Annotated in this window: 108 protein-coding genes, 1 other RNA gene and 1 riboswitch (1 of these 110 only partly in view); of the genes, 50 read left to right on the forward strand and 59 right to left on the reverse strand. The window is 61.8% G+C overall.

Annotated features, from left to right (window positions below; all coding sequences use genetic code 11):
* Nucleotides 1–256, reverse strand: partial view of a class I SAM-dependent methyltransferase gene (locus tag ACOQOT_RS11535; protein WP_420559413.1) — the 5' end (the start) only. Its footprint begins 476 nt before the window's first position; 256 of the gene's 732 nt are visible here — the first part of the coding sequence; the start codon lies at nucleotides 254–256; its stop codon lies beyond the left edge, outside the window.
* A gap of 106 nt (nucleotides 257–362) precedes the next feature.
* Nucleotides 363–1502, reverse strand: a complete 1140-nt coding sequence (mnmA, locus tag ACOQOT_RS11540; RefSeq protein WP_420561941.1) for a tRNA 2-thiouridine(34) synthase MnmA — start codon at nucleotides 1500–1502, stop codon at nucleotides 363–365.
* Nucleotides 1503–1938: 436 nt separating this feature from the next.
* Here mnmA and ACOQOT_RS11545 point away from each other — a divergent pair, with 436 nt between their 5' ends.
* From ACOQOT_RS11545 to ACOQOT_RS11605, 13 genes are all read left to right on the forward strand, one after another.
* Entirely contained in the window at nucleotides 1939–3528 is a 1590-nt protein-coding gene (locus tag ACOQOT_RS11545; RefSeq protein ID WP_420559414.1) for a flagellar hook-length control protein FliK, read from the forward strand.
* 14 nt (nucleotides 3529–3542) lie between these two features.
* Entirely contained in the window at nucleotides 3543–4250 is a 708-nt protein-coding gene (locus tag ACOQOT_RS11550; RefSeq protein WP_420559415.1) for a flagellar hook assembly protein FlgD, read from the forward strand.
* A gap of 141 nt (nucleotides 4251–4391) precedes the next feature.
* Nucleotides 4392–4667, forward strand: a complete 276-nt coding sequence (locus tag ACOQOT_RS11555; protein WP_045449099.1) for a DUF1153 domain-containing protein — start codon at nucleotides 4392–4394, stop codon at nucleotides 4665–4667.
* A 384-nt stretch (nucleotides 4668–5051) separates the two neighbouring features.
* Nucleotides 5052–6746, forward strand: a complete 1695-nt coding sequence (gene fliF, locus ACOQOT_RS11560; protein WP_420559416.1) for a flagellar basal-body MS-ring/collar protein FliF — start codon at nucleotides 5052–5054, stop codon at nucleotides 6744–6746.
* Nucleotides 6747–6760: 14 nt separating this feature from the next.
* Nucleotides 6761–7804, forward strand: a complete 1044-nt coding sequence (gene fliG, locus ACOQOT_RS11565) for a flagellar motor switch protein FliG (RefSeq protein ID WP_420559417.1) — start codon at nucleotides 6761–6763, stop codon at nucleotides 7802–7804.
* 11 nt (nucleotides 7805–7815) lie between these two features.
* Nucleotides 7816–8514 carry a hypothetical protein gene (locus tag ACOQOT_RS11570; RefSeq protein ID WP_420559418.1) on the forward strand — a complete coding sequence of 233 codons (699 nt, stop codon included), beginning with the start codon at nucleotides 7816–7818 and terminating at the stop codon, nucleotides 8512–8514.
* Nucleotides 8507–8866, forward strand: coding sequence for a flagellar motor switch protein FliN (gene fliN, locus ACOQOT_RS11575; protein ID WP_420559419.1), 360 nt, complete (start codon nucleotides 8507–8509; stop codon nucleotides 8864–8866). Before ACOQOT_RS11570 ends, fliN begins: the two co-directional genes overlap by 8 nt.
* Nucleotides 8863–9654 (forward strand): motility protein A, encoded by a 792-nt coding sequence (locus ACOQOT_RS11580; RefSeq protein ID WP_420559420.1) that lies wholly within the window; start codon nucleotides 8863–8865, stop codon nucleotides 9652–9654. The genes fliN and ACOQOT_RS11580 overlap by 4 nt, the downstream gene beginning before the upstream one ends.
* Before the next feature lie 18 nt (nucleotides 9655–9672).
* A complete protein-coding gene (locus ACOQOT_RS11585; RefSeq protein ID WP_420559421.1) occupies nucleotides 9673–11031 on the forward strand; it encodes a sigma-54-dependent transcriptional regulator in 1359 nt (452 codons plus the stop codon).
* A gap of 40 nt (nucleotides 11032–11071) precedes the next feature.
* Nucleotides 11072–13183, forward strand: coding sequence for a flagellar biosynthesis protein FlhA (gene flhA, locus ACOQOT_RS11590; protein ID WP_420559422.1), 2112 nt, complete (start codon nucleotides 11072–11074; stop codon nucleotides 13181–13183).
* Between the two features lie 105 nt (nucleotides 13184–13288).
* A complete protein-coding gene (locus ACOQOT_RS11595) occupies nucleotides 13289–14362 on the forward strand; it encodes a hypothetical protein (protein ID WP_420559423.1) in 1074 nt (357 codons plus the stop codon).
* A 28-nt stretch (nucleotides 14363–14390) separates the two neighbouring features.
* The gene (locus tag ACOQOT_RS11600) at nucleotides 14391–15218 is read left to right on the forward strand and encodes a MinD/ParA family protein (protein WP_420559424.1); all 828 of its coding nucleotides are present in this window, start codon (nucleotides 14391–14393) and stop codon (nucleotides 15216–15218) included.
* Between the two features lie 119 nt (nucleotides 15219–15337).
* Nucleotides 15338–15661 (forward strand): hypothetical protein, encoded by a 324-nt coding sequence (locus ACOQOT_RS11605; RefSeq protein ID WP_420559425.1) that lies wholly within the window; start codon nucleotides 15338–15340, stop codon nucleotides 15659–15661.
* Nucleotides 15662–15741: 80 nt separating this feature from the next.
* Here ACOQOT_RS11605 and ACOQOT_RS11610 read toward each other — a convergent pair whose 3' ends face one another.
* The 3 genes from ACOQOT_RS11610 to fliI form a co-directional block, all read right to left on the reverse strand.
* The gene (locus ACOQOT_RS11610; protein ID WP_420559426.1) at nucleotides 15742–16227 is read right to left on the reverse strand and encodes a YajQ family cyclic di-GMP-binding protein; all 486 of its coding nucleotides are present in this window, start codon (nucleotides 16225–16227) and stop codon (nucleotides 15742–15744) included.
* Nucleotides 16228–16324: 97 nt separating this feature from the next.
* Nucleotides 16325–16744, reverse strand: a complete 420-nt coding sequence (locus ACOQOT_RS11615; protein WP_420559427.1) for a flagellar FliJ family protein — start codon at nucleotides 16742–16744, stop codon at nucleotides 16325–16327.
* On the reverse strand, nucleotides 16744–18090 hold the full coding sequence (gene fliI, locus ACOQOT_RS11620; protein ID WP_420559428.1) for a flagellar protein export ATPase FliI: 1347 nt from the start codon (nucleotides 18088–18090) through the stop codon (nucleotides 16744–16746). Before fliI ends, ACOQOT_RS11615 begins: the two co-directional genes overlap by 1 nt.
* A gap of 278 nt (nucleotides 18091–18368) precedes the next feature.
* Here fliI and ctrA point away from each other — a divergent pair, with 278 nt between their 5' ends.
* Entirely contained in the window at nucleotides 18369–19076 is a 708-nt protein-coding gene (gene ctrA / locus ACOQOT_RS11625; protein ID WP_420559429.1) for a response regulator transcription factor CtrA, read from the forward strand.
* A 179-nt stretch (nucleotides 19077–19255) separates the two neighbouring features.
* On the opposite strand, the gene ACOQOT_RS11630 is transcribed toward ctrA, so the two are convergent.
* The 6 genes from ACOQOT_RS11630 to chpT form a co-directional block, all read right to left on the reverse strand.
* Nucleotides 19256–20101, reverse strand: coding sequence for a CheR family methyltransferase (locus tag ACOQOT_RS11630; RefSeq protein WP_420559430.1), 846 nt, complete (start codon nucleotides 20099–20101; stop codon nucleotides 19256–19258).
* Entirely contained in the window at nucleotides 20098–21195 is a 1098-nt protein-coding gene (locus tag ACOQOT_RS11635; protein ID WP_420559431.1) for a protein-glutamate methylesterase/protein-glutamine glutaminase, read from the reverse strand. The genes ACOQOT_RS11630 and ACOQOT_RS11635 overlap by 4 nt, the downstream gene beginning before the upstream one ends.
* Nucleotides 21196–21249: 54 nt before the next feature.
* Nucleotides 21250–21615, reverse strand: coding sequence for a response regulator (locus ACOQOT_RS11640; protein WP_420559432.1), 366 nt, complete (start codon nucleotides 21613–21615; stop codon nucleotides 21250–21252).
* Nucleotides 21616–21642: 27 nt separating this feature from the next.
* Complete coding sequence (locus ACOQOT_RS11645; RefSeq protein WP_420559433.1) at nucleotides 21643–22158, reverse strand: chemotaxis protein CheW; 516 nt, start codon at nucleotides 22156–22158, stop codon at nucleotides 21643–21645.
* Complete coding sequence (locus ACOQOT_RS11650) at nucleotides 22155–24881, reverse strand: chemotaxis protein CheW (protein ID WP_420559434.1); 2727 nt, start codon at nucleotides 24879–24881, stop codon at nucleotides 22155–22157. The genes ACOQOT_RS11645 and ACOQOT_RS11650 overlap by 4 nt, the downstream gene beginning before the upstream one ends.
* A 253-nt stretch (nucleotides 24882–25134) precedes the next feature.
* Nucleotides 25135–25788, reverse strand: coding sequence for a histidine phosphotransferase ChpT (gene chpT, locus ACOQOT_RS11655; protein WP_420559435.1), 654 nt, complete (start codon nucleotides 25786–25788; stop codon nucleotides 25135–25137).
* 190 nt (nucleotides 25789–25978) lie between these two features.
* On the opposite strand from chpT, the gene cysQ reads away from it, so the two are divergent.
* Nucleotides 25979–26791 carry a 3'(2'),5'-bisphosphate nucleotidase CysQ gene (gene cysQ, locus ACOQOT_RS11660; protein WP_420559436.1) on the forward strand — a complete coding sequence of 271 codons (813 nt, stop codon included), beginning with the start codon at nucleotides 25979–25981 and terminating at the stop codon, nucleotides 26789–26791.
* A 3-nt stretch (nucleotides 26792–26794) separates the two neighbouring features.
* Here the strand turns inward: cysQ and ACOQOT_RS11665 are convergent, their stop codons facing one another.
* From ACOQOT_RS11665 to ACOQOT_RS11680, 4 genes are all read right to left on the reverse strand, one after another.
* Nucleotides 26795–27553: a cyclic nucleotide-binding domain-containing protein gene (locus ACOQOT_RS11665; RefSeq protein ID WP_420559437.1), complete on the reverse strand. Its 759-nt coding sequence runs from the start codon at nucleotides 27551–27553 to the stop codon at nucleotides 26795–26797.
* Nucleotides 27554–28134: 581 nt separating this feature from the next.
* Nucleotides 28135–28548, reverse strand: coding sequence for a YdbL family protein (locus ACOQOT_RS11670; protein WP_420559438.1), 414 nt, complete (start codon nucleotides 28546–28548; stop codon nucleotides 28135–28137).
* The gene (locus ACOQOT_RS11675) at nucleotides 28548–28757 is read right to left on the reverse strand and encodes a YnbE family lipoprotein (protein ID WP_420559439.1); all 210 of its coding nucleotides are present in this window, start codon (nucleotides 28755–28757) and stop codon (nucleotides 28548–28550) included. Before ACOQOT_RS11675 ends, ACOQOT_RS11670 begins: the two co-directional genes overlap by 1 nt.
* A complete protein-coding gene (locus ACOQOT_RS11680; protein ID WP_420559440.1) occupies nucleotides 28754–30838 on the reverse strand; it encodes an intermembrane phospholipid transport protein YdbH family protein in 2085 nt (694 codons plus the stop codon). Before ACOQOT_RS11680 ends, ACOQOT_RS11675 begins: the two co-directional genes overlap by 4 nt.
* Before the next feature lie 302 nt (nucleotides 30839–31140).
* On the opposite strand from ACOQOT_RS11680, the gene ACOQOT_RS11685 reads away from it, so the two are divergent.
* The 6 genes from ACOQOT_RS11685 (at nucleotide 31141) to ccoP (ending at nucleotide 36537) form a co-directional block, all read left to right on the forward strand.
* Nucleotides 31141–31761 (forward strand): DUF1134 domain-containing protein, encoded by a 621-nt coding sequence (locus ACOQOT_RS11685; RefSeq protein ID WP_121880030.1) that lies wholly within the window; start codon nucleotides 31141–31143, stop codon nucleotides 31759–31761.
* Between the two features lie 35 nt (nucleotides 31762–31796).
* Nucleotides 31797–32711: a hypothetical protein gene (locus ACOQOT_RS11690; RefSeq protein WP_420559441.1), complete on the forward strand. Its 915-nt coding sequence runs from the start codon at nucleotides 31797–31799 to the stop codon at nucleotides 32709–32711.
* Nucleotides 32712–33048: 337 nt separating this feature from the next.
* Nucleotides 33049–34731: a cytochrome-c oxidase, cbb3-type subunit I gene (gene ccoN, locus ACOQOT_RS11695; RefSeq protein ID WP_121880034.1), complete on the forward strand. Its 1683-nt coding sequence runs from the start codon at nucleotides 33049–33051 to the stop codon at nucleotides 34729–34731.
* 13 nt (nucleotides 34732–34744) lie between these two features.
* Nucleotides 34745–35479 (forward strand): cytochrome-c oxidase, cbb3-type subunit II, encoded by a 735-nt coding sequence (gene ccoO, locus ACOQOT_RS11700; protein WP_420559442.1) that lies wholly within the window; start codon nucleotides 34745–34747, stop codon nucleotides 35477–35479.
* A 9-nt stretch (nucleotides 35480–35488) separates the two neighbouring features.
* Nucleotides 35489–35659, forward strand: coding sequence for a cbb3-type cytochrome c oxidase subunit 3 (locus tag ACOQOT_RS11705; RefSeq protein WP_420559443.1), 171 nt, complete (start codon nucleotides 35489–35491; stop codon nucleotides 35657–35659).
* Complete coding sequence (gene ccoP / locus ACOQOT_RS11710) at nucleotides 35656–36537, forward strand: cytochrome-c oxidase, cbb3-type subunit III (protein WP_420559444.1); 882 nt, start codon at nucleotides 35656–35658, stop codon at nucleotides 36535–36537. The genes ACOQOT_RS11705 and ccoP overlap by 4 nt, the downstream gene beginning before the upstream one ends.
* Here ccoP and ACOQOT_RS11715 read toward each other — a convergent pair.
* On the reverse strand, nucleotides 36531–36710 hold the full coding sequence (locus ACOQOT_RS11715) for a hypothetical protein (protein ID WP_420559445.1): 180 nt from the start codon (nucleotides 36708–36710) through the stop codon (nucleotides 36531–36533). The two genes, ccoP and ACOQOT_RS11715, sit on opposite strands and share 7 nt — an antisense overlap.
* A gap of 21 nt (nucleotides 36711–36731) precedes the next feature.
* Between ACOQOT_RS11715 and ccoG the strand changes: the two genes are divergently transcribed.
* The 4 genes from ccoG to ccoS are packed head-to-tail and all read left to right on the forward strand — an operon-like array spanning nucleotide 36732 to nucleotide 41207.
* Nucleotides 36732–38270 (forward strand): cytochrome c oxidase accessory protein CcoG, encoded by a 1539-nt coding sequence (gene ccoG / locus ACOQOT_RS11720; protein ID WP_420559446.1) that lies wholly within the window; start codon nucleotides 36732–36734, stop codon nucleotides 38268–38270.
* Complete coding sequence (locus ACOQOT_RS11725) at nucleotides 38267–38827, forward strand: FixH family protein (RefSeq protein WP_420559447.1); 561 nt, start codon at nucleotides 38267–38269, stop codon at nucleotides 38825–38827. The genes ccoG and ACOQOT_RS11725 overlap by 4 nt, the downstream gene beginning before the upstream one ends.
* 4 nt (nucleotides 38828–38831) lie before the next feature.
* A complete protein-coding gene (locus ACOQOT_RS11730) occupies nucleotides 38832–41030 on the forward strand; it encodes a heavy metal translocating P-type ATPase (RefSeq protein ID WP_420559448.1) in 2199 nt (732 codons plus the stop codon).
* A 3-nt stretch (nucleotides 41031–41033) separates the two neighbouring features.
* Nucleotides 41034–41207 carry a cbb3-type cytochrome oxidase assembly protein CcoS gene (gene ccoS, locus ACOQOT_RS11735; RefSeq protein WP_420559449.1) on the forward strand — a complete coding sequence of 58 codons (174 nt, stop codon included), beginning with the start codon at nucleotides 41034–41036 and terminating at the stop codon, nucleotides 41205–41207.
* A gap of 8 nt (nucleotides 41208–41215) precedes the next feature.
* Here ccoS and ACOQOT_RS11740 read toward each other — a convergent pair whose 3' ends face one another.
* Nucleotides 41216–41944, reverse strand: a complete 729-nt coding sequence (locus ACOQOT_RS11740; protein ID WP_420559450.1) for a DUF2189 domain-containing protein — start codon at nucleotides 41942–41944, stop codon at nucleotides 41216–41218.
* A gap of 616 nt (nucleotides 41945–42560) precedes the next feature.
* A complete protein-coding gene (locus ACOQOT_RS11745; protein ID WP_420559451.1) occupies nucleotides 42561–43016 on the reverse strand; it encodes a hypothetical protein in 456 nt (151 codons plus the stop codon).
* On the opposite strand from ACOQOT_RS11745, the gene ACOQOT_RS11750 reads away from it, so the two are divergent.
* The 5 genes from ACOQOT_RS11750 (at nucleotide 43015) to ACOQOT_RS11770 (ending at nucleotide 47987) form a co-directional block, all read left to right on the forward strand.
* Nucleotides 43015–44088, forward strand: a complete 1074-nt coding sequence (locus ACOQOT_RS11750) for an RluA family pseudouridine synthase (RefSeq protein ID WP_420559452.1) — start codon at nucleotides 43015–43017, stop codon at nucleotides 44086–44088. The genes ACOQOT_RS11745 and ACOQOT_RS11750 overlap by 2 nt on opposite strands.
* 166 nt (nucleotides 44089–44254) lie before the next feature.
* Complete coding sequence (gene rpoH / locus ACOQOT_RS11755; RefSeq protein WP_420559453.1) at nucleotides 44255–45163, forward strand: RNA polymerase sigma factor RpoH; 909 nt, start codon at nucleotides 44255–44257, stop codon at nucleotides 45161–45163.
* A gap of 172 nt (nucleotides 45164–45335) precedes the next feature.
* Nucleotides 45336–46460 carry a bifunctional transcriptional activator/DNA repair enzyme AdaA gene (locus ACOQOT_RS11760; protein ID WP_420559454.1) on the forward strand — a complete coding sequence of 375 codons (1125 nt, stop codon included), beginning with the start codon at nucleotides 45336–45338 and terminating at the stop codon, nucleotides 46458–46460.
* Between the two features lie 91 nt (nucleotides 46461–46551).
* The gene (locus tag ACOQOT_RS11765) at nucleotides 46552–47706 is read left to right on the forward strand and encodes an AI-2E family transporter (RefSeq protein WP_420559455.1); all 1155 of its coding nucleotides are present in this window, start codon (nucleotides 46552–46554) and stop codon (nucleotides 47704–47706) included.
* Nucleotides 47707–47777: 71 nt separating this feature from the next.
* Nucleotides 47778–47987, forward strand: coding sequence for a dodecin (locus tag ACOQOT_RS11770; RefSeq protein WP_420559456.1), 210 nt, complete (start codon nucleotides 47778–47780; stop codon nucleotides 47985–47987).
* 67 nt (nucleotides 47988–48054) lie between these two features.
* Here ACOQOT_RS11770 and msrA read toward each other — a convergent pair whose 3' ends face one another.
* The 6 genes from msrA to ACOQOT_RS11800 form a co-directional block, all read right to left on the reverse strand.
* Nucleotides 48055–48708 carry a peptide-methionine (S)-S-oxide reductase MsrA gene (gene msrA / locus ACOQOT_RS11775; protein WP_420559457.1) on the reverse strand — a complete coding sequence of 218 codons (654 nt, stop codon included), beginning with the start codon at nucleotides 48706–48708 and terminating at the stop codon, nucleotides 48055–48057.
* A 100-nt stretch (nucleotides 48709–48808) separates the two neighbouring features.
* Nucleotides 48809–49492: a TetR/AcrR family transcriptional regulator gene (locus tag ACOQOT_RS11780; protein WP_420559458.1), complete on the reverse strand. Its 684-nt coding sequence runs from the start codon at nucleotides 49490–49492 to the stop codon at nucleotides 48809–48811.
* A 240-nt stretch (nucleotides 49493–49732) separates the two neighbouring features.
* Nucleotides 49733–51577 carry a phosphomethylpyrimidine synthase ThiC gene (gene thiC / locus ACOQOT_RS11785; RefSeq protein ID WP_420559459.1) on the reverse strand — a complete coding sequence of 615 codons (1845 nt, stop codon included), beginning with the start codon at nucleotides 51575–51577 and terminating at the stop codon, nucleotides 49733–49735.
* Nucleotides 51578–51639: 62 nt separating this feature from the next.
* A riboswitch (TPP riboswitch) is annotated at nucleotides 51640–51757 on the reverse strand.
* 73 nt (nucleotides 51758–51830) lie between these two features.
* A complete protein-coding gene (locus tag ACOQOT_RS11790) occupies nucleotides 51831–52289 on the reverse strand; it encodes a hypothetical protein (RefSeq protein ID WP_420559460.1) in 459 nt (152 codons plus the stop codon).
* Nucleotides 52290–52434: 145 nt separating this feature from the next.
* The gene (locus ACOQOT_RS11795) at nucleotides 52435–52908 is read right to left on the reverse strand and encodes a hypothetical protein (RefSeq protein WP_420559461.1); all 474 of its coding nucleotides are present in this window, start codon (nucleotides 52906–52908) and stop codon (nucleotides 52435–52437) included.
* A gap of 193 nt (nucleotides 52909–53101) precedes the next feature.
* On the reverse strand, nucleotides 53102–54394 hold the full coding sequence (locus tag ACOQOT_RS11800) for an adenylosuccinate synthase (RefSeq protein ID WP_420559462.1): 1293 nt from the start codon (nucleotides 54392–54394) through the stop codon (nucleotides 53102–53104).
* 240 nt (nucleotides 54395–54634) lie between these two features.
* Between ACOQOT_RS11800 and ACOQOT_RS11805 the strand changes: the two genes are divergently transcribed.
* Nucleotides 54635–55585, forward strand: a complete 951-nt coding sequence (locus tag ACOQOT_RS11805; protein ID WP_420559463.1) for a pentapeptide repeat-containing protein — start codon at nucleotides 54635–54637, stop codon at nucleotides 55583–55585.
* 55 nt (nucleotides 55586–55640) lie between these two features.
* On the opposite strand, the gene serA is transcribed toward ACOQOT_RS11805, so the two are convergent.
* Entirely contained in the window at nucleotides 55641–57221 is a 1581-nt protein-coding gene (serA, locus tag ACOQOT_RS11810) for a phosphoglycerate dehydrogenase (RefSeq protein WP_420559464.1), read from the reverse strand.
* A 101-nt stretch (nucleotides 57222–57322) separates the two neighbouring features.
* Nucleotides 57323–58492 (reverse strand): phosphoserine transaminase, encoded by a 1170-nt coding sequence (locus ACOQOT_RS11815; RefSeq protein WP_420559465.1) that lies wholly within the window; start codon nucleotides 58490–58492, stop codon nucleotides 57323–57325.
* 180 nt (nucleotides 58493–58672) lie between these two features.
* Here ACOQOT_RS11815 and ACOQOT_RS11820 point away from each other — a divergent pair, with 180 nt between their 5' ends.
* Complete coding sequence (locus tag ACOQOT_RS11820; RefSeq protein ID WP_420559466.1) at nucleotides 58673–59830, forward strand: aminotransferase class V-fold PLP-dependent enzyme; 1158 nt, start codon at nucleotides 58673–58675, stop codon at nucleotides 59828–59830.
* Between the two features lie 3 nt (nucleotides 59831–59833).
* Here the strand turns inward: ACOQOT_RS11820 and ACOQOT_RS11825 are convergent, their stop codons facing one another.
* Nucleotides 59834–60445, reverse strand: a complete 612-nt coding sequence (locus ACOQOT_RS11825; protein ID WP_420559467.1) for a LysE family translocator — start codon at nucleotides 60443–60445, stop codon at nucleotides 59834–59836.
* 68 nt (nucleotides 60446–60513) lie between these two features.
* The gene (locus ACOQOT_RS11830; RefSeq protein WP_420559468.1) at nucleotides 60514–61335 is read right to left on the reverse strand and encodes a PhzF family phenazine biosynthesis protein; all 822 of its coding nucleotides are present in this window, start codon (nucleotides 61333–61335) and stop codon (nucleotides 60514–60516) included.
* Nucleotides 61336–61416: 81 nt separating this feature from the next.
* Here ACOQOT_RS11830 and ACOQOT_RS11835 point away from each other — a divergent pair, with 81 nt between their 5' ends.
* Nucleotides 61417–62865, forward strand: coding sequence for a PLP-dependent aminotransferase family protein (locus ACOQOT_RS11835; protein WP_420559469.1), 1449 nt, complete (start codon nucleotides 61417–61419; stop codon nucleotides 62863–62865).
* Between the two features lie 8 nt (nucleotides 62866–62873).
* Here ACOQOT_RS11835 and thiD read toward each other — a convergent pair whose 3' ends face one another.
* The 23 genes from thiD to ACOQOT_RS11950 form a co-directional block, all read right to left on the reverse strand.
* Nucleotides 62874–63686, reverse strand: coding sequence for a bifunctional hydroxymethylpyrimidine kinase/phosphomethylpyrimidine kinase (gene thiD / locus ACOQOT_RS11840; RefSeq protein ID WP_420559470.1), 813 nt, complete (start codon nucleotides 63684–63686; stop codon nucleotides 62874–62876).
* Between the two features lie 219 nt (nucleotides 63687–63905).
* A complete protein-coding gene (glmM, locus tag ACOQOT_RS11845) occupies nucleotides 63906–65255 on the reverse strand; it encodes a phosphoglucosamine mutase (protein WP_420559471.1) in 1350 nt (449 codons plus the stop codon).
* Between the two features lie 118 nt (nucleotides 65256–65373).
* Nucleotides 65374–66216, reverse strand: coding sequence for a dihydropteroate synthase (gene folP, locus ACOQOT_RS11850; RefSeq protein WP_420559472.1), 843 nt, complete (start codon nucleotides 66214–66216; stop codon nucleotides 65374–65376).
* A 281-nt stretch (nucleotides 66217–66497) separates the two neighbouring features.
* The gene (ftsH, locus tag ACOQOT_RS11855) at nucleotides 66498–68411 is read right to left on the reverse strand and encodes an ATP-dependent zinc metalloprotease FtsH (protein WP_420559473.1); all 1914 of its coding nucleotides are present in this window, start codon (nucleotides 68409–68411) and stop codon (nucleotides 66498–66500) included.
* A 213-nt stretch (nucleotides 68412–68624) separates the two neighbouring features.
* Nucleotides 68625–69956: a tRNA lysidine(34) synthetase TilS gene (gene tilS, locus ACOQOT_RS11860; RefSeq protein ID WP_420559474.1), complete on the reverse strand. Its 1332-nt coding sequence runs from the start codon at nucleotides 69954–69956 to the stop codon at nucleotides 68625–68627.
* Between the two features lie 19 nt (nucleotides 69957–69975).
* Nucleotides 69976–71022 (reverse strand): tol-pal system protein YbgF, encoded by a 1047-nt coding sequence (gene ybgF, locus ACOQOT_RS11865; RefSeq protein WP_420559475.1) that lies wholly within the window; start codon nucleotides 71020–71022, stop codon nucleotides 69976–69978.
* 226 nt (nucleotides 71023–71248) lie between these two features.
* Nucleotides 71249–71770: a peptidoglycan-associated lipoprotein Pal gene (gene pal / locus ACOQOT_RS11870; RefSeq protein ID WP_420559476.1), complete on the reverse strand. Its 522-nt coding sequence runs from the start codon at nucleotides 71768–71770 to the stop codon at nucleotides 71249–71251.
* Between the two features lie 262 nt (nucleotides 71771–72032).
* Entirely contained in the window at nucleotides 72033–73469 is a 1437-nt protein-coding gene (tolB, locus tag ACOQOT_RS11875) for a Tol-Pal system beta propeller repeat protein TolB (protein ID WP_420559477.1), read from the reverse strand.
* Between the two features lie 27 nt (nucleotides 73470–73496).
* Nucleotides 73497–74381: a hypothetical protein gene (locus tag ACOQOT_RS11880; RefSeq protein ID WP_420559478.1), complete on the reverse strand. Its 885-nt coding sequence runs from the start codon at nucleotides 74379–74381 to the stop codon at nucleotides 73497–73499.
* A gap of 1 nt (nucleotide 74382) precedes the next feature.
* Complete coding sequence (gene tolR, locus ACOQOT_RS11885) at nucleotides 74383–74844, reverse strand: protein TolR (protein ID WP_045449288.1); 462 nt, start codon at nucleotides 74842–74844, stop codon at nucleotides 74383–74385.
* A 2-nt stretch (nucleotides 74845–74846) separates the two neighbouring features.
* A complete protein-coding gene (gene tolQ / locus ACOQOT_RS11890) occupies nucleotides 74847–75569 on the reverse strand; it encodes a protein TolQ (protein ID WP_420559479.1) in 723 nt (240 codons plus the stop codon).
* A gap of 310 nt (nucleotides 75570–75879) precedes the next feature.
* Complete coding sequence (locus ACOQOT_RS11895) at nucleotides 75880–77250, reverse strand: glutamine synthetase family protein (RefSeq protein WP_420559480.1); 1371 nt, start codon at nucleotides 77248–77250, stop codon at nucleotides 75880–75882.
* The gene (locus ACOQOT_RS11900; RefSeq protein ID WP_420559481.1) at nucleotides 77247–78599 is read right to left on the reverse strand and encodes an aspartate aminotransferase family protein; all 1353 of its coding nucleotides are present in this window, start codon (nucleotides 78597–78599) and stop codon (nucleotides 77247–77249) included. Before ACOQOT_RS11900 ends, ACOQOT_RS11895 begins: the two co-directional genes overlap by 4 nt.
* 75 nt (nucleotides 78600–78674) lie before the next feature.
* Nucleotides 78675–79130, reverse strand: a complete 456-nt coding sequence (ybgC, locus tag ACOQOT_RS11905) for a tol-pal system-associated acyl-CoA thioesterase (RefSeq protein WP_420559482.1) — start codon at nucleotides 79128–79130, stop codon at nucleotides 78675–78677.
* On the reverse strand, nucleotides 79127–80170 hold the full coding sequence (ruvB, locus tag ACOQOT_RS11910; protein ID WP_420559483.1) for a Holliday junction branch migration DNA helicase RuvB: 1044 nt from the start codon (nucleotides 80168–80170) through the stop codon (nucleotides 79127–79129). The genes ybgC and ruvB overlap by 4 nt, the downstream gene beginning before the upstream one ends.
* Nucleotides 80167–80775, reverse strand: coding sequence for a Holliday junction branch migration protein RuvA (ruvA, locus tag ACOQOT_RS11915; RefSeq protein WP_420559484.1), 609 nt, complete (start codon nucleotides 80773–80775; stop codon nucleotides 80167–80169). The genes ruvB and ruvA overlap by 4 nt, the downstream gene beginning before the upstream one ends.
* Nucleotides 80772–81311, reverse strand: coding sequence for a crossover junction endodeoxyribonuclease RuvC (ruvC, locus tag ACOQOT_RS11920; RefSeq protein ID WP_420559485.1), 540 nt, complete (start codon nucleotides 81309–81311; stop codon nucleotides 80772–80774). Before ruvC ends, ruvA begins: the two co-directional genes overlap by 4 nt.
* A gap of 147 nt (nucleotides 81312–81458) precedes the next feature.
* Nucleotides 81459–82205: a YebC/PmpR family DNA-binding transcriptional regulator gene (locus ACOQOT_RS11925; protein WP_420559486.1), complete on the reverse strand. Its 747-nt coding sequence runs from the start codon at nucleotides 82203–82205 to the stop codon at nucleotides 81459–81461.
* 453 nt (nucleotides 82206–82658) lie between these two features.
* Nucleotides 82659–83468, reverse strand: a complete 810-nt coding sequence (locus tag ACOQOT_RS11930) for a TIGR00282 family metallophosphoesterase (protein WP_420559487.1) — start codon at nucleotides 83466–83468, stop codon at nucleotides 82659–82661.
* 29 nt (nucleotides 83469–83497) lie between these two features.
* On the reverse strand, nucleotides 83498–84073 hold the full coding sequence (locus ACOQOT_RS11935) for a 5-formyltetrahydrofolate cyclo-ligase (protein ID WP_420559488.1): 576 nt from the start codon (nucleotides 84071–84073) through the stop codon (nucleotides 83498–83500).
* Nucleotides 84074–84205: 132 nt separating this feature from the next.
* Nucleotides 84206–84362, reverse strand: a non-coding RNA gene (gene ssrS, locus ACOQOT_RS11940) — 6S RNA.
* 78 nt (nucleotides 84363–84440) lie between these two features.
* Nucleotides 84441–84800, reverse strand: coding sequence for a cell division protein ZapA (locus tag ACOQOT_RS11945; RefSeq protein WP_420559489.1), 360 nt, complete (start codon nucleotides 84798–84800; stop codon nucleotides 84441–84443).
* A gap of 8 nt (nucleotides 84801–84808) precedes the next feature.
* Nucleotides 84809–85084: a DUF4164 family protein gene (locus ACOQOT_RS11950; RefSeq protein ID WP_420559490.1), complete on the reverse strand. Its 276-nt coding sequence runs from the start codon at nucleotides 85082–85084 to the stop codon at nucleotides 84809–84811.
* A 610-nt stretch (nucleotides 85085–85694) separates the two neighbouring features.
* On the opposite strand from ACOQOT_RS11950, the gene tkt reads away from it, so the two are divergent.
* From tkt to ACOQOT_RS11970, 4 genes are read left to right on the forward strand one after another with little or no spacing between them, the layout of a single operon-like run.
* Entirely contained in the window at nucleotides 85695–87656 is a 1962-nt protein-coding gene (gene tkt / locus ACOQOT_RS11955; RefSeq protein WP_420561942.1) for a transketolase, read from the forward strand.
* Between the two features lie 31 nt (nucleotides 87657–87687).
* Nucleotides 87688–88695 carry a type I glyceraldehyde-3-phosphate dehydrogenase gene (gene gap, locus ACOQOT_RS11960; protein ID WP_420559491.1) on the forward strand — a complete coding sequence of 336 codons (1008 nt, stop codon included), beginning with the start codon at nucleotides 87688–87690 and terminating at the stop codon, nucleotides 88693–88695.
* 18 nt (nucleotides 88696–88713) lie between these two features.
* Complete coding sequence (locus tag ACOQOT_RS11965) at nucleotides 88714–89922, forward strand: phosphoglycerate kinase (protein WP_420559492.1); 1209 nt, start codon at nucleotides 88714–88716, stop codon at nucleotides 89920–89922.
* Between the two features lie 50 nt (nucleotides 89923–89972).
* Nucleotides 89973–90995, forward strand: coding sequence for a class I fructose-bisphosphate aldolase (locus tag ACOQOT_RS11970; RefSeq protein WP_420559493.1), 1023 nt, complete (start codon nucleotides 89973–89975; stop codon nucleotides 90993–90995).
* Nucleotides 90996–91600: 605 nt separating this feature from the next.
* Here the strand turns inward: ACOQOT_RS11970 and ACOQOT_RS11975 are convergent.
* The gene (locus tag ACOQOT_RS11975; RefSeq protein ID WP_420559494.1) at nucleotides 91601–91957 is read right to left on the reverse strand and encodes a VOC family protein; all 357 of its coding nucleotides are present in this window, start codon (nucleotides 91955–91957) and stop codon (nucleotides 91601–91603) included.
* Between the two features lie 85 nt (nucleotides 91958–92042).
* Here ACOQOT_RS11975 and thiE point away from each other — a divergent pair, with 85 nt between their 5' ends.
* The 7 genes from thiE to ACOQOT_RS12010 all read left to right on the forward strand — a co-directional run bounded on the left by thiE (nucleotide 92043) and on the right by ACOQOT_RS12010 (nucleotide 98445).
* Nucleotides 92043–92699 carry a thiamine phosphate synthase gene (thiE, locus tag ACOQOT_RS11980; protein WP_420559495.1) on the forward strand — a complete coding sequence of 219 codons (657 nt, stop codon included), beginning with the start codon at nucleotides 92043–92045 and terminating at the stop codon, nucleotides 92697–92699.
* 23 nt (nucleotides 92700–92722) lie between these two features.
* Nucleotides 92723–93787 carry a tetratricopeptide repeat protein gene (locus ACOQOT_RS11985; RefSeq protein WP_420559496.1) on the forward strand — a complete coding sequence of 355 codons (1065 nt, stop codon included), beginning with the start codon at nucleotides 92723–92725 and terminating at the stop codon, nucleotides 93785–93787.
* Nucleotides 93788–93951: 164 nt separating this feature from the next.
* Nucleotides 93952–94515, forward strand: a complete 564-nt coding sequence (gene efp, locus ACOQOT_RS11990) for an elongation factor P (RefSeq protein ID WP_045449326.1) — start codon at nucleotides 93952–93954, stop codon at nucleotides 94513–94515.
* Between the two features lie 9 nt (nucleotides 94516–94524).
* Nucleotides 94525–95334 carry an inositol monophosphatase family protein gene (locus ACOQOT_RS11995; protein ID WP_420559497.1) on the forward strand — a complete coding sequence of 270 codons (810 nt, stop codon included), beginning with the start codon at nucleotides 94525–94527 and terminating at the stop codon, nucleotides 95332–95334.
* Between the two features lie 186 nt (nucleotides 95335–95520).
* On the forward strand, nucleotides 95521–96423 hold the full coding sequence (locus tag ACOQOT_RS12000) for an OmpA family protein (protein WP_420559498.1): 903 nt from the start codon (nucleotides 95521–95523) through the stop codon (nucleotides 96421–96423).
* Between the two features lie 72 nt (nucleotides 96424–96495).
* Nucleotides 96496–97428: a flagellar motor protein MotA gene (locus ACOQOT_RS12005; protein ID WP_420559499.1), complete on the forward strand. Its 933-nt coding sequence runs from the start codon at nucleotides 96496–96498 to the stop codon at nucleotides 97426–97428.
* Between the two features lie 3 nt (nucleotides 97429–97431).
* Nucleotides 97432–98445, forward strand: coding sequence for a peptidoglycan -binding protein (locus ACOQOT_RS12010; protein WP_420559500.1), 1014 nt, complete (start codon nucleotides 97432–97434; stop codon nucleotides 98443–98445).
* 6 nt (nucleotides 98446–98451) lie between these two features.
* Here ACOQOT_RS12010 and ACOQOT_RS12015 read toward each other — a convergent pair whose 3' ends face one another.
* The 3 genes from ACOQOT_RS12015 to ACOQOT_RS12025 form a co-directional block, all read right to left on the reverse strand.
* Nucleotides 98452–99585, reverse strand: a complete 1134-nt coding sequence (locus ACOQOT_RS12015; protein ID WP_420559501.1) for a strictosidine synthase family protein — start codon at nucleotides 99583–99585, stop codon at nucleotides 98452–98454.
* A gap of 41 nt (nucleotides 99586–99626) precedes the next feature.
* Nucleotides 99627–101468, reverse strand: coding sequence for an ABC transporter transmembrane domain-containing protein (locus tag ACOQOT_RS12020; RefSeq protein ID WP_420559502.1), 1842 nt, complete (start codon nucleotides 101466–101468; stop codon nucleotides 99627–99629).
* Nucleotides 101469–101632: 164 nt separating this feature from the next.
* Nucleotides 101633–102220 (reverse strand): TetR/AcrR family transcriptional regulator, encoded by a 588-nt coding sequence (locus ACOQOT_RS12025; RefSeq protein WP_420559503.1) that lies wholly within the window; start codon nucleotides 102218–102220, stop codon nucleotides 101633–101635.
* 56 nt (nucleotides 102221–102276) lie between these two features.
* Here ACOQOT_RS12025 and ACOQOT_RS12030 point away from each other — a divergent pair, with 56 nt between their 5' ends.
* Nucleotides 102277–102699, forward strand: coding sequence for a DUF1330 domain-containing protein (locus ACOQOT_RS12030; RefSeq protein ID WP_420559504.1), 423 nt, complete (start codon nucleotides 102277–102279; stop codon nucleotides 102697–102699).
* A gap of 104 nt (nucleotides 102700–102803) precedes the next feature.
* Nucleotides 102804–103031, forward strand: a complete 228-nt coding sequence (rpmE, locus tag ACOQOT_RS12035; protein WP_045449336.1) for a 50S ribosomal protein L31 — start codon at nucleotides 102804–102806, stop codon at nucleotides 103029–103031.
* A 127-nt stretch (nucleotides 103032–103158) separates the two neighbouring features.
* Here rpmE and ACOQOT_RS12040 read toward each other — a convergent pair whose 3' ends face one another.
* Nucleotides 103159–103731, reverse strand: a complete 573-nt coding sequence (locus tag ACOQOT_RS12040; RefSeq protein WP_420559505.1) for a DUF1465 family protein — start codon at nucleotides 103729–103731, stop codon at nucleotides 103159–103161.
* A 468-nt stretch (nucleotides 103732–104199) separates the two neighbouring features.
* The gene (locus tag ACOQOT_RS12045) at nucleotides 104200–104391 is read right to left on the reverse strand and encodes a DUF1192 domain-containing protein (protein ID WP_420559506.1); all 192 of its coding nucleotides are present in this window, start codon (nucleotides 104389–104391) and stop codon (nucleotides 104200–104202) included.
* Between the two features lie 161 nt (nucleotides 104392–104552).
* Here ACOQOT_RS12045 and ACOQOT_RS12050 point away from each other — a divergent pair, with 161 nt between their 5' ends.
* Nucleotides 104553–105560, forward strand: a complete 1008-nt coding sequence (locus tag ACOQOT_RS12050) for an NAD(P)H-quinone oxidoreductase (RefSeq protein WP_420559507.1) — start codon at nucleotides 104553–104555, stop codon at nucleotides 105558–105560.
* A 138-nt stretch (nucleotides 105561–105698) separates the two neighbouring features.
* Nucleotides 105699–106481 carry a DUF1013 domain-containing protein gene (locus ACOQOT_RS12055; protein WP_420559508.1) on the forward strand — a complete coding sequence of 261 codons (783 nt, stop codon included), beginning with the start codon at nucleotides 105699–105701 and terminating at the stop codon, nucleotides 106479–106481.
* Between the two features lie 53 nt (nucleotides 106482–106534).
* On the opposite strand, the gene ACOQOT_RS12060 is transcribed toward ACOQOT_RS12055, so the two are convergent.
* On the reverse strand, nucleotides 106535–108439 hold the full coding sequence (locus ACOQOT_RS12060; protein ID WP_420559509.1) for a propionyl-CoA synthetase: 1905 nt from the start codon (nucleotides 108437–108439) through the stop codon (nucleotides 106535–106537).
* A gap of 107 nt (nucleotides 108440–108546) precedes the next feature.
* On the opposite strand from ACOQOT_RS12060, the gene ACOQOT_RS12065 reads away from it, so the two are divergent.
* Nucleotides 108547–109314, forward strand: coding sequence for a sulfite exporter TauE/SafE family protein (locus ACOQOT_RS12065; RefSeq protein ID WP_420559510.1), 768 nt, complete (start codon nucleotides 108547–108549; stop codon nucleotides 109312–109314).
* Nucleotides 109315–109321: 7 nt separating this feature from the next.
* On the opposite strand, the gene ACOQOT_RS12070 is transcribed toward ACOQOT_RS12065, so the two are convergent.
* The gene (locus ACOQOT_RS12070) at nucleotides 109322–109597 is read right to left on the reverse strand and encodes a hypothetical protein (protein WP_420559511.1); all 276 of its coding nucleotides are present in this window, start codon (nucleotides 109595–109597) and stop codon (nucleotides 109322–109324) included.
* A gap of 152 nt (nucleotides 109598–109749) precedes the next feature.
* Here ACOQOT_RS12070 and ACOQOT_RS12075 point away from each other — a divergent pair, with 152 nt between their 5' ends.
* Nucleotides 109750–111369, forward strand: a complete 1620-nt coding sequence (locus tag ACOQOT_RS12075; RefSeq protein WP_420559512.1) for an acyl-CoA synthetase — start codon at nucleotides 109750–109752, stop codon at nucleotides 111367–111369.
* The last annotated feature ends 25 nt before the right edge of the window (nucleotides 111370–111394 follow it).

Consider the following 111394-nt stretch of genomic DNA (forward strand, 5'->3'; position numbering starts at 1 on the left):
CCCGCATGCGCGCCTTCTGCAGCATCTCGGTGGAAAGGTCGATACCCGTCACTTTCAGGTGCTTGCCGTAACGCGGCAGCGAAAGGCCGGTGCCCACCCCCACTTCCAGCACGGAGCCGGAGCGGCGATTGATGGCGCGGACCGCATGTTTGCGGCCAGCATCGGCAATCGGGCCGAAGGAAAAGTCATAAACGGGTGCCCAGCGAGCATATGCTTCCCGGACGGATTTTTCGTCGATGCGCGATTTGACGCTCAAAAGATGGGCTCCCTCGTGACGGCGCTGCCAGTTTGCCGCAACAGGCCGGATTTACCAAAGTTTTTCCGTAATAATCCGCCAGAAAGTGGCGGATTGAAGGCGGGATTTATGCCCCTGCTGCGTGTTCGCTTTCGGGCTCGCTTTCCAGCGGACGCCCGCGCACCGCATTGCCATAGCGGTTGACGGAGCGGCGGATCCAGCCGCCGCCCAGCACACGCTTGCCGGTTTGCGCATCATAGAACACACAGGCCTGGCCGGGAGCCACACCATCTTCCCCCGTTTTCAGTTCAACCCGCGCGCGCCCTTCCCCAAGCGGCACGAGCAATGCCGGCGCCGGCGGGCGCGTCGAGCGCACCTTGGCCAGCACCTCGAGCGGCTGACTCGTTGCATCAAGATTGCCGGGGCCGATCCAGTTGACCTCCCCAAGTTCAATTTGATGCGTCAGCAGCATATCTTTCGGCCCGACGACGACCTGTTTCTTTGCCGCGTCGAGGCGCACTACATAAAGCGGCTCGCCCATGGCAATGCCGAGCCCGCGGCGCTGGCCGATCGTGTAATGGAGAATGCCTTCGTGGCGGCCGAGCACGTTGCCGTCCATATCCACGATGTCGCCGGGCTCCGCCGCGCCGGGACGCAGCTTCAAGATGACATCCGCATAGCGCCCGGAGGGGACGAAGCAAATGTCCTGGCTGTCCGGCTTTTCCGCAACGCCAAGCCCGTAGCGCTGGGCAATGGCGCGGGTTTCCGACTTGTGCAGACGGCCAAGCGGAAAGCGCAGGAAATCAAGCTGCTCGCGCGTCGTGGTGAAAAGGAAGTAGCTCTGGTCGCGCTCAGGATCTTCAGCGCGCAGCATCTGCCAGCCATCAGGGCCGGGTTCGCTGGCAATATAATGGCCGGTCGCCAGCGCATCCGCGCCCAGCTCCTTGGCGGCTTGAAACATGTCGCGGAATTTCACGCGCTCATTGCAGCGCACGCAAGGAATGGGCGTTTCGCCGGCAAGATAAGAATCCGCGAACTCTTCCATCACCGAATCCCGGAACCGGCTTTCATAATCGAGCACGTAATGAGGGATGCCGATCTTCTCGGCCACCAGGCGCGCATCGTGAATGTCCTGGCCCGCGCAGCACGCCCCCTTGCGGGCAATGGCCGCACCATGATCGTAAAGCTGCAGCGTGATGCCGATCACCTCATAGCCTTCTTCTTTCAGAAGAGCCGCGGTGACGGAAGAATCGACCCCGCCCGACATCGCCACAACGACGCGCGTTGCCGCAGGCGGCTTGGCAAAGCCGAGGCTGTTCACCTCGCTTTTCGTCTCTTGCGCGCTGGATGCTGCGGTCACGCTCATTTCAACCGGCCGTATCGCTTGGGTCACATTATCTATCATGCGCAGGCATAGTGGGCGGGGCCAAGCCCCGGCGCCGGGCTGCATGCCACTGCGCTAAAGAGAGCTTTTCCGCGCCTTTTAACGCGCAAGAGCCCCAGAAAGGCGCACTATAGACAAGAGATATGCCGTTGCAATGGCGCCATCTGCCGCGTCTGGGCATTTTCTGCCGCCCGGCGGCAGGCTTTGCCGCGCCCCACGGGCACTCTCATCTTAAGCCATTGATTTAGTTAGAATTTTTTCTGGCCTCCAACTTGCTCATTAGGACGCAGGAATTCTTGCCTCCAAGGGACAGGTCATTATGGAAGTCAGTACCTCTTCTTCACAGCGCAGCCCGGAAACCGAGCTTCTCCGCCGCAATGAGACGGCGCGCCTGTCCAAAGGCGCCATCGATGACGCGTTCTCGCGCCATTTGAATGAGACGCGCCAGGAGGCAAAAGCTGACCAGCGCAGCGTCTCGGCCGCCGAAAGCCGGGCGGAAGAGGCCCGCGAGGCCCGCCGCGCCGATGACAAGCGCAGCGAAAACAGCCGCGCGGAGAGCCAGGCCGAACACCAGCGCGCCGAAAAACGCCGGGACGAGGAAGCCCGCGCCAAACGCGCCGATGAGAAGGCGTCGGAAAAAGCCGCCGCTGCCAGAGAAAAGGATGCGCCTGAAAAGCCCGCCGAAGAAACGTCCGGCGAGGAGGCAGATCTTGCCGCCAGCCTTGTAGAGACGGCCCCCGCGTCAACCGACAATGCTGAAACCGCCGTGGTCCAGACCGGTGAAAAAGCCGCCGAGACCGGCGCGAATGCGGCTGAGACTGCTCCGATTATCGACGGTGAGGCGGACGCCCAAGCCGCGCAGACCGGAACGGGCAAGGAAACGGGCACGCAGAACACGGCCGCCGCCGATGCGGCCAAGGGCACGCAGAGCGCTGCTGCTACGGGCCTGAACACGGCTGCCGCCGCAGCCGCCCAAAGCGCTGCGCAGGGCACCGGCCAGACAGGCAATACGCAAAGCACCCGCGCCGCGCCCGATCTTAATGCCGCAGCCGCCACAGATAGCGCAGACGGCGGGCCTAACGCTGCCCTGCAAGCCGCGCAGGCGGCAGCCGATGCCGATCTGTCCGGCAATCTGGCCGATGACGGCGCACTTGCCGGTAAAGACGGCAAGACTCTCGGCCAGCTTGCCGCCGATAAACTGAGCGCGGGCAAAGAAGGCACAGCGGCGGAGTTCAAGGTAGCCGGCACGGAAGCTGCCGCTCAGCGCACGCCGCCTGCCGCAGCAACAACCGCACCGCAACAGGCAGCGCCGATCAACCTCGCCGGTTTCGGTCTGGCGGGCACGGAAAAACCACTCAACGTCACCTTCGACAGCACCAGCGGGCTGCAAATCGAGGGCCTGCCGACCGGCACCTCGACCCAGAACACCAACCCGGTTCAGTTGCGCTTCGGCGCCCTGCCCGGCCAGGCCCAGGCGACGCAAGTGCCCGCCTCTGCCATTGCCTTGCAGATCGCCAAGCACGTTCAGAAAGGCGTCAACACATTCGAGATCCGCATCGATCCGCCTGAGCTTGGCCGGGTCGACGTCAAACTCGATGTCGCCGCCGACGGCCGGGCGACCGCGCATCTTGTCGTAGAAAAAGCCGAAACGCTCGATCTTCTCCAGCGCGATGCCAAGGCCCTGCAGCAGGCGCTGCAGGATGCCGGGCTCGAAGCCGATCAGGACACGCTGTCCTTCTCTCTGAAAGACGAGGGACAGGCCGGCACCTTCGGGGAAGGACAAGGCCAGCGTGAGGGCGAAGCCGGCGGCACCGGCGAGGCAGGCCTTGCCGAAAGCGAACAGCCTGAAGTGATCACCAGCTACCGCGTCATGCTCAACGGCGAAACCGGCGTCGACATCCGGGTATAAGAACGGAGAGTTTCATGGATATTCTCGGCAGCAACCCCGCCTCCGTCGCCGCTCAGGCACAGCAGAACCTGCGGACCCAATCCGCGACCGCGTCTGCGGCGCTGGATACGAATTTCAATACGTTCCTGACGCTGCTGACCACACAGCTGCGCCACCAGGATCCATTGAACCCGCTCGAATCGAACGAGTTCACCCAGCAGCTCGTTCAGTTCTCCGGCGTCGAGCAGTCGATCCAGACAAACCGTCAGCTGGAAAGCCTGCTGGCCGTCGCCTCCGCCACCAGTTCAAGCCAGGCCGTCTCTTATATCGGCAAGGAAGTCGATGCGGTCTCCAACGTCGCCGAGCTGAAAGACGGCGAAGCGTCCTGGATCTTCGGTCTGGCCGAGAAAGCGGAAACCGCCACCTTGAACATCCTCGATGCCAATGGCGCGACCGTCTACACGAAGGAAATCAGCGGCGCCACCGGCGCGCAGGATTTCGTCTGGGACGGCAAGAACAATGAAGGAGTGGACCAGCCCGACGGCTTCTACATCATCGACATCGAAGCCACCAATAAAGACGGCGAACAGGTCCAATACTCCTCCCGCATCACCGGCACGGTGACCGGGGTGGACTTCTCCGGCAACATCCCGCTGATCAATCTGGGCGACCAGACGATCCCGGCTTCGGATGTGCTGGCGGTGCGCGACAAGGCACAAAGCCAGCCGCCGAGCGGCACTTAAGGGAGAACAGCCTTTTCATGTCCCGCGATGGCACGCTTAACCCGTTGAAATTCATGGAAACTTTACCGTGGCACTTAGACCTTTTTTAAAAGGCTCCAGCCTAGATTGGTGTCCACAGTTGAGTACGGAGACCGCAAGGCAATGAGCGAGCAACAGTCATCTCGGGTGAACTACGTGATCGGCCCCGACGGGAGCCCGCTCACCGTGGCCGACCTTCCGCCCCCCAATACCAAACGCTGGGTCATCCGGCGCAAGGCGGAAGTCGTTGCTGCAGTGCGCGGCGGTTTGATCAGTCTGGAAGAAGCATGCAAGCGCTACACGCTGACCGTGGAGGAATTCCTGAGCTGGCAGCGCTCCATTGAAAAGCACGGCCTTGCCGGCCTGCGCGCGACGCGGGTTCAACAGTACAGGCAGTAGGCCAGGAACACCGGCAGTAAGATAGAGTACTGCGTACTTTCTGCCGAGAAGGCGCCGGAGCGATCCGGCGCCTTCTTTGTTTTCCGGGTCCTCTTTGTTTCAGGCCCTGCCGCGCCTTCAATCCTTACCAGCTCCTTACTTTTCCACAGTTCGGGGCAATTATTTCCGCTTTTAGGCCTTCAACATGAATGGAAATCCATTCCTGTTAAGCATCTGGTTACCCCAATCCCGGTAAATTTTGCCTACCGACACAGGGGGGCTTGATCCAGCCAGTAAGAAAGGATCGGCCACAACGGGCAAAGGAGTTGCCACCAGCCCCTGTCGACTATGCCGACCGATCCAAGAAGGAGAGGGACGCAGAGGCGACAACACTAGGGTGGTAGCGTGAACAGCTTTGCCGATTTCCTAAAGACGCTCGGACCGTCTCGTATCGCAGCACTGGGCCTCGTGGCCGCAGGCCTTTTCGGCTTCTTCGCCTTCGTGACCATCAAGGTCACCGAAGAGCCCATGGCCCTGCTCTATTCCGAACTCGACCAGCAGGACGCCGCTGCAATTCTCGCCGAGCTTGACGCCCAGAACATCCCTTACGAACTCAAAGGCGACGGCACCCGCATCTTCGTGCCGGAAAACCGCGTTTTGCGCATGCGCATGGCCATGGCCGAACAGGGCCTGCCGAACGGCAATATCGTGGGCTATGAAATCTTCGACAATGCCGACGCGCTGGGCACGACGAGCTTCGTGCAGAACCTGAATTATCTGCGCGCGCTGGAAGGCGAAATGGCGCGCACGATCCGCTCCATCGACCGGGTTGAAAATGCCCGTGTCCACCTGGTGCTGCCCGAGCGTGAGGTTTTCTCGCGCCAGCGCCGTGAGCCGAGCGCCTCCATCGTCCTGAAAGTGCGCGGCGCCCCGCTCGCCCAGTCGCAAGTCAAAGCCATTCAATATCTCGCTGCTTCCGGTGTGGATGGGCTGAAGCCCGGCCGCGTCTCCATCGTCGATGAAGCCGGTAACCTTCTGGCAAGCGGCGATGGCAACGAGACCGCCGCCGCGCTCAACGCTACGTTCGATGAGCGCAACATTGCCTATGAACGCCGCCTGCGCTCTGAAATCGAGCGGATCGTGGAAAGCATCGTGGGTCCGGAAAAGGCCCGCGTGCGTGTCACGGCCGAACTGGACTTCAACCGCGTCACCCGGACTTCCGACCGCTATGACCCGGACGGTCAGGTCGTGCGCTCCACGCAGACCGTGGAAGAAAGCTCCGCCAGCTCCGACGGTGTCACGAATGAAGGCGTCACCGTCGGCAACAATGTGCCGGACGCCAATTTCGGCGCCGACAATGGCGACACATCGGCTACGGCCACGGACACCTCGAACCGTGTGGAAGAGACCGTCAATTACGAAATCTCCCGCGTAACCGAGACGGAAGTCTTGGAAGCGGGCCGCGTGAAACGCATCTCTGTCGCCGTCCTTGTCGACGGGGTCTATGACCTCGGGGAAAACGGCAACGTCAATTATCAGAGCCGCTCGCCCGAAGATCTGGAAAAGATCGCCAGCCTCGTGCGCTCCGCCATCGGTTTCGACGAAGAGCGCGGCGACCAGGTGGAAGTCGTCAACCTGCGCTTTGCGCCGCAGAGCGAAGCCGAGCGCCTGCCGGAAATCGAAGAGCCGTTCCTCGGCCTCAAGAAGTCAGACTATATGCGCATCGGCGAAATCGCGGCGCTGCTCATCATCTCGGTTCTGGTGCTGCTCTTTGTCGTGCGCCCCTTCATCAAGGGTCTAACGGCACCGGCGCAGGCAACGGCAGGCACCAATCTCGCCCTGCCTCCCGGCACGGAATATACCGCGCCCGACGGCACGCAAATGATCGCCCAAGGCACGGACGAGAACGGCGAGCCCATCGCCGCCCTGCCCGGCCCGCAGGTACAGCGCACCTCGGACGTGGAAAGCATGATCGATATCGCCCGCGTGGAAGGCAAGGTGCGCGAGTCTTCGGTCAAGAAAGTCGGTGAGCTCATCAGCGGCCACCCGGACGAAACCCTGGCCATCATCCGCAACTGGCTCCATGAGCAGCCGGCGTAAGGGGAGATAGGACAATGGCCGACGCACTGCCCAAAGTTAAAATCAAAGTCAAAGAAGACCTGGACAAGCTGACCGGCCCGGAAAAGGCTGCCGTCTTCATGCTCTCGGTTTCCGATGACAGCGCCTCCGCGATCTGGGACCGCTTGGACGACGAAGAAATCCGCGACGTCTCGCAGGTCATGTCGAATCTCGGCACCGTCTCGGCGCCGCTTGTGGAACGTCTGCTGGTGGAATTCACCTCGCACATGTCCTCCACCGGCGCGCTGACGGGTACGTATGAATCCACCGAACGGCTTCTCAAGCGCTTCCTCTCCGGTGAGCGCGTCGACGCCGTGATGGACGAAATCCGCGGTCCGGCCGGGCGCAACATGTGGGAAAAGCTCGGCAACGTGAATGACGAAGTGCTCGCCAATTATCTGAAGAACGAGTACCCGCAGACCGTGGCCGTCGTGCTGTCGAAAATCCGCTCCGAACATGCCGCCCGCGTGCTCAGCCACCTGCCCGAAGATTTCGCGCTCGAAGTCGTCACCCGCATGCTGCGCATGGAAGCGGTCCAGAAAGACATTCTCGACAAGGTCGAACAGACGCTGCGCGCCGAGTTCATGTCCAACCTCTCGCGCACGAACCGGCGCGACGCGCATGAGCTGATGGCCGAGATCTTCAACAATTTCGACCGCCAGACCGAATCCCGCTTCATGACCTCGCTCGAAGAGCGCAACCGTGAAGCGGCCGAACGCATCAAGGCGCTGATGTTCACCTTCGAAGATCTGCGCAAGCTCGATCCGGGCGGCGTGCAGACGCTTCTGCGTTCCATCGACAAGGACAAGCTTGCCATCGCGCTCAAAGGCGCCTCCGACACGATCCGCGATCTTTTCTTCGCGAACATGTCCGAACGCGCGGCCCGTATCCTGCGCGAAGACATGGAAGTCATGGGGCCAGTGCGCCTGCGCGATGTGGATGAATCCCAGATGGCCATGGTCAACATGGCCAAGGACCTTGCCGCCCGCGGCGAGATCATGCTGGCCGACAACAAAGAAGATGACGAGCTCGTGTACTGATGAGTGCGGTGATGCAGGAAAACAAAGAGAAAGTGAAGTTCATGTTCGACAACGTCTTCCGCGCGGAAGACGCCCCCGTCGTCGTGAACGCACCGCGAAAAAAACACGAGCTGACGGACGAGGAGATCGACGCCATCCGCGCCGAGGCGCGCGCCGAAGGTGAAGCCACGGGCCATCAGCGCGGGTTTGCCGAAGCTCAGGCCGGGATCGAGCAGCAGACCGCGCAGACCTTTGCCGCGATCGGCGAAGCGCTGAGCGCCAGCTTTGCCCAGCTCGAGCAGGAAAACCGCGAAATCCGCGAATTCGCCGCCCGCCTCTCCCTTCTTGCCGCCCGCAAGCTCGCCGCCCGGCTGATCGCCGAGCGTCCGCAGGCTGAAATCGAAGCGGTGATCGAGGAATGCGTAACCCACCTCAACCGCGAGCCGCATCTGGTGCTGCGCGTTGCCGACGGCCTTTCCGGCCTTCTCAAAGAATATGTCGACCGCCTCTGCCATGAGCGCGGCATGAGCGAGCAGGTGCTCTTGATCGGCGATCCGGAAGTGCCCTTCGGCGACTGTCATGTCGAATGGGCCGATGGCGGCATCACCCGCTCGCTTTCGGCCATCGACGGGGAATTGACCCAGATCGTCGACCGTTACGCCCAAAGTCTGAAAGGCGAAGGTGAAGCTGCCTCCGCCGACGCTGCCCAAAAGGAGCCGCAACATGTCTGAGAATGATACCGGCATGGATCTTCCCGACCTTTCCACGAGTGACGCGCCGCAAGATGCCGGGGCAGACACCAGCACGCAGGACGCTGCCGACATTCAGCGTTCGGCGGCGGATCTGGAAGCCGTTTTCGACGTCCCGGTCAACGTTTCTGCCGTTCTCGGCAAGGCGCATATCGAAGTGTCCGATCTTTTGAAGCTCGGCCGCGGCGCCGTCGTCGAGCTTGACCGCAAGGTCGGCGAGGCCATCGACATCTATGTCAATGACCGCCTCGTTGCGCGCGGCGAAGTGGTGATCGTGGAAGACCGTCTCGGCGTGACGATGACGGAAATTATCAAGACGGGCATCAGCGGATGAGCGGACAGCGGACATCGGCAACGGATCTGGCAACGCCGCTCGGCCTCATCGCCGGTTTCGGCTTTGTCGGCACGGCCGTGTTCCTGGGCGGGGATTGGGAAGCCTTTCTCAATCTGCGTGCCTTCCTGATCGTGATCGGCGGCACCATTGCCATGACGCTCGTTTCCTACCGGTTCGATGAAGTGGTCGAAGCAGCGCGCGCCGTGGGCCGCGCTCTCGCCTCCCGCGCCACGAACCTCTCCGAGGCGGCCCGCCGCCTGATCGTTCTGTCCGAAGCCGCCCGCAAGGAAGGCGTGCGCGGCATCGAAAAGCGCTTGCCGCAGCTAAAGCGCGATGCGGCTCTCTCCCGCGCGCTGACCCTGGTGGTTGAAGGCGTGCCGGCAGAGGAAGTCGAACGCCTGCTCGGCGCCGAACTCGACATGGCCAAAGGCCGCTGGGTGAAATCCGCCGCGATCCTGCGCCGCGCCGCCGAAGTCGCGCCCGCCATGGGCCTGATCGGCACGCTGGTCGGCCTCGTGCAGATGCTCACCCATCTGTCCGATCCCTCCAGCATCGGCCCGGCCATGGCGGTTGCGCTGATCACGACATTCTACGGCGCCATTCTCGGCAACATGGTCTTTGCCCCGCTCGCCGCCAAAATCGAACGCAATTCCCAGGAAGACGGGCTACGCCTGGCCATCTACGCGGCAAGCGCCGCCGCGATGACCCGTCAGGAAAGCCCGCGGCGCCTGCAAATGGCCATCAACGCCATGCTGCCTCCCGCCGACCAGATTCAGATCTATACGTGAGTAGAAGGAAAAAGCGACATGCGACTTCTTATTGTAGGAACGTTGAACGGCCAGCTCTCTACCGCCACGAAAATGGCGATGGAAAAAGGCGCCAAGGTGACCCATGCCGCCAATATCGATCAGGCGATGGATATCCTGCGTTCCGGGCGCGGCGCCGATCTGCTCATGGTGGAAGTTTCGATCGACATTAACCGCCTGATCGCCAACCTGCAGGCCGAGCGCGTGCATGTGCCGGTCGTCGCTTGCGGCGTGGGCACCGATGCGCAGGCCGCCGTCAAGGCGATCCGCGCTGGCGCTAAAGAATATATCCCCCTGCCCCCGGATGCCGAGCTCATCGCCGCGGTTCTGGAAGCGGTTGCCGATGAAAGCCATCAGCTCGTCTTCAAAGACCCGAAAATGGGCGGCGTGCTGGAGCTTGCCAAACAGATTGCGGCATCGGAAGCCAGCATCATGATCACCGGCGAGTCCGGTTCGGGTAAAGAAGTCATGGCGCGCTATGTCCACCGCAAGTCGAAGCGGGCCGACAAGCCGTTCATTTCCGTGAACTGCGCCGCCATTCCCGAAAATCTCATCGAATCCGAACTTTTCGGCCACGAGAAAGGCGCCTTCACCGGCGCCATCGCCCGGCGTGTCGGCAAGTTCGAGGAAGCCGATGGCGGCACGCTGCTGCTCGACGAAATCAGCGAGATCGATGTGCACCTGCAGGCCAAACTGCTGCGCGCCATTCAGGAAAAGGAAATCGACCGGGTCGGCGGCAAACAGCCGGTGAAAGTCGATATCCGCATCATCGCGACCTCCAACCGGGACCTTGCGGATGAAGTGCGCGCCGGCCGCTTCCGTGAAGACCTGTTCTACCGCCTCAATGTCGTCAATCTGGCGCTGCCGCCGCTGCGCGAGCGCCCGGCCGACATCACGGCGCTGGCCGATCATTTCGTCAACAAATATGCCAATGTGAACGGCCTCACCGCCAAGCCGCTCTCCGTGGAAGCCCGCCGCCATCTGGCCAAGCATTCCTGGCCGGGCAACGTGCGCGAGCTGGAAAACACCATACACCGTGCCGTGCTTCTGGCGACGGGTGACGAAATCGGTCTGGAAGCCATCCGCCTGCCCGACGGCACGCGCCTGGAAGAAGCCGCAGCTCCCTCCGTTGCGACCCAGGCCGCCGTCACTGCCGATGCCGTCTCCCGCTCTTTTGTCGGGCGCACGGTCGCGGAAGTGGAAAAAGACCTGATCATCGGCACGCTGGAACATTGCCTCGGCAACCGCACCCATGCCGCCAACATTCTGGGTATCTCGATCCGCACGCTGCGCAACAAGCTCAAGCAGTATAACGACGAGGGAACCGCCGTTCCCGCCCCGGCCAACGCCGCCTTCTGAGTAACCAGGGAAGCTGCGCTTCCATAAGGACGAGACGAGCATGAGCGACATCAGCGTCAATCAAGGCAAAGCGGGCGGACTGTCTCCCGCGCGCATTCTGGGCGAGATCACCAAGCGCGGCGACCTGGCCCTTGCCCTCGGCATTATCACCATTCTTGTGGTGCTGATCCTGCCGATGCCCGCTTTCCTGCTCGACCTGTCGCTCGCCATCTCCATCACCTTCTCGGTGCTGGTGCTGATGACCGCGCTCTTCATCCGCACGCCGCTCGAGTTCAGCGCTTTTCCGACGGTGCTTCTCATCGCCACGATGATCCGCCTGGCGCTCAACCTTGCCTCCACCCGTCTCATCCTTTCGCAGGGCCATGAGGGCACGAACGCTGCGGGTAAAGTGATCGAGGCTTTCGGCAATTTCGTGATGCAGGGCAATTTCGTCATCGGCATCATTGTCTTTGCCATTCTGGTAATCGTGAACTTCGTCGTCATCACCAAGGGTTCGGGCCGTATCGCGGAAGTCGCCGCGCGCTTCACCTTGGACGCCATGCCCGGCAAGCAGATGGCGATCGACGCCGATCTTTCCGCCGGTCTGATCGACGAAGAAACCGCTCGCACCCGCCGCAAGCGGCTGGAAGACGAGTCCGCCTTCTTCGGCTCCATGGACGGTGCCTCGAAATTCGTGCGCGGCGATGCCGTAGCCGGCCTTCTGATCACCTTCATCAACATTATCGGCGGCATCATCGTCGGCGTCGGCCAGCAGGACATGCCTTTCGGCGAAGCCGGAGCGACCTATTCGCTGCTGACCATCGGTGACGGCCTTGTCAGCCAGATCCCGGCACTTATCGTGTCGACCGCCGCTGGTCTCCTCGTTTCCAAGGCAGGTGTGGAAGGCGCCGCCGACCGCGCGCTGTTCGACCAGCTTTCCGGCTACCCGCAGGCGCTCGGCATGTCTTCTTTCGTCATGGGCGTCATGGCCGTGCTGCCGGGCATTCCCGCCGTGCCGTTCCTTTTCCTGGCGAGCTGCACCGGCGGACTTGCCTATTACCTGAAGACCGCGCGCCAGCAGAAAGAGCAGGCCGAAGAGGATGCGGCGCAGGCCGAAGTCGAAGCCACACCGCCCGCTGAAGAGCCGATTTCCACCGCGCTCAAGATCGACGAGCTGCGCCTTGAAATCGGCTATGGCCTCCTGCCGCTCATCAATGACAGCGAAGGTCAGAAACTGACCGACCAGATCAAGGCGCTGCGCCGTCAGTTCGCCACCGATATGGGCTTCGTCATGCCGCCCGTGCGCATCCTCGACAATATGCAGCTCGAGGCCAATGCCTATGTCATGCGTATCAAGGAACTGGATGCCGGCCGGGGCGATGTCTATATCAACCAGCTTCTCGTCATGGACCCCCATGGCACGAAGATCGAACTGCCGGGCCTGCACACGACCGAGCCTGCCTTCGGCCTGCCGGCAACCTGGATCGACGAGAACCTGCGCGAGGAAGCCGCCTTCCGCGGCTACACGGTGGTGGACCCGGCAACGGTCATCACCACGCATCTGACCGAGATCATCAAGGACAACATGTCCGAGCTGCTTTCCTATGCCGAAACGCAAAAGCTGCTCGACGAGCTGAGCCCGGAACACAAACGCCTGGCGGACGACATCATCCCCGGTCAGATCACCGTCACCGGCATGCAGCGCGTTCTTCAGACGCTTCTGTCCGAGCGGGTCTCCATCCGCGACCTGCCCTCCATCCTGGAAGGGGTGGCGGAAGCCGTCGGCCATACGCAGAACACGACGCAGATCACCGAGCATGTGCGTATGCGCCTTGCCCGCCAGCTTGGCGCAGCCTATGCGGACGCCGAAGGCGTGCTGCAGCTCGTCACGCTTTCCCCGCAATGGGAAGAAGCCTTTGCCGAAGCGCTTATCGGCCAGGGCGACGAGCGCCAACTTGCCATGGCTCCGAGCCAGCTTCAGGAATTCATCATGACCGTCCGCGACACGTTCGAGGAAGCGGCGGGCCTCGGCATCGTGCCGGTGCTGCTTACGAGCCCCGGCATCCGTCCTTATGTGCGCTCGGTGATCGAGCGGTTCCGCCCGCAAACCATCGTCATGTCGCAGAATGAGATTCATCCGAAAGCGAAGCTGAAAACCGTCGGAACGATTTAACCGGCAAGGGCGTTGCGCTAGACTGCTCTCTTGCTTTGAACTTTCAAATTTGAAGAGTGTGCTTTGCGTCTTAGAACTTTCACCGCGCCCAGCCTGGCCGAGGCTATGAACGAGGTTCGCCGCAGCCTGGGCGAAGACGCGATCATTGTGTCGACCCATGAAGCGGCAGGCAGGGTGGAAGTGACCGCTGCCGTGGAAGGCCGCCGCCGGGAACCTGCCTCCTTGCTCGCACCGGAAACCGGCCGCTCGCTCGACGATATTCTTCTGGAACGGCTGCAAACCTCTTTGCGCGAGCCTGAGCCGCAAGCCGAGCGTCCCCGCCCGAAGAAACCCGCTCCAGCACAAGAGACGCCGCGCCGTTCTGCACCCGCAGACCTGAGCGCGCTGGAACAGGCCCTTGCGGATCATGGCACACCGCCCGCCCTCGCCGCCTCGCTGGTGCGCACGGCAAGTGCCATGGAGATGGACGATCCTTTAAGCGCTCTGGCCTATGCGCTCGAAACCCGTTTCAATTTCGAACCGCTTCCGCCCCTGCCCCAGCGCCCGCTGCTTCTGATCGGCATGCCGGGCGCGGGTAAAACCGTCACGCAGATCAAACTTGCCGCACGGGCCATGGGCGAAGGCGCCCAAATTACGCTGATCACCGCCGATGCGGTGCGCACGGGCGCCGCACTTCAGAGCGAGGCATATGGGGCGCTTCTCGACGCGCCGGTCCTTAAAGCCGAAACCGCCGACGAGCTGAGCGGCCATCTTGCCGGCTACCGCGAGGTCGCTTCCATGCACGGCGCGCGCGCCTGCCTCATCGACACGGCAAGCTTCAACCCTTTCAACGCTCAGGAAAGCGCAGAGGCAGCGGAGATGATCGCGGCGGCCCGGCGCGGCGGCAAAGCCGAGCCCGTGGCCGTACTCTCCGCCGCCATGGACCCGCTGCTAACCGCGGAAGTTGCCGAAGAAATGGCGCAGCTCGGCGCAAGACGCGTGATCTTCACACAGCTCGACCTTGCCCGGCGCATGGGCGGGCTGCTTGCCGCCGCCGACAGTTCCGGTCTGTCACTTTCGCAAATCAGCATCAGCCCCTATCTCGGCCAGGGCCTCGCCCGGCTCGACCCGATGCGCCTTGCCCAGCTTGTGCTGGGGGAGACCGGCACCGGCGGCAACCGCAAGGCGCAATCCGCATGACCCATTCAGCACGTCCGAGGACAAAAGCATGACCCGCGCAAACATCATTTCCGTTGCCTCAGGCAAAGGCGGTGTCGGCAAGACGTGGTTTTCCGTGACGCTCGCCCAGGCGCTTGCCTTGCGCAACGTCAAGACGCTGCTCATCGACGGCGATCTCGGTCTTGCAAACGTGGATGTGCAGCTCGGCCTCAGTCCGCGCCACGATCTAGGCAGCGTGATTGCGGGGCGCGTCTCGCTGAAAGAAGCGCTTTTCACCTTCCGTCCCTTCGGCGAGGAAGAAGGCGGCGCGAGCTTCGACATCATGACCGGCCAGTCGGGCAGCGGCACGCTCAGCGCCTTGTCGATCGAAGAAGTCGCGCGCCTTAAACGCGGCATCGAAAAACTCGCCGGTCATTACGGCGCGGTCATTCTCGACCTTGCCGCCGGGCTTGACGGCGCCGTGCGTAAATTATGCGAACATGAAGGGCGCCATGTCGTGGTGGTCACGCCCGATCCGACTTCGATCACGGACGCCTATGCTTTCATCAAGCTGCTCCTGCGGCAAAACCCGCAGGCCGATATCCGCCTCGTCATCAATCAGGCAGCGGACAAAACCGAAGGTCAGCGCACTTATGCAACGCTCGCCAATGCCTGCCGCAACTTCCTCGGCACCGAGCCCGTGCTTGCCGGGATCGTTCCTGCCGACACGCAGGTGCGCGAGGCGATCCGCCGCCAGGCACCGCTTTTCTTCCGTCATCCGCAAAGCACAGCGGGGGAAGCGGTGAAAAAAATTTCGGCGCTGCTTCTGGAAGACCCGCCCGTCATTACCAGCCAATCCGGCGGCAACCCGCCGCTTACCGGCTCTTCGGCACGTTAACCGAGGCATCAATCTCCACTGACACTCTGTCATAAATCCGTAGAACCTGTGATGCATTTTGCAAGCTGATCGGGTAAGCTGCGCCGATAACGTGGTGGATCGGATAGGGGGGATTTCCGATGAACAATGAATATGTCGCCCAAGCTCTGTCGCTGTTTCAGCAAGGGTTCGACACCGTCAATTCCATTCAAGGGCTCATCATCGCCGCCCTCGCGGCCTATCTGATGAAGCGCTACAACCAGATCCTGGTCTGGACGCTGGTTGCGACCATTGCCCATGAAGCCGTCAATGTCGGCCGGCGCATCATGGCCGATGCGCCCAACCCGCTTCCCAATCTTGCCGATGTGGACGGCGATCTGAAACTGATCGGCATCCGCTTTCTGGGCTATCTCATCGCCATTACGATCCTTTACATCGTCAAGCGGATCGTCCTGCGCGGGTAATCGCCCCGCCATAAAAACAACGAAGCCTGGCCAATGAGCCGGGCTTTTTGTTTTACTGAACAGCAGTGCGAAACCGCACCTCAGTCCCTGAAATTCACATATTGCAGCGGCTGTTCGTCGGGCCGGGTTTTCAGGTGCTGGATCACGTCCTGCAAATCGTCGCGTTTCTTGCCGGTGACGCGCAGTTCATCGCCCTGAAGGGCAACCTGCACTTTCAGCTTCTTGTCCTTGATTTCCTTTACCAGCTTTTTGGCAAGCTCTTTGGAGAGGCCCTGCTTGATGCCGACCTTCTGGCGCTGGGACTGGCCGGCGGCATTTTCCGCCGCCTTATAATCGAGCACGGACGGCTCGATTCCGCGTTTGGCCAGATGCCCCTGCAGGACTTCATGCATCTGTTTCAGCTTCAGCTCGTCATCGGCGAGAATGACCATCTCGTCGTCATTGCGCTCGATGGAGCATTTCGACCCTTTGAAATCGTAGCGCTGCTCGATTTCCCGGCGCACGTTTTGGATGGCGTTATCGACCTCGGAAAGATCGACTTTGGAGACAACGTCGAAAGAAGGCATGAAGAATTATTCTCACGAATAGGGGTGAACTGGCCCGCATTATGCCGTGCCGGTTTCCATTCGTGAAGGCCTGAGCTTTAAGGGAGATTTCTCCCCTTTAGCCGCCCATATTCTGTCGATGCATGTTCAGCGAGACTTCGTCGAGCACGTTTTGCTCGATCCGCGCAGCCTCACGTTTGGCCCGGCGCTGGCGGCTCTGCTCCACAAGCTCGTATTTTTTAAGCTCGCGGTAGGCATCGGCCAGCTCTTCGCGGGCCTGGTCCAATTGCCGGCTCAACTCGCTCATGGACTCGATCATATTGTCCCGGCGCGCGCGCATGGATTTGGCGAACATCGGATAGGCATAATGGGCGACATCGGAAATGCCGGCCTTTTCCTGTTCCCGTTCCACCTGGGCTTCCAGATCGCGTTCCTTGCGCTGGAAGTCTTCGAGCATGCTCTCGATATCGGCCACTTGCCGCCGCTTTTCATCAACCTGAAAGCGGTGCAGCCGGATCAGCGATTCACGGCTTTTCATTAGTCAGTCCCCTCCGTCGCGCTGCGCCCGTCCTCGAGTCCTTCGAGAATTTGAGCGAGCTGAACAAATCCTTCGTCCAAGCCCGTGCACTCGTTCTGGCCTTGGGCCAAAAACGCGTCGAGTGCCGGCTGATAGCGGATGGCCCGATCCACCAAGGGATCGGAACCCGACCTATAGGCCCCCAGACGTATGAGTTCCTCCATATCGTCATAGGCTGCCATCAATCCCCGTGCCTTCCGGATGAGCTCTTGCTGCTCCGGCAGATTGCACCCCGGCATGGTACGGGAAACCGATTTAAGAATGTTTATCGCGGGGTAGCGCCCGCGCTCGGCAATCGCCCGTTCAAGAACGATGTGCCCGTCCAGAATCCCGCGCACCGCATCGGCGACGGGTTCGTTGTGATCGTCCCCTTCCACCAGAACGGTGAAAAGCCCGGTAATCGAGCCGGCGCCCGTGCCCGGCCCGGCGCGCTCCAAAAGGCGCGGCAATTCGGAAAAGACGGTCGGCGTATAACCCTTGGCGGCCGGCGGCTCGCCGGCGGAAAGGCCGATCTCACGCTGCGCCATGGCAAAGCGGGTCACGCTGTCCATCAGGCAGAGCACATCCTGGTGCTGCTCGCGGAAATATTCCGACAGGGTCAGCGTCAACAGGGCCGCCTGGCGGCGCATGAGCGCGCTCTCGTCCGAGGTCGCGACCACGATGACCGAGCGGGCAAGCCCTTCGGGGCCCAGATGGTCTTCGATGAATTCCTGCACTTCGCGTCCGCGTTCGCCGATCAGCCCGATAACCGAGACATCGGAGGCGGTATTTTTGGCGAGCATGGAAAGCAGCACCGACTTACCCACACCCGAGCCGGCGAAAATACCCATCCGCTGCCCTTTGCAGCAGGTGGTAAACGTGTTCATCGCCCGGATGCCGAGATTGATCGGCTCTTTAACGCGGGCGCGCTGATGAGCGGGCGGCGGCGTGCCGCGGAAGGGCATCGGCATCGCCCCTTGCGGCAGCGGCCCCTTGCCGTCGATGGGCTCGCCCATCGCATTGACGACGCGGCCCAGCCAGCCGCGGGAGGGATGTACCACGGGCTCGGCCGCCTCGATCCAGGCCCGGCAGCCGACACCTACCCCGTCCAGCGTCATGAAAGGCAGGCAGAGCGCCGTTTTCTGGCCGAAACCCACCACTTCGCATGGCACGGTCTTGCCGGAGCGGCTCTCGATCACAATGCGGCTGCCCACGCTCATAGCATAAAGAGGCCCGGCCACCTCGACCATGAGCCCCTGAATGCTGGCGACCCGGCCGTACGACCTAACCTCTTGAATTTTCTCTACTTCTGCTAGAAGCGCCTGCACGCCTACATCCTCATGACGACTCGCGAGATCATCATTTTGGCCGGAACATGCTTAAAGGGCCGTAAACCCCGGCCCTCATATCGGTGGAAAAGAAAAATTTACGTATTTACAATGGTTTAGCGGATATCCCCGAGCTTCCTACAGTTCGGATAAAAATTTTTCTAATTTCTTCATTCTGATTAACCTTTGTTAACCAAATCGTCTTAAAGTGGCATGGATGGATTAACGATAAGGGGAGCCATTAAGGACCTAAGTCCTTGGCTCGGATGAGGATTTCGATGCGGGTACTGTTGATTGAAGATGACAGCGCAACGGCGCAGAGCATCGACCTGATGCTCAAATCCGAAGGCTTTAACGTTTACACCACGGATCTGGGTGAAGAAGGTGTCGATCTGGGCAAGCTCTATGATTACGACATTATCCTTCTCGATCTCAATCTGCCGGATATGAGCGGCTACGAGGTGTTGAAAAGCCTTCGCACGGGCAAGGTCGGCACACCGATCCTGATCCTTTCCGGCATGGCGGGGATCGAAAACAAGGTGCGGGGCCTCGGCTTCGGCGCCGACGACTATATGACCAAGCCCTTCCACAAGGACGAGCTGGTGGCACGCATTCATGCCGTGGTCCGCCGCTCCAAGGGCCATTCCCAGTCGGTCATCACCACCGGCAAGCTTACCGTCAACCTCGACACGAAAACCGTGGAAGTGGACGGCCAGCGCGTGCATCTGACCGGCAAGGAATATCAGATGCTGGAACTGCTTTCCCTGCGCAAGGGCACGACCCTGACCAAGGAAATGTTCCTCAACCACCTTTATGGCGGGATGGACGAGCCGGAACTCAAGATCATCGACGTGTTCATCTGCAAGCTGCGCAAGAAACTGGCCGCGGCGACGGATGGCGAACACTACATCGAAACGGTTTGGGGCCGCGGCTATGTGCTGCGCGACCCGCATGAACAGGGCCAGCCGGCCAAAGCTTCCGCTTAAACCGGGCCCTATCCAAAAGCTGCACCGCGTTGCGTTTCGTGCGCTTGAGGGGGATTTAAAGGCGTCTCTTCGGGGGAGGAGACGCCTTTATTATTTGGATCTGCCCGCCTGCCCTGCTCCAGGCATTAAAAAACCCGGCGCGCGCCGGGTTTTTCATATCTCATTTCCTGAAAAGAAGGTCAGGCAACCGCCGCCCGCTCCAGCTTGGAGACATCGGCTTCCGCCGGCACGTAAAGCCCGCGGCAGCCTTTCAGCGGCTTGAAGGCCTTGGTAATGCCGATCACGGTTTCCGCCGCGCCCAGCACCAGGAACCCGTCCGGCGCCAGCTGTTTGGCGATACGCTCCAGCACCTGCGCCTTGGTCTGCTGATCGAAATAGATCAGCACGTTCCGGCAGAACACCACATCGAACTGGCCAAGGGCGCTGAACTCTTCCAAGAGGTTGAGCTTGCGGTATTGCACCATCGAGCGGATATCCGGCGAGATTTCCCAATCATGACCGATCTGCTTGAAATATTTCACCAGAAGTTGGATCGGCAAGCCGCGCTGCACTTCGAACTGGGTGTATTTGCCAAGTTTCGCCCGGCGCAGCACATCGGCGGAGAGATCAGTGCCGATGATTTCCTGGCGCCAGCTGCTCAACTTCGGGCCCATTTCCTTGATCTGCATGGCCAGCGAATAAGGCTCTTGGCCCGTGGAGGCGGCCGCGCACCAGATGCGGAAGCGGTTCGTGCCCGCGCGCGTTTCCAGAAGATGCGGCAGGATCACTTTCTCGAACATCTCGAACGGCGTCTTGTCGCGGAAGAAAAACGACTCGTTCACCGTCATCGCTTCGGTCACCTGCTCGAGCAGCGCCACGGCGCCCGGCCGCATGGCCCCGACCAGCCCTTCAATGTCTTCAAAGCCATTGTCGCGGGCAATCGGCAGGAGCCGGCTTTCGATCAGATATTCCTTGTTCGGCGTCAGCACGAGGCCCGAGCGCTCTTTCAGGAACTTTGCGAGATATTCAAAGTCCGCCTGCCTCATGACACGCCTCCAACAATCAACCGGGCCATCGTTTCGGCAAGCTGGCCGAGCGGCAGCACTTTGTGGCAAATCCCTGCCTGAGCGACCGCTCCCGGCATTCCCCAAACAACACTGGTCTCTTCGTCCTGCGCGAGCACCGTCCCGCCGCCCTGCTGCACACGCCGTGCGCTGTCGCGCCCGTCATGGCCCATGCCGGTGAGAATGCAGGTCAGAATCGCAGGTCCGTAAATCGCAATCAGACTGTCGAGCATCGGATCGACGGAAGGCCGGCAGAAATTCACCGGCGCGGAATCGTCGAGCTTGATGAACGTGTCCATGCCTTTAGCCTCAAACTTCATATGAAAGCCGCCCGGCGCGACATAAATCTTGCCCGGCTCCACTTTCATGCCCGTCTGGCCTTCCACGCAGGGGCGTTTCGCCACCCCTTCGATATGTTCGGCCAGAATGGAGGTAAAGGTCGCCGGCATATGCTGTGTAATCACAACCGGCAGCCGCTCAAGCGAGGGCGAGAGCGCACCCAGAAGATCGAACAGCGCGCGCGGTCCGCCCGTCGAGCTGCCGATCGCGACGATCCGCGGGCGCGTCTTGGACGCCGGCTGCAGGACAATGGGTTTCGGCGCGGCGGCAGGCGCGGGGCTGAGCGGACGGCGGGCGCCCGGCTGAGCGGCGGGCGAGGCCGCGCTGCCAGCCCGCATAGCGGGACGGCGGCGGCGGCCGAGACCGCGGATCTTCGCCACAAGCTCACGCTGAAATTCTTCCGGCGCATTGCCTTCCCGCGTGCTTTCGGGCTTGGGCACATAATCAGCCGCGCCCAGCTTCAGCGCTTTCAGGGAAATATCGGCATTGCGGCGGGTCAGGGTCGAGGCCATGAGAACACGAACCCCCGGTGCTGCTTGCAACAATTTCGGCAAGGCCGTCATGCCGTCCATCACCGGCATTTCGATGTCGAGAATGACGATATCGACATCCGCATCCGCGATCTTTTTGACCGCGTCTTCACCGTTCCGGCAGGTCACGGCCACCTCGATATCGGGCAGCGCGTCCAGCCAGCGGCTGATCAACCCGCGAATGACGACGGAGTCATCGACGACCATAACGCGAACGGCCTGGTCGTTCCGGGGTTTGGGAGTGGCGGGTACAGCGTTCACTTAGATCAATCCGGTTTGAGCAAACTTGGACTCGATGATTTCCTTGTCGAACGGCTTCATGATGTATTCGTTCGCACCGGCGCTGATCGCCTCGGTAATATGCGACATGTTGTTTTCGGTCGTGCAGAAAACCACGATAGGCTTCTGGCCGCCCGGCTTTCCGCGCAGCTCTTTCAGAAAGTCGAGCCCATTCATCACCGGCATGTTCCAGTCGAGCAGCACCGCGTCGGGCATGGAGCCCAAGCAGCGGTCCAACGCTTCTTTGCCGTCCTCGGCTTCCTCGATAGAAAAATTCATTTCCTCGAGGATGCGCCGCGCCACCTTGCGGATGACCGAGCTATCGTCAACGACCAGACACGTCTTCATACCATTCTCCTAATGCCTGGCCCTGCCTTAAGCCGCCAGCGTTTGACCCGTGAAATTCAGAACCCGCTCGACATCGATCACGATCATGAGCCGCGATTCCAGCCGCTGCACACCGGCGGAAATTTCCCGCCAGCGCGGATCGAGATTTGCCGGATTGCTTTCCATGTCCGCATCGGCAACGCGCAGAACCTCGCCCACGCTGTCGATGATCAGCCCGTAAGACTCGCCCCGGTGCTCGACGCCCACCGCCATGCATCCGGCGCTGCGGTCGCGCGACTGCAGGCCGAGACGGCGGCGCATATCGATTGCCGTCACGATGCGCCCGCGCAGGTTGAGAACGCCCGCCACTTCCGGCGCCGAAAGCGGCACCCGCGTCATGGACTGCGGCATAAAGACGTCATGCACACGCGGCACGGGAATGCCGAAAAGCTGATCCTCGATCACCACGGTAATGTATTCAGACATACCGGCACTGCTCACCGCTGCTGCGGCTTTCTTGCGCGATGCGCGCGTTGCAGCTGCTTTGGTTTCGTGCTCGCTCATGCTGCCTCTCCTTTGGCATCGAGAATTTCGTTGAGAACCTGGATCAAGCCATCGCGGTCATATTTGGCGACATAATCGTCGAAGCCCGCCTGGCGGCCTTTCTCGATCGCCTCGGATGAGCCGAGCGCTGAGAGCGCTATGATCGGGATATGCGACCAGGTGTCGTCTTTCTTGACCGCGGCTGCGAATTCAAAGCCGTTCGTCACCGGCATCTCGATATCCGAGACGATGATGTCGAACATCTGGCCCGCATCGCGCAGTTTCCAGGCAGCGTCCACGCTGGCGGCATGCACGACCTGATAGCCGGCCATTGCCAGTTGCGGCGTTACCATGGTGCGGAAGAAGGGGCTGTCATCGACCAGCAGCAGCCGCTTGGCAGCGCCCGCCTGAAGCGCGGCTTCCTTGCGGCGGAACCAATCGGCGAAGACCCGCGTCAGATAATGAGCGACGTCGAGGACTTCCGTGGCCTTTTCGCGGATCACGGCGGAACCCAGGATGCCCGGCACTTCCGAGGTCAGCTCGATATCGAGGCGGTCCGTGACGATATCCACGATCTCGTCCACCGCAAGGCCCACAGAGCGCTCTTCTTCGGTGAACACGAGGATCGGCTGGCGCCCTTCGCTGCGCAGCGCGGTGCCTTCGGCCACATGCATGATGGGCATCAGCTTGCCGCGATACTGAATGACGTTGGAACCGTTGGAATATTCGATCTCGGAAACGTCGAACTCTTCCAGACGCGTGACGAGGGAAAGCGGCACGGCCTTGGGTTCCTGCGAGCCGGCATAGAAGACCAGAAGCGAGGTCTCGCCGTCGGAGGTAAAGCCCTGCTGTTCTTCCGCCACGATCTCTTCCATTTCGTTGAGCTCGCCGGCAATCGCCTGCGCCACACCGTTCGGGTCCATGATCATGATGACCGAACCGTCGCCCAGGATCGTGTTGCCGGAGAAGACCGTGATATCGCGCAAAAGCGAGGCCACAGGTTTCACGACGATTTCCTCGGTGTCGAAGACACTGTCCACGACGATGCCGAAAATCTGCTCACCCACACGCGTCACCACGATGAAGGCTTCATCGGAGGTGACCGTGCGCCCGTCCTCCGACATGGCTTCCGCCGAAGAGCGCAGCCCCAGGAACTGATCGAGGAAGACCAGCGGCAGGAGACGGTTGCGCAGGCGCAGAACCGGCGTGTTGTTGATGTGCTCGATACGGTGATCGGAATCGGCCTTCGTGCGCACCAGTTCCACAACGGCGAGCTGCGGAATGGCAAAGCGCTCTTCGGCCGCTTCCACGATAAGCGCGGAAACGATCGCGAGCGTGAGCGGGATCTTGATGGTGAAGGTCGTGCCTTTGTGATGCGTCGAGCGCAGGTCGATGGACCCGCCGATCAGCTCGATATTCGTGCGCACCACATCCATGCCGACGCCGCGGCCCGACACGTTCGTGACCTTTGCAGCGGTTGAGAAGCCCGGCGCGAAAATATAACGGTGGATCTGCTGCTCGGTGAGCTTTTCCGCTTCCGCTTCGCTCACAAGACCGTTGGCAATGGCTTTCGCCTTGATCTTTTCGACATCGAGGCCGCGCCCGTCATCGGCGATTTCGATGATGATATGGCCGCCTTCGTGATAGGCGCGCAGCGTGATGCGGCCCTTGTCGGATTTGCCCGCGGCAACGCGCTCGGCCGTGGTTTCCAGACCATGGTCGGCGGAGTTGCGCACCATATGGGTGAGCGGGTCTTTGATGAGATCGAGAACCTGGCGGTCAAGCTCGGTTTCCGCACCGATCATTTCCAGATCGATCTTCTTGCCAAGCTCGCGGCTGAGGTCGCGCACGATGCGCGGCAGTTTCTGCCAGGCATTGCCGATGGGCTGCATGCGCGTCTTCATCACCGCTTCCTGCAACTCGCCCGTTACATTGGACAGGCGCTGCAGCGGCACTTTGAATTCGCTATCGTCGAGACGGCGCACCATTTCCAGAAGCTGGTTGCGCGTCAGCACAAGCTCGGAAACCATCGTCATCAGGTTTTCAAGCGTATCCACGTTCACACGGATGGACTGGTTGGCGACGCTTTCTTTCTTACCGCCTTCGCTCTCGCCGTCATCTGCTGCAGCAGGCTCTTCGGCAACCGGCGCGGCAGGAGCCGGGGCCGGCGAGGGAGCAGGAGCGGCCAGCTCGGGGCCTTCGGCTTCCTGGAATGCGCGTTCGAGTTCTTCAAGCGAGACTTCACCCGGACGCAAGGGACGGTCGAGCAGCGGATCGATAGCCGCGCTGTCATCGCTCGCCGCTTCTTCGGCAACCGGCGCCGCTTCTTCGGCAGGCGCAGCCGGCGCTGCCGGGGCGGCGGCTTCCGCTTCGCCCTGCGAGAGCGCGTTAAGCTGGTTGATCAGATCGTCGTCCGAGCCATCGGGCTCGGCTTCGTTCGCTTCCAGCTCGGAAAGGATGAGCTTCAGCCGGTCGATGGAATGCAAAATCGCCGTCACGCCGCCATCGGTCACGCCCATGCCGTCGCGGTACTTGCCCATCAGCGTTTCAGCGGCATGCGCCAGCGCTTCCAGGCGCGGCAGACCCAGGAACCCGCAAGTCCCTTTCACGGTGTGCACGAGACGGAAGATATTATCCAGAATCTGCGCGTTGTTCGGTTCCTGCTCGAACTTCACCAGCTCGACGTCCACTACGTCGAGGCTCTCGGTCGTTTCGGTCAGGAATTCGCGAAGTAGATCATCCATAACGTCCCCTCGGCACTCTCGCGTTGCGCACCCCATGGCGGGCAATAAGGCCTGCATGTGGGCGTGCTGTGTTTGGGTCCTGCCCGCTCACTGGGAGAGCGGGTAATGAACCGGATTACCGCTGATTGTTGGGGAAACTCGTTAAAAAGCTCTGAAATCAGACGCAGAAAAACGGCATGCGCCACTCGGGCGCATGCCGCTAAAACACTCATGAAATCAAAGACTTGCTAGCCGGTTAACGGAAGGTAAAAGCCTAGCCCGCCTGTTTAGCTGTAAAAGTGAAGTCTTCGCCCGTCATGGCCGCATCGAGCTTCATGTTGAGGCTGCGGGCGACAAGGCCGGTGAAATAGGGCTGCACCCCGCGCGCATCGAGCACATCTTCCGGGCGCACGCCGCCAAGATATTTCTCCGTCTCCAGCGGAATACGCGCCGCCTTGCCGCTGGCACGCAGCGAGAAGCTCGGCGTGTCGGGCACCCCGTCCACCTTGACGGAAATCGTGCCGCCGCGCGGAATAGAGGCAAGCGCAATGACGATCATGTTGAGCAGCAGCTTGACGTAATCCTTACCGATCGTCGCCACCGGCGCTTCCCACGTCACCTCGGCTTTTTCGCTTTGCGCATAACCGAGCGCCACATCGCGCGCGTCGGTAAGTTCCAGATGCGCCCCGGCGGACCCTGCCGCGCCGAAAGCCAGACGCGCGAATTGCAATTTCGCAGAGGCCTGGCGTGCGCTCTGGCGGATCAGATCCATGGCATGGCCGCGCATTTCCGCATCATCGTCTTCATCATCATCCAGCACTTCAAGGCCGTTGGCGATGGCGCCCACTGGGCTGATGACGTCATGGCAGACGCGCGAGCACAGAAGCGCCGCCAGTTCGAGAGCTTCGATTTCGTAATTGTCGGCCATGATTCGCTTCTCCCAAGGTCTGCCAATTCGTGATTAACACCCTCTGCCGCGCCTTGCTAGCCTCTAACCCCGCGCCGAACCGGGACAGGACGCCTGCCCTTCCCGCTTGACCTTACCGGGCTGGGGTGGTGTTCTCCGCCCAGTTTACATGCCAAGCGCCATCGCCGCCCGAACTCAGCCAGATAAAGACATGAGCATAGATTACCCTTCATTGAGCGCCGGCCTGTGCCGCATCGCCGTGGCCGCCGGGGCGGACATCATGCGTCACTATGAAGGCGGGCCGGTGGACGTCACGCAGAAGAAGGACGACTCGCCCGTCACCGCCGCCGATCAGGACGCCGAGACGCTGATCCTGAAAGGCCTGGCAGAGCTTGCCCCGGACATTCCCGTGGTCTCCGAAGAAGCAGCCGCTGCCGGTCACATCCCGGTTTTCGGGGACGTCTTCTTTCTAGTGGACCCGCTCGACGGAACCCGCGAATTCATCAACAAGAACGGCGAATTCACGGTCAATATCGCGCTCATTGAAAAGGGCGAGCCGACCTGCGGTGTCGTTTATGCGCCGGCCAAGCAGCGTCTCTTTTATGCCTGCGGCCCGGCGGAAGCTTATGAGCAGGATGTGGAGGCCAACGAGGCAGGCGATCTGAGCAAGGCCCCCGCCCCCCGCCGCATCAAGGTACGCGCGGTGCCCGAAGGCGGCATGATCGCCGTCGCCAGCCGCTCCCACCGCGATCACAAGACGGACGAATATCTCGACCATTACAATGTCACCGGTTTCATCACCGCCGGATCGTCGCTGAAATTCTGTCTGCTGGCGGCGGGCGAAGCCGATATTTATCCCCGCCATGGCCGCACGATGGAATGGGACACCGCAGCAGGCCATGCGGTGCTTTCAGCGGCCGGCGGCAGCGTCACGGAGCTTGACGGCACGCCGCTGCGCTACGGCAAAACCGAGCGGGGCATGGACAATCCCTACTTCGTCGCAAAAACCTGGAAGGGTCGCTAGAAACTAGTCGAGCTCTTCGCCATCGGCGATGGAGGACAGCGTTTCGCGATCGCAAATCTCGATCTCATTGTGATCGCAGAGCCGGATGAGCCCGCTGGTTTTGAACTTCGTCACCGTGCGGCTCACCGTTTCCACCGTCAGGCCCAGATAGTCGCCCATATCCGCCCGGCTCATCGGCACGGAAATCCGGTCAAGCGGTTTGGCCGCTTCACGTCCCTGCACTGTCGAGAGCCAGAGCAGGAAGGACGCCAGACGCTCCGCCGCGGTCTTGCGCCCGAGAAGCAGCATCTGCTCCTGCGCCGAAGCAATACCGGCGGAGGCCAGCGTCAGCAGCCGGTGGCCGAGCTGCGGGGAATGATCGGCAACAGTTTCAAAGCGCTGTTTCGGCAATTGGCAAAGCTTCGAGCCTTTGAGCGCTTCTGCCGTGAACGTATGGTCGGTGTGAAAGGCAAGGCCGACGAAATCGCCCTTGAAGAGGAAGCCTGTGATCTGGCGGCGCCCGTCGGCCAGCAGCTTGTAAAGCTTCAAGGCCCCGTCCATTACCACGTAATAGGCTTCCGCCGGATCGCCTTCGAAGAAGACCGTATCACCGGCGGAAAGTTCCTTGTGGCGGGAATGTTCGGAAAGCTCCGTCAGCTCGGCATTGTTCAGCGCCGCGCAAACCGCGCGCGTACGCACATCGCAAGCCGCGCAGGGGTTCGCGATTTCAAACGTGCCGTTGAGCTGTTGGACTGAGGGCAGCCCAGTGCTGTCTGTTTTCATCAAGCTTTTGCCGACCCAAAAGCCAGCCTCCAGAAAAAAGATAAGAAGGAGTTTAGTGCCTGAAGGAAATCACGGCAATGGGGTGTTGAATTTCGGGGTTGCGCAAGACGATATGACGCAGAAATCCGCCACCTGGATAGCCGCTATGCAAATGCGTCGCATTGGTTTGCTCATGAGGAATGCTTGCGGGATAGCCCAAGGCAAGCACGGCAAACGCGTGGCTGGCGGCGAGGCCGGACCAAGCCCCCGTTCGGTCCAGCCCCGCGCCAGCCCCACTCACGCGCCGGCAAAGCCGGGGGAGTGGAAATGATGCCGAAGACGCCCCCCAAACGTCACGTCTTCGGGCGGCCGGTTCCCATATGCGCGAGGACAAGGATATGGGGCCCGGCACCCCTGATAGGTGCAAAGCCTATGCCGCGCCGAACACCGCACGTAATGCGTGTGATTCGGCGAAAAACCGGGAGTTGAGAGAAATGCGTCCTGTGTCCGTCCCATATCTGCAAGGCGCAGGACCGTAGAACCTGTGTCCATCTGGCACAGGTTTAGAAAAGGAGGGACGGGATTAGAGAACTGGGCGAGCCTTAAGGTTTCTTGACCCAGTTGCCCGAAGCATCTTCCACATAAGTGCCGGAGGCGGCATTGCCGATGAGCTTGGCGCCGGCAAGCTGCTCCACCGCTGCCAGGGTGGAACCGGCCGTCTTTTCCGCGATCGAGCGGTAGGCATCGCGCCGGCGCAGATTGATGTCGTCCACCATGCGCACAAGATCGGCGGACGGCGCGGAGACCACGATCCCCACATAGCCGTTGCGCTTCTCACCCACTTCCCCGCGCGCTTTGGCGGCATCGAGACCGTCGGCGGATGCGGGCAGTGTCAGGCCCGCTACCATGAGCGTCAGCGCCCCGAAGAAAAGGGCCGTGAGAAAGCGGCGGCGCTGCCGGCTCTCGGGCCGGGCTACGGCAAGCGTGCGGGCGCGGGCATTCGGGAAATCACGCATCAGAAAATCTCCGGGTTCTGGGCAAGCAGATCGTCGAGTTCGCGGTCCACTTTCACGCGCACTTCCTGCTCGATCTTGACGTTGAGATTGATTTCGATGGGCTTGTCCGGTGCCTCGATTTTCACCGTCGGCTGACAGGCACCGAGCGCCAGCGCCAAAGCGCCCAGAAAAGCGCCGCGAGAAGAGTAATGGAAAATAGCTGTCTTCATGGCGCAGGCGTTCCTTGCTCGCGAATGACATCCAAAGCTCTGAAGCCCACCGTACCACGCTGCAGAAGTTCGGCAAACGCCGCTTCGGTGCGGATATTTATTTTGAAGGGATAGCCGTCATAAAGGTCCGGGTTCGCCCCTTCGATGAAAAGACCGAGCGTCAGCCTGTCCAGCGCATTGCCGTTCAGCGTCATCTCCAGCCCCTTGTAATGAAAATTCTTCAGCGCCTGAAAAACAAGGTCGCTTTGCCCGCCGGTCTTCGCCTCACCTGCGGGGCCATTATAGGCAAGAACGCCTTCGCCTTCCGCTTTGAGCTTGCCTTCTTTGACGAGCACCTTGCCCTCCTCGATAACGACCGGCACATAGCCGCTTACCCGGCCCGTGCCGCTTGCCCCATCGAGCGCCAGAAGTTCCAACAGCTTATCCAGCGCCACCTGGCGCACGCGCAGCGTGAAGCCTTGCGACGGGGCAGCCGGTTCGATTGCGCCTTCATCGAGCGAAATCGTGCCGCCTGCAAAAGGCCATGATGCGTCTTGAACCTGAACCGCGCCTGAAGGCTCAAGCTCGAATTGCACCTGCCCGTCCAGAAGCTCGATCCCGGCGGAGATGCGCCCCACCGCGAGACGCTGCGGCCCGGCCGTCACAGGCGGTATCAGCGAGGCAAGCGTAACCTTACCCTCGATCCCTTCAATCCGTGCGGCGGTCGTCGAAAACCCGAAACCGCGCAGCGCCGCCTCGCCTTTGCTGGAAAGCTTGCCGTCCCGCCAGGAAAGCTGTGCCTTACTGGACAGCTCTCCTACCGCCCGTGTGATATGGCCTTTGAGGAGGGGCATAACGCGCGCAAGTTCCAGCTGCCCCGGCGCAAAGGTCGTGAGCGGCAGGGTAACCGTCAGCCCGCCTTTGTTCTTTGAAAGATCGTGCTGGGCGCTCAGCCGCGTTTCAAGCCGCCGCGCAGGCGCGCCCGCCGCGCTTTGGGCCAGTCCGTTCCAGGCAATCACGCCTTTTTGGAGCGTGCCCTTTCCCGAAAGCTGCAAAGGCGCGAAGCGGGGAACGGGCGCCTTGTCTTTCACCGCAAGACCGGAAAGCGTGAAGGTGGATGTAAGTGCCCCCTCTCTCGCCTCCGTTACGAGCGAGGCGCTTCCCTCCATGTCGATCCCGCTCAAAGCCACGGCATATTCATCCAGCGCGATTTGCCCGCCGGCCGCTTTCCAATCGAGCCGGGCACCCGGCGCGCCGTTTTCGACGCGCAGCTCAAGTACCGGCATCTGTCCTTTGGCGAAGGCCCGGCGCACGCCTTCCCGGCGCACCTCAAAGGGAAAAGAGGCAAGCGCCAATGACGCCTCGCCCGCGCCGGTGCCGGGTGAAAAGACAAACGCGCCGCCCTCACTGGGACAAAGCTGCAGCGCCCCAACCCGCGCCGCATAAGGCACACCTTTCCATGCAAGCTCCGGCGGCAGATCAAGCTGCGCGCATTCTTCCAGCGCAAGGCGCAGTGTGCCGTCCTGCCAGTGCACATCGCCGCTCGCCCCGAGCCTGAAATCACCGAGCGGCGTTTGCGCTTCAAAGACCGCATCCTGAAAGAAAAGCGGCGGAACAAAACTCACGCCTCCCTGGGTCCCGCTTTCTCCGCTTCCTTGAAGGAGGGGGCCAAGCGCACCGAAATCGAGCCCGCTTTCCTCATCATAAGAAAGGCGCAGATAAGGAGAGACGACCTCGATGCCGGAAAGGCCCGCCACGCCGCCAAGGAGCGAAGTGATACGCACCTGCACCCGCTCGGCGCTGAAGGTAGGGTCTTCCGCCGGGCCGATACGCAGCGCCGCGATATCGACACCGCTGAAACCTGCTTCTTCCACCTCGAAGGAAAATTCCGCGATCCCCTGACCGCTCAGATAATCACTGGCAAAGGCTTCCAGAAGCGCCGCCCGGTTCTGCCAGCCCCAAAAAAGCCCGGCACTCAGCACCGCCAAAAGCAGCAGGAAAAACAGCCCGAGACGGCGCAGGCCGCGGCGCGGCTTCTTCCCGCCGGTTTCGGCCTGAAGCTGCGGCTTGTGCGGGCCGGTATTGTCTTTATCCAGGCTCAATTCGTCCCCCAAAAATGCAGCGGGCAGCTAAACCGCGCTCCCTCTGAAGATGGCGGCCATATGGGCCAAAAAATAGGCAAAAAGCGCAAATTTCAGGATTTTTCCCCTGGAATCCGGCCAGCCGCGTTGCTGCCATGTTTCGCAGGCACAAAAACGGCCTGCTTTCGTTATTTTGCCGTTTTACGGAGTGAGGATGTGTGCGAATACGGCACAGTGCCGGGTTTCAGAACGGATCGCGCAGCCGCCTCCAGACGAAAATTCGAGGGTGAGCGCCGGGGGGCCTTGCAACAAAGGATAATGAAATGCCGCGTTTGAAAACATTTGCCGTCTTGGGGATGCTGAGCCTGGGAACGCTGGGGATCGCCGCCCTTGCCGCGCCTGCGGCCAAAGCCGCAGAGCCGAACGAGCCCGCCCCCAACGTCGAAAGCCGCAATGAAGGCAAGACCTTTTCCGAGGACGAGGTTTTCCAGGCCGCCAGCAATTTCCTAGGGGAAACGGCTGAAGGGCTCGCCGAAGTTATCCACGCGGTCTTCGCTGAATATGGTGAACCCAATGCCTATATAGCCGGGCAGGAAGGCAGCGGCGCCATCGGCGTCGGCCTGCGCTACGGCTCCGGGCAGCTGGTCATGAAGGACGGCCCGCGCACCGAAGTCTTCTGGCAGGGGCCCTCCGCCGGCTGGGATTTCGGCGGCAATGCGTCGAAAGTCTTCACGTTGGTCTATAACTTGCCTGACACCGGGCAGATCTACCAGCGGTTCCCCGGCGTGGAAGGCAGTGCCTACTATGTCGGCGGCGTCGGCGTGAACTATCAGCAGCGGGGCGATATTGTCCTCGCGCCCATTCGGGCAGGCGTCGGCCTGCGTCTTGGGGCGAATGTCGGATATTTGAAATACACGCGCGAGCGTGAGTGGCTGCCCTTCTGAAGCAGCGGTAAAAACGAGGGAGAGGGGAAAAAGACATGATTGAAGGGCTGATGATCTTCGCCCTGGGATTTTTCCTGGCGACCCTCTTTGCCATCATGACCGCCCAGTTCATCTGGCGCCGCGCCGTGGCCGCAACGACAAAGCGGCTCGCGGCAGGTGAGCCCGGGGAAGAAGGCGAGACGGAAGGCGGCCCCTCGGCCCGTATCGGCGCCTTGCAGGCTCAAGTCGCAGCCCTTGAAGAAGAGCTTGCCGCCAAAACCTCCGAAATCGCCGCGCTTTCCTCCCGCAACCGGAAAATCGGTACCCATCAGGCCGAAGAAAATGCCGCCCTCACCCGTGAAGTGAGCGGGCTGCAGGAAGCGCTTGCAGGCGCGAGAGCCGATCATGAAGCGGCAAATGCGGAGCTTGCCGAACAGCGCGCCCGCATCGGCTCACTTGAAAACGCGCTTAAGGACGCTGAAGCCCGGCGCAAGGAAACCGGACGCCAGGCCCGCGATGTCGCCGAAAGCGCCCGCAAGCTGGCTATGCTTCTGCAGGAACCCGAAGAAGCCCCGGCCCCTGCCCAGCCTCAGGCGCGCCCGCAAACCGCTGCCCGTCCTGCAGAACCCGAAGCGTCCCAAGTAAGGCAAGAACGCCCCGCCCCGATCAAGGCGCAGCCTCCTGCCTGGGCAAACGTCGTTCCTGCGGCAGGAGCAGCAGCAGCCGGAACAGCCCACGCGCACCATGCCGAGAAGACGGCGGAGGGAGAAAACACCGCCGCTCTTTCCAGCGAGGAATATGAAGAGATCAGAGAATCGCTTCTCTCCTTCTCCGACGGCGTGAAAGAAGAATTCGGCGACCGGGAGGACGAAAACGAAGAGGAGGAGCACAGCGCTCACACGCCGGCCTCGCTCGAACGGAATCTCGAAGACCGCATCAAGGCGCTGCAAGAAGGCTCACCCATCGCCTAAGTATTAATAAAACGTAGTCACAGCACTCTTTCATCTGCCGCCTTTTGCAACTCACCATCTGTTGCCACGCTAAAACAAATGCCGCATCCTTCCGGGGTGCGGCATTTTGCGTAAGGACTGTGCGTCCGTGTCGCGTTGCCCGGTCATTGATAAAGACCGACAAGACGATCTGATGGATGCGACTTCTGGGGGTGGCAGATATCGTTGCCGGAGGGGCACATACGCAAATCAATGGGGGGCGATCGGCATATGCCGGCCATCCACTTGATCTATGCCAAAGCGCCTCTCCCTGCCCCGCCCTAAAAGAAGCCGCTGAGGCAATATTCAGGAGATTCCGATGGCGGCTTCCAAAGAAGCAGGCGCGGGCACATTCGGCGCGGCGACGCTTGGCGTCGGCGCCGCATTTGTACTAGGCGCGTTCCTAAGCATTTATATCGCAGCAAAAACGCATGAAGCGGCGATGGCCACCCATGCGACCTTCTTCCTGCTGTTCTTCGTTTTCGGGCTCTTTGCCCTGGGCAAGCGTCATTTCGATGCGCTGGAGCGCGGCCCGGATCCGCAGGCCCAGGACGGCGTGCAATATAGCGACGGCGTCATCCGCGCCGGTGTCATCGCAACACTCTTCTGGGGTATTGCCGGCTTCGCCGTGGGCGTGCTCATCGCCTTCCAGCTCGCCTTTCCGGTGCTCAATTTCGACGTTTCCTGGCTGTCCTTCGGCCGGCTGCGTCCGCTGCACACTTCGGCGGTGATTTTCGCTTTCGGCGGCAACGCGCTGATCGCGACATCTTTTTATGCCGTGCAACGCACCTGTAAGACGCGCCTTGCCGGCGACATCGCCCCCTGGTTCGTCTTCTGGGGCTACCAGCTCTTCATCGTGCTGGCCGCCACGGGCTACCTGATGGGCGTCACCCAGTCGAAGGAATATGCAGAGCCCGAATGGTATGTGGATCTCTGGCTGACCATCGTCTGGGTCGTCTATCTCTTGGTCTTCCTCGTGACGCTGGCCAAGCGGCGCGAGCCTCACATCTATGTGGCCAACTGGTTCTATCTCGCCTTCATCGTCACCATCGCGATGCTGCATATCGGCAATAACCTGTCGATCCCCGTCTCGCTTCTGTCCGTCAAGAGCTACACCTTCTTTGGCGGCGTGCAGGATGCCCTCATCCAGTGGTGGTACGGCCATAATGCGGTGGGCTTCTTCCTGACCGCCGGCTTCCTCGGCATGATGTATTACTTCGTACCGAAGCGGGCGGAGCGGCCGGTTTATTCCTACCGTCTGTCGATCATCCACTTCTGGGCGCTGATCTTCCTTTATATCTGGGCAGGTCCGCACCACCTTCACTTCACCGCGCTGCCCGACTGGGCACAGACCCTCGGCATGACCTTCTCCATCATGCTCTGGATGCCTTCCTGGGGCGGCATGATCAACGGTCTGATGACGCTGTCGGGCGCCTGGGACAAGCTGCGCACCGACCCGGTCATCCGCATGCTCGTCGTCTCCATCGCCTTTTACGGCATGTCCACCTTCGAAGGCCCGGTCATGTCCATCAAGGCGGTGAACTCGCTCAGCCACTACACGGACTGGACGATCGGCCATGTGCATTCCGGCGCGCTCGGCTGGGTGGGCTTCGTCTCCTTCGGCGCGATCTACTGCCTCGTGCCCTGGCTGTGGCGGCGCAAGGAGCTTTACTCCCTTGCTCTCGTCTCCTGGCACTTCTGGGTCGCGACGCTCGGGATCGTGCTCTACATCACCTCCATGTGGGTCTCCGGCATCATGCAGGGCCTGATGTGGCGGGCGTATAACGACCTCGGCCTCCTCGAATATTCCTTCGTGGAAACCGTGGAAGCGATGCATCCCTTCTACATTATCCGCGGGCTGGGCGGCGTTCTGTTCCTGCTTGGCGCGCTGATCATGGTCTACAACGTCTACCGGACCATCCGCGGCGATGTGCGCCAGGGCGAAAAGCTCGACGCAGCGCCCGCAGGTTCCGGCCAGATCATCGCAACACCGGCCGAGTAAGGAGGCTCTCACGATGGCTAGATTCAAGCATGAAACCATCGAGAAGAACTCGATCCTTCTTCTCGTTCTGACCCTGATCACGGTCGCGATCGGCGGTATCGTCGAAATCGTCCCCACCTTCCTCATCAACACCACGATCGAGGATGTGGAGGGCGTGCGCCCCTATACCCCGCTCGAGCTCAAAGGCCGCAACATCTATATCCGTGAAGGGTGCTACACCTGCCACAGCCAGATGGTGCGTTCGCTGCGCTCGGAAGTGGAACGCTACGGGCACTATTCGCTGGCTGCTGAAAGCAAATACGACCACCCCTTCCAGTGGGGTTCGAAGCGGACGGGGCCCGACCTTGCCCGCGTCGGCGGCAAATACTCGGACGAATGGCACCGCATTCATATGCAGAACCCGCGCGCGGTGGTGCCTGAGTCCATCATGCCGGGCTACGGCTTCCTTGCCAAAACGCCGCTCGATTACCGCGACATCGAGAACGATCTGAAAGCCATGCGCATGACGATCAGCCAGGCCTATAGCGAAGAGCAGATCGCCAATGCCCGGGCCGACCTTGAAGCGCAGGCCGACCCTGAATCCGATTATGACGGGCTGCAGGAACGCTATGCCAAGGCCCAGGTCCGCGATTTCGACGGTAATCCGGATCAGATCACCGAGCTCGATGCGCTCATCGCCTATCTGCAGATGCTGGGGACGCTCGTCGATTTCAGCGCCTACGAAGACGTTGTCTTCGAGCAGCAATAGGAGGCCTCTGTGACCTATGAAGATTTTTCACACTTTGCCGGCACCTGGGGTCTCGTTTTCCTCTTCGTCTTGTTCATCGGCGCAATCGCTTACGCTTTCTGGCCGTCCAACAAGAAGAAGTTCGAAAAAGCCTCCCGCCTGCCCCTCAACGATGAAGAGAAAGGGGAAGAGAAGAAATGAGCACCCCGCATAAAGACGAAGTCACCGGCGTCGAAACCACGGGTCATGAGTGGGACGACATCCGCGAGCTTAACAATCCACTGCCCAAATGGTGGGTCTACACGTTCTACGCCACCATCGTCTGGTCGGTCGCCTATTTCATCTTCATGCCGTCCTGGCCCGTCTTCTGGAACGGGGAATGGACGGCGCTGGAAGGCGTTCTGGGCTATAGCCAGCGCGGCGCCGTGACGGAAGAACTTGCCGCCATCGACGAAGGCCGGGCCGAATATATGCAGTCCATCGCAGCGACGGACATTTCCAAGATTCAGGCCAATCCTGAATTGATGGAACTGGCCGTTGCCGGCGGCAAGGCGCTTTTCGGCGACAATTGCGCGCCTTGTCACGGCTCCGGCGCGCAAGGCTTCAAAGGCTATCCCAACCTCAATGACGACAACTGGATTTGGGGCGGCACGCTCGAAGCCATTCAGACCACGATCACCCACGGCATCCGCTGGGAGCAGGATGACGACACCCGCTTCAACATGATGCCGCGCTTCCTCACCGACGGTATTTTGAACCGCGAGGAAGTGGGCAATGTCACCGATTACGTCATGGCCATTTCCGGTCAGGGCGAAATGACGGCGGGCGCAGAAGCGGGCGCGGAAATCTTCGCTCAGCAATGCGTTGCCTGCCACGGCGAGAACGGCGCAGGCAATCAGGAACTGGGCGCGCCCAACCTGACCGACGCCATCTGGCTTTATGGCGGCAACCGCTCCGACATTTACGAAAGCATCGCCAAGGCACGCGCCGGCGTGATGCCCGCCTGGGGCGGCCGCCTTTCCGATGCGGAGATCAAGGAACTGGCGCTTTACGTGCACACGCTGGGCGGCGGTCAATAACGCACGCCCACAAGAACAAGACGACCGGCAAGGCCCTGCCCCAAAAGGGCGGGGCCTTGCTCTTTTAAAGATGGCTCCAGGGAAACCTGGCTGGTGACAAAATGGCGCAGCGTCAAATCGCCGGGCCGCTCCCCTAAAGAGCCCTCTTTATAAGAGCAAGACAGAAGGTCCATTCTTGCCTCCCGGAGAGTTATATGGCGAGCGATGTCTTGAGTGCTTCTCCTGCCGACAAACTGGCTGGCCTTGCCCGCCAGGCCGCTGATTTTGACGCCGCCCACGGCAAGGACGGCGAAACGATCACGGCGGTCAACGCAGAACAGAACCGGCCCCTTTTCGCCAGCCGCGTCAAAGTCTATCCCAAGCTCGTGCACGGCACTTTCCGGCGGCTGAAATGGGCCGTTATGGCCATCACGCTCGCCATCTACTACATCACCCCCTGGCTGCGCTGGGACCGGGGCCCGAATGCGCCCGATCAGGCGGTGCTGCTCGATCTGCCCGCCCGGCGCTTTTATTTCTTCTTCATCGAAATTTGGCCGCAGGAGATCTATTACCTGACGGGCCTGCTCATTCTGGCATCGCTGCTCCTCTTCCTCGTCACCTCCCTCGCCGGGCGCGTCTGGTGCGGGTATACCTGCCCGCAAACGGTGTGGACGGACCTCTTCATCTATGTGGAACGTCTCTTCGAGGGGGAGCGCGCGGCCCGTATCCGTCTCGACAAGAGCCCCTGGTCGGCGGGCAAACTTGCCCGCAAGACCGGCAAGCACATCGTCTGGCTTCTGATCGCCATTGCTACGGGCGGGGCCTGGGTTTTCTATTTCGCCGATGCGCCGGCGCTTGCAAGCGATCTCGTCACGCTCGATGCGCCGCTCATCGCTTATATCTTTATCGGCCTTTTCACCGGCACGACTTATCTTTTGGGCGGCATCGCCCGCGAACAGGTCTGCACCTATATGTGCCCCTGGCCGCGCATTCAGGGCGCCATGTTCGACGATGATTCCCTGCTGGTCTCCTATAAGCCCGACCGGGGCGAGCCGCGCGGACCCCACAAAAAAGGCACGAGTTGGGACGGGCGCGGGGACTGCATCGATTGCGGCCAATGCGTTGCGGCCTGCCCCATGGGCATCGACATCCGCGACGGCATGCAGCTGGAATGCATTCAATGCGCGCTCTGCATCGATGCCTGCAACGAAATCATGGACAAGGTGGAGCGTCCGCGGAACCTGATCGGTTACGACACGCCGGCCAATAAGGAAGCCCGCCGTCTCGGCACGAAAGAAAAAGTGCGCCTCATCCGCCCGCGCACCGTCATCTATTCCGGCCTGCTCCTGCTTGTTAGCGCCATCATGATCAACACCTTCGCCACCCGCGCGCAGCTCGAGGTGAACGTGCTGCGCGACCGTAACCCGCTCTTCGTCAAGCTGTCCGACGGCAGTATCCGCAACGGTTATCAGGTCAAGATCCTGAACATGGACCACGAGGCAGCCGACTTCCGCGTCGCCATCGAAGGTCTGCCCGAAGGCGTTTTGACCGTGCAAGGCCGCGACACCCAGGGCGCGCAGATCGTGCCGGCAGCGGCCGACAGCCTGGAATCCATCAAAATGTATGTCATCCTGCCGGTGGAAGCGCTTGGCCGGCTCGATGACGGCGAGGCGGATTTCGCCTTCACCGTGGAGAACCTGCGCACGGGCGAAATGGTAGAAAACGACACGGTGTTCAGAGGACCGCAAAAATGAGCCAGCATCCGGATTTCAAACCGGCCACCTGGGCAGGCGTCCTCACAGGCCGCAAATTTCTGCTCTATCTCGGCGCCTTCTTCTTCGTCGTGATCGGCGCCAACATCATCATGTCCTACTACGCTCTTTCCACCTTCGACGGGGTGGAAACGCAAAACGCCTACCGCAAGGGCCGCGCCTATAACGATGTGCTGGCCGCCGCCAAAGCGCAGGAAGAACGCGGCTGGACGCTCGATGTCAGCCATAACGTCACTCCCGCTCTCGACACGACATTGCTTTTCGCAATGAAGGATAAGGAGGGCGCGCCGCTTACCGGGCTCGACTTCTCGCTGGTGCTCCGCCGCCCGGTATCCGAAGGCAAAGACCGGGCGCTTTCAGCGGTTGAAACCTTTCCCGGGACGTATAAAGCTGTTCTGACCCTGCCCGCCGCCGGCAATTGGCTGCTCGACGTTTCGGCCCGCCGGCAAGGCGAGCTTCTATATGCCGAAGAAAAAAGAGTATTCCTGACGGCGGACGGTACATCTCCCGCCGGTACGGACGAGGCGAAAGCGCAGTAACGCCATGGCTCAGGCCCTTGCCGATCATTATGTGCGCCCCCACGGAGAAGACGAGGCCGAGCTCGACCTGATCGTCGACGGCATGCATTGCGCCGGCTGCATGAACAAGATCGAAAAAGGTCTCGGCACGCTCGACGGCATCACCTATGTACGCGCCAATCTGTCCACCAAGCGCGTTGCCGTGCGCTGGCAGCGCCGCGCGCATATTCCTCCCATCACCGAAAAGCTGAGCGAGCTTGGCTTCGAGGCCGTCCCCTATGACCCGCAAATCATGGGCGCGCTCGATGAGGAACAGGGCCGCGATCTTTTGCGCGCCACAGGCGTTGCCGGCTTTGCCGCCGCCAATGTCATGCTGCTTTCCGTTTCCGTCTGGTCCGGGCTTGTCAGCGACATGGAAGTGGAAACGCGCGCGCTCTTTCATTGGATATCGGCGCTGATCGCCCTTCCCGCCGTCGCCTATGCAGGCCAACCCTTTTTCAAATCCGCCTTCCGGGCCTTGAAAGCCGGGCACACCAATATGGATGTGCCGATTTCCCTCGCCGTCATTCTTTCGGCGGGCATGAGCCTCGTTCAAACCATCACCCATGCCGAGCACGCCTATTTCGATGCGAGCGTCAGCCTGCTCTTCTTCCTGCTGATCGGGCGCTATCTCGATGTAAAGGCGCGCAGCAAAGCCTGCTCGGTGGCGCAAAACCTTTTGGCGCTCCGGGCCGTTGCCGCCAACGTCATCATGCCGGACGGCACCATCAGCGCCGTTCCCGTGGACAGGCTCGATCCGGGGATGAAAATTTCCGTGGCAAGCGGCATGCGCCTTCCCGCCGACGGGGTGGTGCTGGAAGGCGTGAGCGATATCGACAAATCACTCGTCACCGGCGAAACCGTGCCGGAAACCGCGGCTCCCGGCACGAAGGTCTTCGCAGGCACGATGAACCTCGGCGCTGCGCTTACCGTGCGCGTGACCGCGCGCAACGATGAAACGCTGCTCGCCGAAATCGTGCGTCTGATGGAAGCGGCCGAACAGGGCCGCGCGGGCTATGTCCGCCTTGCCGACCGGGTCTCGCGCTATTACGCGCCTGCCGTCCATGCGCTCGCCGCCGCCACGCTGCTTCTCTGGCTGGCGCTCGGCGCGGGCTGGCAGACGGGCCTTCTCAACGCCGTCGCCGTGCTCATCATCACCTGCCCCTGCGCCCTTGCCCTTGCCGTGCCCATCGTGCAGGTCGTGGCGACGGGCCGCCTTCTTCAGCGCGGTATTCTCGTCAAATCCTCCGACGGGCTGGAAAAACTCGCCGATATCGACACGGTGTTTTTCGACAAAACCGGCACGCTGACCGAAGGCAAACCCGAGCTTTGTAACCGCGAAGAAATTCTGGACGCAGACCTGTCGCTCGCCGGCGCGCTTGCCGCCCGCTCCAAGCATCCGCTCTCCGAAGCCATGACCCGCGCTGCCGCTGGCATGCCGCTGGCAGAGATCAGCGATCTGAAAGAGCACCCCGGTCTTGGCCTCTCAGCCACTTGGCGGGGGCAGGAAATCCGCCTCGGCAAAAAAGCCTTCGCGCTCGAAGGCCTGGCCGAAGCGGAAAATCCCGAGCCCGCACATGGCACAAATGCTTCCGAGTTCTGGCTCTCCGGCCACGGCGCGCCTTGCCGCTTTCTCTTCACCGACCGTTTGCGCCCCGACGCGGAGGCAATTATCCATGCGCTGCAGGCGCGCGGCCTGCCCGTCACGCTGCTCTCCGGCGACAGGGAAGCAATCGTCGCCGCCACCGCCAAGCGCCTTGCCATCACCGACTGGCAGGGTGAATGCACACCGCAGCAAAAGATCGCGGCGCTGAAGGCGGCGGAAGCGGACGGCAAACGCGTGCTGATGATCGGAGACGGGCTGAACGATGCGCCCTGCCTGAAAGCCGCTTACGTTTCCATGTCGCCGGCCAGCGCCGCCGATATTTCCCAAACGGCGGCAGATTTCATTTTCCAGGGCCAGAAACTTGCCCCGGTTCTCGAGGCGGTGCGCATTGCGGGCATTTCCCGCCGCCTCGTGTTGCAGAATTTCGGCCTTTCCTTCGCTTACAACGCGGTTGCCATTCCGCTCGCCGTGATGGGCTTCGTGACGCCGCTCATTGCCGCCGTGGCGATGTCCGCCTCCTCGCTTTCGGTGATCGGCAACGCGCTCCGGCTCAATCTCACCCGCTTTCAGGAACGCTGAGCCATGGAAGCGCTGCTCTTCCTCATCCCCATCGCTCTTGGCCTCGGCCTTCTGGGGCTTGTCGCCTTTCTCTGGTCGCTCAAGGCCGGGCAATATGACGATCTTGACGGCGCAGCCGAACGCATTCTCTTCGAAGATGAAAACGAAGAGGCGCCCGAAGAGCCGAAAGAGAAATAAAAACGCCGCTAGTTCGTCTGCGCGGTGATGTCCCGGTAGGCATGCCAGGTCGCATGGCCGATCAGCGGGAAAGCGACAATCATCCCCACCAGCAACGTGGCAAGACCCGCCGCCATGATGACCGCAATGACCCAGGCCCAGAGCAGAAGCTCTTTGGGATGGCGCAGCACGGCAAGCGCGCTTTGCCCCATGGCGCTCACCGCATCCATGTCCCGCTCCATCAGCATGGGAACGGAAATCGCCGAGATGGCAAAAGCGAAAGCGGCGAGCACTGCACCGACCGCCGTCCCCATAACCATCAGACCGAGCCCGTGGCTGGTGAAGAACAGCGTTTGCAGGAAATTGGAAAGTGGCGGAAAGCCTTCCCCGCCGAAAAAGAGCGCAAAGAGCAGCGTGGCAAGGCGCATCCAGATGAGCAGCACCAGCATCAGCGCACCGCCCAGCAAAGCAAGCTGTGAGGGTGATTTCGTGGCGACGAAAAAGATATCGCGCAAATGCAGCGGCTCACCTGCCTCGAGCCGGCGGCTTGCTTCATAAAGCCCGACGGCCAGCATCGGGCCGACCAGCATGAACCCCGCCGCCATGGCAAGCGCCACGGCGCTCCAGCTGAGCACCGCCAGACCGGCCACGATGGCAACGGAAACACCGAAAAAGACCAGGCCGTAAGTCAGGCTAATGCCCGGCACCGCCCACATATCGCGCCAGCCAAGCGCCAGCCACCGCCAGGGCGAATCCATTGAAAGCGGTGTCCCGGATGTCCCTTCGCCTGCCTGACTCCCCGTCTGTCCCCCAGCCTGTCCCATCACCATGCTCACGCTCGTTCCTCCCGCGCAAAACCAGCCTGTCTTAAGGCTGTTTCACGACCACCCGCCATGAGCATAGCGGGGAAAATGCGCCCGGCAATCCCGCCGCGTATGCCGCCCGAATAAAGACTGAGCAGATGCGCCGGAGGCCTCGTCCTGGAATCGCCCAAAAAGCCGCCGCAGTTTCCCGCCAATTTTGCTTGCGTCATTTGGGCGCAGCGCGAAGCAGCGCACAACTTGACCCTGCGTCACATCGCGGAAAACGGGAAAACCCTTGCAGTTACAAAGCATTAACTAGCGCTTAAAGAATTAAACAATGTGCTGCAATGCAAAAAATTGGAATTGACAGGATGTCAGAAATGCCCGATAACAAACTCACCAAGCCCGGCAGCCAACCTCCTCCCTGGCTAAGGGCTTCGAAAAAAGAACCGCCTGCGCTCTCCTCCTCCTCCCCCCGCGCAGGCGGTTTCTTTTTGCCTGAACGCCAAATACTGCCTGCAAGAATGCGCGTTCTCTTTCCCGTCCCAGATCAAGTCGAATCGCGCGGCGCTCAGCGCGTGCCCCGGATCACTTCGATCTGACGGACCACGGCGCCGGTCTTCGCATCGACCACGCGAATTTCCTCACCCTTATCGGTATGAAGATAAAGCACCAGCCGTTCCTCATCCCCGCCAAGCGAGAGAAGCCGCTCCCCGGCTTTCAGATGAATGCGGCCATCCGGGCCTGCCTCTTCTCCTGGTCCCTCGTCGGCGCGCGGCGCCGCGATCTCACCTGCATCTTCACGGGCAAGGCCGCGCGGGTCTTCCCCATCGGTTTTGGAGGCGCGCAGCGCCATAACAATGACGACGAAAACAAACCCGAGCAGCAGCACCAGCCCCATGGCAATCACGATGGCAAGCTGCACCATCTGCCGTGTGGAAAGCGCCGAGCGGCCCGCCTCTGCGTCTCCCGCGCCTTCTATTTCATTCGTTTCCATCTCACTCCCTTCAGGGATATTGTCAGGCATGATGTCCTCTCACGATTCTTCACCCGGTTCTTCTTCTGCCCCGCCCGCGCCTGATGCCGCATCAGGCGGCACCACCATAACCGTCCATGCGGAAGAAGACGACAAGGGCGTCCGGCTCGACAAGTTTTTGACGGACAAGCTGGCGCATCTGCCCGAGCCACCGAGCCGCGCGCGCATGCGCGTGCTTATCGAGACGGGCCAGGTCGTGGAAGCGGCAGGTAAGCCGGGCGGCATCGCAATTGAGCCTTCGGCCAAGGTAAAGCCGGGCGCGGCCTTCGCCATCACCCTGCCGCCGCCCGCCCCCGCCGAGCCGCAAGCCCAGGACATCCCGCTCAACATCGTTTTTGAGGACGACACGCTCATCGTCATCGACAAGCCTGCCGGGCTCGTCGTCCATCCCGCCCCCGGCAATCCGGATATGACGCTGGTCAATGCGCTGCTTGCCCATTGCCCGGACGGCTTCACCGGCATCGGCGGGGAAATACGCCCCGGCATCGTCCACCGCATCGACAAGGACACGAGCGGCCTCCTCGTCGTTGCCAAGACGGAAGGGGCGCTCAAGGCCCTGCAAGCCCAATTCGCCGCCCATGGGCGCGACGGGCGCCTCTCACGCGCCTATATCGCCTTCGTCTGGGGCAAGCCCGGCTCCTTCCGCGGCACAATCGACGCCCCCCTCGGCCGCTCCGCCCAGAACCGGCGCAAAATGGCCGTGCGCAAGGACGGGCGCGAGGCGATTACGCATTTTCAGGTGAGCGAAGCCTATGGCGAGCCGGAAGCGCTGGCGAGCCGCCTCATCTGCCGCCTGGAGACCGGCCGCACCCACCAGATCCGCGTGCATTTGACCCATAAGGGCCACCCGCTGCTCGGCGATCCCATCTATGGCGGCAGCCATGCCACCCGCAAGGTCAAGCTCAGCCCGGACGCCCAGGCCTGCCTGGCCGCCTTGGGCCGCCAGGCCCTGCACGCCTGTGAACTGGGCTTTGAACACCCGGTAACGGGTGAGCAACTGCTCTTCGAAAGCCCGCTTCCCGCCGATCTTGCGGCGCTGGAGGCCGCTTTAAGGCAAACCTAACGCTGCGGCGCCAAGCCTCTTTAAGCCAGTTTAGAATTGCTTTAGAATTATGAACAAGAACCCTTTTATCCGGTGGCAGGCTGCTTATATAGGCCTGACGCCAATCGGCTCTGTTGCCCTAACTGGGGCGGCGGCGCTTTAACGACCAGCCAAATGAGGGGGCTCCATGGCGACGAAATCGATTCCATCGCTGACGCCCGAAGGCTCGCTCTCCCGCTATTTGCAGGAGATCCGCAAATTTCCCATGCTCGAGCCGCAGGAAGAATACATGCTCGCCAAACGCTGGAAGGAGCATGACGATTCCGAGGCCGCGCATAAGCTGGTCACGAGCCATTTGCGCCTCGTGGCGAAAATCGCCATGGGCTATCGCGGCTATGGCCTGCCCACCGCCGAGGTGATCTCGGAGGGCAATGTCGGCCTTATGCAGGCGGTCAAGCGCTTCGATCCGGAAAAAGGCTTCCGCCTGTCCACCTATGCCATGTGGTGGATCCGCGCCTCCATTCAGGAATATATCCTGCGCTCCTGGTCGCTGGTGAAAATCGGCACCACGGCGGCACAGAAGAAGCTGTTCTTCAATCTGCGCAAAATGAAGGGCCAGCTCAAAGCCTTCGAGGAAGGCGACCTGAACCCGGAAACCGTGACGACCATTGCCGACCGGCTGGGCGTGACAACGGACGACGTCATTTCCATGAACCGGCGCCTTGCCGGCCCGGATAATTCGCTGAACGCGCCCCTGCGCCAGGACGGCGAACAATCGGGCGAATGGCAGGACTGGCTGGTGGATGATGAAGCCGACCAGGAAGTGCGCCTCGGCGACAATGAGGAGCTGGAACAGCGCCGCTCCATGCTGCAAATGGCAATGCAGAGCCTCAATGAGCGCGAAATGCACATCCTCACCGAGCGCCGGCTGAAGGACGAACCGGCAACGCTCGAGGAACTGAGCCAGGAATATGGTATCAGCCGCGAGCGCGTGCGCCAGATCGAGGTCCGAGCCTTCGAAAAGCTGCAAAAGGCCATGCGCGATTCCATGAAGGAACAGGTGCAGGCCCAGCGTGAGGCAGCCCGCGCCGAATAACCCGCGAATATCCGGGCTTTTCACCCGCCGGAACATTGAAAACCGGAACCGGAGTGTTTGAGCGCCGGTTCCGGTTTTTTCTTGTCCCCGCTTAGGCTCATAATGGAAAGGGGCAAGCCCCCCGCGGGAGAGACAGATGCACGGCGCCAAAGGAGAACTGAGAAAGGCAGAGATGCGGCAGGCTGAAAAAGCCGGGCACGCATCGGACGATGAGAACGTCCGCCAGCTTTTCTACCGCGCCATCGAGCAGCGCGACGAGCGCTATGACGGGCTTTTCTATACCGGCGTCCTCACCACCGGCATTTACTGCAAACCCTCCTGCCCGGCCCGCACGCCAAAGCTGGAAAATATTCGCTTCTTCCCCACGCCCGCCGCTGCCGAAAAAGCGGGCCTGCGCGCCTGCCTGCGCTGCAAACCGCGCGCGCCCTTCGCCGACGAAGGAAGCTGGGAAAAAGTCCGCGCCATGTGCGCGCTTTTCGAGGAAGCCGAAGAAACGCCCTCTCTCGGCGCCCTTGCAAAAGCCGCCGGACTTTCCGAAGGCCATGCGCAAAAGCTCTTCCGCAAAACCCTGGGCGTGACGCCGAAACAATATGCCGGCGCCATGAAACTCGAGCGCTTCCGCAAGGCCTCCCGCGCCGGACACTCCGTCACCCGCGCCATTTATGAAGCCGGATACGGCTCCTCCAGCCGCTTTTATGAAAAAGAATCCGCCGCGCTCGGCATGCGCCCGGCCGATTACGGCAAGAAGGGTGAAGGGCAGACGATCTTCTGGACCTGCCGTAGAACCGCGCTTGGGCCCTTGCTGATTGCAGGCACCGCGAAAGGGCTCTGCACCGTGCGCTTCGGCGAAAGCGAAAAGAAACTTGCCGCAAGCCTTGCCGAGGAATTCTCCAACGCCGCGCTTTTGAACGCGGATAAAACGGCAAAGAAAGGCGAAGCGGACGCCCGCGCCCTTGAAACCTGGGCGGATGCTCTTACCCGCTATGCGGAAGGGCTCGAAGCCTGGCCAGAGCTGCCGCTCGACATCAAGGCCACTGCTTTTCAGGCGAAAGTCTGGGCGGCGCTCCGCGCCGTGCCCGCCGGAAAAACGGCAACTTATGGCGAGATTGCAGCCGCCATCGGCCTGCCCCAAAGCCAGCGCGCCGTTGCCCGCGCCTGCGCCATGAACCCCGTCGCGCTCGCCATTCCCTGCCACCGCATCTTGCCGAAATCGGGCGGTATCGGCGGCTATCACTGGGGGCCGGAGCGCAAGGAAAAGCTGCTCGATCTGGAAAAAGACTCGCCTTCGGAAACCTGACCCCCGCCTTCCCCCGCTTTGCAAAAGGGGAACCTGCCTCCCGCCTCTGCGTTCTTCTGCAAGGACTTCTCTTTAGAGCGGAACGCGGACCGTGCCGGACAATGATACGAGCAACAGCCCCGGCGCCAATGGCGCAGCGGGGGCGGGAAGGATCGCCCTTGGCGGATTGATGCTGCCCGGCACCGCGCTCAGCTTCCTTTCCATTCTGGCGCTCTTTTATACGCTTTATCTTGCCCAGGCGCTGATCGCCCCGGTCTTCACCGCCATTGTCGTCTCGTTTCTCTTTACCCCGCTCCTGCGCCTTTCCCCGCTGAAATATCTGCCCGATCCGGCAGCCGCCGCCATCATCGTCTTTTCGCTGCTCGGGCTTTGCGGCGGCGGGCTTTATCTTCTGGCCGACCCGGTCAGCGAATGGGCCGAGCGCATCCCGAGCGCCATTGAAGAGTTCCGAGAACGCACCCGCGAGATCACGGTGCCGATGGAAGAAATGCGCGCGGCCTCCGAAAAGATGCGCGAGGCGGCAGGCAGTTTCGCCAATGGCAACGGGAAAGCGGGGAACCAGGAAGTCGTTGTCCAAGAGGCAAGCCTTGCCAACCGCGCGCTCACATTGATCGGCGAAACCGGCACCTCGCTTCTGATCTTCTTCGTCTTTCTCTATTTTGTGCTGGCGACAACGCACCTCATGCGCGACAGGATCGTGCGCCTTGCGCCGCGCATTTCCGATAAAGAAAAGGCCCGGCGCATCATCCGCGATATCGAGCGGGAAATTTCCGGCTATCTCGTCTCCGTCACGCTGATCAATATCTGCCTCGGCATCGCCATTGGCCTTTGCATGTGGGCCATCGGCCTGCCCAACCCCGTGCTCTGGGGCGCAGCCGGCATGATCCTCAATTACATCCCCTATCTGGGGCCGGCCATCGGCATGGCGCTGACGGGCATTGCCGGGCTCCTGACCATGTCCGACCCGGCCTTGGCGCTTTTGCCGCCCGCTTTCTATTTCCTCTGCAATCTCATTGAATCGCAGCTCGTTCTGCCCACCGTCATCGGCAGGCGCCATACGATCAACGCGGCGATGGTGTTTCTCTCCATCGTCTTTTGGGGCTGGATGTGGGGCGTCATCGGCGCGGTGCTCGCCGTGCCCATTCTCGTCATCATCAAGGCGACATTCTCGCATCTCGACCGGCTGCAGAAATTTTCCGTCTTCATCGCCGCGGAAGAACGCAAAACCCGGCCGCTCCCTGACTAAGACGCAAGGAACGGGCGGCGCGCGGGGACGTTCATGAGGAAGAGAAGAACAAGACCGAAAGGAGACTTCCCATGAGTCACGTTTACGGCACCAGCGAGATTGTCGGTTCTTCCACCAAAAGCATCGACGATGCGATCAACCAGGCCGTGGAAACGGCGGCCAAATCGATCAAGAACCTCGAATGGTTCGAGGTGACGGATCAGCGCGGCCATATCGAAAACGGCAAGGTCGCGCATTTCCAGATCATGATCAAAGTGGGCTTCCGCTACGAACCGAAATAAGCGCCAAGCCTTCAACAAAAAACGCCCCGGTCCTGCCGGGGCGTTTTGTCTTTTAAAGGCGCAAGGCTCAATCCGCTGCGATGCCGGTGCCGATCGGGCAGCTCACCCCCGTGCCGCCCAGCCCGCAATAGCCATGCGGGTTCTTGGCAAGATATTGCTGGTGATAATCTTCGGCATAGTAAAATTCGGGCGCATCCTTGATCTCCGTCGTGATCGGCGGGAAACCTTGTCCGCTCAAGGCCTTTTCGTAAGCCCGCTTGCTCGCCTCCGCCGCCTCGCGCTGCGCGGGCGAGGTTACATAAATGCCGGAGCGGTACTGTGTGCCCACGTCATTGCCCTGGCGCATGCCCTGCGTCGGGTCGTGAGATTCCCAGAACGTCTTGAGCAGCGTGTCGAAAGACACAACTTTGGGGTCATAAACCACCAGCACGACTTCATTGTGCCCGGTGCGCCCGCTGCACACTTCCTCATAAGTGGCATTGGGCGTAAAGCCCGCCGCATAACCGACTGCCGTGACCCAAACGCCGTCCAACTCCCAGAACTTACGCTCCGCGCCCCAGAAACAGCCAAGGCCGAAAATCACCTGCTCCATGCCTTCCGGGAACGGCCCTTTCAGCGGACGGCCGGACACGAAATGGCTCTGCGCCGTCGGGATCGGCATTTCCCGGCCCGGCAGCGCGCTCTCGGCGCTCGGCATTTCGGATTTCTTGCGGAACAGCATGGCAGGCCTCCCATTTTCGAGGGCAATATCGTCTCTCGTGCCTAATGTAGGGCGCAGGCGCGCAAACGGAAATGGCTTCACGGCGAAATGATGGACGCCCTTACTCCGCCTTGGGCTGCACCACCCCGTAAACCAGAATATCGGCAACGGCGCGGGCGCCTTCTTCCACGGTGGGCGGGCGGCGGTTGCCCTCCATCACCAGCCGCTCGGCGAGCGCGCGCATGGTAAAGGGCGTGCCGATGGCGCCCAAAAGAATGATATGGCCGACACCGGGCGGCATGGCCCGCGCTTCCCCGCGCGCATGGGCCCGCTCGAAAAAGGTCTGCACCGTTTCCGTCGTCGCCTTCATGTAATTTTCGTAGATGTAATCGAAACGCGGCCCCCCTTGCGAGGACTCGTCCATCAGCACCTTGAAATAATCCGGGTGCGTCGCCGCCATCAGCGCAATGCGGTAGCTTGCCTCGTGAATGCGCTCGATCTCCTCACCCTCCGGCGCGTCCGGCGAAAGAAGATCGTTGATGCCTTCGGGCAGCTTGCGCACCGCATGATCGACGGCAGCTTTCCAAAGCCCTTCCTTGGAGCCGAAATGATGGTGAATGAGATTGTGGCTGACATCCCATTGCCGGGTCAGCTCGCGCACCGACACCCCCTCATAGCCCCGCTCGGCAAAGGCTTTAAGCGCGGCTTCCAGAAGCTCCTCGCGCGAGATCGCCTCATCGCCCTTGGCCGGCCGGCCCGGGCGGCGCTTTTGCGTGTCCTCTTTATGCTGTTCCTCGAGCGTCATCGCTTGGGTTCTTCTTGTTATTGTGCGGAAGGCCGGTGCCGGCCTTCCTTTCCTTCATCGTCACCCTCGGGCTTGACCCGAGGGTCCATGCAGCGCCTCAGCGCACCGAACCGCTAGATGGATGCTCGGGTCAAGCCCGAGCATGACGGGGATAAATATGACAAAGACTCACAAAAAACTTGACGGCTGTCCAGATTTTTCCAGACAGCCGTCAGATCGTAAGGCAAACGCGGGGTCCGGTCAGCCCAGCGCTTTGTTGCTGCGCTTCAGCGCCGCCACATCGCCTTCTTCCATGTAAAGTTTCGAGCCGGAATTGCGGAACTCGCTTGCCATATCGGCCATACCGCTTTCGGCATATTCGCGCACTTCCTGCGTGATCTTCATGGAACAGAATTTCGGCCCGCACATGGAGCAAAAATGCGCCACCTTATGGGCTTCCTTCGGCAGGGTCTGATCGTGGAACTCCTTCGCCCGCTCCGGATCGAGCGCCAGATTGAACTGATCTTCCCAGCGGAACTCGAAACGCGCCCGTGAAAGCGCATCATCGCGCATCTGCGCCGCCGGGTGCCCCTTGGCGAGATCCGCTGCATGAGCCGCGATCTTGTAAGTGATCACGCCCTCTTTCACATCGTCTCTGTTGGGCAGGCCGAGATGTTCTTTCGGCGTCACATAGCAAAGCATGGCGCAGCCGAACCAGCCGATCATCGCCGCCCCGATGCCGGAGGTGATGTGGTCATAGCCCGGCGCAATGTCTGTCGTGAGCGGGCCGAGCGTATAGAAGGGCGCGCCGCCGCATTCCTTCAGCTGCTTGTCCATATTGACCTTGATCTTGTGCATGGGCACATGGCCCGGCCCTTCGATCATCACCTGGCAGCCCTTGCGCCAGGCGATCTGCGTCAGCTCGCCCAGCGTTTCGAGCTCGGCAAATTGCGCCTCGTCATTGGCATCGGCAATGGAGCCGGGGCGCAGCCCGTCGCCGAGCGAGAAGGAGACGTCATAAGCGCGCATGATGTCGCAAATGTCTTCAAAGTGCTCGTAAAGGAAGCTTTCCTTGTGATGGGCAAGGCACCATTTGGCCATGATCGAGCCCCCGCGCGAGACGATGCCCGTCACACGCTTTGCCGTCATCGGCACATAAGGCAGCCGCACGCCCGCATGGATGGTGAAATAATCCACCCCCTGCTCGGCCTGCTCGATCAGCGTGTCCCGGTAAATCTCCCAGGTCAGGTCCTCGGCCACACCGTCCACTTTTTCCAGCGCCTGATAGATCGGCACCGTGCCGATCGGCACCGGCGAATTGCGGATGATCCATTCGCGCGTGTTGTGGATGTTGCGGCCCGTGGAAAGGTCCATGACATTGTCCGCGCCCCAGCGCGTCGCCCAGACCATCTTGTCCACTTCTTCGGCAACCGAAGAAGTCACGGCGGAATTACCGATATTGGCGTTGATCTTCACCAGGAAATTGCGCCCGATGATCATCGGCTCGAGCTCGGGGTGATTGATATTCGCCGGAATGATGGCGCGGCCCGCCGCCACTTCATCGCGCACGAATTCCGGCGTGATGAATTCGGGGATATTGGCGCCGAAGCTTTCCCCTTCCGCCACTCTATGCGCGGCGCTTTCCAGCGCCTCTGCCCGGCCCATATTTTCGCGCGCCGCGATATAGCGCATTTCTTCGGTGATAATCCCGGCGCGGGCAAATTCGAACTGGGTGAGCGGCCCTTCCCCCGTGCCGCGCAGCGGCCTGTGGCGGATGGGAAAAGCCTCAGCCAGATGCTTGCCGGAGACATTGCCATTATCCTCCGGGCGCACGTCCCGGCCTTCATATTCTTCCACATTGCCGCGGCGCTTTACCCATGCGGTGCGCGTGCGCGGCAGGCCCTTTTCAAGATCGATCACCGCATCGGGGTCGGAATAAGGACCGGACGTGTCATAGACCCGCACCGGCGGCTCACTTGCGCTCGGATGCAGCGAAATTTCCCGGAAAGGAACTTTCAGCTCTTCGGCGCCCGGCGCACCGGTATAGACCTTGCGCGAGGCCGGCAGGGGGCCGGTCGTGACTTGCGGTTTGACGTGGACGTTCATCGTGGATCTCCTGAGTGCCTGAAAGACAACTGTGACTCGGAAATCCGGGAAAGCGAGCGGGGGCGACCTTTGTATTCCGTCCCTTCGCCGGTATGACCCGGATCAGGTTCGAAGGGTTCGGCCTTGGCCATCTCAGTCTGCCTGTTCAGTCTACCTGTGCAAACACCCCTCGGAACGGGAGGCAGTGTGACTCTCCCCGCCCGCCCCGTAAAGGGCCGATCGTGCTTTGCGGCTGCGGATTGGCCGGAAAGGCCTATTGCGCGACCTTAATATCCATGATGCGCTTAATGCGATTGCCCTGATAGAAGATCTCGATCTGCTCATAAGGCGCGCCCGCACCCCGCGCCGCCTCTTCCTCATAGCGCACGAGGCGCCATTCCAGCGCCTGGGTGCCGGGAACTTTGAGCGGCTCCAGCACGAGATCGAGCATCAGCACTTTAGGATTGATGCCCTGAGGCACGCGCTTGACGAGCCGGGCCTCGTAATTGCTGGCGGGAAGCTCCACCTCGCCCGTCACGTAAAAGCTCGCCGGGCCCGGCCCCGGCATCAGATTGAGAATGGCGATCCAATTCTGCAGCTTCACCTCGGCAGGCCGGCCCGTCTCTTCGGCGGCGCTTTCCTCGGAAGCTTCCCCGCATCCTGCGAGGCCTGTGAAGAGCAAAAGAGCCCCTGCTAGAAACGGGGCGGCAAACACCGCTTTGAACGTTCTCATCGCGCACCTCCCTTATGCCGGATATTGGATAATCACCTTACGCGGCAACTTGGTGAAATCGTGGCAGAGCCGGGCGCAGATAAAAGACAAAGAAAAACCGGCCCTTTGAAAAAAGGGCCGGTTTCAAATCTGCGTAAGAAAAAGCTTATTCAGCCGCTTTTGCGTCGCCTTCTTCGGTGGACGCTTCCATTTCCGCATCGGCTTCAGCTTCCATCGCGTCAGCTTCGCCTTCCATACTTTCTTCCATGGCCGCGCCTTCTTCCATGGCGCCGTCCATCGACTGCTCCATGCTCTCGGCGCCTTCTTCCATGGCAGCCTCACCCTCGGCAGCGGCTTCCTCACCCGCTTCCTCGGTTGCTTCCATCGCGTCCGACGCGGCATCCATCGTCGTCTCGGCGGCGTCTTCCATCATCGCGCCGGCTTCTTCCGCCGCAGCGCCCATGGCTTCGCCCGTTTCTTCAGCGGCAGTGCCCATGGCCTCGCCTGCTTCGTTCATCTCTTCGGAAACGGACGTGTCTTCGCTGGTCTGCTCTTCCTGCTTGTCCTCGCCGCAGCCGGCCAGAACAAACGCGCTTGCGAAGAGAATCGGCAACGCACCTTTTACGAGAATATTTTTCATGTCGTAAATCCCCCTATGTCAGCAGCACTTACCTGCTTGCGAGCTCAAACGTTCCTCCAGACTCATGGCGAAACTGTGGCAGATCGCCGCTCTAAAAGAAAGTTTTCAGTTGGCAGAGCAATCTGCCTCATGCGCAAAGAAAATGGCGGCCATTGATGACCGCCATTTGTCCGTTTACGTCTTTGAACGCGGATCAGTCCTCGTAAGGGTCCTGCATCAGGATCGTATCGTCCCGTTCCGGCGAGGTGGAGAGCAGCGCCACCGGCGCCTCGATCAGCTCTTCCACATGGCGCACATATTTCACGGCCTGCGCCGGCAGATCGACCCAGGAGCGCGCGCCATAGGTGCTTTCCTTCCAGCCTTCCAGCGTTTCATAAACCGGTTTGACCCGTGCCTGCAGTGTGGCGGAGGCCGGCAGGTAATCGATGATCTCACCGTCGAGCTCATAGCCTGTGCAGATTTTAATCTCATCGAACCCGTCGAGCACATCGAGCTTCGTGAGCGCGATGCCGGTCATCCCGTTGGTCTTGATGGACTGGCGCACCAGCACCGCATCGAACCAGCCGCAGCGCCGCTTGCGCCCCGTCACGGTGCCGAACTCGCGCCCGCGCTCGCCAAGCCGCTGGCCCATCTCATCGTTGAGCTCGGTCGGGAAAGGCCCTTCCCCCACCCGCGTCGTGTAAGCCTTGGTGATACCGAGCACATAATCGACGGCGCCGGGCCCCATGCCCGAGCCCGTGGCCGCCTGCCCCGCCACCGTGTTGGAAGAGGTGACATAAGGATAGGTGCCATGGTCGATATCGAGCAGCGTGCCTTGCGCGCCTTCAAAGAGAATGCGCTCACCCTTGCGCCGCACCTCATCGAGATGCCGCCAGACGGAAGAAACATGCGGCAGGATGCGCGGCGCGACGTCTTTCAGTTGCCGGGTTAGTTCGCCGGCATCCGCCTCCGCCTGGCCGAGCCCGCGGCGCAGCGCATTATGGTGGTCGAGCAGCTTGGCGACCTTGTCTTCCAGCGTTTCGGGCGCCGCCAGGTCCATCACCCGGATGGCGCGCCGGCCCACCTTGTCTTCATAGGCCGGGCCAATGCCGCGCTTCGTCGTGCCGATGCGCGTGCCCGTATTCGAGCTTTCGCGGATAACGTCGAGCTCCTGATGCACCGGCAGAATGAGCACCGCGTTTTCCGCGATCTTCAAGTTCTCCGGCGTCACCTCGATGCCCATTTCGCCGAGCGCGTCGATTTCCTTCACCAGCGCCCAGGGGTCAATGACGACGCCATTGCCGAGCACCGACATCTTGCCCTTGCGCACGATGCCAGAAGGCAGCAGCGAAAGCTTGTAGGTCACCCCGTCAATGACCAGCGTATGGCCCGCATTATGCCCGCCCTGAAAGCGCACCACGACATCCGCGCGCTCCGACAGCCAGTCCACAATCTTGCCTTTGCCCTCGTCCCCCCACTGGGAGCCGACAACTGCCACATTCGCCATATCTATCACCGACGGGTTTAAGGGGCAGAACGCCCGGAAAGCCCGGATTTCCGCCCGAAACATGAGGAAAGCCCCCGCTGGAACCGGCAAGAGACCGGACCCAAGGGAGGCTTTGAGAGGTTTTAAACCGATTGCCCGCAGAATGAAAGTCCGAGCTGGCCTTGCGCAGCTTTCCGCGGCAATTCGCGCTTTTCCGCGCGAATCGGGTCAGATTGAACGAAATGGGGGATGAAGAACGGCATGGCCATTTCCGCAGAAGCCGCCAGCCTTGGGGAAGGCGTGGCCCAAATGCCGCAAGATGCGGACCGGAGCGAGCGCCCGCTCGGCAGCTTCTTCGCGCGCCTTTTTGCCAAAATCGCCGCCCGGCGCCGGGCCGGCAGCGAGGACGCGCTCAGCCCCGCCGCCCTTGCGCCCGACGACGTGGCAACCGCCATCCTCCTCTCGCTCTGCCTCCATATCCTGCTTGCCTCGCCCTGGTGGCTTAGCGCGCCGGAGCCCGAGCCCCTTGCCATGCGCATCGCGCTTGCCCCGCCCGCCAAATCCATCGCCGCGCCGCAGCCGCTCGGCACACAAAACGGCACGGAGCGTTTGACCGAACAAGAGCTGCCGCCGCTCGATGAAGCGGGCATGGCGGAGCTGCGCGCCGGGCAAGGCAAGCGCATCAATGCCTGCATGCGCTGCACGCTGACGCGGGGGGACTTTTCCGGCGGGCTTTACCGCATCGCCAATCTGCGCCATGCGGATATGCGCGAGGCCAATCTGGAGGAAGCCGATTTTTCCGCCTCCCGCCTGATGGGCGCCAATCTTTCACGCGCCAATCTGCGCGGCACACGCCTCCAGGGCGCGCTTCTAAGCGGTGCGGACCTGCGCCTTGCCGATCTCAGCGGCGCACGCATGCTCGGCGTCTGGATCGAGGGGGCCAATTTCACCGGCGCCAATCTCACCGGCGCGAACATGACCGAGATCGACATGGCCGATAAAGCCCGCTTCCGCGAGGCTGTCATGCACAATGTGGATCTGCGCCGCTCGAACCTTGCTGGCATGGATTTTTACAAAGCGGATCTGTCGGGCGCGGACCTGCGCTTCGGTAAAGGGCTCACTCAAGCACAGCTCGATTATGCCTGCGGCGACACCCGCACCCGCCTGCCCAAAGGGCTCACCATCCGCCCCTGCGTAAACCCCTCAAAATAAAACGGCCTCCCGGCAAGCCGGAAGGCCGTCTTGATTTCTCAGTGCGTAAGAGTGCTTAGAATTTCAGCGCCTTGGCCTGGCGCACATGCGGCAGCTCGTTCACTGCTTTCAGCACGTCTTCCGTCACTTCCTGATCGACCTCGATCAGCGCGATTGCGTCCGCGCCCGCGCCGGTGCGGCCCAGGTTGAAGTTGGCGATATTGACGCCGGCATTGCCGAGCACAGAGCCCAGCGCGCCGATGAAACCGGGCTTGTCTTCGTTGGTGACATAGAGCATGTGGGGGCCGAGCTCGGCTTCCATGTTCATGCCCTTCACCTGAATGAGGCGCGGCTTGCCGTCTGAGAAGACGGTGCCGGCCACCGAGCGTTCCTGGCGTTCGGTCTTCACCGTGAGGCGCATATAGGTTTCATAAACGCCGCGCGGCTCTTCCCGCTTCACTTCTTCCACATTGATGTCGCGCTGCTTGGCAAGCACGGGGGCGGAAACGACGTTCACATCCGCCAGAAGCGGCTTCAAAAGCCCGCAAAGCGCCGCATTGGTCAGCGCGCGCGTGTTCATTCCCGCCACTTCGCCTTCATATTCCAGCGTCACGGATTCGATCCCCGTCTCGGTAAGCTGACCGGCAAAGGAGCCCAAAAGGTCGGCCAGCTTGACGAAGGGCGAAAGCTTCGGCGCTTCATCAGCGGAGATGGAGGGCATGTTGATCGCATTCGTCACCGCGCCGGTGAGAAGATAATCGGCGATCTGCTCGGCCACCTGCAGCGCGACGTTTTCCTGCGCCTCGGAGGTGGAAGCCCCCAGATGCGGCGTGCAGATAACGTTTTCCATGCCGAAAAGCGGGTTCTCTTTCGCCGGCTCTTCTTCGAACACATCAAGCGCGGCGCCCGCCACCTTGCCGCTTTCAAGCGCGGCTTTCAGATCGGCTTCGACGACAAGCCCGCCGCGCGCGCAGTTCACAATGCGCACGCCGTCCTTCATCTTCGCAATGGCTTTCGCGTCGATGATGTTGCGCGTCTTGTCGGTGAGCGGCGTGTGCAGTGTGATGAAATCGGCGCGCGTCAAAAGCTCGTCGAGCTCGACCTTTTCAACGCCGAGGTCCTGTGCCCGCTCCGGCGTGAGGAACGGGTCGAAGGCGACGACCTTCATGCGCAGCCCAAGCGCGCGGTCGGCCACGATGGAGCCGATATTGCCGCAGCCGATGACGCCGAGCGTTTTCGCCGTCACTTCCACGCCCATGAATTTGGACTTTTCCCACTTGCCTGCATGAGTGGAGGCATTGGCCTGGGGAATGTCGCGCGCCAGCGCCATCATCATGGCAATGGCATGTTCGGCGGTCGTGATGGAATTGCCGAAGGGCGTGTTCATCACGATGATGCCCTTGGCGGTTGCCGCGGGAATATCGACATTGTCGACGCCGATCCCGGCGCGGCCCACGACCTTCAGGTTCTTGGCCGCATCGATGACGGGCTGCGTCACTTTCGTGGCGGAGCGGATCGCAAGGCCGTCATATTGATCGATGATCTTGATCAGCTCGTCGCGCTCGAGCCCGGTTTTAACGTCCACTTCGACGCCGCGCTGCTTGAAAATGTCGATGGCAGCGGGGGAAAGCTTATCGGAAATAAGGACCTTCGGCATGCCTGCCTCCTCAAATGGGATTTTGAATTGGGAAAGCGGGGCGGCACTTTCATGGGCCGCCCGCTTTTAAAAACCTGTGTTGAAAACCAGAATGGAACCGGTTACGCGGCTTCCAGCGAGGCGAGCGCTTCCCCGAAGGCCCAGTCGAGCCAGGGCAGGAGCGCCTGCATGTCCGAAACTTCAACCGTTGCCCCGGCCCAGATACGAAGGCCGGCCGGCGCATCGCGGTAAGAGCCGATGTCATAGGCAATGCCTTCATCGTCCAGAAGCGTCACGAGCTTCTTGGCAAAAGCGGCCTGGCCGTCCGCATCAAGGGCGGCAACCTTCGGATCGGTGATTTTCAGACAAACGGAGGTGTTGGAGCGGTTGTCCACTTCCTCGCAAAGGAAATCCACCCAGCCCGTGCGCTCCACCCAATCGGAGAGCATGGCAAGGTTGGCATTGGCGCGGCCCTGCAGCGAGGAAAGCCCGCCGATGGATTCGGCCCATTTCAACGCGTCGAGATAATCTTCCACCGCCAGCATGGAGGGGGTGTTGATCGTCTCACCCTTGAAGATGCCTTCGATGAGCTTGCCGCCTTTCGTCAGGCGGAAGATTTTCGGTATCGGCCAGGCCGGCGTATAGCTTTCAAGGCGCTCCACGGCGCGCGGCGACAGGATCAGCATCCCGTGAGCCGCTTCCCCGCCCATGACTTTCTGCCAGGAGAAGGTCGTCACATCGAGCTTCGCCCAGGGCAGGTCCTGCGCGAAGGCGGCAGAGGTCGCATCGCAGATCGTCAGCCCTTCGCGGTCCGCGGCAATCCAGTTGCCATTCGGCACACGCACGCCCGAGGTCGTGCCGTTCCAGGTGAAGACCACATCGCGGTTGCAATCGACCTTGGAAAGGTCGGGCAGCTTGCCGTAATCGGCTTCGAACACGCGGATGTCTTCGAGCTTGAGCTGTTTCTTGGCATCGCTTACCCAGCCTGCGCCGAAGCTTTCCCAGGACAGGATATCGACGCCGCGCGCGCCGAGCAGCGACCACATGGCCATTTCGACCGCGCCGGTATCGGAGGCGGGCACAATGCCGATGCGGTAATCTTCCGGCACGCCGAGCACGGCGCGGGTGCGGTCGATCGCTTCTTTCAGCTTGGCCTTGCCGATCTTGGCACGGTGGCTGCGCCCGAGGGCGGCATCTTGGAGATTTTGGATGGTCCATCCCGGGCGTTTCGCGCAGGGACCGGACGAGAAGTGCGGATTGGCCGGGCGAGCGGCCGGACGTGTATTCGTCATATGATCTATCTATCCTCTCAGATAGTCGCCTTCCGGTGGGGGAAGGTGGCCCGCAGCCGATATATGCCTCCGCCCCGGCGCTGTCAAATGACGTTTTTGCCTTTTGCTCTTTGACCGGCATATTGAGCGTGAAACGGTAATCATGCCTAAGAAACCCTTATCGCCCGGAGCCCGGCCCGCATGATCCCTTCCCAGCGGCACCTTTTCGATATTCCCGCAGACGTCACCTATTTGAACTGCGCCTATATGTCTCCCCTGCCCAAGGCGTCCATCGCCGCGGGGCAAGCGGCCATTGCCGCCAAAGGCCAGCCCTGGCACCTGACCTCGGATCATTTCTTTTCCGATGCCGAGGCCGTGCGCGCGCTTTTCGCCCAGCTCATCAACACACGGGCGGACAATATCGCCATCGTGCCCGCCGCCTCCTACGGCATGGCGATTGCCGCCAAGAATCTGCCGCTGGAGCCGGGACAGGAAATTCTGGCGCTGCAGGAGCAGTTCCCCTCCAACGTCTATCCCTGGATGCGCCTTGCCGAAGAAAAAGGCGGGACGCTCCGTCTGCTCGATCCGCCGGAAAATGCGCCGGACAACATGCCGGGCGCCGATTGGACGCCGCTCATTCTGGAGGCGATCGGCGACAGGACCGGCATCATCGCCCTGCCCCATTGCCACTGGACCGACGGTGCGCTGATCGACCTCACAGCCATCGGCAAAAAGGCCCGCGCTCATGGCGCCGCCCTCGTGCTCGATCTGACCCAGTCCGCCGGCGCCCTGCCCTTCGATGCCGAAGCCGTGCAGCCCGACATTATGGTCGCGGCCAGCTATAAATGGCTGCTCGGGCCTTATTCGCTGGGCGCGGCTTACATCGCGCCGAAATGGCATCAGGGTCGCCCGGTGGAGGAAAACTGGCTGAACCGCAAAGGCTCGGAAGATTTCGCCCGCCTTGTCGATTACCAGTACGAATACCAGCCGGGCGCGCGCCGCTTCGACATGGGCGAGCGCTCGAGTTTCCATCTCATGCCGGTCTTCAAAGCCTCCCTCGAACTGCTTTTAGGCTGGGGCGTTGAAAATATCGCAAGCGCCCTTGCCGCGAAGACAAGTTTTCTTGCCGAAGGCGCAGCCGAGCTTGGCCTTGAAGCCGCGCCCCTTTCCCGCCGCGCCGGGCACTATCTTGGTCTGCGTTTTCCAGGCGGTATTCCGGGCGATCTTCTCACCCGCCTGCGCGAACAGAACATTCATGTCTCTGTGCGCGGCACCTCCATGCGCGTGACGCCGCATCTTTATAACGACGAAGAAGACCTTGCCCGCTTGCTTAGCGCGCTGAAAAAACTGCGCGGCTAAACGTCAAAACCCGGCAGGACCGGAGAAAAGCGGCAAAAGCACCGAGATCACCATGGCGCCGGCAAGCACCAAGCGCAGATAAAACCCGCGCCGTGCCCCGGCCATGAGCGCGCTCAGCCCTTCTCCGAGCGCGAGCCATGCCGAGGTGCATAGCAGCATGAGCCCCATCAGCACCGCCCCCGTCGCAAAGGCCTGCGGCCCATAAGCCGCGCCCGGCGTAAGAAACGCGGTAAAGCCCGTCATGGTCATGGCATAGATTTTCGGGTTGAGCGGATGCACCAGAAGCCCCGCCCAGAAAGACGGCGGCTCGGCGGTTTCATCCGCCCCCGGAGCGCCTGCCCGCACGATGCGCACGGCAAGATAAATGATGTAGCAGATCCCGGCCACCTGCAGCGCGCGGTAAAGATCGGGCACACTGGCCAGCAAAACACCGAGCCCTGCGCCCATGGCCACCAGCACCGCAAAGCCGCCGCCCCAAATGCCTGCAAGAAACGGCACGCCGCGTTTGACGCCCGCCCCGGCGCCCGCCGCCATCAAGGCGAGATTTGCCGGGCCCGGCGTTGCAATGGTCACGAAGCCGAACAGAAACACCCCGATGAAAGCTTGCCAGCTCATCGCTCACTCCTTCGCGAAGACCTCTTCTCAAGCCGGACGAAACCGCACGCGGCCCGGAGAAATCAAACTCAGATATGGATTGTGCCTTGCATGAAATCGGCGCAGGTCCCGGCAAGCTCTACCCGCTCGCCCTTGATGCGCAAATGCACCGTGCCGCCGCGTTTGGAAATCTGCCGCGCCACCAGGGCGTCCTTGCCGAGCCGTTTCGCCCAGTAAGGTCCGCTGTCGCAATGGGCCGAGCCCGTTACCGGGTCCTCGTTGATGCCATGGGCGGGCGCAAAGAAGCGCGAGACATAATCGATGCCGCTGCCTTCCTGGCCGGGCGCGCTGGCAATCAACCCGACATTGAGCGGGCCGCACAGCCGCGTCAGTTTCAGGACATCGGGGCGCAGCGCCGCCACATCCTCGGCCCGATCGAACAGCGCCATCAGGTTCGTACCCTTCAGAACGCCGAGCGGGCGCGCGCCGAGCGCCTCGGCCAGCCCTTCGGGCGCGGCAGCCGGTTTCATCGGCCGGGCGGGGAAATCCATTTGCAGGCGTCCGCTTTCTTCCCGCGTGACGGTGAGCTCGCCGCTGCGGGTCTCAAAGCGCACGTCTTTGAGGCCGGGCGCCAGATGCGTGAAGAGCACATGCGCGCTTGCCAGCGTTGCATGGCCGCAAAGGTCCACCTCCACGGTCGGCGTGAACCAGCGCAAATGATAGCGCCCGCCTGCCGCATCTGCCCCTTCAGGCGCCGGTACGAAAAAGGCCGTCTCCGCCAGATTGTTCTCCGCCGCAATTGCCAGCATCGCCTCTTCCGGCAGCCAGCTTGTCAGCGGCACGATCGCCGCCGGATTGCCCTCGAACGGTTTTTCGGCAAAGGCATCGACCTGATAAATCGGCAGTTCCATGGGAGCCCCCTCTGGGCGGTTGCGTTTCGGTACGGGCAATGTAAGGATCAATTGAAGAGGTTCAATCAATACATTGACACCATGACAATTCTCTCAGCAGAGCTGCGCGCCGCGCTTTCCGCAGGCACCGGGCCGGAAGCCCCGCTCGCGCCCCGGTATGTGGCGATTGCTGATGCCATCGAAAAGGCGGTGCAGGAAGGCCGTCTCGCCCCCGGCGAAAAGCTGCCGCCCCAGCGCGCCCTTGCCTATGATCTCGGCGTCACGGTCGGCACGGTCAGCCGGGCCTATGACCTTGCCGCCCGGCGGGGGCTTGTGGAAGGCACGGTCGGGCGCGGCACCCATGTGCTTGCCCCCCAGCAGCCGGGCACTTACGGGCGGGGCGTCGGCTCGGCGAGCTTCCTGCGCATCGCGCCCGAAACGCCGATCCCGCTGAAAGCCAATCTGCCCGCCCCCATCGGCCAACACGCCGCCGTTGCCCAGGCCGCCGAGGACGTGCTGCGCCAGAACGCCCTGCGTCTTTCCCTTGCCGATTATTACAGCGCCGATCAGACGGGTGAGGACCGCGAACTTGCCGCGGGCTGGCTCTCAAACCCGCTCTTCAAAGCGGACCCGCAACAACTCGTCCTGTGCAGCGGCGCCCAGCAGGCGTTGATGACGGCGCTGATGATCGCAACCGAGCCCGGCGATCTCGTCCTTGGTGAAGCGCTCACCTATCACGTCATTCACACCCAGTGCCGCCTTGCCGGGCGCCGCCTTAAACCGCTCCCCCTCGATGAAGAAGGCATCGTGCCGGAAGCCTTGGAAGAAGCCTGCCGCAGCCAGCGCCCGCGCGCGCTCTTTCTCGTTGCCACGCTGCAAAACCCGAGCGGCGCGGTGATGAGCGATAAACGCCGCGCTGAGCTCGCCGCCATTGCGGACGCCCACCAGCTTTATCTCATCGAAGATGCGATCTACACCAAACTCACCCAGCCCCAGCGCCCGCTTGCCGGCTTCACGCCGGACCATTCGATCCTCGTTTCCAGCCTGTCGAAAACCGTCGCGCCGGGCCTGCGCTACGGCATGGTGCTCTGCCCGCCGCGCCTGGCCGAGCGCACCCGCGCCGCTCAGCATGCGCTCGCCCAGGGCCTGCCCGCCATCACCATCGCCATGGGCACGCATCTTTTGCGCAACGGCGAAGCCGCGCGCCTTGCGGGCTTGCAGCAGCAAGAATGCCGTGCCCGCAATGCGCTCGCCCGCGAAACGCTGGGCGCTTATCTCAGACGCCCGCATCCCGACAGCCCCCATCTTTGGATCGAACTGCCCGAGCCCTGGCAGCGCGAGGGCCATGCTTATGCCTTTGTGGAAGCGGCAAGGGAGCGCGGTGTCGCGCTGGCCGCCGATGCCGATTTTGCCATTGCCGCCCCGCCGCCCCGCGCGCATATCCGCCTGGCGCTCGGCGCGCCGGAAAGCCGGGCGCTTCTGGAAGAAGGTCTCGCCCGTATCAAAACTTTGCTGGATGACGGGCCCTTTGCCCGGCGCGATCTGACGTAAAGCGCGCCTCACTCGCCTTGCGAAAACGTAAAGCCGTGATTGAGCGGTCCGTGCCCGCCGCCGAAGCCGGGGGCAAGGGCAATCGCCTCATGCACATAATCGCGCGCCCGGATAACGGCTTCGGAAAGATCGAGCCCGAAGGAAAGCCCCGCCGCAATGGCCGAGGCCAGCGTGCAGCCCGTGCCATGGGTGTGGCGCGTGTCGATGCGCGGGCTCGTCATGACTTGAATGGTCTCGCCCGTCACGAGCACGTCCTGCACCGTCTCGCCCGTGCCGTGGCCGCCTTTAACGAGGACGGCAAGCGCGCCCATTTCCAAAATCGCCTCGCCTGCGCGTTTTTGTTCTTCCACACTTTCCACTTGAAGGCCGGTCAGCGCGGCAGCTTCGGGCATATTGGGCGTGACGATATCGGCAAAAGGAAAGAGCATTTTTTTCAGCGCATCGATGGCGGAAGGTTCCAAAAGCGGGCTGCCGCCTTTCGCCACCATCACCGGATCGACGATGAGCGCGGCGGGCGCATCATAAGCATCGGCTTCTTCGGCTACCGCTTCGATAACCTCCGCCGTCGCCAGCATCCCGGTCTTGATCGCATCGGCACCGATATCCCCCAGCACCGCCTTCATCTGAGCACGGATAATTTCCACCGGCACGGGAAAGACATCCTTGACGCCGTGCGTGTCCTGCACGGTCAGCGCCGTGATCGCCGTTGCCGCATAAGCGCCAAGCGCCGTGATGGTCTTGATATCGGCCTGAATGCCCGCGCCGCCGCCGCTATCGGACCCGGCCACCGCCAGCACCCGGCCTTTGAATTCATCGTTCATGAATGCCTGCCTGAAACTCTCTCAGGCAAGAGATAGCGGATTGAGCGGCTATTGCAATGCGCTTTGCCCCTCGTCACCCTCGCGCTCAACCACTCTTCGTCATGCCCCGCTTTATGCGGGGCATCCACGGGCAGCTTGGAAAAGCGGGTCGGTAAACAGCCATGGATGGCCCGGTCAAGCCGGGCCATGACGGTTTCTGGAAAAAAGCGGAACCCCGCCTCACGCCACCGCCGCATCCTCGATGGCGGTTACGATGTCGTTCACCACGGCCTTGACGAGTTTTTCATCGTCGCCCTCACCCATCACGCGGATCAGCGGCTCGGTGCCCGATTTGCGGATCACGAGACGGCCCTGGCTTGCCAGCCGCCGCTCGCCCTCGGCGATGGCTTCTTTCACCAGCGCGTTTTCCAAGGGCTCGCAATTGCGGTAGCGCACATTGCGCAGGAATTGCGGCAGCGGCTCGAATACGTTGCACAGCTCGCTCATCGGCTTGTCGCCGGCGCGCAGCACGGCAAGCACTTGAAGCGCCGCGATCAGCCCGTCGCCGGTTGTGGAGAAATCGGAAAGCACGATATGGCCCGACTGCTCACCGCCCAGATTGAAACCGTTCTCGCGCATATGCTCGACCACATAGCGGTCGCCCACTTGCGTGCGCGCAAGGTTGAGCCCGAGCCCTTTCAGATACCGTTCCAGCGCCAGGTTCGACATGATCGTCGCCACGATGCCGGGCGCGGAAAGCTGGCCTTCCTTGTGCCAGCTCTGCGCCACAAGCCCCATGATCTTGTCGCCGTCGATCACCTCACCGTTTTCATCGCAAATGATTACACGGTCCGCGTCCCCGTCGAGCGCGATGCCGATATCCGCGCGCCGCTCGCGCACCAATTGGCCCATGCGCTCCGGCGCGGTCGAGCCGCAGCCGTCATTGATGTTGAAACCGTTGGGATCGACGCCGAGCGTCACGACTTCCGCGCCAAGTTCCCAAAGCGCCGTAGGCGCCACTTTATAGGCGGCGCCGTTCGCGCAGTCGATCACGACACGCACGCCTTCGAGGCTCAGCTGTTTGGGGAAGGTGCGCTTGGCAAATTCGATATAGCGCGCCTGGGCATCGTCGATACGCTTTGCCCGGCCAAGCTCGCGCGGCCCGGCCAGATAATCGTTGATGCCGTTATCCATCATATGCTCGATCTCAAGCTCCACCTCGTCGGAGAGCTTGTAGCCATCGGGCCCGAAAAGCTTGATGCCGTTGTCTTCGAAGGAATTATGCGAGGCGGAAATCATCACCCCGAGATCCGCCCGGAGCGAGCGGGTGAGCATCGCCACCGCAGGCGTCGGCACCGGGCCGAACTGGAAAACGTCCATGCCCGCCGAGGTGAAACCCGACACCAGCGCCGATTCCAGCATATAGCCCGACAGACGCGTGTCCTTGCCGATCACCACCCGGTGGCGGTAATCGCCGCGCTTGAATTTACGCCCAGCGGCAAGCCCGACGCGCAGCGCCGTTTCAGCCGTCATCGGCTTTTCGTTCGCTTTACCGCGGATTCCGTCCGTACCGAAATATTTGCGAGACATCCCCACTCAACTCGTTCTTTACAATTTCCCCCCGGGCCTGCTGCCGCCGGCCGATTTGCGCGCCAGTATAACGGCGCAGGTCTGAGCGCACACTTAACGTTTTATTGCTGAATATGTCTCAATCCGCCTCATTTTTGGCTGATTCCAACGCGTTTTGCACCAAAAGACCATCTTTGAGCGCACCCGCGTCATGGGTGCGGATGTAATCGGCCCCGGCGCGGGCTGCATAAAGCTCGGCGGCGAGGCTCGCCGGGCCCGCCTCGCCCACAGCCCGCCCCGTCATGGCTCTCAGGAATGATTTCCGCGAAACGGAGATAAGCACCGGCAGGCCGAAGCGCTCTTTGAGCCGCCCCACCATGGCGAGCGCCCTTATGGAGGGCTCCGGCTGATTGCCGAGGAAAAACCCCATACCGGGATCAAGTATGAGCTGGCCGCGCGCCACCCCGCCCGCTTCCAGCGCCTTAAGCCGCGCCTCGAAGAAACGGGAGATGTGATCGAGAATATCGCCCTCGGGCGCTGCTTCCCGCGTCGCTTTGCTTTTCACCTGGCCCTTTGCCTGGATCGCATGCATGAGAATGAGCCTCGCTTTCGAGGCGGCAAGCTCGGGATAAATCGCCTCATGGGCAAAGCCGTGAATATCGTTGAGAAAGGCCGCGCCCTTCGACAGCGCGAAAAGCTGCACCTTCGGGTGGAACGTATCAACGGAAAGCGCCGCCCCCGCCGCCGATAGTGCTTCCATGACCGGCTCCAGGCGGCGGATTTCTTCCTCCGGCGAAACATCGCCCGCATCGGGATGGCTGGAGGCCGCGCCGAGATCAAGAATATCCGCCCCCGCCGCCATCAGCGCGCGCCCATGGGCGATGGCCTTTTCCGGGTCGAGAAACTTGCCCCCGTCCGAAAAAGAATCCGCTGTGATGTTGACGATGCCCAATATCCCCGGGCGCTGTACTGCCTTGCTCATGCAAAGGACCTAGCACGGCTCCTGATACAGCGCCATATGGCTGAGGCTGAGGCTGAGGCTGAGGCTGAGGCTGAGGCTGAGGCTGAGGCCGCCCCCTCACCCAACCCTCTCCCCCAGGGGAGAGGGCTTTAGCAAATCCCCTCGCCCCCTTTAGGGGGAGAGGGAGGGGCCCATCGCGCCAAGCGATGGGAGGGTGAGGGGGGCCGTCACAATTAAAGGGGGGCCCCCAAAACAAAAAGGCGGCGCCGAAGCACCGCCTTTCTAAATCCCACCTAAAGGTTTTACGTGCCTTGCGGCTCCGGCCCCATCGGCCCGTCCGTCACGGGGCCGCTGACGGGCACCGAGGAACTGGGCGCAGGCGCGGAGGGCTTGTCGCTCGGGTCTTCCCGGTGCGGCGGCTCGCCTCTGAGCAGCGCTTTAATCTCATCGCCCGACAGGGTCTCATATTCCAGAAGCCCTTTGGCGATCGTGTGCAGCTCGTCGATATGCGTGCGGATCACGTCGCGGGCTTTGTCATACGACCCTTCAACGATGCCGCGCACCTCAGAGTCGATCAGCCGCTGCGTGTCCTCGGACATGTTCTGCTGGCGCGAGACCGAATGGCCGAGGAACACTTCTTCCTCGTTCTCGTGATAGGAGAGCGGCCCCAGCTTGTCCGACATGCCGTATTGCATGACCATGGCCTTGGCCATGCTCGTTGCCATGCGGATATCGGAAGACGCGCCCGAGGTCACTTTGTCATGGCCGAAGATTTCCTCTTCCGCCACGCGCCCGCCCATCGCCACGGCAAGGTCGGCATGCATCTTGGCGCGGGTCACCGAAAGCTGATCCCGCTCGGGCAGCCGCATCACCATGCCGAGCGCGCGCCCGCGCGGAATGATCGTGGCTTTATGGATCGGGTCGGAATGCTCCATGTGAAGCGCGACCAGCGCATGCCCGCCTTCGTGATAAGCGGTGAGTTTCTTTTCTTCCTCGGACATGACCATGGAGCGGCGTTCCGCGCCCATCATCACTTTGTCCTTGGCATCCTCGAACTCGTGCATCGTGACGAGCCGGCGTCCGCGCCGGGCCGCCAGAAGCGCTGCCTCGTTGACGAGGTTCGCAAGGTCGGCGCCGGAGAAACCGGGCGTGCCGCGCGCGATCACCTTCGGCTCGACATCCGGGGCGAGCGGCACTTTTTTCATGTGCACTTTCAGGATTTTCTCGCGCCCGATGATATCCGGGTTCGGCACCACGACCTGGCGGTCGAAACGGCCCGGACGCAGCAGCGCCGGGTCGAGCACATCCGGGCGGTTCGTCGCCGCGATCAGGATGATGCCTTCATTGGCCTCGAAACCGTCCATCTCGACAAGGAGCTGGTTGAGCGTCTGTTCGCGCTCATCATTGCCCCCGCCAAGGCCCGCGCCGCGGTGCCGGCCAACGGCGTCGATTTCGTCGATGAAGATGATGCAAGGCGCATTCTTTTTCGCCTGCTCGAACATGTCGCGCACGCGGCTGGCGCCGACGCCCACAAACATCTCAACGAAGTCGGAACCGGAAATCGTGAAGAACGGCACATTCGCCTCGCCCGCAATGGCGCGCGCAAGCAGCGTCTTACCGGTGCCGGGCGGGCCGACAAGCAGCGCGCCTTTGGGGATGCGCCCGCCAAGGCGCTGGAACTTCGCCGGATCTTTCAGGAATTCCACGATCTCCTGCAGATCGTCTTTCGCCTCATCGATCCCGGCCACATCTTCGAAGGTCACACGGCCATGGCGCTCGGTCAGAAGCTTGGCTTTCGATTTGCCGAAGCCCATTGCCTTGCCGCCGCCGCCCTGCATCTGGCGCATGAAGAAAATCCACACCGCGATCAGGAGCAGCATCGGGAACCAGGAAACCAGCACGCCCAGAATGGAGGGCACGCCGTCATCGGCAGGCTTGGCGGAAATCTGCACGCCGCGCTCGTTCAGCTTGTCGGCGACATTCGTATTGTCCGGCGCATAGGTGAAGAAGGAGCCGCCATCGGCATATTTGCCGGTGACCGTGTTCCCGGAAATCGTCACCTGGGCCACATTGCCGTTCGCCGCCTCTTCAAGCAGGCGCGAATAGGTGATTTCCGAAGACGTAGTGGACTGACCGGGCCCTTGAAACAGGTTGAAAAGCGCCACCAGCAAAAGCGCGATCACCACCCAAAGAGCGAAATTTCTGAAATTCGACACCCGTTTGACCTTCCGATGTAAGCCCGGGCCGCCCGGCGGCGGCTTGGAGGCTTTCTTAGAGTTCTTCTAACTACTGTAGAGAAGATAGGAGCAGAAAGGCAATTTACCAGACTTAAGCCTCCACTTCATCTCCTCCGCCTGTCTTTGCCCCACCTTAGCCCGGGGCGGGCAAGCGGGGGTAAATCCCCGCCGGATTTCCGTTCAAATTTCCATTCAGCTTTCCGTTTCCGGGGCCATTTGCAATCCGGCGTCCCAGATCGGTTCACAAAGGATGCCCGCAGCGCCCTTGGCCCGGACCCCGGCAAGAGGGGCAGCAAAAAACCTGCCAGCCCGCCGCATCATCGGCCCCGCCATCAGCGCTTTGCGCGCTGGGCCGCTCGGCAGGCTCATTCCTGCCTCTTTCAGGGCTTTCAAGCCTTCCTGGCCGAGGGGACCGATCTCAAGCCCTGAGCGTAAGGCCTCTGCTTTGAGCACAAACCGCCCGTCCCAGACCGCCTGCTTGCCCGGCAAAACGGCAATATCCGGGGCGATGGCCGCAAATTCGCGCAGGATCACTGCGCCGCCTTTAGCGCCGGCGTCCTTGTCTTCGGCAATCAGGCATCCATGCAGCGTGCGGCCCTTGCCGAGCTTACCTCGCAGAAAGGCATGATAGGCCGTTTCCAGCGCCTCCAAACGCGGCGGATAGACGCTGCCGCTCACCGCGCGCAATAGCTGCGCAAAGGCGGAAAGGCCCGTCTCTTCGAAGGGTTTTCCCCAGGCCGCCCGGTCGATCCGGCAAAAGCCGTAAGGATGACGCGTGACGGCGCGGGCGATCAGTTCGTCTTTTTGCGCTTCAAGCACCTCGCCCGCGCGTGCCATGTGCCGGGCCGTCGCCACGAGGCGCTCCGTGCCGAGCCCAAGCTCCTCCAGGAGCGGCAGGGCCTTGCGGACCTTCACCCGCAAAAAGCCTTCATCCTCATTGCTCGGATCGTCGATATAGGCCTGGTCATGGGTTTTGAGCACCGCTTCGAGGCGCGCGCGCGGCACGCTGAGAAGCGGGCGCAGAAGCCGCATCCCCTCCCGCTCGGAAACGGGCTTCATCGCGGCAAGCCCGGCAACGCCGCTGCCGCGCTGGAGACGCATCAAAAAGGTCTCGGCCTGATCCTCCAGATGATGCGCCAGCAAAAGATCGCGGATGCCGCGCGAGGCCGCCCATTCGCCCATGAGCCTGTAGCGGGCGGTGCGCGCTTCGGCTTGAATATCGGCGGAAGGCTTCTCCCCTTCCCAGCGCAAGATCCGGTGCGCAAGGCCGAGGGCGCGCATCCAGCGGCCCACTTGCCGCGCCTCGCTTGCCGCTTCTTTACGCAGGCCATGATCGACGCTGAGAACGAAGACTTGCGACGCGGGCAGTTTCTTTTCCTCCCGCCAGCGCAGCCAGTCGGCCACCAGCACCGCAAGCGCCATGGAATCGCGCCCGCCCGAAACCCCGAGCGCCAACCGCGCGCCGGGTTCCAGCGGCTTCATCAGCCGGTCGAAAGCAGCAGGGGTGAGCGGACGGGCACTCATGCCGGGCGCCGCCAAGGCATCAGCATCCGGCGCGCTGCTTTTCCAGCTCGGCGCGCTGAATGACCGATTGCGAGGCGGAGGGGAAACGGCGCTTGAGCTCGTTCATCGTCGCGCAGGCCGCTTCCTTCTGGCCGAGCGCGGAAAGCGTGATGCCGAGTTTCAGCAAGCTGTCCGGCGCCTTGGGCGAGGCTTCATAGGTCGTATAGCCTTTCAGAAAGGCATCCGCCGCCTGCTTATAATCGCCGCGCACATAATAAGTTTCGCCCAGCCAATATTGCGCGTTCCCGGCAAGCTGGTCGTTCGGATAAAGCTCGAGGAATTTGTCGAAATTGACCCGCGCCGCTTCAAACTCGCCGCGTTTGAGCAGATCGATCGAGGCATCATAAGCATCCTTGGGCGAGGTCGCGCCGATAACGGCGGAAGCCGTCTGCGTCGGCCCACCCGAAGAAGCTTCACCGCTCTCATCCTGGCCGCCTGCTGCACCCGCTGCTGCACCTGCCGCAGCGCCCGCGCCGCCCGCAAGGGGATCAGCCGACTGGGAAAGCGTGCCCAAAGAGCGCGGGCCTTGCGCCGGTGCGCCCGCATTGGCACTTGAGGCAGTGGCGCCATTGCCATCCGGCGGCGTCAGCCTCACTTGCCCGCCTGCCTGAGCGCCAGCGGAAGCCTGACCGCCTTCAAGCTCCTGAAAACGGAACTCCACATCTTCCATGAAGCGGGAAAGTTGCTCTTTGGTCTGACGAATATCGAAAGAAAGCTTTTCGATGCGCCCGTTCATTTCGCGCAGGCTCGTTTCGATATCCTGCAGGCGCAGCGTCACATCGCCCGCGCTTGCCGGGTCGGAACTGTAAGCGGAAGAAGAAGAAGAAGCACCGCTCCCCGAGCCGCCGCGATAGGTCTGGCGCTGCAGGTCGAGCATGTCCTGTTCGATTTTTTCGAGCCGGTTGTTGAGCCCGCGCAAATCGCTATTGGGATCGGCGGCAAGCGGGCCTGCAAAACTGGCGGCCAGAAGCAGGCTCGCGCCCGCCGCAAGGCTCACCGAAACGAATTTCCTGTCCCGCACCATCATCGATCCTTGCTCCGTCCCGCCAGAACTTAACTCAAGCTCAAGTCTAATAAGGTTTTCGGCCAAATTGAGGCCGCTCATAAAGAGGTCTCAATTCCCGCAAAATGCCGCCCGCGCCGCGCCCGCGCAAGCTGCGATTTAGCTCAAGGCGCGCAGAAGCGCCGCGCGCTTACGAAAACGCCCCCGCATGCACCGGGCAGGCGGGGGCGGTTGCGTCGAGCTGGTAAACTTAGCTGCCGGCGCGGTCGTTGACCACGGTCACGCCGCGGCGGTTCTGGCTCCAGCAGCTCTCATCCGAGCAAAGCGCGACGGGGCGCTCTTTGCCGTAAGAGATCGTGCGCACACGGGCCGGGTCCACACCCTGCGCCACCAGATAGTCCTTCACGGCATTGGCGCGGCGGCCGCCCAGTGCCAAGTTGTATTCACGCGTGCCGCGCTCGTCGGCATGGCCTTCGATCGTCACGGTCAGCGCGGGATACTGCTTCAGCCAGGCAGCCTGACGCTGCAGCGTCTGACGGGCTTCCGGCTTGATGTCGGAGCGGTCGAGGTCGAAGAACACGCGGTCGCCCACATTCACAACCAGATCCTGCTGAGTGCCCGGCGTTGCCCCGCCCGGAGCCGTTTCCGAGGAAACAGAAGACGGATTGGATGCAGCCGAGGCGTCGTCGTCCGGCGTCGAGCTACAAGCGGCAAGAGCCACGAATGCAGCGGCAACAGCGGTTACGCGCAGGCCTGCTTTGAGGAACGTCATTTAGGTAGTCTCCTTAATTGCGCCATTGGCCTTTGCCGGGGCCGAATGGCTGTTCGTCACCATGACACGCCGGAAAATCCGGCAACAGCGGATTGAGTGGATCCGCTCACCCATCCCTTCAAGGCCAGCCCCGGCATTTCGGCCCAAGAGCCCTTCCTTGACATCCCGTTTAAACGTTAGCGGCCCGGGATAAGGTCCGCAACAAACGCACGGGAAATTTCGTTTTTAGTTTGAACCATGGTTCACAGAACCTTGGCTCAGCTCACCTCAGGCGCGGCGACCAGGCCGGGTCGGAGGCAAAAGTCGGCGTGGAGACCGGCCGCTCGTTATAACCGGTCAAATCGACCGACCAGAGGCTCGGCCCGCCCTGCTCCCCGCGGCTTTCGCGGAAAAACATCAGCACCCGCCCGTTCGGCGACCAGGTCGGCGCCTCGTTATGGAAGCCTTCGGTCAAAATCCGCTCGCCCGTGCCGTCCGGCCGCATCACCCCGATAAGAAACCGTCCCTTATGCAGTTTTGTGAAGGCGATGAGATCGCCGCGCGGGCTCCAGACCGGCGTCGCATAACGCCCGTCGCCAAAGCTGATCCGGTGCGCGTTCGAGCCGTCCGCATTCATCACATAAATTTGCTGTGAACCGCCCCGGTCGGATTCAAAGGCGATCCGGTCGCCGTCCGGCGCATAAGACGGGCCGGTATCGATCGCTGCCGTGTTCGTCAGGCGCTGGGTGACGCGGGTGCGCAGGTCCATCTCGTAAATGTTGGAATTGCCGCCCCGCTGGAGGCTCATCACGATTTTCTGACCGTCCGGCGAAAAGCGCGGCGAGAAGGTCATGCCCGGAAAATCGCCCACGACTTCCTGCTGGCCCGTTTCCAGATCGAGCAGATAGACCCGCGGATTGTTGCCCGCATAGGACAGATAAGTGATTTCCTGGTTCGACGGGCTGAAGCGCGGCGTCAGCACGATGGACGAGCCATTGGTGAGCATGCGCGGGTTGTGCCCGTCCTGATCCATGATGGCGAGGCGTTTGACGCGGCGGTTCTTCGGCCCCGATTCCGATACGTAAACGATGCGCGTGTCGAAATAGCCTTCCTCGCCCGTCAACCGCTCGTAAACGGCATCGGAAATGATATGGGCGACGCGGCGCCAATTATCCGGCGTCGTGAAGAACTGAAAGCCGGTCATTTGCTGCTCGGCATAAACGTCCCAAAGGCGGAACTCCACCTTGAGCCGCCCGTCGCTTTCGATGGTCGAGCGGCCCGTCACCAGCGCCTGTGCATTGATGATGCGCCAGTCGCCGAAGCGCGGCTGCACATTGACGTCGGAAATCTTCTCGATGAAAGAGCTTTTGGGCAGCGGGCGGAAAAGCCCGGAGCGGTCGAGATTGGCTGCGATGACACTCGAAATGTCGCTGCCGAGCCGCCGGTCTTCATCGCTCGCGCCCAGAAAGCCGGGAATGGCGATGGGCAAGGGATCGACATTGCCCTGCGTAATGTCGATCTGCAGCGCCGCGCGGGCAGGCAGCGCGCCGAGCACCAACGCGGCGAAGGTGAAAGCCAGCGCGCGCAGGCCACTGCCGAACGCCGCCCGCCGGAACTTCGCCCGCCAGATCTTCACCCCAATGCCGGAAAAGCCGCGGGACTGCGGGTGCGCCTGCGATGCGGTATGTCTCGTCCCGGCTGATCTTATCAGTGTCATCATCGTCTTTCCTCAGGCCCTTTCGAGTTTCTATCCGCCCAGCATTTCACGCGGATCGAACCGCAAATCGAGTTCCTGCCAGCTGGAATATTTATCCGCAGGCATTTTGAAAGGCTCGCAGCGCCGGATCGCTCTAAGCGCGCTGTCGGCAGCTGCCCGGTAATAGGCATTGCCGGACAAAAGCGGTCCTTTGCTCATCAGCTCCGGCGCCCGCGCGAGCGAGCCGTCCGGATTGAGAAACACTTTGATCTCCACGATCAGCTTATCCGCATTGGGCGCGCCCGCCGGCACGGACCAGCAGCGGCGCATCTGCAATTTAAACGCATCGATCTCAGAGACCGTCAGCTTCGTGTTCACCCCTTGCGGGGCTTGAGGCGCGGCATCCTCCTTGGTCTCGCGGGAGGGCTGACGCGTCTTCTTTTCTTCTTCCGGCAGCTTGTCGAGCAAGGCTGCAATCTTGGTCGGGTCGAACGCCTCCTGCTTCTTGGCAGGTTTGGGCGGCGCGGGCTTTTGCGGCGCAGGCTTCGGCGGTTCGGGCTTCTTCTCCGGCTCCGCCTTCTTCTCCTCAGGCTCCGCTTCCGGTTCCGGCAAAGGCTCGGGCTCGCGCGCAGGCGGCGGCGGCTCGACGGCGGCAGGCGCAGGCTGCGGCGCAGGCTTGGGCTCGGGGGCCGGTTCCGGCTCCGGCGCCTGTTCAGGCTCGGGCTCGGGTTCCGACTCTTCCTCGATCTGCGGCTTCGGCTCGGCTTTCGCCACTTTCTCGCGCTTCAAATTCGTGAACTCGTCGATCGTGACAAGCTCGACCGGCAATGCCTGGTCGGGCACCGCCGGAAGCGGGTCGGCCGAGGGCAAGGCGATGAAAGCCGCCGCGATCACCGCTGCGTGGACGCCGAAGGATGCAACAAGGCTTGCGCGCATGTCACCTCTTCTGGGGGGCGCGTGTCGGGGTTTCCGTCACGAGCCCGACCCGGGCAAAACCGGCACTGGAAATCGTGCCCATTACGTCCATCACACGGCCGTAATTGATATTCTGATCGGCGCGCACATAGATGCGCTGCTCATAGCCGTTCTCACCGATGGCCAGAAGGCGCGGCACGAGGTCTTCCACCTGCACTTCCGTTTCCTGCAGGAAGATCGCGCCGTCACCGTTCACCGTAATGGTCAAAGGTTCATCATCGCCCGAAAGCGGCGCGGAGCGTGTCTTGGGCAGATCGACCGGCACACCCACGGTCAGAAGCGGGGCGGCCACCATGAAAACGATGAGCAGTACGAGCATCACATCGACAAGCGGGGTGACGTTGATCTCGCTCATCGGCGCCATGCGCTGGCCGCGCCGGCGCTGGCCGTTCTGCTTGCCAGGTTGCTGCGCAGACATGCCCATGACTATCTCCGCTCGTCGATCTGGCGGGAGACGATGGCGGAAAACTCGTCCGCAAAACCTTCGAGCCGCGCGCCAAAGCGGCCGATCTCGCTGGAAAACTTGTTATAGGCGATCACCGCGGGAATGGCGGCAACAAGGCCGAGCGCGGTCGCAAACAGCGCCTCCGCAATACCCGGCGCCACCACGGCAAGGTTCGTATCGCGGCTGATGGCGATGGATTGGAAGGAATTCATGATCCCCCAGACCGTGCCGAAAAGGCCGATAAAGGGGGCCGTCGCGCCCACCGTCGCCAGGAAAAGCAGGTTGGATTCCAGCGACATCATTTCGCGGTTGATGGTGATGGTCATCACCTTGTCCACCCGCTCGCGCAGGCCCGCGAAAGGCGCCCCGCTCTCGTTGGAGCGCTTCCATTCGCGCATCGCCGCGACAAAGAGCGTGGAAAGAGGATGGCCGGGCCGGTGGCCTACATCGTCGTAAATCTCATCGAGCGAGCGGCCCGACCAGAAAAGACGTTCGAACTGATCGGCGCGCTTGCGTAAGCGCGAAACCCGCCACCACTTGTCGAAAATGATCGCCCAGGACCAGACCGAGGCAAAGAACAGGCCGAGCATGACCATTTTCACGACCCAGTCGGCCCGCAAAAACAGCGACCAGAGGGAAAAGTCCAACGGCCCCGCATCGACGGTCACATCGGTCAGGACTTCATTTGCACGCGTGGGATCCATCTAAGGCCTCTTCAAAAACACCGCGACGTCATCAGGCCCCGCCTTCTTGGGCGGGCTCTCAATCGGGACGCATCGGAGTATGCAGCCGGTGTCCTCCACCCTGCCTTGAAGATCCAACTCCGGATCATGCTGGCGCGCCTGCCGCCCGGCGGCAAACGCAAACCCCCATCGAGCGCGGCAGATTAGCCGTTTAAATGTGTCAAAACTGCGGCACCTTGGCCCCGAAAACGCGCGGAACGCTTGAGTTTTTCCCCTGTGGCGCTTTCAGCACAGTGCCTGGGGCCGGGGCTCGGAAAAGACGGGTGAAAACTCACACCGTGCGCAGGTAATAATCGAAATCGAGGGGGGTGGGCTCGGCGAAAAAGCGGTCCGCTTCCGCCTCCTTGATCGTGCAGAAAGTCTCGACCAGGAAATTGCCGAAATAATCCCGCGCGAAAGCCGATTGGCGCAGCACCTCATTGGCGCGGAACCAGTTGAGCGGAAATGGTTCGCTCGGCAGTTCATAACCATTGCCTTCCACCGCCGGGCCAGGGTCCATCTTGCCCGTAATGCCGTGATGGATGCCGGCCAGCACCCCGGCCAGCGCGAGGTAAGGGTTGGCATCGGCCCCGGCAATGCGGTGCTCGATATGGCGCGTCGGCGCCGCGCCCGCCGGAATGCGAAGCGAGACCGTGCGGTTGTTCACGCCCCAGGTGGCGGAGACCGGGGCATAGGATTTCGCCCGGAAGCGGCGGTAGGAATTGGCGTTCGGCGCCCAGATGCCCATCATTTCGGCCATCGTCGCTTTGAGCCCGCCGATCGCATGGCGCATCAACGCATTGCCTTTCGGGTTTTCATCCGCAAAGGCATTCGCGCCGTCCTCACCGGCAAGCGAGACATGCACATGCATGCCCGAGCCCGAATAAGCCGAATAGGGCTTGGCCATGAAGCAGGCCATCATCCCGTGCTTGAGCGCGGCAAGTTTGATGAGGCGCTTGAACATGATCGCCTGATCGGCCGCTTTCATCGCGTCGGGCTGGTGCTGCAGAACGATTTCCATCTGCCCCGGCGCATATTCGCTGATCAGCGTGCGCGCGGGCAGGCCCTGAGCCTGCGCACTTTCATAAACATCGCGGAAGAAGGGTGAAAAATCGGTGAGATCGGAAAGCTGATAGGCCTGGAAATGCTGCGCGCGGCCCGCCCCATTCAGCGCCAAGGGCGGCTGCGGCGCGCCTTTGGCCGCCGCCTCCCGGTCGAAGAGATAAAATTCGAGTTCGATGGCGGCGACCGGCGTCAGCTTCAATTCTTCAAAGCGCGCCACCACCCGCTCCAGCACATTGCGCGGATCGCAGACGGAAGGCGTACCGTCGGCTTCGGTCATACGCACGATGAATTGGCCGGCGCGCGGCCCTTCGAGCGGGCTCGGCACGAGCGAGCCGGGAACGGGCCGCGCGATGCGGTCCGCATCCCCATCTTCCCAGACAAGGCCCGTTTCTTCCACATCCGTGCCCGTCACATCGAGGCTCATGATCGAGCCCGGCATGAAGCGCCCGTCGCGGAAGGCCGCTTCGATTTCCGCCCGGCGCAGCACCTTGCCCCGCGCCACACCGCACAGATCCGTAAAGACCAGCGTGAATTCGTCGGCATCGGCATGCGCCTTCAAAAAGGCATTCAATTCATCGAGGGGCGGCAAGGCGTTCATTCGAAAAGCTCCGTCAGGAAGGCGGACACCGCCTCCGTGAGGCGATCTATATCCTCTTCCCGCGTTTCTGGCGAGATCAGCATCATATTATGGAAGGGCGTCAGCATCAGCCCCCGGTTAAGAAGGTAAAGATGAAGCGCGCGCTCCAGCGGATGGTTCATACGCTCGGCCGATGCCGCCCCGCTGCGCACGGGTGCCGGCGTAAACCCGATTTCGGCCCGCGCGCCCACCCGCAGCACATGCCAGGAAACACCTTTCTCCTTGAAAACCCGTGTAAGCCCGGCTTCAAGGCGCGCGGCAAGCTGTTCCATATGCGCATAAGCCGCCTCGGTCATCACCTCGGCCAGCATGGCGCGGATCGCGGCAAGCTGGAGCGCGGAGCCTGAGAGCGTCGTGCCGATGCCCGAATGACCGGGCGCGCGGGTCTCATTGAAAGCGGCAATGCGCGCGCCGACCGCTGCGGTAAACCCGTAAACCGCGGCGGGCACACCGCCGCCAATGGGTTTGCCCACCACCAGAAAATCGGGCCGAAGCCCATGCACACGGCCCCAGCCGCCGCGCCCGGAGGAAAGCGTGTGCGTTTCATCGAGCGCGAAAAAGGCGCCCGCCTCCCGCGCCGCATCCGCAAGAAACGCCATGAAGCCGGGATCGGAGGGCACCATGCCGATATTGGTGAGCAAAGGCTCGGTCAAAACCAGCGCGATATCGCCCTTGGCAAGTTCGGCCTTCACCGCCTCCCTGTCATTGAAAGGCACGACCGCCGTCGTCGCCGTGATATCCGCCACCTGCCCCACAAGGCCGGGGCGCAGCTCCGTGCGCCCGCCCGCCCCGATGCGCACGAAAACATCGTCCACCGCGCCGTGATAAGAGCCGTCGAAAATCAGAATGCGGGGCCGCCCCGTCACCCCGCGCGCCCAGCGGATGATGGCGCGGTTTGCATCCGACGCGCTTGCCGTCACCTGCCATTGATCGAGCCCGAAATAATCCGAAAGAAGCCGGCCCACTTCCGGGGCAAGCTCGGAAGGCAGCATTGCCGTTGCCCCGCGCGCCATTTGCCCGGCCACCGCCTTGACCGCAGGTTCCGGCCCATGGCCGAACATGGCACCCGTATCCCCAAGACAGAAGTCGGTATAAAGGTTGCCGTCGGCATCTTTCAGCCGCGCGCCCTTCGCTTCTTTGAGGAAAAGCGCATGGGGCAATTCCCAATCGCTCATCCAGTGCAGCGGCACGCCTTTCAGCCAATGGGAGGCGGCTTCTTTCGCAAGCACGGCCGATTTCGGCGTACGCGCGGCATAGGCCTCCGCCTCGCGCTGCCAAAGTTTTTCGATTTTTTCGACGGACGCCGTCATGCCGCTCACCTGAAAATCCCCGCTCATCGCAAGTAAAGGTGGCCGGATGACAGAACGCAAGCGGCGAAAGAAAACTTACCCGCCGCGCTTCATAAGATCTTCAACACCGTCGATGACGGTTTTCGGCAGGCGCGCAGGCCGCCCGTCTTCATGAATGCAGGCGGCATGGACCATCGCCTGCCAGATCACCTCGCCCCCGCGCAGGATTTTCTGCTCCGCTTCGATGCGCGCACCTTTCAGCGTCACATAGCGGGTATGCACTTCCAGAAGATCGTCGATGCGGGCGGGCTTTAAAAACTCGATTTCCATTTTGTGGATGGCGAAGGCAAGCGGCTTTTCGCCCTCGATCAATTCGTGATGATGCACGCCTGCCATGCGCAGACAGTCCGAGCGCCCGCGCTCGGCAAAGCGCAAGTAGTTGGCGTGATAAACGATGCCGGTAAAATCCGTGTCCTCGTAATAGACACGGATGGGCAGCACATGCGCGCCCTCTTCAATGCGCCCGGCAAGGTCCGGCCATTTTCCGCTCATGCGCCCTCTCCTTCATCGAAAAGGCCGCTTTGCCCTGCCCCGCTTCCTGATGCGGGTGCGGGCAAGCCAAGATGGCGGAAGGCAAGCGCGGTGAGCACACGCCCGCGCGGCGTGCGGTTCACGAAACCCTGCTGAATGAGATAAGGCTCGATGATTTCCTCGATCGCATCGCGCGGCTCGGAAAGCGCGGCGGCGATCGTTTCGATGCCGACGGGCCCGCCGGAAAACTTCACCGCCACATTGCGCAAATAGCGGTGGTCGAGCGCATCGAGACCGCGCGCATCGACCTCGAGGCGCTCCAGTGCTTTATCGGCCAGTGCCGCATCGATGGCGCCTTTACCGTCCACCACAGCAAAATCGCGCACCCGGCGAAGCAGCCGCCCGGCAACACGGGGCGTGCCGCGCGCGCGCCGGGCAATTTCCTTTGCCCCGTCACTCGTGATCGAGGTGCCGAGCACGCCCGCACCGCGCGTGACGATCGCTTCAAGCTCGGCCTCTTCATAAAAATTGAGCCGCACGGGAATGCCGAACCTGTCGCGCAGCGGCGTCGTCAAAAGTCCCGTGCGCGTCGTCGCGCCGACCAGCGTGAAAGGCGCAAGCTCGATGCGCACCGAGCGCGCCGCCGGTCCTTCACCGATGATGAGATCAAGCTGAAAATCCTCCATCGCCGGATAAAGAATTTCTTCGACCGCAGGCGAAAGCCGGTGGATTTCATCGATGAAAAGCACGTCCCGCTCTTCAAGATTGGTCAGCAGCGCGGCAAGGTCGCCTGCCTTGGCAATGACGGGGCCCGAGGTTGCGCGGAAATTGACGCCAAGCTCGCGCGCCACGATCTGCGCCAATGTCGTTTTGCCAAGGCCGGGGGGCCCTGCAAAAAGCACATGATCGAGCGCTTCGCCGCGCGTGCGCGCCGCCTCGATAAAGACGGAAAGATTCTCGCGCGCCTTGCGCTGGCCGACAAATTCGGAAAGGCGCTGCGGGCGGAGCGCCACATCGAAATCTTCTTCCCGCTCCCCGGCGCCCACCAGTCTTTCACTCATCGGGCAAGCTCCTTCAGCCCAAGCCGGATCAAGGTTTCAGGCCCGGCCTCATCGTCGAGTTTCGCGCGCGCCTTGCGCACCGCCTCTGCGGCCTGCGCGGGCGCATAGCCGAGATTGGTCAGCGCGGAAATGGCATCGGCCTCGGCATCGGTCGGCTTTGCTTCTTCCGCCCCGCCCTCCGACACGGCGATGGCAAAGGCGCCTGCGGGCGCTTTGTCTTTCAGCTCCACCACAATGCGCTGGGCGAGCTTGGGACCGACACCGGAGGTCTGCGCCACCGCTTTTTTATCCTGCGTCGCCACTGCCGACTGAATGCCTTGCGGCCCGAGCGTGCCGATAACGGCAAGGGCAACGCGCGCGCCCACGCCCTGCACGCTTTGCAAGAGGCGGAACCAGTCCCGCTCCCCCTCGCTTGAAAAGCCGAAGAGCCGGATTTCCTGTTCGCGCACATGGGTGTGGATGAGAAGCGCCGCCGCCTCCCCCACCGCCGGCAGGCGGCGCAGCGTATAGGACGAGCATTCGACGAGATAGCCGACGCCGCCCACATCCAGGATCAGCCAGTCCTCACCCAGCTCATCGACAATTCCCTTCAGCTTGCCGATCATGCGCGCGCCCTGCCGGAGGTGGTGGCTTTGACAAGCGCCGCATCGATGCGCGCCTTCGCCCCGCGCATCTGCGCATGGCAAATGGCGGTTGCCAGCGCATCGGCCGAATGCTCGCTGTCGATCACGGCTTTGGGCAAAAGAATGCCGACCATGGTGCGGATCTGATGCTTGTCCGCATGGCCTGCCCCCGTCACCGTCTTCTTGATCTGATTGGGCGCATATTCGCCGATCTCAAGGCCTGCGCGCGCGGCAATGAGCAGCGGCACGGCCCGCGCCTGGCCGAGCTTCAGCGCCGCCACCGCATCTTTCGCCACGAAGGCGGTTTCGACGGCGACCGCCTGCGGCATGAATTCTTTCATGATGGTTTCGAGCGCCGCTTCGATCTCTGCCAGCCTGACCGGCACGGAGGCTTTGTCATTGGAGGCGATCGTCCCGTTCGCCACATGGGTAAGGCGCGAGCCCGCAGCCTCCACCACCCCCCAGCCTGTGCGCCGGAGGCCCGGATCGATGCCTAAAAGACGAAAGGCCCCGCTCATGAAACTGCCGCTCTCCTGATTCCGACTCGCGTCTTTATAACAGGAGGCTACACCCCAAGACGCGGAAAAGAGAAGAAATCGGGAACAAAAAAGCCCCTCCCGGTCCGGAAGGGGCTTTTGAAAGGCCGTGAATGGCGGCCTTAAAGCTTAGGCCGAGAGCTTTTCGAACACCGCGTCGGACATTTCGTAATTGGCGTAAACCTGCTGTACGTCGTCGCAATCATCCAGCGCGTCGAGCAGCTTGAGCAGCGTTTCGCCTTTTTCCTCGTCCACTTCGATATTATTCTGCGGCTTCCAGATCAGCCGGGCGGAGCGGGCCTCGCCGAATTTTTCTTCCAGCGCGCCGGCCACTTCATGCAGCGCATCGGGCGCGCAGATCAGCACATGCCCGTCCTCATCGCTCTCGCAATCATCGGCCCCTGCCTCGATCGCCGCTTCCAGCATGGTCTCGGTATCGGCAACGTCCGCGCCATATTCGATCGAGCCCACATGGTCGAACATGAAGGAGACCGAGCCCGTCTCACCCAGATTTCCGCCGTTCTTGGAGAAAATCGAGCGGACCTCGCTCGCCGTGCGGTTCTTGTTGTCGGTCAGCGCCTCGACAATCACGCCGATGCCCGCCGGGCCGAAGCCTTCATAGCGCATGTCGAAATAGTCGTCCCCGCCCTGATCTGTGCTCTTCTTGATGGCGCGGTCGATATTGTCCTTCGGCATGGACTGGGCGCGGGCGGCCAGAATGGCGGCGCGCAGACGCGGATTGTGCTCGGGGTCCGGCAGGCCCATTTTCGCCGCCACGGTAATTTCCTTGGCGAGTTTGGAAAACAATTTGGCGCGCTTCTTATCCTGCGCGCCCTTGCGGTACATGATGTTCTTGAACTTGGAATGTCCGGCCATAGGCCCCTCCGACACCTGACTGTCACTCGCCGCGGGCCCGCGGCAATGCGGCCCTCACTCGAACGGCAATATCTGAAATCTCGCGCCCCTTATAGAAAGAGCCGGGCCCAAAATCCATAGGGCACGCGAATCCGGTTGGCCCGGCGGGTTTTCGGGAGAATTCCAGGCCCCATTTTCCAGGGAATTAGAGTAAATACTCTTATTTAATGAATTAACTATTTCATCATACTTTTGGGAGTTTACTGTGGATAAGACAACTCTACCAGGCATTGAAATTTGAACTAACACTTCTGGTTGTGTTGTCGAAATGACGCTCGTCGGAGGAACCCGCCCCACTCACCCTCTCCGATGAGCTGCGCTGCAACACCCCCGCAGCGTCAAAACCCCGTCTGGACCGGCAAAACGCCTCGGCTGGTTCGGGCGGGGTTTTTCTGTGTGCGCTGGGAAAGGCACTCAGGCCGGGCGCGCCGGTTTGAGCCGCCCGCCGAGACGCAGGGGCTCCACACGCTCGGCCAGCCCGTCCGCCCCGGTTTCCACGAAAACGCCGCAGACCGTGGCAGGCCCGAGCGCCGGGGTGAAGCGCCCGCGCGGCATCTTGGTGACGAAGCGGTTGACGGGTTCGTCCTTTTCCATGCCGATGACGGAATCATAATCCCCGCACATGCCGGCATCGGTCTGATAGGCGGTGCCGCCGGGCAGGATCTGCGCATCCGCCGTCGGGATATGGCTATGGGTGCCCACGACAAGGCTGGCGCGTCCATCGCAGAAATGACCCATCGCCATTTTTTCCGAGGTGGCCTCGCCGTGAAAATCCACCAGCGCCGCATCCGCCACATCGCCGAGCGGACATTCGTTCAGCGCCTCATCGACGGAGGCGAAGGGATCATCCATCGCATCCATGAAGACCCGGCCCATGGCATTGATGACGAGCACACGCGCGCCGTTTTTGGCCTCATAAAGGCCGTTGCCGCGCCCCGGCGTGCCGGGCGGGAAGTTGCGCGGCCGGATGAGCCGGTCCTCGCGCTCCACATGCGCCAGCGCCTCGCGCTGGTCCCAGGCGTGATTGCCGAGCGTGATGGCGTCGGCGCCGGCATCGTAAAGCTCGTCGCAGATCGCCGCCGTAATGCCGAAACCGCCCGCGGCGTTTTCTCCGTTGATCACCACGAAATCGAGCGCCATTTCCTGGCGCAGGCGCGGCAGCACGCTCACCACCGCCTCGCGCCCGGAGCGCCCTACAATATCGCCGAGAAAGAGCAGCCGCATGAAACACGAACCCTTGCGTTTGCGCGGCCTTACCTGAAGAACAAAACCGCCTTTTCCGTCACCACCGCATCCAATACTGCATCATGCGGCTCCGTGGGCAAGTTCTCGGCCTGTTGCGCCGAAAAGGCAAGCCCAACAGCCATCACTCTATGGCGCAGGCGCAGTTCTTCAAGCGTGCGGTCATAGAACCCGCCGCCATAGCCAAGCCGCCCGCCATCGCTGTCGAAGGCAAGAAGCGGCACGATGAGAATGCCCGGAACGACATGCGCCGCCTTGATGCTGGGCTCTTTGGTGCCGAAGGGCCCTTCGATCAAAGGATCGCCGGGCGCCCAGGCATAAAAGCCGAGCGCGCCTTCGCGCGCCTCGATGCGGGGCAGCGCCGTGGCAACGCCTTTTTCATGCAAGGCGGCAAGCAATGGCAGGGGATCGGCCTCATTGCGCATCGGCATGTAGCCGGCAACGGCCTCGCCGGGTTTGGGAGAAAAATGCGCCATGAAAAGTTTGGCCATGGCAGGGCCCGCCGTCTCGCCGTGGAGAGCGGCGGCTTCCTTGCGTTTTTCCATGAACGCGGTGCGCAGGGCGCGCTTGTCGTTTGGAACCGCCATAATTTCGTCCGGCCTATCCGCCTGCGGCAGGCAAGGCGGATGCTACAACTTTTAAGACGTGAAAGATTGAAAAAGGATGAGGCATCTTGGCGCCCGCCCCGGCCCCTAATAGGACCTGCGGGAAAAGAGAAGTGGGGAGCCGCCCTGGCCGTCGGAATCTGCTACCTCGGAGACCTACATAAGTAGGTGGGCGCCGTGTGCGGAAGGCCACGGCCAACCGCAGGGACAGCTCCCTCGAAGCGCGTAAGGCCCCGAGCGTGTTTATTCCTAACGCACCGGGCAGCACCCCGGTTCTCTTATCTGGTGAAGGATGAAGCCGCGTCAACTGGATAACGCGCGGGCATCGAAGATCGTGGTCACCGGCGTGTTAAGAAGCTTCGATGCGCTGGGCCATCGTATCGAGGCGCTGGGCGGCTTTTTCGAGGATTTCGGCCACCGCCGCTTCCGCCTCTTCCGTGCGCTCCAAAGCCACGGAACGGGCATCGCGCACCGTCGCCACTTCCTCTTCCAGCTTTTTGATGCGCCCGCGCATGTCCCAAAGCTCGTCCGCCAGAAGGAGCGAGGCCATGAGCATGAGCCGGGCGTCGCCCACCTGGCCGACTTGCGCGGCAAGGCTCGTCACCTGTTCGTCCACATAGGCGGCCAGTTCGGTCAGATGCTTTTCCTGGCCGTCATCGCAGGCAATCGAATAGGCCCGCCCGTTGATCGATACCGAAACCTGTCCCATGAAACCCCTCAGCCTGCCGCCAGAATTTTGCGGATGCCGTCCACGGCGCTCGTAATGTCCTCGCTGGCGCGCTCGTTCATGGTGGAAAGGCGGCGCACTTCCGCCTTCATCACATTGAGCTCTTCTTCAAGCCGCGCTTTGTCGCCCCGAAGACCCGCGAGATCACCCGCCGCATCGCCGCCGCCGCCAACCTTGCGGCCCTGCGCCATGCGCCGGTTGAGCAGCGCCTCCAGCCGGTCGACCGACCCGGCGAAGCGGTCCATAGCGGTATCGAGTTTACTCATCGCACGATCAGCCCGTCGGTTGAGCCCGGCAGCCAGCGGAGAGCTGCGCCGGATTATGGTGAACGGCCCCGTTCTCCGCCCGAACCTTATAAAGGCCCTGAAGAGATGCCGGAAAGCCTCTGTTTTATAAGAGCATAGGCGCGCTGATCTGTCGCTGCAATAAGCCCGCCCGCGAAGCGCCCGGCCGGGAAGCAAAGGCTGCCTCAACGGCAACGGACAAGGCGCTCCCGGACCATTTATCAAATGCCGCGCCCAACCGGCCCCATGGCCCGGAATGGCGGGATTCCAGCATTGACTCTCTATAGGCAGATGGTCATTGTGGCGCCGCTTCCCGAGGGGTGCCGAACGGCGCCGGGAAGCGGCAGCCGCGGGCATCAGGGCGGCCCGTCCGGTGACTTTCACGGCATGCTTTCGAGCGCTCCTCCGACGATCGGTCCGGGGCCTCAAGCACGACCGGCCCCCGGAATAGGGTGTCTGCGGGGCCGTTTTAGGTACTTAAAAGAGATTGAGAGACATGACGCCATCTGATCCGTCGGCAGCCAAACCGGTTTCTTCCACCAGCCAGACCGAAGCGGCAAGCGGCGCTCATGCCGATCCTTCCTCTCACAAGATGATGGCGAATGCCATCCGCGCCCTGTCCATGGACGCCGTGCAGGCCGCCAATTCGGGCCATCCGGGCCTGCCGATGGGCGCCGCCGATATCGCAACGGTTCTCTTCTCAAAATTCATGAAGTTCGATCCGCGCAATCCCAATTGGCCGGACCGCGACCGCTTCATCCTGTCCGCCGGCCACGGCTCCATGCTCGTCTATTCGCTGCTCTATCTTCTGGGCTATGAAGATATGACCATCGACGAGATAAAGAACTTCCGTCAGATGGGCTCGAAAACCGCAGGCCACCCGGAAGTTTACCATACGCCGGGCGTGGAAACGACGACGGGCCCCCTCGGCCAGGGCATTTCCAACGCGGTCGGCATGGCCATGGCCGAACGGCTGATGGCAGCGCGCTTCGGCGAAGATGTCGTCGATCACTATACCTATGTGCTCGCCTCCGACGGCGACCTGATGGAAGGCATCAGTCACGAGGCGATCAGCCTTGCCGGTCACCTCAAGCTGCGCAAGCTCATCGTGCTTTTCGATGACAATGGCATCTCCATCGACGGGCCGGTCAATCTGGCCGAATCGGGCAACATGCTCGACCGGTTCCGCGCCGCAGGCTGGGAAGCCATGCGCATCGACGGCCACAACCCCGAAGAAATCGAAGCGGCCATCGCCAAGGCGCGTGAAAGCCGCGCCCCGACGCTGATTGCCTGCCGCACGACCATCGGCTTCGGCTCGCCCAACAAGCAGGGCACGTCCGGCGTCCACGGCGCCCCGCTCGGCCCCGATGAAATCAAACTTGCCCGCAAGGAACTCGATTGGCCGTATGAAGCCTTCGAAATTCCTTCCGAAGTGCTCGATGCCTGGCGCTGCACGGGCCTGCGCAGCGCCCGCGCGCGCGTTTCCTGGGAAGAACGCCTGGCAAAACTCGACGCCGAAGCGCGCGCCGAATTCGAGCGGCGCATGGCCGGCGATCTGCCGAACGGCCTGGCCAAAGCGATCAACGCTTTCAAAAAGCAGATTTCGGACGAAAAGCCGAAACTCGCCACCCGCCAGTCCTCGCAGAACGTGCTCGGCGTCATCAACGACGCGGTGCCCGAGACGATCGGCGGCTCCGCCGACCTGACCGGCTCCAACAACACCCGTTCCAAGGACATGCAGGCGGTGACGCCGGAAGACTTCTCCGGCCGCTTCATCCATTACGGCGTACGCGAGCACGGCATGGCCGCCGCCATGAACGGCATGGCGCTCCATCGCGGCGTGATCCCTTATTCCGGCACCTTCCTCGTCTTTACCGATTATTGCCGCCCCTCCATCCGCATGTCCGCGCTGATGGGCGAGCGCGTCATCTATGTCATGACCCATGACAGCATCGGTCTTGGCGAAGACGGCCCGACGCACCAGCCGGTCGAGCATCTGGCCTCCTTGCGCGCCATGCCGAATGTGCATGTCTTCCGCCCCGCCGACAGCGTGGAAACGGCCGAATGCTGGCAGCTCGCCCTCGAAGCGAAGACGACGCCCAGCATCATCGCACTGACCCGCCAGGGCCTGCCGACGGTGCGCACCGAACATACGGACGAGAATCTCTCGGCCCGCGGCGCTTATGAGCTCGCCGCAGCGGACGGGGAGGCGAAAGTCACTTTCCTTGCCACCGGCTCGGAAGTGGAAATCGCTCTCGAGGCCCGCGCGCTTCTGCAGAAAGAAGGCATCGGTGCGCGCGTCGTCTCCATGCCCTGCACGGATCTCTTCGACCAGCAATCGGGCGAATATAAAAAGCAGATCCTGGGCGAAGGCACGGTGCGCGTTGCCATCGAAGCGGCAAGCGGTTTCGGCTGGGAACGCTATACGGGCCCGGACGGGGCTTTTATCGGCATGAATTCCTTCGGCGCCAGCGCGCCTTACAAGGAACTTTACGAGCATTTCGGCATTACGGCTGAAAAAGCGGCAGAGGCGGCGAAACAGCGCCTCGGCTAAAGACCAACTTTTGGAGAAGGTGAGAAAGAAGATGGCGGTTCGCGTTGCGATCAATGGTTTCGGACGGATCGGCCGGCACGTGTTGCGGGCGATTGTGGAATCGGGACGGAAAGACATCGAGGTTGTTGGCATCAACGATCTGGGTACGGTGGACGCCAATGCCCGCCTTCTGAAATTCGACAGCGTGCATGGCCGCTTCCCGAACGAGATCAAGACCACGGAAAATTCCATGGATGTCGGTCTCGGCCCGATCAAAGTGACCGCCGAGCGCGATCCCACCCAGCTTCCCTGGAAGGAACTCGGTGTCGACATCGCGCTGGAATGCACGGGCATCTTCGCCTCGAAAGAAAAAGCCTCCGCCCACATCACCGCCGGCGCCAAGAAAGTGCTGGTCTCCGCGCCCGCTTCCGGCGCCGACCTGACGGTGGTTTACGGCGTGAACCACGACAAGCTGGAAAAAGGCCACACGGTCGTCTCCAACGCCTCCTGCACCACCAACTGCCTGGCTCCCGTGGCCCATGTGCTGCATCAGCTGTGCGGCATCGAGCAGGGCTACATGACGACGGTGCACGCTTATACGGGCGACCAGAGCACGGTCGACACGCTCCATTCCGACCCGCGCCGCGCACGCGCTGCCGCCGTTTCCATGATCCCGACCTCGACGGGCGCCGCCAAGGCCGTCGGCCTGGTGCTGCCGGAGCTTGCCGGTAAGCTGGACGGCACCGCGATCCGCGTGCCGACCCCGAACGTCTCGATGATCGATCTTGTGATCAACGCGACGCGCGACACGAGCGCGGAAGAAGTCAACGACGCCATCCGCAAGGCCGCCGACGGCCCGCTGAAAGGCGTGCTGGGCTATGTGGACGAGCCGATGGTCTCCATCGACTTCAACCACAACCAGAATTCCTCCAGCTTCGACCTCACCCAGACCCAGGTCATCGACAAGCGTCTCGTGCGCATCCTGTCCTGGTACGACAACGAGTGGGGTTTTGCGAACCGCATGGGCGACACCGCTGTCGCCATGGGCAAACTGCTCTAAGCGGAGGACCGCAGGCTTATGGCCGCGCACAAAACGCTCGACGATCTTTATGCGTCAGGTCCGGTGGAGGGCAAAACAATCCTCCTCCGGGCCGATCTCAACGTTCCTGCAAAAGACGGCAAGGTTACGGACGCAACGCGTCTGGAACGGCTTTTGCCCACCATCAAGGAACTCGCCTCCAAAGGCGCCAAGGTTCTCATCCTCTCCCATTTCGGCCGCCCCAAGGGCGAGCGCGTACCGGAGATGACGCTGGCGCCCGTCGCCGTGGCGCTGGGTGAGCTTCTCGGCCTCGATGTCGCCTTTGCCGTCGATTGCATCGGCGACAGCGCGAAAGCCGCTGCCGAGGCGCTGCCGAAAGGCGGCGTTCTTGTGCTGGAGAACACCCGCTATCATGCGGGCGAGGAAAAGAACGACCCGGCCTTCGCCAAGGCGCTGGCCGAGCTCGGCGACATTTACGTCAACGACGCCTTTTCTGCCGCACACCGTGCCCATGCCTCGACCGAAGGCATTGCCCATCTCCTGCCCTCTTATGCAGGCCGGGCGATGGAAGCGGAACTGACCGCCCTCGACAAGGCGCTGGGCAGCCCCGCGCGCCCCGTCGTCGCCATTGTGGGCGGCGCCAAGATTTCCACGAAGCTCGATCTTCTGGGCAATCTCGTCAGCAAAGTCGATGCGCTCGTCATAGGCGGCGGCATGGCCAACACCTTCCTTGCCGCCAAAGGCATTGAAGTGGGCAAGTCGCTTTGCGAACATGACCTGAAAGAGACGGCCCGCGAGATCATGGCCAAGGCGGAAGCGGCAGGCTGCCGCGTTGTGCTGCCGGCGGATGTGGTCGTGGCGCCGGAATTCAAAGCCCATGCCCCGGCAATGACGGTGCCGGTGGACAAGGTGCCGGCGGATCAGATGATCCTCGATATCGGCCCCGATAGCCTTGCCGCGCTTGCCGGTCATTTCGAAAGCGCCAAGACCGTGGTCTGGAACGGGCCTTTCGGGGCTTTTGAAATTCCGCCCTTCGACAATGGCACCAACGGCGCAGCCCGCCATGTGGCCATGCTGACGAAAATGGGCGAAATGACTTCGGTTGCAGGTGGCGGCGACACGGTTGCCGCGCTAAACAATGCCGGCGCTGCCGATGATTTTTCGTATGTGTCGACCGCGGGCGGCGCATTCCTGGAATGGCTGGAGGGCAAAACCCTTCCAGGTGTCGCCGCGTTGGAACATGCCTGAGAAAGCCTGAGCCGCTTGGGGCTCCCGTACCGTTTAGAGGGTGAGAGAATATGACCGAGACGCTTGAATCCATTGCACAGGCCATGGTGGCCCCGGGCAAGGGGATCCTGGCTGCCGATGAAAGCACCGGCACGATCAAGAAACGCTTCGATTCCATCGGGGTGGAATCGACCGAAGACAATCGCCGCGACTACCGCGAAATGCTCTTCCGCACGGAAAGCGCGATGAAGGAAAACATTTCCGGTGTTATTCTGTACGATGAAACGATCCGCCAGAAAGCCAAGGACGGCACGCCGCTCGTCGATCTGATCAAGGCGGCCGGCTCCATTCCGGGCATCAAGGTCGATGCGGGGGCAAAAGACCTGACCGGCGCGCCGGGCGAAAAAATCACCGAAGGCCTCGACGGTCTCGGCCAGCGCTTTGCCGAATATTACGATCTGGGCGCCCGCTTTGCGAAATGGCGCGCCGTGATCAATATCGGCGAAGACATTCCGAGCACCTATTGCATCAATGCCAATGCCCATGCGCTGGCCCGCTATGCGAAGCTCGCACAGGCCGCCGGCATTGTGCCGATCGTCGAGCCGGAAGTCATCATGGATGGCGGCCACACCGCCGAGCGCTGCTTCGATGTGACCGAAGCCATGCTGAACGCACTTTACGATGCGCTTTACGAGCAGCGCGTCCTCTTGGAAGGCACGATCCTGAAGCCGAACATGATCGTCTCCGGCACCGAATGCGCCGCCCAGGCCGGTGTCGAGCAGGTCGCGGAAATGACGATCAAATGCTTCAAGCGCACCGTGCCCGCCGCCGTGCCCGGCATCGTCTTCCTTTCGGGCGGCCAGTCGGATGAAGACGCCACCGCGCATCTCAACATGATGAACCAGATCGGCGGCTTCCCCTGGAAGATGAGCTTCTCCTATGGCCGCGCGCTGCAGGCAGCGCCGCTGAAAGCCTGGGGCGGCAAGGCGGAAAACGTCCCCGCCGCACAGGCCGCCTTCGCGCACCGCGCCCGCATGAACGGCCTTGCGACCACGGGCGAGTGGAAAGCAGACCTCGAAAAATCCGCCGCCTGACCGCGCGGAGCTTTCAAAGAAAACCGAAACGCCCCGGAGACAATCCGGGGCGTTTTTTCTTGGCCGCTCCCCTCGGGCCCAACGGCCTGCCTAGTGGGGCACGCAGCCTCACAACACGAAAACCGTCACCCCGGGCCCCGTCCCGGGGTCCATACAGCCTTTCGTGATTGCAGCGAGGCCCTATGGATCCCGGCACAAAGGCCGGGATGACAGCTGAGTGTAAGGCACGGCTGTGCACCCCGCCACCACTCGTCACCCTCGGGCTCGACCCGAGGGTCCATACGGAACCTGCGGCAAGCCGAAGAGCATCATGGATACTCGGGTCAAGCCCGAGCATGACGACTTAAGTTAAATGTACAGAGTCACAAAACAGAAAACCGTCACCCCGGGCCCTGTCCCGGGGTCCATACAGCCTGTCGTAATGGCAGCGAGGCCCTATGGATCCCGGCTCGGAGGCCGGGATGACGGCTGGATTTGATGCACCGCATATGCGTCCACCACTCGTCACCCTCGGGCTTGACCCGAGGGTCCATGCGAAAGCTGCAGCAAGCTGAAGAACTTCATGGATGCTCGGGCGGGGCCCGAACATGAGGAAAGAGAAGAGCCTAATACCCCTCCGCCGGCTGCCAGAGGGAGAAGCGGGTGCCTTGATCGTCGAGGCAAACGGCGGACAGGCCGCTGTCGGATTCCTGCACCTCGCCCGCCGAGCCGCCGAGGTCGTAGACCCGGTCGACCATGAAATCGATATCCTCGACTCGGAAATAGATATTGCCCGCATCCTGCGCGCCGTCTTCCACCAGGCCGAAGGGAAATTCGGTATTGGCGACATGGGCGTAGATCGCATCCGCCTCGCTTTCGAATTCCCAGCCGAAAAGCGCGCCGTAGAAATCCATCGCCTTATCCAGCGTTTCCACCGAAATCGTGAAATATCCCGGCTCGCACACCCCCGCTCCGCCTGCCATTACCGCCTCCTCGTTGATATCCCGCGTCAATTTACGCCCGCCCCGCCGATTGCGCAAAGGCGCGGTTGCTGGTACTTCCGCATTCATGAGCACGAAAGACGAGCGCATTCCCACCCGCCTTTACCTGATCACGCCGCCAAGGCTCGATCCGGCCGGCTTTGCCGACACGCTGAAAGCCGCCCTCGATGCGGGCGACGTTGCCTCGCTGCAATTGCGGCTGAAGACGGAGGCAGGGGATACCGCACCGGCGGATGAGTTGCGCCGGGCAACGGAAACCCTGATGCCGCTCGCCCATGCCCGCGACGTCGCCTTCATCGTCAATGACAGCCCGGAAATTGCCCGGGAAATGGGCGCTGACGGGGTGCATGTCGGCCAGGACGACACGCCTTACAAAGAAGCCCGGAAAATCGTCGGGCCCGACGCCGTTGTCGGCGTCACCTGCCACAATTCCCGCCACCTTGCCATGGAAGCGGGCGAGGCTGGGGCCGATTACGTGGCGTTCGGCGCCTTTCACCCAACTGACACAAAGGTGACCCATAGTCGCGCCGAGCCGGAAATCCTGACATGGTGGTCGGAGCTTTTCGAACTGCCCTGCGTGGCGATCGGCGGCATTACGGTGGCAAACGCCCCGCCGCTGATCGAGGCCGGGGCCGACTTTCTGGCCGTTTCGGCCGGGGTCTGGGCCCATGAAAAGGGACCGGCAGAGGCCGTGCGCCTCTTTAACCTGTTGATGAACCCCTAAATGCAAAGGGTGCAAGAGTGTCCATGATGAACCGTCCGAGCCCCTTCACCCGCCCTCGCTTTCCCCAAGCCCCCTTCGCCGCTTTTCTGCTGGCTTTCGCGCTCTTGCTCGGCGCGCTGCCAAACCCCGCCCATGCCGGGCCTTACGAAGAAGCAGTGAAGCTTTATCAGGCCGAAGATTATGAAGTCGCCTTCGGCAAGGCGATGGAAGGCGCGCTCGCCGGTGACAGCCGGGCGAAGCTGCTGGTCGGCACCATGTATCTGAACGGCGAAGGCACAAAGGTCAGCCCGCAAGAAGCGATCCGCTGGCTGAACGAGGCCGCGGAACAGGGCGAGCCCACTGGCTATTACGCCCTCGCCGTGATTTACCGCGACGGGGTGGTGGTGCCTCAAGACCTTGCCAAAGCCCGCGCCAATCTCGAAGAAGCGGTGATCAAGAATCATACGGCGGCGAAATTCGTGCTCGCCCAGTTCCTTGCCGCAGGGCTTGGCGGGGAGGCGGACACGCCCCGCGCCAAGGCGCTTTTCGAGGAAGCGGCGCAGGAAGGTCATCCCGGCGCCCAATTCAGCCTCGGCGCGCTTTATGCGAGCGGCAAGGACGTGCCCCAGTCCGATGAAAAAGCCGCCGAATGGTTCCGCAAGGCCGCCGAGCAGAACCAGCCCGATGCCGCCTTCAATCTCGGCCTTATGCTGCTGGAAGGCCAGGGCGTCGCCGCCTCCTCCACAGAGGCTGCAAAATGGTTCAAGGTCGCCGCCGATCAGGGCTTCCCGGATGCCCAGACCTATCTCGGCCAGCTTTATCTTGCCGGTGAAGGCGTGGCTCAGGACGATGAAAAGGCCTTCAGCCTCTTCTGGAAGGCGGCTGAGGCGAACGAACCCATCGCGCAGGCCCGCCTTGCCCGGCTTTTCCTGATCGGGCGCGGCACCAGCCAGGATATCGCCACGGCCTATGCCTTCTATCTGTTTGCCCAGGAGAACGGCTTTGAAGATGCCGAATTTGCCGAGGCGATCGCCCCCCACCTCACCCCGGAGGTAAAAGCCGAGGCCCAGAAGAAACTGGCCGAGTGGCGCGCTTCCCCGGCCAAATGAGCCATAAGGCCGCGCCTCCCCTCCAGAAGCGCCCTAAGGGGCGCTTTTCTTTTGTTTTGAGCGCAAGACAATGCTATCAGAGCGGCCAATTCAAGGCGCCTGACGCAGCCATTGTGGCCCGCGCGCGCCCTTCCGCGATCCCATAAGACGCAAACGGTTATTTCATGAAGATCAATGGCAACGAAATCCGCCCCGGCAACGTCATCACCCATAAGGGCGGCCTCTGGGCGGCGGTGAAAGTGCAGCACGTCAAACCCGGCAAGGGCGGCGCTTTCGCTCAGGTGGAACTGAAGAACCTCGTGGACAACACCAAGCTCAATGAGCGCTTCCGCTCCGCCGAGACGGTGGAACGCGTGCGCCTTGAGCAGAAGGATTATCAGTTCCTCTTTGCCAATGGCGACATGCTCTCCTTCATGGACCTTGAAAGCTACGAGCAGATCGAATTGCCCACGGACTTTCTCGGCGACCGCGCCGCCTTCCTGCAGGACGGCATGCAGATCATCGTGGAGAGCCATGAAGGCAAGCCCATCGGCGTGCAGCTTCCCGATCAAGTGACGCTGGAAATCACCGAGACCGAGCCGGTCGTGAAAGGTCAGACGGCGGCTTCTTCCTATAAGCCGGCCATGCTGGAAAACGGCCTGCGCGTCATGGTGCCGCCTTTCGTTTCTACCGGTGACCGCATTGTCGTGGACACCGCCGAAGTCACCTACATCAAACGGGCCGAATAGGCCGGGTTCATGCAGCTTTCAGCCACACTCACCGTCATGGTTCAGGCCGCCCGCAAAGCAGCGCGGGGCCTGCAGCGCGATTTCGGCGAAGTCGAAAATCTTCAAGTCTCCCGCAAAGGGCCGGGGGATTTCGTCACCGCCGCCGATCTGAAAGCGGAAAAGATTCTGCGCGAGGAGCTTGCCAAAGCCCGCCCCGGTTACTCCTTCCTGTTGGAAGAAGCGGGTGAGGTGAAAGGCAGCGACAAGAGCCACCGCTGGATCATCGATCCTTTGGACGGCACGACGAACTTCATGCACGGCATCCCCGTCTTTGCAATTTCCATCGCGCTGGAACGGGCGGGCGAAGTGGTGGCCGGGCTCGTCTATAACCCGGTGACGGACGAAATGTTCCTCGCCGAAAAAGGCCGGGGTGCTTTCCTCAACAACCGGCGCCTGCGCGTAGCCGCGCGCACGGAACTCGCCGATGCGGTGATCTGCACGGGCATTCCGCATCTGGGCCGCGCCAGCCCGCTTTTCCTGCCCATGCTGAGCGAGCTCATGCCGCGCGTCGCCGGTATCCGGCGCACCGGTTCCGCCGCGCTCGATCTTGCCTATGTCGCGGCCGGGCGCTTCGACGGCTTTTGGGAAGCAGGCCTTGCGCCCTGGGACATGGCGGCGGGCGTTTGTCTTATCCGCGAGGCGGGCGGCACGGTCAGCGATCTCAGCGGCAAGGACAAGATTTTCGAGACGGGCGGCGTTCTGACAGCGAATGAGCGCCTGCATGGTCCCCTGCTCGATCTCCTGAAAAAAGCGCGCAAAAGCGCCGCCAGCAACACCTAAGCTGCAACCGGTGCAGGAACCTGCGCAGGAGCCCCATTCTGCCAAGTCTCAGCCAAGTCTCAAATGTCTCAGACGGGCCAATTTTTGCCGGATTTCCCCCTTAAGGCTTGCTCCCGTGCCTCCGCAGGCGCGCCTTCTGTGGTAAAATGGCGCAAATCAGCGGGACGGGAGATGAAGGTTCAGAACATGGCGAAGTCCGGTCGCACAAACGTCACTCTTTCAATGTTCCTCGGCGCGGCTTTCTGCGCCGCCCTTCCGGCACTGGCGCAGGCCGATGACGTGACGGTCAATTGGGAAGCGCTCGGCCCGGCACCGCAAAGCGAGGCGCCCATCGTGCTGCGCTATCCGGGCGCGAAGAAAAACCTGCCCGGAACCGTCAAGCTCAAGGCACCGGAGGGGGCTGAGGCCCCGCAGCCCCGGCTGAAACCTCATATCATTCCCGACGGCGGCCCCGAGACGCCGAAAGCCGCCGCGCTGCCGCCGCAAAAACCGGCGCAGAAGAATGAGGCCGAGACACCCCGTCAGGCAGAGCCGAAACCCAAGCCGCAAACCGCAGCGGTGAGCCCCGCTCCTGCCGCGCCCGCGCCGAAAGCCGCAGAGCCCGAACCTGCGCGGGCAGCAGCACCGGCCACCGCTCCTACGCCTGAGCCTGTCAAAGCGCCCCAGCAAAGCGCGCCGGAAAGCAGGCCCGCAGCGCCTGCCGCCCCGCAAGTGGCAAGCCTCGGCGATCCCAAGAAAGACGCCCCGGCAACGGGCGCTGAGAAACTCGGACCGCCGGAACCGGCCTTTGCCCGCGTGCTCTTTGAGGCGGAGAGCACCTCCATCCTCTCTTCCGTGCGCGCCGGGCTCGATGAAACGGCGGAGCGTCTGAAGCAAAGCGCCGAACGCATTCAGCTCAAGGCTTATGGCGGGGCGCGCGGCGATCTCTCATCGGATTCGCGCAAGCTGTCGCTGAAACGCGCGCTCGCCGTTTACAATTATCTGCGCGACCAGGGCGTGCTCACCAGCCGCATGGATGTGCGCGCCTTTGGCGGCGCCCGCGACGATGGCCCGGAGAACCGTGTCGATATCGTCTTGCAGAAGCGCTAAAAGCGTCTAAGGGGGTCCGGCTCACCTGGCCGGAAGACAGATACGGCGTCCCGGTGCATGGCCGGATGCCGCATGAACGAGGGGACCGAGATGGCGAAAGACTTTTCCGACGGTATCAAACTTTCACAGCCCCGCCCCTACCTCACGCGGATGATGCTGTTTCTGGCACTGGTCGGCTTTCTGCTGCTCATTCTCGCCCCGCGCATCATGGAAGCCTTTCTTGCCAATCCGGGCCTTAACGGGCTGATCGCCGGCACGCTTTTCATCGGCATGCTCTATGCATTCCGCCAAGTGCTGCAGCTTGGCCCGGAAGTGAAATGGGTGAACGCCTTCCGCCGCGCCGATCCGGGCCTGGCGCTGCCGCCCGCCCCGCGCCTTCTCGCGCCCATGGCAACGATGCTTGGCAACCGCAAGGGCCGCATGACGCTCTCGGCCGGCTCGATGCGCGCCATGCTCGATTCCATCGGCTCGCGGCTTGATGAGCAGCGCGAGATTTCCCGCTACATGATCGGGCTATTGATCTTTCTGGGCCTGCTCGGCACGTTCTGGGGCCTGCTCATTACGGTTTCCTCCGTCGGCGACACACTGCAAAGCCTGAATGTGGAGGCGACGGATTCCGCCTCCGTCTTCACCAGCCTGCGCGAGGGGCTGCAAGCGCCGCTGCGCGGCATGGGCACGGCATTTTCTTCCTCGCTCTTCGGCCTGACGGGCTCGCTCATTCTGGGCTTTCTCGATCTGCAAGCGGGGCAGGCGCAGAACCGGTTTTACAACGAGCTTGAAGAATGGCTTTCCACGGTGACGAATGTCATCGACGTGCCGGCAACGGCCGGGGAAAACACGACACCCGAACAGGCCTCGCTTCTGGCGCTTGCCGGGCAGATCGCCGCGCTCACCGAGCAGCTTCACGCCGAACAGCGCCTGGTGCGCGAGCTTGCCGAAAATCAGGCGGCGATCCGGCCTGCGCTTGAAGAACTTGCCGGTTCCCTGAAAAAGCGCGGGAGCTAAGCCATGGCGGTTTCGCGGCGCATCAGAGGCCGCGCGCCGAGCGCGGATTACTGGCCGGGCTTTGTCGATGTCATGGCGACATTGCTGCTCGTCCTGATCTTCCTGCTTTCGATCTTTATGCTGACGCAGTTCTTTCTCGCCAAATCCATTACCGGCAAGGATTCCGCGCTCGACCGGCTGCGTGCGCAGATCAGCGAGCTGACCGATCTTCTGGCACTGGAGCGGGCGGAAAAAGCCGAACTGCAAACCACCATCGCCGCCCTCAACGATGCGCTGGCCAGCGCGGAAAGCGAAAAGGCGGCCCTGCAAAGCGCGCTCTCCGAAGGCGGCAGCGAGCGGGTCGCCGCTCTTGAAAGCGCGCTCGAGAAAGAAAAAGAAATTTCCTCCGACGCATTGGCGCAGGTCGAACTCGTCAACCAGCAGCTTGCAGCGCTCCGCCGTCAGCTTGCCTCGCTCCAGGCCGCCCTTGAAGCGGCGGAGGCAAAAGACCGCGAAGCCCAGGCGCAGATTGCCGATCTCGGCCGCCGCCTCAACGCCGCTCTTGCTCAGAAGGTGCAGGAACTTGCCCGTTATCGCTCGGAATTTTTCGGCAAGCTGCGCGAAGCTTTGGGCAGCCGCAAGGACATCGAGATTGTCGGCGACCGTTTCGTCTTCCAGTCGGAGATTTTCTTTTCCTCCGGCTCCGCCGCGCTTTCGAGTGCCGGGCAAAGCGAGCTCGACAAGATCGCCGCGGCGGTACAGGAAATCTCCCGCGACATTCCCGCCGACATCAATTGGATCCTGCGCGTCGATGGCCATTCCGATGCCGCGCCCATCGCCACGAAGGAGTTCCCTTCCAACTGGCATCTGTCGGCGGCGCGCGCCATTTCGGTCGTGCAGTATCTTGCAGATCAAGGCGTGCCGCGCAAAAGACTGGTCGCCGCCGGTTTCGGCGAGCATCAGCCCCTTGCCAAAGGCACGAGCCAGCAGGATTACCGGCGCAACCGGCGCATCGAGTTCAAGCTGACCGAACGCTGATCCGGCTTATTCGGTTTCTCCGGTTTCTGCGGCAGCGCTTTCCTGCGCGCAGACCAGGATCTTCGGCTCGAAGACGCCGGAGGCGAGCATCAAGCCGTTATAGCCTGCAGCCGTTGCAAGACCGGAAAGCAGATCGCCCTTATCGAGCAGCAAGGTGCGCGCTTCCCCGCCGCCGCCGGGGCGCGGCGTCATTTCCACGATCTGGCTCGGTGAAAGTTCCGCCGGATCGTTGGCATGAGCCAGAAAATCGGTGAGCGAGGGATGCGCGCCAATAAGAAGGCGTCCGTCTTCTTGCACATCGATATTGTCGATACCTGTGCCGAGATAGACCGTCTCGAAGGGCTCGAGCGCACCCGTCTCGATATCGCGGGTGAAAATGCGCAGCGTCATGTCGAGCGTTTCAGCGACATAAAGCTTGGTGCCGTCGGGGCTGGAATTGACGCCATTGGCATAGGTAAAGCCGTCGGCCACAACGCGGCCCTCATCGCCTTCCCAGTAAACGAGATTGCCCCGGTCGGCGAGGAAGAAATCTTCCAGAAGCCGGCCGAAATTCGAAGACGAGCCGTGATCATTGGTCAGGTAAAACGCATCGGGGCCGACCGCATGCACATCGTTCGGGTGAATGAACAGCTCCGAGCTCACCGTGCGCCGGTGCTCCAGAAGCCCGCCCTCCAGCACCTCGAAAATTTCCACGTCATGCGTACCGTCGGAAGGATGATTGACGACGAAGAGAAAGCGCTGGCCTTCCTCGCTCACATAAAGATCGATCCCATGCGGGCGGAAGTCGGCAGGCTCGAGCGCCGTGACGGGGCGCAGCGCCCAGGCATCGGAAGCTTCGGAAAGATCGATCACGTAGATCCCGCCGCGGATTGCCTGAGATCCCGGACCGCCCGCGGCGATCTTGCGCCGGTCGACGGCGGAGACGAAAGCAAGCGCACGCTCCCGGTCGATCACGATATCTTCCGGTCCCGGCACCGCCTCAATGGTGCTGCAATCGGCGGTGATCTCTTCCCGGAAAGAGGTAAACATGCCCGCCGAGGTGAGGAAGCGGATGGTGAAAAAACTCGCCGCCGCCACGATGATGACCGCCGCATAGACCGCCCAGCGCAAAGCCGCGCTCTTTTCTTTCGTCCCGCTCATCCCCTCACTCCCCTCTTGGCTTTCCCGGCCTGTGCCGGATGTTATTCGGCAATCTGGCGGACGGGCGCGAACCCGTCCTCGCCTTGCCCGAATTGCAGATCGGCGAGGCGCGCATAAAGCCCGCCTTCGGCCACCAGTTCCTCATGAGTGCCCGCGGCAACGACGCGGCCCCCGTCCATCACCACGATCCGGTCCGCCTTGCGCACGGTGGCAAGACGGTGCGCGATGACGAGCGTCGTGCGCCCCGCCATCAGCCGGTCGAGCGCCTTTTGCACGAGCTGTTCGCTTTCCGCATCGAGCGCGCTTGTCGCCTCATCGAGAAGCAGCACCGGCGCATCGCGCAGCAGCGCGCGGGCAATGGCGATGCGCTGACGCTGGCCGCCGGAAAGCGTCACGCCGCGCTCGCCGAAGCGCGTTTCATATCCCTCCGGCAGGGAGGAAAGAAAATCGTCGATCAATGCGGCCTTTGCCGCCTCGCGCACCTCTTCATCGCTCGCCTCGGGCCGGCCATAGCGGATGTTTTCTGCCGCGCTCATGCCGAAGACGACAGGCTCCTGCGGCACCAGCGCAAAGCGGCGGCGCAGCGCTTCCGGATCGGCCTTTTGCAGATCGACCCCGTCAAGGCGGATCGTGCCCGACTGAGGATCGTAAAACCGCAGGAGAAGCTGGAAGACCGTGCTCTTGCCCGCGCCGGACGGGCCGACGATGGCCACCGTTTCGCCGGGCTTGATATTGAGCGAGAAACCGGAAAGCGCCGAGACATCGGGCCGTGTGGGATAGGAGAAAGCCACATCCTCAAAACCGATTTCCCCGCGCCCCGGCTCCGGGAGAAGCTCGGCATCCGCCGGCGCCTTGATGGCCGGCTCCACCTCGAGAAGCTCGTTGAGGCGTTCGGTCGCCCCTGCCGCCATTTGCACATCGCCCCAAACTTCCGAGAGCGCGCCGAGCGCGCCCGCCGCAAAGACCGCATAAAGAATGAACTGCAAAAGTTCGCCGCCCGTCATGCGGTCGGCCAGCACCTGCTGCGCGCCGAACCAGAGCACGCCCACAACGGCGGAAAGACCGAGAAAGAATGCAAGCGCGGTAAGCACGGCACGCGCGCTGATGCGCCGGCGCGCCGCCGCGAAAGCCCCTTCCACTGTGTCGGCAAAGCGGCGGCCTTCTTCGTTTTCATGATTGAAGGCCTGCACGGTCTGAATGGCATTGAGGCTTTCCCCGCCCACCGCGCTCGTATCCGCGATCCTGTCCTGGCTGTCGCGCGAGAGGCGGCGCACCCGGCGCCCGAAAATCACGAAGGGCAGCACGATCAGCGGCAGCGGCAGCAGCACGAGACCGGACAGCGTCGGGCTCGTGATCGCCATCATTGTCGCCGCGCCAATAAGAAGAAAGATATTGCGCAGCGCAACGGAGGCGCTCGATCCCACCACCGTCTTGATCAAGGTCGTGTCGGCGGTCAGCCGCGAGAGCACTTCGCCCGTGCGGGTGATTTCAAAGAAGGCGGGAGAAAGCCTGAGAATATGCTCATAGACCGCTTTGCGCAGATCGGCCACCACGCGCTCACCAATCCAGCTGACGAAGAAAAACCGCGCCGCGCTCGAAACGCCCAGCATCAGCGCCACGAAAATCAGCATGGCGAAATACTGATCGATAAAGGCGGCGTTTTCTTTCGAGAACCCTTCGTCCAGCATCCGCCGCATGGCCATGGGAATGGCGAGCGTGGAGAGCGTTGCCATGATCAGCGCGAAGAACGCCGCCCAAACCATGGATTTATACCGCGCCAGAAAAGGAACGAGCCGCATCAAGGGGCGCACATTGCGCGCCGGCTTGCGCCTGAGTGCTTCCTGCTCGATCGCCTCGGCAACGGGATTGGAATTATCGCTCATGAAATGGGGTACCGGTTCAACGAGAAAAGGTCAGAACTAGAAAAGGTCAGAACTAGAAAAGGCCAAAACTAGAAAAGGCTAGGGCCACATATAGCAAGCCAGGCACGGGAGAACCACCGGCACGGCCCCGCCCGCCTGGGGCAAAAGGTCCCGCAAGCGTCCCGTTACGCCAGAAGCACGGCGAGATGGGCCTCGGTAAGGCGCTGCGCTGCTTCCTCCCCCTGCCAGCCCCGCTCGCCGGTCAGAAGGTCCCAGACCTGCACGGAAGAGGCCGCCCAAAGATAATCCGCCGCTTTATCTGCCTGCCAGGACCGGGCAAGGCGGCCTTCCGCTGCAAGCCCGGCCGCCAGATCCCCGAAAACACCGTAAAGCTCGTCCATCCTGTCGTTCCAGGCGGCGGCGACCGCTTCATCCTGGGGCTTGAGGCGGATCAGCTCCCGCGCCACGGGCGCGATCTGCGGCACGAAGGCGAACCAGGCGGCCAGCACCGCGCGCAGCTTTGCCGCCGTCTCCGCCTCCCCCAGCGCCTTTTCCATCGCCTCCCAGATCGCAAAACGCTCATCGGCCCGCTGCACCAGCGCCATGAGCAGTCCGCCGCGCGAGCCGAAATGCACATAGACGGATTGGCGCGTCACGCCCGCTTCCTTAGCGATTTCCGCCAGCGAAACATCCGCGCCCTTTCGAGGAATGAGCGCCCAGGCGGCATCGAGGATTTCTTCTCTGGTGCGGGCCGATTTCTTATTTTTTGACATATGTAAAATTTCTAACTATATATTTTTTACACGCGTAATATTTTTAAAGGATTCCCATGCCAAACGCCATCCCGCAAAACCGCCTCGATGCCCTGATTGCCGCTTATGGAGAAGACCGGGCCGGAACCGGCGCCGTGCCGAGCCCGGCGCAATGGCAGGCGCTGGCCGCGCTCGATCCCGCCAAACCCGTCACATTGATCAATTATTTCAAGCTCGCCCCGCAAGGAAACGAGGCGATGATGAATTACGCCGCCGTATCCATGCCTAGCCTCGAAAAACTGGGCGGGCGCTTTCTCCTCACTGCGCCTTTCGCCGGCACGCTGATGGGCGAGGCGGAAGACTGGGACATGATCGCCATCGGCACCTACCCGGAGGCGCGCCTCGTTTTCGCGCTTTTCGAGGACCCGGCCTACCGGGAGGCCTATGCCCACCGCAAGACGGCGTGCCTGCGCCAGAAGGTGCTGATCGCCGCCGGATAGCCCCCTTGCAATTCCCCTTTCCCTCCGCTATAAGCCCGCTTTCCAAGAGGTTTCCAGGGTCATCCGCCGCTTTGCCGGCTGCCCCGCAGAGAATGAGAAGACGGATGAAAAAAGACATCCATCCCGACTACCACATGATCAAAGTGGCCATGACGGACGGCACCGTGTACGAGACCCGCTCCACCTATGGCGCAGAGGGCGACACGATCACGCTCGACATCGACCCGACGACCCACCCGGCATGGACCGGCGGCTCGTCGAACCTGATGGACCGCGGCGGCCGCGTGAGCCGCTTCAACGAGAAGTACAAAGGCTTTCTCGGCAAGAAGTAAGTTTCTGCCGGATTACGCCTTGGGCAGGCGCCCTGCCCTGCTTGGTGCGCCGCCCGCCAAAAAGCCCCGCCTTGGAAAAGGCGGGGCTTTTGTCGTCTTCGAGCTTCAGCGTCTGATCTGAAACGGCTCAGTGCCGGTCCCAGCGCACCAGACCTTTGTCCATGGTTTCCTGGAAGAAGGCTTCCACCTGATCGAACTGGGCGGCAAGCGGCGAGCGCACCATCTCCTCATCGTCTTCCTCAAAGACGTCCGGCTCTTCGTTGAGCTGGGTATCGAGCCGCTCGATCCGCTCATAAATCCGCACCGATTTTTCCATCAGCGCGCGCAGCTCATCCGGCAGATCTTCCGAGCCGCTCATCGGCTTGGAACGCGCAACGGACTGCCCGCCAAGGCGGTATTTGTCCTGCGCGGCATCTTCCGGCGTCATCTCGCCTTCGAAGACGGCTTTCTGAACGAGCAACCAGGCGGCCACCTGCATGAGGCGCGTAGTGACGCGCATGCTTTCGGCTGCATAGGCAAGAGCGGCCATGCGGGGCAGGAGCTTGGCCTGCTCGCGGCCCGGCCCGTCGAGATAAGAGGCCGCCTCTTCTACAAGGCCCATGCCTTCACGGTAGGTACGTTGAAAAAGTTCCGAGCCGCCGAAAAGCTTCGCCGTCGCCGCGGCCCCTGCGCTCTGAGATTCCCCGCCATGATACGTCATCAGCCTTACTCCACTTGGCTTTAGCGGCCGCTGCCGGACTGTTTCATTTTGAAACACCTTGCCGGTACGCGGTTTCGACTCATCCCCAGCCGGTTTTTCTGTTCCGACTATAAACGAGGAATCGTCCCGCCGTCATACATCTGAGGACAGTTACATCAACAAACGTGCCAGGGAGAAAATAGTTAGCAAAGCCCTAACGAAGTTTAGGGTGCGCACCCAAGGTAGGCTCAAAAAAGAGCCGCGGAAGCCGCGGCTCAAGTTCTAACAGGGAGGCGTCAAACAGAGTGGATAGGAGCCACTCAAATCCATATGACTGGATTACGCAACGCTACAGTACGATTCTAATACCTAATGAATCCCTAACGAAATGCCTAATTCGCAGTCAATGCGGTTCAATTTGCAACACTGCCTCTAAAAACCGCCGATTTCAGCGCTTTAATCCCCATAAGCCGAAGGGAAAATAATCATCTATTTGCGGAAAAAAGCTTCCGCAGCGTCACGCGAATTTTGCTTTTTGCCGATTTCGGCACTGATTCGTTCGATCTCGCCTTTCAAAAGCTCGATCCGATCGGTCAGCTCCTCGACGCTTTTCATCGAAAGATCCTCGCGGATCAGCGCGTCCAGCGCATCGGACCTCTTGCGCGGCTCCAGATCATCCATATTCCGCTCCCTTATCTCACCCTTGTTGTCTTCACCCTTGAACGGGGCGCCGCTCGCGCTCATGTGGCCTGCACGTGACTAGCCATGCCCCTTATTGCCGCCTAGTCTGCCCCAACCGAGCCGCCCAGAAAATACGGCCAAAACAAACGAGGAGAGCCTTCATGTCCGAGGTCCCCGCAAAAATGATCCGCATCGCCATTGCCGAGCCGGGCGGGCCCGAGCAGCTCAAACCCGAAGAGATTGCCACCCCCACCCCTGCGGCCGATGAAGTGCTGATCAAGATCGCGGCGGCCGGGCTCAACCGGGGCGACATCGTTCAGCGCCAGGGCTTTTACCCCCCGCCCCCCGGCGCGCCCGACACGCCGGGCCTCGAGGTTTCCGGCACCGTGGTTGCCACCGGCGAAAATGTCAGCCGCTGGAAAAAGGGCGATGAGGTTTGCGCGCTGCTGGCCGGCGGGGGCTATGCGGAATATTGCGCGGTGCATGAAGCTCATTGCCTGCCCGTCCCCAAAGGCGTGAGCCTGACCGAAGCCGCCGCCCTGCCGGAAGTCTACTTCACGGTCTGGACCAATGTTTTCGAGCGCGGGCAGCTCAAAGCCGGGGAAACGCTGCTCATCCATGGCGGCTCCAGCGGCATCGGCACGGCGGCCATTCAGCTTGCCTCGGCGCTTGGCGCGCGCGTCTTCGCGACTGCCGGCACCGATGAAAAATGCCGGGTCTGCCAGACGCTCGGGGCCGAGCGCGCCATCAATTACAATGAGGAAGATTTCGTCCTCGTCACGAACGCGCTGACGGAAGGCAAAGGCGTCGATGTCATTTTCGACATGGTGGGCGGCCCTTACGTGCAGCGGAACATTTCCGCCGCTGCCCGCGACGGGCGCATCGTCAATATCGCCTATCAGGCCGGCTCCAAGGTCGAGCTCAACCTCCTGCCCATCATGCTCAAACGCCTGACCATGACGGGCTCGACCCTGCGCGCCCGCTCGGTGGGCGAAAAGGCGGCGCTGACGGAAGCGGTGAAGGCCAATGTCTGGCCGCTGATCGAGGCCGGGCGCCTCAAACCCGTCATCCATGCCACCTTCCCCCTCGCCAAGGCGGGCGAGGCCCAGAAACTCATGGAAAGTTCCACCCATACGGGCAAAATCCTGCTTTTACCGGAAGAAGCCTAGCAGGGAAGCGGCGGAACACGCGCTGCCGCAGGAAGTGCTTTCCTTGGAAGGCCTTAGCCCCTATATAGGGGCTATTCCGCTCATTTTGACGAACAAAGGTTCATTCGGAGACGCCCGGATGGATCATAAGGAGAGACCATGTCACGGCCCCTTATGCCCAAGGCAACCGCCGTTTGGCTTGTAGACAATACCGCGCTCACCTTCGACCAGATTGCCGATTTCTGCGGCCTGCATGCGCTGGAAATCAAAGGCATCGCGGACGGGGACGTGGCGCAGGGGATTAAAGGCCTCGATCCTGTCGCCGCCGGCCAGCTCACGCGCGCGGAAATCGAGCGCTGCCAGAAAGACAGCGACGCCCGGCTGAAACTGTCCGAAAGCGAGCACGACCTGCCGGAAGTCAAACCGCGCAAGGGTCCGCGCTATACGCCGGTCTCCCGCCGTCAGGACCGCCCGGACGCGATTGCCTGGCTGCTGCGCCACCACCCGGAACTGACGGATGCGCAGGTAACGAAACTCGTAGGCACCACCAAGCCGACGATCCAGTCGATCCGCGACCGCAGCCACTGGAACTCGCCCAACATCAAGCCGGTCGATCCGGTCACGCTGGGCCTTTGCACGCAGCTTGAGCTTGACGCTGCCGTGCAGAAAGCCGCCCGCCGCGTCGAGCGCGAGCACAAAAAGGCGGTGAAGGAAGGCCGTGCGGTGGAAACGCTGCTGCCCGCCGCCCAGACCACGGCGGAAGAGCCGGCCCCTGCTGCCGATGAAGAACGCGAGAAGCGCGCGCCGAGCGCGGCGGAAGCCTTCTCCCGCCTCAACAACCCGGTCAAGGAAGAGGAAGAGCCTTCCTATGATGCCGACAGCGTCTTTTCCAAATTGAAAGACCTGAAAAAAGACGGCGAGGAGGAAGAAGACAAGGAGTGATCCCGGTCTTCTCTCTCGTGAAGAAACAAAGCCGCCCCTTGGGGCGGCTTTTTTCATGCCTTCGGATAACCCGCCTGCTTCAGCGTGCCGCCGATTTCATCGAGGATCGCCGGGTCGTCGATGGTTGCCGGCAGGCTCCAGCTTTCCCCATCCGCCATCTTGCGCATCGTGCCGCGCAGGATCTTGCCGGAGCGGGTCTTGGGCAGCCGCTCCACCACAAAAGCCTGCTTGAAGGAGGCAACGGGGCCGATCTTCTCACGCACCAGCGCCACCGCCTCGCGGATGATCTCTTCTTCCGGCCGGTTGACCCCTGCATTGAGCACCAGAAAGCCGGCGGGGACCTGACCTTTCATCGCATCGGCAATACCGATCACCGCGCATTCGGCAACGTCGGGATGCGCGGCAAGCACTTCTTCCATGCCGCCGGTGGAAAGGCGGTGGCCTGCAACGTTAATGATATCGTCCGTACGCGCCATAATATAAAGATAGCCGTCTTCATCCTTAAAGCCCGCGTCGGCAGTCTTGTAATAACCGGGAAAGTCTTCCAGATAGGCCGACCGGAAACGCGCTTCGTCGTTCCAGAGCGTCGGCAGGCAGCCGGGCGGCAGCGGCAGCTTGACGACGATGGCGCCATTCTCGCCCGGCGCAACGTCCTTGCCGTCCGGGCCCAGCACCCGCACGTCGTAGCCCGGCATGGAAAGGGCGGGCGAGCCATGCTTGACCGGCAAGAGCTCGATACCGGCGGGGTTTGCCGCAATCGCCCAGCCAGTTTCCGTCTGCCACCAATGATCGATAACGGGCACACCGAGCGCTTTTTCCGCCCAGGAAAGCGTGTCGGGGTCCGCCCGCTCGCCCGCCAGGAAAAGCGTTTTGAGCGAAGAAAGATCGTAGCCGGCCATGAGCTTTGCTTCCGGATCTTCCTTCTTGATGGCGCGGAAAGCGGTCGGCGCCGTGAACAGCGCTTTGACCTTATATTCTTCGATGACGCGCCAGAACGCGCCCGCATCGGGCGTGCCCACGGGCTTGCCTTCATAAAGAACGCTCGTGCAGCCCTGCAGAAGCGGCCCGTAAACGATATAGGAATGGCCCACGACCCAGCCGACATCCGAGGCCGCCCAGAAGACGTCCCCCGGCTGCATGCCATAGACATTCGCCATGCTCCATTGCAGCGCCACCATATGCCCGCCATTGTCGCGCACCACGCCTTTGGGCTGGCCGGTCGTGCCGGACGTATAAAGAATGTAAAGCGGGTCTTCGGAAAGAACGGGAACGGGCGCGGCCAATTCACCCGCTTCTTCCGCCCGGTCCATCTCCTCTTTCCAGTCATGATCGCGCCCTGTGATAAGCGCCGCCTTCTCCCGCTCGCGCTGAAAAATGATGCAACCGTCCGGCTTGTGAGCGGAAAGCGCGATCGCTTCATCGAGAAGCGGCTTATAGGAAACCGTGCGCCCCGGCTCAATGCCGCAGGACGCGGAGACGATGAGCTTCGGGCGGGCATCGTCGATGCGCGTGGCAAGTTCCTTCGCTGCAAAACCGCCGAAGACCACCGAATGAATGGCCCCGATCCGCGCGCAGGCGAGCATCGCGACTACGGCCTGCGGCACCATCGGCATATAGATGATGACGCGCTCGCCTTTCTGCACGCCGTGGCGCTGGAGGACGGCGGCAAAGCGGGCAACTTTCTCCGTCAGCTGCGCATAGGTGAATTGCTTTTTCTTGCCGGTGACGGGGCTGTCATAGATCAGCGCCACCGCCTCGCCGCGCCCCGCTTCCACATGCCGGTCGAGGCAATTATAGGCAGTGTTGCAGCGCGCGCCTTTAAACCAGGTCGCGCCCGCGCCCTGCCAGTCGAGCACCTTCTCCCAAGGCGCTTCCCAATCGATGGCTTTGGCCGCCTCTTCCCAGAAGGCTTCCGGCGCGCGCGCCCAGCTTTCATAAATGTCAGCGTAATGGGCCATGGCCCTCTCCCCGTTTTTTTATCGTCTTTTTATGCTAAGGAGGCCGGGCCTCCTTTTGAAAGACACTCTTTCAAGCCCGCCCCGTCCTGGCAAGACCTCAACCGGACATGCCTATGATTACCGATTTCTGGTTCTATGCCGCAGCCGTGCCCGCCGTTCTTCTGGTCGGGCTGTCCAAGGGCGGCTTTGCAGGCGGGCTCGGCATTCTGGGCGTGCCGATGATGGCGCTCACCGTCTCGCCCTTGCAGGCGGCGGGCATTCTCCTGCCCATCCTTATCGCCATGGATATGATCGGCGTCTGGGCCTACCGCAAGAGCTTCCACAAACACAATCTCCTGCTGCTCGTGCCGGGCGCGGCCATCGGCATTCTGATCGGCACGCTCACAGCCTCGCTGGTCACGGATAGTTTCGTGCGCCTTCTCATCGGCACGATCGCTGTTGCCTTCGCGCTCGATCACTGGATCGGGCGGCGCGCTGAAGCGGCGCCCAAAGGCATCAATGCGCCGAAAGGGGTTTTCTGGGGCGGGGTCGGCGGCTTCACCAGCTTCGTCGCCCATGCGGGCGGGCCGCCTTTTCAGATTTACATGCTGCCGCAGAAGCTCGACAAGGTCGTCTATGTCGGCACCTCAGTGATGTTTTTCACCCTGGTCAATCTGATCAAGGTGCCGCCTTATGCGCTGCTCGGGCAGTTTCAAAGCGAGAACCTGATGACCTCGCTGGTGCTGTTGCCGCTCGCGCCCATCGGCATGGGGCTCGGCATCAAGGCGCTGCATATCATTCCGGAAAAACCTTTTTACCGGATTGCCTATACCGCGCTTTTTCTGGTGGGGCTGAAACTCGTCTGGGATGGGCTCGCGCCCTGGCTCGGGTCCTAAACCCCGCTCAGTCTTCTTTGCCGATGCGCGGCGCGCCGCCTTCAGAGGCCTTGGACGGGCCGAAGGATTTTTGCAAATGGCGCGTCGATTCCTCGGCCAGCTGAATAGCCTCGGTCAAAAGCCCCAGAATGCGGATATTGTTCTCCAGCACATGGTGGGCTTCGGGCCGGTGATCCTCGGCAATGCGCTCGCAGCGCTTGATCAGATCGGTGCGCAGCGCCGTCAAAATATCTTCCATCCGGAAGCCTTCCGGATTGGTGTCCGACGCAAGAAAACGGGTCATGGCATGTCTCCTGTGACCGCTTACCCAACCGGATCATTCTCGCGCCGGCGGGTTAAGGATTCGTTCTGGCGCTTGTGGCTGGCAAAAGCCCCGGCTACCTTGGGGAAAATGCCGCCAAATCAACGGTGGAAAAACGCCTCAAGGGGAGAAAAATGAGCGCCAATCCATATCAAAGCGACCTGGACAAGAACGCAGCCAACCACCAGCCGCTCTCCCCTTTGAGCTTTTTAAAACGCGCCGCGAAGGTCTATCCGGAAAAACCGGCGGTCATTCACGGCGCGATGACCCGCAATTACGGCGCCTTCTATAAGCGCTGCTGCCAGCTTGCCTCGGCGCTGAACGCCAAGGACATCCGCAAGGGCGATACTGTTGCCGTGCTCGCGCCCAATATCCCGGCCATGCTGGAGCTGCATTACGGGGTGCCGATGCTGGGCGCCGTGCTCAACACTGTCAATATCCGCCTCGATGCCGCCGCCATCGCCTTCATCCTGGATCACGGGGAAGCGAAGGTCGTGTTCGTGGATAAAGAATTTTCAGGCATCGCCCGCGAAGCGCTGGCCCTTGCCAAGGTGAAGCCTCTCGTCATCGACATTGACGATCCGGAATATGAGGGCGAGGGAGAGCGCATCGGCGAGGTGGAGTATGAAGACTTCATCGCAAAAGGCGATGCGGCTTTCGATTGGGCGTTGCCTGCCGATGAGTGGGATGCGATCACGCTGAACTATACATCCGGCACTACCGGCAACCCGAAAGGCGTCGTCTATCATCACCGGGGCGCCTATCTCCTGGCGGTCGGTAATATCGTCACCGCCGAGATGACGAAAAACTCCGTCTATCTCTGGACAGTGCCGATGTTCCATTGCAATGGCTGGATCTTCACCTGGTCGATGAGCGTCGTCGCGGGCACCCATGTCTGCCTGCGCAAAGTCACCGCCGCCAATATCTATAGCACGATTGCCGAGCATGGCGTGACGCATATGGGCGGCGCGCCCACCGTCATGGGCTTCATCATCAATGCGGGCACGGAGGAAAAGAAACCCCTGCCCCACCAGGTCAATTTCTTCGCCGCCGCGGCGCCCCCGCCCGCCGCAACGATCCGCAGCCTTGAAGAAGAAGGCTTCAACGTCATTCACGTTTACGGGCTCACCGAAACCTATGGGCCTGCCGTCGTCAATGCCTGGCACGATGAATGGGATGCGCTTCCCTCTGCCGAACGCGCAGGCGTCAAGGCGCGCCAGGGCGTCAATTATCCCGTGCTCGAAGACCTTGCCGTCATCGATCCGGAGACTATGGAGCCCGTGCCTCAGGACGGGGAAAGCATGGGCGAGGTGATGTTCCGCGGCAATGTCGTCATGAAGGGCTATTTGAAAAACCCGAAAGCGACGAACGAGGCTTTTGCCGGCGGCTGGTTCCATTCCGGCGATCTCGGTGTCTGGCACCCCGATGGCTATATCCAGCTCAAAGATCGCTCGAAGGACATCATCATTTCAGGCGGGGAAAACATTTCCTCCATCGAAGTGGAAGACACGCTCTATAAACACCCGGATATTCTGGAAGCCGCCGTCGTCGCCGCCCCGCACGAAAAATGGGGCGAAACCCCCTGCGCCTTCATCACGCTGAAAAAGGGCAAGAGCCTCAGCGAGGCGGATATCATCGCCTATTGCCGGGAAAACCTCGCGCATTTCAAATGCCCGACCAAGGTGATCTTTACCGAGCTACCCAAAACCTCCACCGGCAAGGTGCAGAAATTCAAATTGCGCGATATGACGTGATCCGAAAAAACCAAACGCCGGAACT

This window comes from Tepidicaulis sp. (assembly GCF_965222285.1).
Classification (GTDB): domain Bacteria; phylum Pseudomonadota; class Alphaproteobacteria; order Parvibaculales; family Parvibaculaceae; genus Tepidicaulis.

Bases quoted from the DNA above. Each gene is read 5' to 3' on its own strand.
- mnmA (WP_420561941.1), bottom strand. From the start codon at position 1,502: ATGTCGGGCGGGGTCGATTCTTCCGTCACCGCGGCTCTTCTGAAAGAA.
- ACOQOT_RS11545 (WP_420559414.1), top strand. From the start codon at position 1,939: ATGGAAGTCAGTACCTCTTCTTCACAGCGCAGCCCGGAAACCGAGCTT.
- ACOQOT_RS11550 (WP_420559415.1), top strand. From the start codon at position 3,543: ATGGATATTCTCGGCAGCAACCCCGCCTCCGTCGCCGCTCAGGCACAG.
- ACOQOT_RS11555 (WP_045449099.1), top strand. From the start codon at position 4,392: ATGAGCGAGCAACAGTCATCTCGGGTGAACTACGTGATCGGCCCCGAC.
- fliG (WP_420559417.1), top strand. From the start codon at position 6,761: ATGGCCGACGCACTGCCCAAAGTTAAAATCAAAGTCAAAGAAGACCTG.
- ACOQOT_RS11570 (WP_420559418.1), top strand. From the start codon at position 7,816: ATGCAGGAAAACAAAGAGAAAGTGAAGTTCATGTTCGACAACGTCTTC.
- fliN (WP_420559419.1), top strand. From the start codon at position 8,507: ATGTCTGAGAATGATACCGGCATGGATCTTCCCGACCTTTCCACGAGT.
- ACOQOT_RS11580 (WP_420559420.1), top strand. From the start codon at position 8,863: ATGAGCGGACAGCGGACATCGGCAACGGATCTGGCAACGCCGCTCGGC.
- ACOQOT_RS11585 (WP_420559421.1), top strand. From the start codon at position 9,673: ATGCGACTTCTTATTGTAGGAACGTTGAACGGCCAGCTCTCTACCGCC.
- flhA (WP_420559422.1), top strand. From the start codon at position 11,072: ATGAGCGACATCAGCGTCAATCAAGGCAAAGCGGGCGGACTGTCTCCC.
- ACOQOT_RS11595 (WP_420559423.1), top strand. From the start codon at position 13,289: ATGAACGAGGTTCGCCGCAGCCTGGGCGAAGACGCGATCATTGTGTCG.
- ACOQOT_RS11600 (WP_420559424.1), top strand. From the start codon at position 14,391: ATGACCCGCGCAAACATCATTTCCGTTGCCTCAGGCAAAGGCGGTGTC.
- ACOQOT_RS11605 (WP_420559425.1), top strand. From the start codon at position 15,338: ATGAACAATGAATATGTCGCCCAAGCTCTGTCGCTGTTTCAGCAAGGG.
- ACOQOT_RS11610 (WP_420559426.1), bottom strand. From the start codon at position 16,227: ATGCCTTCTTTCGACGTTGTCTCCAAAGTCGATCTTTCCGAGGTCGAT.
- ACOQOT_RS11615 (WP_420559427.1), bottom strand. From the start codon at position 16,744: ATGAAAAGCCGTGAATCGCTGATCCGGCTGCACCGCTTTCAGGTTGAT.
- ctrA (WP_420559429.1), top strand. From the start codon at position 18,369: ATGCGGGTACTGTTGATTGAAGATGACAGCGCAACGGCGCAGAGCATC.
- ACOQOT_RS11630 (WP_420559430.1), bottom strand. From the start codon at position 20,101: ATGAGGCAGGCGGACTTTGAATATCTCGCAAAGTTCCTGAAAGAGCGC.
- ACOQOT_RS11635 (WP_420559431.1), bottom strand. From the start codon at position 21,195: ATGGTCGTCGATGACTCCGTCGTCATTCGCGGGTTGATCAGCCGCTGG.
- ACOQOT_RS11640 (WP_420559432.1), bottom strand. From the start codon at position 21,615: ATGAAGACGTGTCTGGTCGTTGACGATAGCTCGGTCATCCGCAAGGTG.
- ACOQOT_RS11645 (WP_420559433.1), bottom strand. From the start codon at position 22,158: ATGAGCGAGCACGAAACCAAAGCAGCTGCAACGCGCGCATCGCGCAAG.
- ACOQOT_RS11650 (WP_420559434.1), bottom strand. From the start codon at position 24,881: ATGGATGATCTACTTCGCGAATTCCTGACCGAAACGACCGAGAGCCTC.
- chpT (WP_420559435.1), bottom strand. From the start codon at position 25,788: ATGGCCGACAATTACGAAATCGAAGCTCTCGAACTGGCGGCGCTTCTG.
- cysQ (WP_420559436.1), top strand. From the start codon at position 25,979: ATGAGCATAGATTACCCTTCATTGAGCGCCGGCCTGTGCCGCATCGCC.
- ACOQOT_RS11665 (WP_420559437.1), bottom strand. From the start codon at position 27,553: ATGAAAACAGACAGCACTGGGCTGCCCTCAGTCCAACAGCTCAACGGC.
- ACOQOT_RS11670 (WP_420559438.1), bottom strand. From the start codon at position 28,548: ATGCGTGATTTCCCGAATGCCCGCGCCCGCACGCTTGCCGTAGCCCGG.
- ACOQOT_RS11675 (WP_420559439.1), bottom strand. From the start codon at position 28,757: ATGAAGACAGCTATTTTCCATTACTCTTCTCGCGGCGCTTTTCTGGGC.
- ACOQOT_RS11685 (WP_121880030.1), top strand. From the start codon at position 31,141: ATGCCGCGTTTGAAAACATTTGCCGTCTTGGGGATGCTGAGCCTGGGA.
- ACOQOT_RS11690 (WP_420559441.1), top strand. From the start codon at position 31,797: ATGATTGAAGGGCTGATGATCTTCGCCCTGGGATTTTTCCTGGCGACC.
- ccoN (WP_121880034.1), top strand. From the start codon at position 33,049: ATGGCGGCTTCCAAAGAAGCAGGCGCGGGCACATTCGGCGCGGCGACG.
- ccoO (WP_420559442.1), top strand. From the start codon at position 34,745: ATGGCTAGATTCAAGCATGAAACCATCGAGAAGAACTCGATCCTTCTT.
- ccoP (WP_420559444.1), top strand. From the start codon at position 35,656: ATGAGCACCCCGCATAAAGACGAAGTCACCGGCGTCGAAACCACGGGT.
- ACOQOT_RS11715 (WP_420559445.1), bottom strand. From the start codon at position 36,710: ATGGACCTTCTGTCTTGCTCTTATAAAGAGGGCTCTTTAGGGGAGCGG.
- ccoG (WP_420559446.1), top strand. From the start codon at position 36,732: ATGGCGAGCGATGTCTTGAGTGCTTCTCCTGCCGACAAACTGGCTGGC.
- ACOQOT_RS11725 (WP_420559447.1), top strand. From the start codon at position 38,267: ATGAGCCAGCATCCGGATTTCAAACCGGCCACCTGGGCAGGCGTCCTC.
- ACOQOT_RS11730 (WP_420559448.1), top strand. From the start codon at position 38,832: ATGGCTCAGGCCCTTGCCGATCATTATGTGCGCCCCCACGGAGAAGAC.
- ccoS (WP_420559449.1), top strand. From the start codon at position 41,034: ATGGAAGCGCTGCTCTTCCTCATCCCCATCGCTCTTGGCCTCGGCCTT.
- ACOQOT_RS11740 (WP_420559450.1), bottom strand. From the start codon at position 41,944: ATGGATTCGCCCTGGCGGTGGCTGGCGCTTGGCTGGCGCGATATGTGG.
- ACOQOT_RS11750 (WP_420559452.1), top strand. From the start codon at position 43,015: ATGATGTCCTCTCACGATTCTTCACCCGGTTCTTCTTCTGCCCCGCCC.
- ACOQOT_RS11745 (WP_420559451.1), bottom strand. From the start codon at position 43,016: ATGCCTGACAATATCCCTGAAGGGAGTGAGATGGAAACGAATGAAATA.
- rpoH (WP_420559453.1), top strand. From the start codon at position 44,255: ATGGCGACGAAATCGATTCCATCGCTGACGCCCGAAGGCTCGCTCTCC.
- ACOQOT_RS11760 (WP_420559454.1), top strand. From the start codon at position 45,336: ATGCGGCAGGCTGAAAAAGCCGGGCACGCATCGGACGATGAGAACGTC.
- ACOQOT_RS11770 (WP_420559456.1), top strand. From the start codon at position 47,778: ATGAGTCACGTTTACGGCACCAGCGAGATTGTCGGTTCTTCCACCAAA.
- msrA (WP_420559457.1), bottom strand. From the start codon at position 48,708: ATGCTGTTCCGCAAGAAATCCGAAATGCCGAGCGCCGAGAGCGCGCTG.
- ACOQOT_RS11780 (WP_420559458.1), bottom strand. From the start codon at position 49,492: ATGACGCTCGAGGAACAGCATAAAGAGGACACGCAAAAGCGCCGCCCG.
- thiC (WP_420559459.1), bottom strand. From the start codon at position 51,577: ATGAACGTCCACGTCAAACCGCAAGTCACGACCGGCCCCCTGCCGGCC.
- ACOQOT_RS11790 (WP_420559460.1), bottom strand. From the start codon at position 52,289: ATGAGAACGTTCAAAGCGGTGTTTGCCGCCCCGTTTCTAGCAGGGGCT.
- ACOQOT_RS11795 (WP_420559461.1), bottom strand. From the start codon at position 52,908: ATGAAAAATATTCTCGTAAAAGGTGCGTTGCCGATTCTCTTCGCAAGC.
- ACOQOT_RS11800 (WP_420559462.1), bottom strand. From the start codon at position 54,394: ATGGCGAATGTGGCAGTTGTCGGCTCCCAGTGGGGGGACGAGGGCAAA.
- ACOQOT_RS11805 (WP_420559463.1), top strand. From the start codon at position 54,635: ATGGCCATTTCCGCAGAAGCCGCCAGCCTTGGGGAAGGCGTGGCCCAA.
- serA (WP_420559464.1), bottom strand. From the start codon at position 57,221: ATGCCGAAGGTCCTTATTTCCGATAAGCTTTCCCCCGCTGCCATCGAC.
- ACOQOT_RS11815 (WP_420559465.1), bottom strand. From the start codon at position 58,492: ATGACGAATACACGTCCGGCCGCTCGCCCGGCCAATCCGCACTTCTCG.
- ACOQOT_RS11820 (WP_420559466.1), top strand. From the start codon at position 58,673: ATGATCCCTTCCCAGCGGCACCTTTTCGATATTCCCGCAGACGTCACC.
- ACOQOT_RS11825 (WP_420559467.1), bottom strand. From the start codon at position 60,445: ATGAGCTGGCAAGCTTTCATCGGGGTGTTTCTGTTCGGCTTCGTGACC.
- ACOQOT_RS11830 (WP_420559468.1), bottom strand. From the start codon at position 61,335: ATGGAACTGCCGATTTATCAGGTCGATGCCTTTGCCGAAAAACCGTTC.
- ACOQOT_RS11835 (WP_420559469.1), top strand. From the start codon at position 61,417: ATGACAATTCTCTCAGCAGAGCTGCGCGCCGCGCTTTCCGCAGGCACC.
- thiD (WP_420559470.1), bottom strand. From the start codon at position 63,686: ATGAACGATGAATTCAAAGGCCGGGTGCTGGCGGTGGCCGGGTCCGAT.
- glmM (WP_420559471.1), bottom strand. From the start codon at position 65,255: ATGTCTCGCAAATATTTCGGTACGGACGGAATCCGCGGTAAAGCGAAC.
- folP (WP_420559472.1), bottom strand. From the start codon at position 66,216: ATGAGCAAGGCAGTACAGCGCCCGGGGATATTGGGCATCGTCAACATC.
- tilS (WP_420559474.1), bottom strand. From the start codon at position 69,956: ATGAGTGCCCGTCCGCTCACCCCTGCTGCTTTCGACCGGCTGATGAAG.
- ybgF (WP_420559475.1), bottom strand. From the start codon at position 71,022: ATGATGGTGCGGGACAGGAAATTCGTTTCGGTGAGCCTTGCGGCGGGC.
- pal (WP_420559476.1), bottom strand. From the start codon at position 71,770: ATGACGTTCCTCAAAGCAGGCCTGCGCGTAACCGCTGTTGCCGCTGCA.
- tolB (WP_420559477.1), bottom strand. From the start codon at position 73,469: ATGATGACACTGATAAGATCAGCCGGGACGAGACATACCGCATCGCAG.
- ACOQOT_RS11880 (WP_420559478.1), bottom strand. From the start codon at position 74,381: ATGCGCGCAAGCCTTGTTGCATCCTTCGGCGTCCACGCAGCGGTGATC.
- tolR (WP_045449288.1), bottom strand. From the start codon at position 74,844: ATGGGCATGTCTGCGCAGCAACCTGGCAAGCAGAACGGCCAGCGCCGG.
- tolQ (WP_420559479.1), bottom strand. From the start codon at position 75,569: ATGGATCCCACGCGTGCAAATGAAGTCCTGACCGATGTGACCGTCGAT.
- ACOQOT_RS11895 (WP_420559480.1), bottom strand. From the start codon at position 77,250: ATGAACGCCTTGCCGCCCCTCGATGAATTGAATGCCTTTTTGAAGGCG.
- ACOQOT_RS11900 (WP_420559481.1), bottom strand. From the start codon at position 78,599: ATGACGGCGTCCGTCGAAAAAATCGAAAAACTTTGGCAGCGCGAGGCG.
- ybgC (WP_420559482.1), bottom strand. From the start codon at position 79,130: ATGAGCGGAAAATGGCCGGACCTTGCCGGGCGCATTGAAGAGGGCGCG.
- ruvB (WP_420559483.1), bottom strand. From the start codon at position 80,170: ATGAGTGAAAGACTGGTGGGCGCCGGGGAGCGGGAAGAAGATTTCGAT.
- ruvA (WP_420559484.1), bottom strand. From the start codon at position 80,775: ATGATCGGCAAGCTGAAGGGAATTGTCGATGAGCTGGGTGAGGACTGG.
- ruvC (WP_420559485.1), bottom strand. From the start codon at position 81,311: ATGAGCGGGGCCTTTCGTCTTTTAGGCATCGATCCGGGCCTCCGGCGC.
- ACOQOT_RS11925 (WP_420559486.1), bottom strand. From the start codon at position 82,205: ATGGCCGGACATTCCAAGTTCAAGAACATCATGTACCGCAAGGGCGCG.
- ACOQOT_RS11930 (WP_420559487.1), bottom strand. From the start codon at position 83,468: ATGCGGCTGCTCTTTCTCGGCGATATTGTAGGGCGCTCCGGGCGCGAG.
- ACOQOT_RS11935 (WP_420559488.1), bottom strand. From the start codon at position 84,073: ATGGCGGTTCCAAACGACAAGCGCGCCCTGCGCACCGCGTTCATGGAA.
- ACOQOT_RS11945 (WP_420559489.1), bottom strand. From the start codon at position 84,800: ATGGGACAGGTTTCGGTATCGATCAACGGGCGGGCCTATTCGATTGCC.
- ACOQOT_RS11950 (WP_420559490.1), bottom strand. From the start codon at position 85,084: ATGAGTAAACTCGATACCGCTATGGACCGCTTCGCCGGGTCGGTCGAC.
- tkt (WP_420561942.1), top strand. From the start codon at position 85,695: ATGATGGCGAATGCCATCCGCGCCCTGTCCATGGACGCCGTGCAGGCC.
- gap (WP_420559491.1), top strand. From the start codon at position 87,688: ATGGCGGTTCGCGTTGCGATCAATGGTTTCGGACGGATCGGCCGGCAC.
- ACOQOT_RS11965 (WP_420559492.1), top strand. From the start codon at position 88,714: ATGGCCGCGCACAAAACGCTCGACGATCTTTATGCGTCAGGTCCGGTG.
- ACOQOT_RS11970 (WP_420559493.1), top strand. From the start codon at position 89,973: ATGACCGAGACGCTTGAATCCATTGCACAGGCCATGGTGGCCCCGGGC.
- ACOQOT_RS11975 (WP_420559494.1), bottom strand. From the start codon at position 91,957: ATGGCAGGCGGAGCGGGGGTGTGCGAGCCGGGATATTTCACGATTTCG.
- thiE (WP_420559495.1), top strand. From the start codon at position 92,043: ATGAGCACGAAAGACGAGCGCATTCCCACCCGCCTTTACCTGATCACG.
- ACOQOT_RS11985 (WP_420559496.1), top strand. From the start codon at position 92,723: ATGATGAACCGTCCGAGCCCCTTCACCCGCCCTCGCTTTCCCCAAGCC.
- efp (WP_045449326.1), top strand. From the start codon at position 93,952: ATGAAGATCAATGGCAACGAAATCCGCCCCGGCAACGTCATCACCCAT.
- ACOQOT_RS11995 (WP_420559497.1), top strand. From the start codon at position 94,525: ATGCAGCTTTCAGCCACACTCACCGTCATGGTTCAGGCCGCCCGCAAA.
- ACOQOT_RS12000 (WP_420559498.1), top strand. From the start codon at position 95,521: ATGGCGAAGTCCGGTCGCACAAACGTCACTCTTTCAATGTTCCTCGGC.
- ACOQOT_RS12005 (WP_420559499.1), top strand. From the start codon at position 96,496: ATGAACGAGGGGACCGAGATGGCGAAAGACTTTTCCGACGGTATCAAA.
- ACOQOT_RS12010 (WP_420559500.1), top strand. From the start codon at position 97,432: ATGGCGGTTTCGCGGCGCATCAGAGGCCGCGCGCCGAGCGCGGATTAC.
- ACOQOT_RS12015 (WP_420559501.1), bottom strand. From the start codon at position 99,585: ATGAGCGGGACGAAAGAAAAGAGCGCGGCTTTGCGCTGGGCGGTCTAT.
- ACOQOT_RS12020 (WP_420559502.1), bottom strand. From the start codon at position 101,468: ATGAGCGATAATTCCAATCCCGTTGCCGAGGCGATCGAGCAGGAAGCA.
- ACOQOT_RS12025 (WP_420559503.1), bottom strand. From the start codon at position 102,220: ATGTCAAAAAATAAGAAATCGGCCCGCACCAGAGAAGAAATCCTCGAT.
- ACOQOT_RS12030 (WP_420559504.1), top strand. From the start codon at position 102,277: ATGCCAAACGCCATCCCGCAAAACCGCCTCGATGCCCTGATTGCCGCT.
- rpmE (WP_045449336.1), top strand. From the start codon at position 102,804: ATGAAAAAAGACATCCATCCCGACTACCACATGATCAAAGTGGCCATG.
- ACOQOT_RS12040 (WP_420559505.1), bottom strand. From the start codon at position 103,731: ATGACGTATCATGGCGGGGAATCTCAGAGCGCAGGGGCCGCGGCGACG.
- ACOQOT_RS12045 (WP_420559506.1), bottom strand. From the start codon at position 104,391: ATGGATGATCTGGAGCCGCGCAAGAGGTCCGATGCGCTGGACGCGCTG.
- ACOQOT_RS12050 (WP_420559507.1), top strand. From the start codon at position 104,553: ATGTCCGAGGTCCCCGCAAAAATGATCCGCATCGCCATTGCCGAGCCG.
- ACOQOT_RS12055 (WP_420559508.1), top strand. From the start codon at position 105,699: ATGTCACGGCCCCTTATGCCCAAGGCAACCGCCGTTTGGCTTGTAGAC.
- ACOQOT_RS12060 (WP_420559509.1), bottom strand. From the start codon at position 108,439: ATGGCCCATTACGCTGACATTTATGAAAGCTGGGCGCGCGCGCCGGAA.
- ACOQOT_RS12065 (WP_420559510.1), top strand. From the start codon at position 108,547: ATGCCTATGATTACCGATTTCTGGTTCTATGCCGCAGCCGTGCCCGCC.
- ACOQOT_RS12070 (WP_420559511.1), bottom strand. From the start codon at position 109,597: ATGACCCGTTTTCTTGCGTCGGACACCAATCCGGAAGGCTTCCGGATG.
- ACOQOT_RS12075 (WP_420559512.1), top strand. From the start codon at position 109,750: ATGAGCGCCAATCCATATCAAAGCGACCTGGACAAGAACGCAGCCAAC.